The 111049-nt window shown below is 74.1% G+C and carries 112 protein-coding genes, 1 pseudogene and 1 riboswitch (1 of these 114 cut by a window edge); of the genes and pseudogenes, 50 read left to right on the top strand and 63 right to left on the bottom strand.

From position 1 onward, the window contains the following. From AB0P06_RS04610 to AB0P06_RS04530, 17 genes and pseudogenes are all read right to left on the bottom strand, one after another. Positions 1-376 carry the beginning of a methyltransferase domain-containing protein gene (locus AB0P06_RS04610; RefSeq protein WP_363605039.1) on the bottom strand. Its footprint begins 749 nt before the window's first position, so only the first 376 of its 1125 coding nucleotides appear in the window; its start codon is at positions 374-376; its stop codon lies beyond the left edge, outside the window. Between the two features lie 57 nt (positions 377-433). Further along, the gene (locus AB0P06_RS04605) at positions 434-577 is read right to left on the bottom strand and encodes a hypothetical protein (protein WP_363605038.1); all 144 of its coding nucleotides are present in this window, start codon (positions 575-577) and stop codon (positions 434-436) included. A gap of 213 nt (positions 578-790) precedes the next feature. After that, a complete protein-coding gene (locus tag AB0P06_RS04600; RefSeq protein WP_363605037.1) occupies positions 791-1024 on the bottom strand; it encodes a hypothetical protein in 234 nt (77 codons plus the stop codon). After that, positions 1017-1271, bottom strand: a complete 255-nt coding sequence (locus tag AB0P06_RS04595; RefSeq protein ID WP_363605036.1) for a hypothetical protein — start codon at positions 1269-1271, stop codon at positions 1017-1019. Before AB0P06_RS04595 ends, AB0P06_RS04600 begins: the two co-directional genes overlap by 8 nt. Before the next feature lie 99 nt (positions 1272-1370). Further along, positions 1371-2219, bottom strand: a complete 849-nt coding sequence (locus AB0P06_RS04590; protein WP_363605035.1) for a helix-turn-helix transcriptional regulator — start codon at positions 2217-2219, stop codon at positions 1371-1373. A gap of 27 nt (positions 2220-2246) precedes the next feature. Further along, positions 2247-2771, bottom strand: a complete 525-nt coding sequence (locus AB0P06_RS04585; RefSeq protein ID WP_363605034.1) for a DUF6879 family protein — start codon at positions 2769-2771, stop codon at positions 2247-2249. Continuing rightward, positions 2740-2985, bottom strand: a complete 246-nt coding sequence (locus tag AB0P06_RS04580; protein ID WP_363605033.1) for a hypothetical protein — start codon at positions 2983-2985, stop codon at positions 2740-2742. The genes AB0P06_RS04585 and AB0P06_RS04580 overlap by 32 nt, the downstream gene beginning before the upstream one ends. Before the next feature lie 180 nt (positions 2986-3165). Next, positions 3166-3444 (bottom strand): hypothetical protein, encoded by a 279-nt coding sequence (locus tag AB0P06_RS04575; RefSeq protein ID WP_363605032.1) that lies wholly within the window; start codon positions 3442-3444, stop codon positions 3166-3168. A gap of 459 nt (positions 3445-3903) precedes the next feature. Beyond that, positions 3904-4371, bottom strand: a complete 468-nt coding sequence (locus AB0P06_RS04570) for a hypothetical protein (RefSeq protein ID WP_363605031.1) — start codon at positions 4369-4371, stop codon at positions 3904-3906. A gap of 163 nt (positions 4372-4534) precedes the next feature. Further along, entirely contained in the window at positions 4535-5425 is an 891-nt protein-coding gene (locus tag AB0P06_RS04565) for a hypothetical protein (RefSeq protein WP_363605029.1), read from the bottom strand. Positions 5426-5523: 98 nt separating this feature from the next. Next, positions 5524-5898, bottom strand: a complete 375-nt coding sequence (locus tag AB0P06_RS04560) for a helix-turn-helix transcriptional regulator (protein ID WP_363605028.1) — start codon at positions 5896-5898, stop codon at positions 5524-5526. Positions 5899-6111: 213 nt separating this feature from the next. Then, the gene (locus tag AB0P06_RS04555) at positions 6112-6918 is read right to left on the bottom strand and encodes an HNH endonuclease signature motif containing protein (protein ID WP_363605027.1); all 807 of its coding nucleotides are present in this window, start codon (positions 6916-6918) and stop codon (positions 6112-6114) included. Positions 6919-7164: 246 nt separating this feature from the next. Beyond that, positions 7165-8193, bottom strand: a complete 1029-nt coding sequence (locus AB0P06_RS04550) for a recombinase family protein (RefSeq protein WP_363605026.1) — start codon at positions 8191-8193, stop codon at positions 7165-7167. A 20-nt stretch (positions 8194-8213) separates the two neighbouring features. Further along, the gene (locus AB0P06_RS04545) at positions 8214-8747 is read right to left on the bottom strand and encodes a recombinase family protein (protein WP_363605025.1); all 534 of its coding nucleotides are present in this window, start codon (positions 8745-8747) and stop codon (positions 8214-8216) included. A 66-nt stretch (positions 8748-8813) separates the two neighbouring features. Continuing rightward, a pseudogene (locus tag AB0P06_RS04540) lies at positions 8814-9302 on the bottom strand (beta-ketoacyl synthase N-terminal-like domain-containing protein); the annotation flags it as partial. A gap of 57 nt (positions 9303-9359) precedes the next feature. Then, positions 9360-10427, bottom strand: coding sequence for a serine hydrolase domain-containing protein (locus AB0P06_RS04535; RefSeq protein WP_363605024.1), 1068 nt, complete (start codon positions 10425-10427; stop codon positions 9360-9362). Positions 10428-10553: 126 nt separating this feature from the next. Next, entirely contained in the window at positions 10554-11645 is a 1092-nt protein-coding gene (locus tag AB0P06_RS04530) for a glycoside hydrolase family 19 protein (protein ID WP_363605165.1), read from the bottom strand. Between the two features lie 244 nt (positions 11646-11889). Here AB0P06_RS04530 and AB0P06_RS04525 point away from each other — a divergent pair, with 244 nt between their 5' ends. Next, complete coding sequence (locus AB0P06_RS04525; protein WP_363605023.1) at positions 11890-12666, top strand: GntR family transcriptional regulator; 777 nt, start codon at positions 11890-11892, stop codon at positions 12664-12666. A 55-nt stretch (positions 12667-12721) separates the two neighbouring features. Here the strand turns inward: AB0P06_RS04525 and AB0P06_RS04520 are convergent, their stop codons facing one another. Then, positions 12722-13141, bottom strand: a complete 420-nt coding sequence (locus tag AB0P06_RS04520; RefSeq protein WP_363605021.1) for an HIT family protein — start codon at positions 13139-13141, stop codon at positions 12722-12724. 153 nt (positions 13142-13294) lie between these two features. Here AB0P06_RS04520 and AB0P06_RS04515 point away from each other — a divergent pair, with 153 nt between their 5' ends. After that, on the top strand, positions 13295-13513 hold the full coding sequence (locus AB0P06_RS04515) for a DUF1508 domain-containing protein (protein ID WP_363605020.1): 219 nt from the start codon (positions 13295-13297) through the stop codon (positions 13511-13513). Between the two features lie 105 nt (positions 13514-13618). Here AB0P06_RS04515 and AB0P06_RS04510 read toward each other — a convergent pair whose 3' ends face one another. Next, the gene (locus AB0P06_RS04510; protein WP_363605018.1) at positions 13619-14314 is read right to left on the bottom strand and encodes an MSMEG_1061 family FMN-dependent PPOX-type flavoprotein; all 696 of its coding nucleotides are present in this window, start codon (positions 14312-14314) and stop codon (positions 13619-13621) included. Between the two features lie 126 nt (positions 14315-14440). Here AB0P06_RS04510 and AB0P06_RS04505 point away from each other — a divergent pair, with 126 nt between their 5' ends. After that, complete coding sequence (locus AB0P06_RS04505) at positions 14441-14746, top strand: antibiotic biosynthesis monooxygenase family protein (protein WP_363605017.1); 306 nt, start codon at positions 14441-14443, stop codon at positions 14744-14746. Positions 14747-14873: 127 nt separating this feature from the next. On the opposite strand, the gene AB0P06_RS04500 is transcribed toward AB0P06_RS04505, so the two are convergent. Then, positions 14874-15122 carry an SCO4226 family nickel-binding protein gene (locus AB0P06_RS04500; protein ID WP_363605016.1) on the bottom strand — a complete coding sequence of 83 codons (249 nt, stop codon included), beginning with the start codon at positions 15120-15122 and terminating at the stop codon, positions 14874-14876. 397 nt (positions 15123-15519) lie between these two features. After that, positions 15520-15647, top strand: a riboswitch (FMN riboswitch). 192 nt (positions 15648-15839) lie between these two features. Here AB0P06_RS04500 and AB0P06_RS04495 point away from each other — a divergent pair. From AB0P06_RS04495 to AB0P06_RS04450, 10 genes are all read left to right on the top strand, one after another. Then, a complete protein-coding gene (locus tag AB0P06_RS04495; protein ID WP_363605014.1) occupies positions 15840-16511 on the top strand; it encodes a riboflavin synthase in 672 nt (223 codons plus the stop codon). A gap of 17 nt (positions 16512-16528) precedes the next feature. Beyond that, positions 16529-17152 carry a nicotinamide mononucleotide transporter family protein gene (locus tag AB0P06_RS04490; protein WP_363605164.1) on the top strand — a complete coding sequence of 208 codons (624 nt, stop codon included), beginning with the start codon at positions 16529-16531 and terminating at the stop codon, positions 17150-17152. Next, positions 17149-18408 carry a bifunctional 3,4-dihydroxy-2-butanone-4-phosphate synthase/GTP cyclohydrolase II gene (locus tag AB0P06_RS04485; RefSeq protein WP_363605013.1) on the top strand — a complete coding sequence of 420 codons (1260 nt, stop codon included), beginning with the start codon at positions 17149-17151 and terminating at the stop codon, positions 18406-18408. Before AB0P06_RS04490 ends, AB0P06_RS04485 begins: the two co-directional genes overlap by 4 nt. Positions 18409-18485: 77 nt before the next feature. Further along, positions 18486-18959: a 6,7-dimethyl-8-ribityllumazine synthase gene (ribH, locus tag AB0P06_RS04480; RefSeq protein WP_363605012.1), complete on the top strand. Its 474-nt coding sequence runs from the start codon at positions 18486-18488 to the stop codon at positions 18957-18959. A gap of 111 nt (positions 18960-19070) precedes the next feature. Further along, positions 19071-19343, top strand: a complete 273-nt coding sequence (locus AB0P06_RS04475; protein ID WP_030306151.1) for a phosphoribosyl-ATP diphosphatase — start codon at positions 19071-19073, stop codon at positions 19341-19343. A gap of 51 nt (positions 19344-19394) precedes the next feature. Then, complete coding sequence (hisG, locus tag AB0P06_RS04470) at positions 19395-20243, top strand: ATP phosphoribosyltransferase (protein ID WP_363605010.1); 849 nt, start codon at positions 19395-19397, stop codon at positions 20241-20243. A gap of 139 nt (positions 20244-20382) precedes the next feature. Further along, on the top strand, positions 20383-20820 hold the full coding sequence (locus AB0P06_RS04465) for a PH domain-containing protein (RefSeq protein ID WP_363605009.1): 438 nt from the start codon (positions 20383-20385) through the stop codon (positions 20818-20820). Between the two features lie 238 nt (positions 20821-21058). Further along, a complete protein-coding gene (locus tag AB0P06_RS04460; RefSeq protein WP_363605007.1) occupies positions 21059-22402 on the top strand; it encodes a hemolysin family protein in 1344 nt (447 codons plus the stop codon). Then, complete coding sequence (locus tag AB0P06_RS04455) at positions 22399-23445, top strand: hemolysin family protein (RefSeq protein ID WP_363605006.1); 1047 nt, start codon at positions 22399-22401, stop codon at positions 23443-23445. Before AB0P06_RS04460 ends, AB0P06_RS04455 begins: the two co-directional genes overlap by 4 nt. Positions 23446-23621: 176 nt before the next feature. Continuing rightward, on the top strand, positions 23622-24608 hold the full coding sequence (locus AB0P06_RS04450; protein WP_363605005.1) for an NAD-dependent epimerase/dehydratase family protein: 987 nt from the start codon (positions 23622-23624) through the stop codon (positions 24606-24608). A gap of 64 nt (positions 24609-24672) precedes the next feature. On the opposite strand, the gene AB0P06_RS04445 is transcribed toward AB0P06_RS04450, so the two are convergent. Next, complete coding sequence (locus tag AB0P06_RS04445; RefSeq protein ID WP_363605162.1) at positions 24673-26718, bottom strand: AAA family ATPase; 2046 nt, start codon at positions 26716-26718, stop codon at positions 24673-24675. Positions 26719-27144: 426 nt separating this feature from the next. After that, positions 27145-27759, bottom strand: a complete 615-nt coding sequence (locus tag AB0P06_RS04440) for a hypothetical protein (RefSeq protein WP_363605161.1) — start codon at positions 27757-27759, stop codon at positions 27145-27147. A gap of 239 nt (positions 27760-27998) precedes the next feature. On the opposite strand from AB0P06_RS04440, the gene AB0P06_RS04435 reads away from it, so the two are divergent. Further along, positions 27999-29162: an acyl-CoA dehydrogenase family protein gene (locus tag AB0P06_RS04435; protein ID WP_363605004.1), complete on the top strand. Its 1164-nt coding sequence runs from the start codon at positions 27999-28001 to the stop codon at positions 29160-29162. Positions 29163-29326: 164 nt separating this feature from the next. On the opposite strand, the gene AB0P06_RS04430 is transcribed toward AB0P06_RS04435, so the two are convergent. After that, entirely contained in the window at positions 29327-29779 is a 453-nt protein-coding gene (locus tag AB0P06_RS04430) for a hypothetical protein (RefSeq protein ID WP_363605003.1), read from the bottom strand. Between the two features lie 229 nt (positions 29780-30008). Between AB0P06_RS04430 and AB0P06_RS04425 the strand changes: the two genes are divergently transcribed. The 4 genes from AB0P06_RS04425 to fxsA all read left to right on the top strand — a co-directional run bounded on the left by AB0P06_RS04425 (position 30009) and on the right by fxsA (position 34608). Next, positions 30009-30449 carry an Lrp/AsnC family transcriptional regulator gene (locus AB0P06_RS04425; protein ID WP_363605002.1) on the top strand — a complete coding sequence of 147 codons (441 nt, stop codon included), beginning with the start codon at positions 30009-30011 and terminating at the stop codon, positions 30447-30449. Between the two features lie 121 nt (positions 30450-30570). Beyond that, complete coding sequence (locus AB0P06_RS04420; RefSeq protein ID WP_363605001.1) at positions 30571-32187, top strand: amidohydrolase family protein; 1617 nt, start codon at positions 30571-30573, stop codon at positions 32185-32187. A 155-nt stretch (positions 32188-32342) separates the two neighbouring features. Then, positions 32343-33956 carry an apolipoprotein N-acyltransferase gene (gene lnt, locus AB0P06_RS04415; RefSeq protein ID WP_363605000.1) on the top strand — a complete coding sequence of 538 codons (1614 nt, stop codon included), beginning with the start codon at positions 32343-32345 and terminating at the stop codon, positions 33954-33956. 82 nt (positions 33957-34038) lie between these two features. Next, positions 34039-34608 (top strand): FxsA family membrane protein, encoded by a 570-nt coding sequence (gene fxsA / locus AB0P06_RS04410; protein WP_363604999.1) that lies wholly within the window; start codon positions 34039-34041, stop codon positions 34606-34608. A gap of 151 nt (positions 34609-34759) precedes the next feature. Here the strand turns inward: fxsA and AB0P06_RS04405 are convergent, their stop codons facing one another. The 3 genes from AB0P06_RS04405 to AB0P06_RS04395 all read right to left on the bottom strand — a co-directional run bounded on the left by AB0P06_RS04405 (position 34760) and on the right by AB0P06_RS04395 (position 37421). Further along, positions 34760-35134, bottom strand: coding sequence for an RNA polymerase-binding protein RbpA (locus AB0P06_RS04405; protein ID WP_030396357.1), 375 nt, complete (start codon positions 35132-35134; stop codon positions 34760-34762). Between the two features lie 290 nt (positions 35135-35424). After that, positions 35425-37062, bottom strand: coding sequence for a hypothetical protein (locus AB0P06_RS04400; protein WP_363604998.1), 1638 nt, complete (start codon positions 37060-37062; stop codon positions 35425-35427). A 164-nt stretch (positions 37063-37226) separates the two neighbouring features. Continuing rightward, on the bottom strand, positions 37227-37421 hold the full coding sequence (locus tag AB0P06_RS04395) for a hypothetical protein (RefSeq protein WP_063346460.1): 195 nt from the start codon (positions 37419-37421) through the stop codon (positions 37227-37229). A 394-nt stretch (positions 37422-37815) separates the two neighbouring features. Between AB0P06_RS04395 and AB0P06_RS04390 the strand changes: the two genes are divergently transcribed. From AB0P06_RS04390 to AB0P06_RS04375, 4 genes are all read left to right on the top strand, one after another. Next, positions 37816-38232 (top strand): ankyrin repeat domain-containing protein, encoded by a 417-nt coding sequence (locus AB0P06_RS04390; RefSeq protein WP_363604997.1) that lies wholly within the window; start codon positions 37816-37818, stop codon positions 38230-38232. 24 nt (positions 38233-38256) lie between these two features. Further along, positions 38257-38841: a GNAT family N-acetyltransferase gene (locus AB0P06_RS04385; protein WP_363604995.1), complete on the top strand. Its 585-nt coding sequence runs from the start codon at positions 38257-38259 to the stop codon at positions 38839-38841. 73 nt (positions 38842-38914) lie between these two features. Continuing rightward, positions 38915-40000 carry a serine hydrolase domain-containing protein gene (locus AB0P06_RS04380; RefSeq protein WP_363604994.1) on the top strand — a complete coding sequence of 362 codons (1086 nt, stop codon included), beginning with the start codon at positions 38915-38917 and terminating at the stop codon, positions 39998-40000. 445 nt (positions 40001-40445) lie between these two features. Beyond that, positions 40446-40949: a helix-turn-helix domain-containing protein gene (locus AB0P06_RS04375; protein ID WP_363604993.1), complete on the top strand. Its 504-nt coding sequence runs from the start codon at positions 40446-40448 to the stop codon at positions 40947-40949. Positions 40950-40996: 47 nt separating this feature from the next. Here the strand turns inward: AB0P06_RS04375 and AB0P06_RS04370 are convergent, their stop codons facing one another. From AB0P06_RS04370 to AB0P06_RS04350, 5 genes are all read right to left on the bottom strand, one after another. Next, complete coding sequence (locus AB0P06_RS04370; RefSeq protein WP_363604992.1) at positions 40997-43192, bottom strand: tetratricopeptide repeat protein; 2196 nt, start codon at positions 43190-43192, stop codon at positions 40997-40999. 19 nt (positions 43193-43211) lie between these two features. Further along, the gene (locus AB0P06_RS04365) at positions 43212-44486 is read right to left on the bottom strand and encodes a hypothetical protein (RefSeq protein ID WP_363604991.1); all 1275 of its coding nucleotides are present in this window, start codon (positions 44484-44486) and stop codon (positions 43212-43214) included. 410 nt (positions 44487-44896) lie between these two features. Next, the gene (locus AB0P06_RS04360; protein ID WP_363604990.1) at positions 44897-45553 is read right to left on the bottom strand and encodes a vitamin K epoxide reductase family protein; all 657 of its coding nucleotides are present in this window, start codon (positions 45551-45553) and stop codon (positions 44897-44899) included. A 65-nt stretch (positions 45554-45618) separates the two neighbouring features. Continuing rightward, complete coding sequence (locus AB0P06_RS04355; RefSeq protein WP_363604989.1) at positions 45619-46452, bottom strand: thioredoxin domain-containing protein; 834 nt, start codon at positions 46450-46452, stop codon at positions 45619-45621. A 166-nt stretch (positions 46453-46618) separates the two neighbouring features. Next, the gene (locus tag AB0P06_RS04350; protein ID WP_363604988.1) at positions 46619-47299 is read right to left on the bottom strand and encodes a hypothetical protein; all 681 of its coding nucleotides are present in this window, start codon (positions 47297-47299) and stop codon (positions 46619-46621) included. A 724-nt stretch (positions 47300-48023) separates the two neighbouring features. Here AB0P06_RS04350 and AB0P06_RS04345 point away from each other — a divergent pair. The 3 genes from AB0P06_RS04345 (at position 48024) to AB0P06_RS04335 (ending at position 48946) form a co-directional block, all read left to right on the top strand. Further along, positions 48024-48191, top strand: a complete 168-nt coding sequence (locus AB0P06_RS04345; protein ID WP_363604987.1) for a hypothetical protein — start codon at positions 48024-48026, stop codon at positions 48189-48191. After that, positions 48188-48574, top strand: a complete 387-nt coding sequence (locus AB0P06_RS04340) for a hypothetical protein (RefSeq protein ID WP_363604986.1) — start codon at positions 48188-48190, stop codon at positions 48572-48574. The genes AB0P06_RS04345 and AB0P06_RS04340 overlap by 4 nt, the downstream gene beginning before the upstream one ends. Positions 48575-48751: 177 nt before the next feature. Then, positions 48752-48946 (top strand): hypothetical protein, encoded by a 195-nt coding sequence (locus AB0P06_RS04335; RefSeq protein WP_363604985.1) that lies wholly within the window; start codon positions 48752-48754, stop codon positions 48944-48946. Between the two features lie 27 nt (positions 48947-48973). On the opposite strand, the gene AB0P06_RS04330 is transcribed toward AB0P06_RS04335, so the two are convergent. Next, the gene (locus tag AB0P06_RS04330; RefSeq protein ID WP_363604984.1) at positions 48974-49459 is read right to left on the bottom strand and encodes a signal peptide protein; all 486 of its coding nucleotides are present in this window, start codon (positions 49457-49459) and stop codon (positions 48974-48976) included. A 244-nt stretch (positions 49460-49703) separates the two neighbouring features. Here AB0P06_RS04330 and AB0P06_RS04325 point away from each other — a divergent pair, with 244 nt between their 5' ends. Continuing rightward, entirely contained in the window at positions 49704-50591 is an 888-nt protein-coding gene (locus tag AB0P06_RS04325; RefSeq protein ID WP_363604983.1) for a CHAD domain-containing protein, read from the top strand. 18 nt (positions 50592-50609) lie between these two features. Here AB0P06_RS04325 and AB0P06_RS04320 read toward each other — a convergent pair whose 3' ends face one another. Then, complete coding sequence (locus tag AB0P06_RS04320) at positions 50610-51401, bottom strand: uracil-DNA glycosylase (protein ID WP_363604982.1); 792 nt, start codon at positions 51399-51401, stop codon at positions 50610-50612. Positions 51402-51577: 176 nt separating this feature from the next. Between AB0P06_RS04320 and AB0P06_RS04315 the strand changes: the two genes are divergently transcribed. Next, a complete protein-coding gene (locus tag AB0P06_RS04315; RefSeq protein ID WP_363604981.1) occupies positions 51578-52561 on the top strand; it encodes a slipin family protein in 984 nt (327 codons plus the stop codon). A 91-nt stretch (positions 52562-52652) separates the two neighbouring features. Further along, complete coding sequence (locus AB0P06_RS04310) at positions 52653-53117, top strand: CBS domain-containing protein (RefSeq protein WP_363604980.1); 465 nt, start codon at positions 52653-52655, stop codon at positions 53115-53117. Positions 53118-53164: 47 nt separating this feature from the next. Here AB0P06_RS04310 and AB0P06_RS04305 read toward each other — a convergent pair whose 3' ends face one another. The 5 genes from AB0P06_RS04305 to AB0P06_RS04285 all read right to left on the bottom strand — a co-directional run bounded on the left by AB0P06_RS04305 (position 53165) and on the right by AB0P06_RS04285 (position 61180). Further along, positions 53165-56074, bottom strand: coding sequence for an FAD-binding and (Fe-S)-binding domain-containing protein (locus AB0P06_RS04305; RefSeq protein ID WP_363604979.1), 2910 nt, complete (start codon positions 56072-56074; stop codon positions 53165-53167). A 201-nt stretch (positions 56075-56275) separates the two neighbouring features. Then, positions 56276-57298 carry a glycosyltransferase gene (locus tag AB0P06_RS04300; protein ID WP_363604978.1) on the bottom strand — a complete coding sequence of 341 codons (1023 nt, stop codon included), beginning with the start codon at positions 57296-57298 and terminating at the stop codon, positions 56276-56278. Between the two features lie 144 nt (positions 57299-57442). After that, positions 57443-58123, bottom strand: coding sequence for a transglycosylase SLT domain-containing protein (locus AB0P06_RS04295; protein ID WP_363604976.1), 681 nt, complete (start codon positions 58121-58123; stop codon positions 57443-57445). Positions 58124-58696: 573 nt separating this feature from the next. Continuing rightward, positions 58697-59617, bottom strand: coding sequence for an EI24 domain-containing protein (locus AB0P06_RS04290; protein ID WP_363604975.1), 921 nt, complete (start codon positions 59615-59617; stop codon positions 58697-58699). 132 nt (positions 59618-59749) lie between these two features. After that, positions 59750-61180 carry an amino acid permease gene (locus AB0P06_RS04285; protein ID WP_363604974.1) on the bottom strand — a complete coding sequence of 477 codons (1431 nt, stop codon included), beginning with the start codon at positions 61178-61180 and terminating at the stop codon, positions 59750-59752. Between the two features lie 275 nt (positions 61181-61455). Between AB0P06_RS04285 and AB0P06_RS04280 the strand changes: the two genes are divergently transcribed. Next, complete coding sequence (locus AB0P06_RS04280) at positions 61456-62661, top strand: metallophosphoesterase (RefSeq protein WP_363605159.1); 1206 nt, start codon at positions 61456-61458, stop codon at positions 62659-62661. 344 nt (positions 62662-63005) lie between these two features. On the opposite strand, the gene AB0P06_RS04275 is transcribed toward AB0P06_RS04280, so the two are convergent. Next, positions 63006-63239: a hypothetical protein gene (locus AB0P06_RS04275; RefSeq protein ID WP_363604972.1), complete on the bottom strand. Its 234-nt coding sequence runs from the start codon at positions 63237-63239 to the stop codon at positions 63006-63008. 139 nt (positions 63240-63378) lie between these two features. Here AB0P06_RS04275 and AB0P06_RS04270 point away from each other — a divergent pair, with 139 nt between their 5' ends. Both AB0P06_RS04270 and AB0P06_RS04265 read left to right on the top strand, forming a co-directional pair. Next, on the top strand, positions 63379-64389 hold the full coding sequence (locus AB0P06_RS04270) for a Ku protein (RefSeq protein ID WP_363604971.1): 1011 nt from the start codon (positions 63379-63381) through the stop codon (positions 64387-64389). A 42-nt stretch (positions 64390-64431) separates the two neighbouring features. Next, entirely contained in the window at positions 64432-64713 is a 282-nt protein-coding gene (locus AB0P06_RS04265) for a hypothetical protein (protein ID WP_363604970.1), read from the top strand. Between the two features lie 61 nt (positions 64714-64774). Here the strand turns inward: AB0P06_RS04265 and AB0P06_RS04260 are convergent, their stop codons facing one another. Next, positions 64775-66163, bottom strand: a complete 1389-nt coding sequence (locus AB0P06_RS04260; protein WP_363604968.1) for an NADP-dependent succinic semialdehyde dehydrogenase — start codon at positions 66161-66163, stop codon at positions 64775-64777. A gap of 127 nt (positions 66164-66290) precedes the next feature. Then, positions 66291-66572, bottom strand: coding sequence for a DUF6158 family protein (locus tag AB0P06_RS04255; RefSeq protein WP_363604966.1), 282 nt, complete (start codon positions 66570-66572; stop codon positions 66291-66293). A gap of 182 nt (positions 66573-66754) precedes the next feature. Here AB0P06_RS04255 and AB0P06_RS04250 point away from each other — a divergent pair, with 182 nt between their 5' ends. Continuing rightward, positions 66755-67753 carry an adenosine deaminase gene (locus tag AB0P06_RS04250; RefSeq protein ID WP_363604965.1) on the top strand — a complete coding sequence of 333 codons (999 nt, stop codon included), beginning with the start codon at positions 66755-66757 and terminating at the stop codon, positions 67751-67753. A gap of 82 nt (positions 67754-67835) precedes the next feature. On the opposite strand, the gene AB0P06_RS04245 is transcribed toward AB0P06_RS04250, so the two are convergent. The 4 genes from AB0P06_RS04245 to AB0P06_RS04230 all read right to left on the bottom strand — a co-directional run bounded on the left by AB0P06_RS04245 (position 67836) and on the right by AB0P06_RS04230 (position 70569). After that, positions 67836-68459, bottom strand: a complete 624-nt coding sequence (locus tag AB0P06_RS04245) for a vitamin K epoxide reductase family protein (RefSeq protein WP_363604964.1) — start codon at positions 68457-68459, stop codon at positions 67836-67838. Beyond that, positions 68456-69289, bottom strand: a complete 834-nt coding sequence (locus AB0P06_RS04240) for a thioredoxin domain-containing protein (RefSeq protein WP_363604962.1) — start codon at positions 69287-69289, stop codon at positions 68456-68458. The genes AB0P06_RS04245 and AB0P06_RS04240 overlap by 4 nt, the downstream gene beginning before the upstream one ends. A gap of 92 nt (positions 69290-69381) precedes the next feature. Beyond that, positions 69382-70041, bottom strand: coding sequence for a hypothetical protein (locus AB0P06_RS04235; protein ID WP_363604961.1), 660 nt, complete (start codon positions 70039-70041; stop codon positions 69382-69384). Between the two features lie 87 nt (positions 70042-70128). Then, positions 70129-70569: an SRPBCC family protein gene (locus AB0P06_RS04230; protein ID WP_363604959.1), complete on the bottom strand. Its 441-nt coding sequence runs from the start codon at positions 70567-70569 to the stop codon at positions 70129-70131. Positions 70570-70669: 100 nt separating this feature from the next. Between AB0P06_RS04230 and AB0P06_RS04225 the strand changes: the two genes are divergently transcribed. Next, the gene (locus AB0P06_RS04225; RefSeq protein WP_363604957.1) at positions 70670-71539 is read left to right on the top strand and encodes a DNA-formamidopyrimidine glycosylase family protein; all 870 of its coding nucleotides are present in this window, start codon (positions 70670-70672) and stop codon (positions 71537-71539) included. A 70-nt stretch (positions 71540-71609) separates the two neighbouring features. Here AB0P06_RS04225 and AB0P06_RS04220 read toward each other — a convergent pair whose 3' ends face one another. Further along, positions 71610-72464 carry an SAM-dependent methyltransferase gene (locus AB0P06_RS04220; protein ID WP_363604955.1) on the bottom strand — a complete coding sequence of 285 codons (855 nt, stop codon included), beginning with the start codon at positions 72462-72464 and terminating at the stop codon, positions 71610-71612. A gap of 207 nt (positions 72465-72671) precedes the next feature. Between AB0P06_RS04220 and AB0P06_RS04215 the strand changes: the two genes are divergently transcribed. From AB0P06_RS04215 to AB0P06_RS04195, 5 genes are all read left to right on the top strand, one after another. Continuing rightward, positions 72672-73544, top strand: coding sequence for a polysaccharide deacetylase family protein (locus tag AB0P06_RS04215; RefSeq protein WP_363604954.1), 873 nt, complete (start codon positions 72672-72674; stop codon positions 73542-73544). Positions 73545-73723: 179 nt separating this feature from the next. Beyond that, on the top strand, positions 73724-74059 hold the full coding sequence (locus AB0P06_RS04210; protein WP_363604953.1) for a hypothetical protein: 336 nt from the start codon (positions 73724-73726) through the stop codon (positions 74057-74059). Between the two features lie 139 nt (positions 74060-74198). Further along, positions 74199-75911, top strand: a complete 1713-nt coding sequence (locus AB0P06_RS04205; RefSeq protein ID WP_363604951.1) for a family 20 glycosylhydrolase — start codon at positions 74199-74201, stop codon at positions 75909-75911. Between the two features lie 149 nt (positions 75912-76060). Then, positions 76061-76933: a sulfurtransferase gene (locus AB0P06_RS04200; RefSeq protein ID WP_363604949.1), complete on the top strand. Its 873-nt coding sequence runs from the start codon at positions 76061-76063 to the stop codon at positions 76931-76933. A gap of 160 nt (positions 76934-77093) precedes the next feature. Then, positions 77094-78620, top strand: a complete 1527-nt coding sequence (locus AB0P06_RS04195) for a M1 family metallopeptidase (protein WP_363604948.1) — start codon at positions 77094-77096, stop codon at positions 78618-78620. Positions 78621-78707: 87 nt separating this feature from the next. Here AB0P06_RS04195 and AB0P06_RS04190 read toward each other — a convergent pair whose 3' ends face one another. The 9 genes from AB0P06_RS04190 to AB0P06_RS04150 all read right to left on the bottom strand — a co-directional run bounded on the left by AB0P06_RS04190 (position 78708) and on the right by AB0P06_RS04150 (position 86968). Next, positions 78708-80054, bottom strand: a complete 1347-nt coding sequence (locus AB0P06_RS04190; protein ID WP_363604946.1) for an ammonium transporter — start codon at positions 80052-80054, stop codon at positions 78708-78710. A gap of 46 nt (positions 80055-80100) precedes the next feature. Further along, complete coding sequence (locus AB0P06_RS04185) at positions 80101-81051, bottom strand: urease accessory protein UreD (RefSeq protein WP_363604945.1); 951 nt, start codon at positions 81049-81051, stop codon at positions 80101-80103. Position 81052: 1 nt separating this feature from the next. Continuing rightward, positions 81053-81673: an urease accessory protein UreG gene (gene ureG / locus AB0P06_RS04180; RefSeq protein ID WP_363604944.1), complete on the bottom strand. Its 621-nt coding sequence runs from the start codon at positions 81671-81673 to the stop codon at positions 81053-81055. 40 nt (positions 81674-81713) lie between these two features. Further along, complete coding sequence (locus AB0P06_RS04175) at positions 81714-82385, bottom strand: urease accessory UreF family protein (protein ID WP_363605158.1); 672 nt, start codon at positions 82383-82385, stop codon at positions 81714-81716. Between the two features lie 155 nt (positions 82386-82540). Beyond that, positions 82541-84265 (bottom strand): urease subunit alpha, encoded by a 1725-nt coding sequence (gene ureC, locus AB0P06_RS04170; RefSeq protein ID WP_363604943.1) that lies wholly within the window; start codon positions 84263-84265, stop codon positions 82541-82543. Then, positions 84265-84732 carry an urease subunit beta gene (locus AB0P06_RS04165; protein WP_363604942.1) on the bottom strand — a complete coding sequence of 156 codons (468 nt, stop codon included), beginning with the start codon at positions 84730-84732 and terminating at the stop codon, positions 84265-84267. The genes ureC and AB0P06_RS04165 overlap by 1 nt, the downstream gene beginning before the upstream one ends. Further along, on the bottom strand, positions 84729-85565 hold the full coding sequence (locus AB0P06_RS04160; protein ID WP_363604941.1) for a cobalamin biosynthesis protein CbiX: 837 nt from the start codon (positions 85563-85565) through the stop codon (positions 84729-84731). The genes AB0P06_RS04165 and AB0P06_RS04160 overlap by 4 nt, the downstream gene beginning before the upstream one ends. A 41-nt stretch (positions 85566-85606) precedes the next feature. After that, positions 85607-85912 (bottom strand): urease subunit gamma, encoded by a 306-nt coding sequence (locus AB0P06_RS04155; protein ID WP_363604940.1) that lies wholly within the window; start codon positions 85910-85912, stop codon positions 85607-85609. Positions 85913-86023: 111 nt separating this feature from the next. Continuing rightward, on the bottom strand, positions 86024-86968 hold the full coding sequence (locus AB0P06_RS04150; RefSeq protein ID WP_363604939.1) for an urea transporter: 945 nt from the start codon (positions 86966-86968) through the stop codon (positions 86024-86026). 222 nt (positions 86969-87190) lie between these two features. Between AB0P06_RS04150 and AB0P06_RS04145 the strand changes: the two genes are divergently transcribed. Both AB0P06_RS04145 and crcB read left to right on the top strand, forming a co-directional pair. Beyond that, positions 87191-87658: a CrcB family protein gene (locus tag AB0P06_RS04145; RefSeq protein ID WP_363604938.1), complete on the top strand. Its 468-nt coding sequence runs from the start codon at positions 87191-87193 to the stop codon at positions 87656-87658. Next, complete coding sequence (gene crcB, locus AB0P06_RS04140) at positions 87658-88038, top strand: fluoride efflux transporter CrcB (protein WP_363605156.1); 381 nt, start codon at positions 87658-87660, stop codon at positions 88036-88038. Before AB0P06_RS04145 ends, crcB begins: the two co-directional genes overlap by 1 nt. A gap of 46 nt (positions 88039-88084) precedes the next feature. Here crcB and AB0P06_RS04135 read toward each other — a convergent pair whose 3' ends face one another. Further along, positions 88085-89035 carry an NAD-dependent epimerase/dehydratase family protein gene (locus tag AB0P06_RS04135; protein WP_363604937.1) on the bottom strand — a complete coding sequence of 317 codons (951 nt, stop codon included), beginning with the start codon at positions 89033-89035 and terminating at the stop codon, positions 88085-88087. Between the two features lie 165 nt (positions 89036-89200). Here AB0P06_RS04135 and AB0P06_RS04130 point away from each other — a divergent pair, with 165 nt between their 5' ends. The 5 genes from AB0P06_RS04130 (at position 89201) to AB0P06_RS04110 (ending at position 93974) form a co-directional block, all read left to right on the top strand. Beyond that, complete coding sequence (locus tag AB0P06_RS04130) at positions 89201-90196, top strand: DUF4129 domain-containing protein (RefSeq protein ID WP_363604936.1); 996 nt, start codon at positions 89201-89203, stop codon at positions 90194-90196. Then, positions 90193-90744, top strand: a complete 552-nt coding sequence (locus AB0P06_RS04125; RefSeq protein WP_363604934.1) for a hypothetical protein — start codon at positions 90193-90195, stop codon at positions 90742-90744. Before AB0P06_RS04130 ends, AB0P06_RS04125 begins: the two co-directional genes overlap by 4 nt. 64 nt (positions 90745-90808) lie before the next feature. Continuing rightward, a complete protein-coding gene (locus AB0P06_RS04120) occupies positions 90809-91894 on the top strand; it encodes a MoxR family ATPase (protein ID WP_363604933.1) in 1086 nt (361 codons plus the stop codon). Next, a complete protein-coding gene (locus tag AB0P06_RS04115; RefSeq protein ID WP_363604932.1) occupies positions 91891-93387 on the top strand; it encodes a DUF58 domain-containing protein in 1497 nt (498 codons plus the stop codon). The genes AB0P06_RS04120 and AB0P06_RS04115 overlap by 4 nt, the downstream gene beginning before the upstream one ends. Further along, positions 93384-93974, top strand: coding sequence for a hypothetical protein (locus tag AB0P06_RS04110; RefSeq protein ID WP_363604931.1), 591 nt, complete (start codon positions 93384-93386; stop codon positions 93972-93974). Before AB0P06_RS04115 ends, AB0P06_RS04110 begins: the two co-directional genes overlap by 4 nt. Before the next feature lie 83 nt (positions 93975-94057). Here the strand turns inward: AB0P06_RS04110 and AB0P06_RS04105 are convergent, their stop codons facing one another. Together AB0P06_RS04105 and AB0P06_RS04100 are read right to left on the bottom strand one after the other, a co-directional pair. Continuing rightward, positions 94058-95440, bottom strand: coding sequence for a condensation domain-containing protein (locus AB0P06_RS04105; protein WP_363604930.1), 1383 nt, complete (start codon positions 95438-95440; stop codon positions 94058-94060). A 207-nt stretch (positions 95441-95647) separates the two neighbouring features. Then, positions 95648-96457 (bottom strand): class I SAM-dependent methyltransferase, encoded by an 810-nt coding sequence (locus tag AB0P06_RS04100; protein ID WP_363604928.1) that lies wholly within the window; start codon positions 96455-96457, stop codon positions 95648-95650. A 408-nt stretch (positions 96458-96865) separates the two neighbouring features. Here AB0P06_RS04100 and AB0P06_RS04095 point away from each other — a divergent pair, with 408 nt between their 5' ends. The 3 genes from AB0P06_RS04095 (at position 96866) to AB0P06_RS04085 (ending at position 98874) form a co-directional block, all read left to right on the top strand. Continuing rightward, positions 96866-98083, top strand: coding sequence for a cytochrome P450 (locus AB0P06_RS04095; protein WP_363604927.1), 1218 nt, complete (start codon positions 96866-96868; stop codon positions 98081-98083). 13 nt (positions 98084-98096) lie between these two features. Beyond that, a complete protein-coding gene (locus AB0P06_RS04090) occupies positions 98097-98297 on the top strand; it encodes a ferredoxin (protein WP_363605155.1) in 201 nt (66 codons plus the stop codon). A gap of 139 nt (positions 98298-98436) precedes the next feature. Next, the gene (locus AB0P06_RS04085) at positions 98437-98874 is read left to right on the top strand and encodes a hypothetical protein (RefSeq protein ID WP_363604925.1); all 438 of its coding nucleotides are present in this window, start codon (positions 98437-98439) and stop codon (positions 98872-98874) included. On the opposite strand, the gene AB0P06_RS04080 is transcribed toward AB0P06_RS04085, so the two are convergent. Beyond that, entirely contained in the window at positions 98863-101637 is a 2775-nt protein-coding gene (locus AB0P06_RS04080; protein ID WP_363604924.1) for a transcriptional regulator, read from the bottom strand. The genes AB0P06_RS04085 and AB0P06_RS04080 overlap by 12 nt on opposite strands. A 311-nt stretch (positions 101638-101948) precedes the next feature. Beyond that, a complete protein-coding gene (locus tag AB0P06_RS04075) occupies positions 101949-102182 on the bottom strand; it encodes a hypothetical protein (protein WP_363604922.1) in 234 nt (77 codons plus the stop codon). Positions 102183-102693: 511 nt separating this feature from the next. Here AB0P06_RS04075 and AB0P06_RS04070 point away from each other — a divergent pair. Next, a complete protein-coding gene (locus tag AB0P06_RS04070) occupies positions 102694-103467 on the top strand; it encodes a hypothetical protein (RefSeq protein WP_363604921.1) in 774 nt (257 codons plus the stop codon). A gap of 97 nt (positions 103468-103564) precedes the next feature. On the opposite strand, the gene AB0P06_RS04065 is transcribed toward AB0P06_RS04070, so the two are convergent. Continuing rightward, positions 103565-106384 carry a transcriptional regulator gene (locus AB0P06_RS04065; RefSeq protein ID WP_363604920.1) on the bottom strand — a complete coding sequence of 940 codons (2820 nt, stop codon included), beginning with the start codon at positions 106382-106384 and terminating at the stop codon, positions 103565-103567. 386 nt (positions 106385-106770) lie between these two features. Here AB0P06_RS04065 and AB0P06_RS04060 point away from each other — a divergent pair, with 386 nt between their 5' ends. Beyond that, entirely contained in the window at positions 106771-107340 is a 570-nt protein-coding gene (locus AB0P06_RS04060) for a hypothetical protein (RefSeq protein WP_363604918.1), read from the top strand. A gap of 46 nt (positions 107341-107386) precedes the next feature. On the opposite strand, the gene AB0P06_RS04055 is transcribed toward AB0P06_RS04060, so the two are convergent. Next, positions 107387-108373 (bottom strand): chitosanase, encoded by a 987-nt coding sequence (locus AB0P06_RS04055; RefSeq protein WP_363604916.1) that lies wholly within the window; start codon positions 108371-108373, stop codon positions 107387-107389. Positions 108374-108484: 111 nt separating this feature from the next. After that, positions 108485-110914, bottom strand: a complete 2430-nt coding sequence (locus AB0P06_RS04050) for a hypothetical protein (protein WP_363604915.1) — start codon at positions 110912-110914, stop codon at positions 108485-108487. Positions 110915-111049 lie beyond the last annotated feature (135 nt).

Raw genomic sequence — 111049 nt, 5'->3', positions numbered from 1 at the left:
CGTTGGAGTCCCCGACGCGATGCGAGAGGAGTCCGGCGTTCCAACCCGTGCCGGTCCCGATCTCCAGCACTCGGTCATCCGGACGCACGTCCAGGTCTCGGAGCATGGAAACCACCATGGTCGGCATCGAGTTGGACGACGTCGGGGTGGTGCCGAGCCCGTCCCCCTCGTGCTCGCCGTCGTCCCACTGCGTGGTCAGTGGGATGTCCGAGTAGACCGCCCGTTCCCACGCCTCGGGGTCCGTCGCGCGGTCCACGAGAGGGTTCTGCCGTGTGCCGTCCGCGATGCCCGGCCAGATGCGGTCTGGGACGAACAACTCGCGGGGTACGGCCGTGAAGGAGGGGAGCCAGTCTGATGAAAGCGCGCCGCTGGCCACCAGCGCGGAGGCGAGCCCCTGAGGGCCCGCCTCCCTGTGCGTCTCGCCGGTCACTGGCTACTTACCGCCCGCCGGGTTCTGGCCGTCCGAGGTGTTGCCGCCCTCGTCCGAGCCCCCGCCGCCGTGCCCGGAGCCCTTGTTGCTGTCGTCCTGCTGCTTGCCGCCGTCACCGGAACCGGTGCCGCCACCACGCTTACCCATGCCACTACCTCCATGCTCGTCGTGTCCGGCGGGCGGATACCCGCCGGGTGGTGCTGCCCGTTCCGGCCGTTCTTCCCCAGGTCGGCCGGGACGGGGGACTGTGGGGCCCTGCCCGTCCCATCGGGGGGATTCGGGATGGGCTGGGCCCGGGGTCCGCTCGCGGCCGCCGAACGCCCCTTTCCTGGGCCCGCTGCGGTGGTCAAGGTCGGCGCGTCAGCGCCAGGGGTGGTTCTCCTCACGCACCCGGGCCAGCAGGCGCGCCCGTCGGGCCCGGTCCTCCGGCGACAGGGGCACCTCGCCGAACTCCTCCGGTGTGAGCACCGGCCTGGGCTCGGACGAGCGCACACGGGGCCACGGATGGGCGTGCAGCCACTCGAACGGGTTCACTGGTCCCAAACCCTCGACGGTGCCGTCCAGGGCCTCTTGCGGAGTCTCCTGGTCACTCACCGGCCACTCCCGACGCCACGCACTCCCCGCCCTCGATGTGACGGCGGGCCCGGCAGTCCGAGCAGGGGCAGGTGGCGCGTACGGCGTCGATCTGGAGCCGCGCGCCCACCGTCGGGGCCTGCCCGGCGGCATTGGCCGCCCGGTAGTCGTCCAGCGGGTTCCAGCCCGCCGGGAGCCTCGTCAACTCGAACTTGCTGGGGCCGGTCACGACCTCGCGGTACTCACGCTTGGGAGTGCGTTTCGCCATCGGTCTGTCCTCCTTCGCCGTGGCGGTGGGGGGTGCGTGACAGACCGTAGGGAGTCGACTACAGGCAGTGCCAGGAACTTGCGCCTAATTGCGCCGGTATCAGCGCAGGGCGTCTATGGCGCTGGTCAGCAGTGCACGCGCTTCGCCGCCGTAGACCGCCATCTGCGACAGGGCCAGGAACGCGGCTGCGTAGTCTCTGACCTCCCTTGGCTCCGTGTGCCGGAGATAGCCCACCGTCAGTTCGACGGAGACCACGGCATCATCGAACATGTAGAAGTCTTCGGCTGGAGACCGCGCGCGGTCCGGTCGCGTCGGAATGATTCCAAGGCTGATGCTCGGAGAGGTGCTGATGGCTATCAGATGCCCAAGCTGGCCAGCCAGCGTATCCCCGTCGCACACTGCCCCGCGCAGGACTGATTCCTCCAGCACCAAGGCAAACCGACGAGGGCCGGAGAACAGCATCCGCTGGCGCTCCATTCGAGCCTCAACAGCGGCCTCTACGTCGTCAATGGCGACTCGTGAACGCTGGATTGCGCGCAGGACGGCCGCTGTGTACTCGCGGGTCTGCACCATGCCGGGGACAACCTTGCTGGCGTACACCCGGAAATGCCGCGTGCGCTCGTACAGGTCAAACACCGACTCCTGGGCGGCTCGCAACCCAGTACGTTCCATACGCCGCCACTCGGTGTACAGCGAGTCCACGGCCCGCGCGGCTGCGATCAGGTCCGGGATCTGGCCCTCCGCGCCGCAAGCGCGGCACCATGCCCGGATATCGTCCTCGGACGGCGCGGACTTGCCGCTCTGGATTCGGGAGGTTTTGGCGGGATGCCAGCCACACCGGGCAGACAGTTCCTCGCCTTTGAGTCCAGCGTCCTTGCGTAGCTCGATGAGGCGGTTTGCCAGAGCCTTTCGAGCAGCGACAACGCTGGACGATGGCGACGACGACATGTGCTGACTGCCCGATGGTTGCTGGTATCAGAGAATCTTGTACTCGTCGTGCGGCGTTGCGCGCTCCCACGCGGCCTCGAAGGCGTCGGAGCAGAGTTGAACGGCGGCCAGGTCCTCGGTGGCCTCGTTCTCCAACCAGTCACCGTTACCGGCGAAGTGACCCCACACGACGAGCCGGCCGTCGATTAGCCAGAAGTCGTTACCCGGCAGGGCGAGCGTGGACGCCTGCCGACGTGGAAGCCATCGGACCTGTTCACCCGCCGCGACGTTGGGGAACGTCACGTCGTACTCGTACCGGATGTACTCGCTCACCGGCTCGGACACGATCCGGGCCCGACGAACCTCCACGCCGCGCGAGACCGCCTCGGCCACCACGTCGAGCCACGGACGCCACCAGGCCGACCGGTCGGCCGGATCGTGCCGAATGCCTCGTTGCCATGCGTGAAGGGCCGGATCATCGAGCATGTAGCCGTCACGCATCTCCAGGTGAACGGCGGAGCGCTGAGCTGCTTTCAGCAACTCATCCGGCCTGGTCACCACCGTCCGAGACATCGCACGCCTTCCTGATCGCTTCGACCACATGTGCAGGCATTCGGACCACGGTCTCGTAGTCCGGCACGGTGCCCGCAGCCCGAACTTCTTCCTCGGCCTCAGCGTCGAGACGATAGCCCTGAAACAGCAGGTCCATGGTCTCCTCGTCAAGGAAGATGGTCGGGGAGTTCCCATCCGGGGACTTGTCGTCCTTCCAGATCAACCGTAGTGCCATGGCGCTCTCCCATGTCCAGTCAGTTGCGGCTACTTGCAAGACAGTCACTCCCATGGACAGGGAAGCCGTCAAGAGGGCGTGCCGAAACGACGGCAACTGAGTGCAGGACGTTAGGCCCAGAACGCACGAAAGGCCCCGGCTGCCCAGTTCGTTGGGCGGCCGGGGCCGGTGTGCTGGGGGTCAGATGCGGTTGCCCCAGCGGTGGGTGGCGAGGGCGCGGGCGGCGTTGGAGCGGCCGGCCGAGGGCTCGTCGGCGGGGAGGCGGACGCGGGCGATCAGGCGGCCCGCTTCGGCGCGCAGCTGGCGGGCTTCGGCGATCAGGGGGTGGGCGACCATGACCCCATGGCGGGTGCCTCCGGCGATCAGGCGCCCGTCCGCGCGGACCTGATCATCGCAGTGCGCGGCGTCGCGCAGGTGGTGCTCGGCGAGGCGGAGCGCGGCGTGTTCCTGGGGGTCCAACTCGATTTCCAGGGTGGCGAATCCGGCGCGTAGGTCGGTGATGATCTCGTTCAGCTGGGACCTCTTTCACTACTCTCGGCTCATGGGCGTGACGCTGTGTGCATGAGGGTTGGTTGACGCCCATGCGCATCGGTACTGGGCTGCTATGACGCCCCGGACAGGGAAGAGGCGCAGCGGGGAGTCGCCCCCCGGGGTACAGTGATCCACTTCACGCGCTGACGTGCGCCGACGCCTCGTGTTTGATGGCAACTTGCGCGCTTCGAGTTGGCGAACGGCAACGCCAACTCGGCTTCACAGCAAGCTTGTTCGTAGGCGTGTGCTCGGCTCTGTGATCGGCCGCGCTGCTTCACTCATGGGCGCGGATCGGGAGGGACAGGCCCGCCCCTCCCAATCTGCGTGTCGCGCCGGGACGACTCTCCTTTGCAGGTACAGCCTGTACCCGCTATTCCTCTGTCCGGGTCACCACGCCCGGCGGATCAGCCGCTCAGCCAAGGCCCGGTGGTCGGGCTTGGCGGGGGTGGTCGGGTCGAGTCCCCCCGTGCCGAATAGTGGGCGCGGGGTGGTGGCCTCGGCCAGGTTGCGGCACAGCGCGTCCAGGTCCACGAACGGGCCAGCGGCGCGGGCAGCGTCGGCGGCGAACGGCGGCAGCGAGTACGCGGTGATGACCTGCTCGACCTCGGTGCGGCGGGTGTCCTCGGCGGCTTGGTGGGGTAGCTCGTCCGCCTCGACGGACGCGCCGCTGTGCTCCTCGCGGACGTGGGCCAACTCGGCCTCCAGGTCGGCGATTCGGGCATCTCGCGGGTCGGGCTCGGGCTCCGGCCGGCTGCCGGGCTCGGCCTCGGGTGCGGGGGTCGGCACGGCGTCGCGCTGGGCGGGGGTGTCGGGGTGGGCGACACCCCCGGGGATGGCCTCGGCGGGCGTGGGCATGGGCTCTCTGGTTTTCGTGGCGGGGCGGGCGACTGGTCCGTTTGGACCAGTAGGCAGCTCTGGGGAGGCGGGACGGAACCTCGTGCCAAAGGGCACGGGGGTCATTGCTTTGTCGGGCGGGAACCTTGGCCATTTCTCGCCAAGGTGTGCGCTCCACCCGGGGTCACGCCTTGGCGGGCGGGGTGACCGTGAAGGCGATGGCGCGGGCCGGGTCGATGGTGGCCACGCCGCACAGGGTGTCCACGATGGAGACCTCGGACTTCACGGACGGGTCGAAGTCCATGGTCACGCGTAGCGCGTACTGGTTGTCGGCGGCGGAGACGGAGCGGGCTCCGCCCTGCACCTCGCTGGGGGCACGCACCGCGAGGGCATACGCGGTCTTGTGGAAGGCCACCGCGCCGTCCAGGTACGGGGACACGACCACGCGGAAGCCGAACAGCTCGCCCATGGTGGCGTTGCGCAGCGCCTGGGAGTCTCCGGCCTCGTTGACCTTCTGGAGCTGCTCGACGTCCAGCAGGATGTTCTGCACGTCCGGGCCGATGGCAAGGAATCGAGCGGCGGCGGGGATCTCGCGGCGGGTGAAGTCGGCGGCAGCGGCGGTGAGCATCTTCACGACGTGGCCGGCCTCGCCGTGCTTGGCGTCGGCCTTGATCGCGCGGGCTCCAGTGGCCTTGCTGGCGGCGTTGAGCAGGGCGGCGGCGGACTTCTCGACGTAGGCCGACACGGCGTCCATCTGGGGCTTGAGGACCTGCTCGCCGAAACTCTCGATGTTGAGCGTCATGTCCTTGGTGGTGAAGGCGGCGGCGACGGTCGGCTCGTCGGTCAGCTTCACCTGGACGTGGCCCTCCTCCACCTTGGTGTAGACGGTGGTGCCGTTGAAGTTCTGGGCGACGCGGCGCTTGGGGGTGCGCACCCGCACCACATCGCCCCGGCCGCCGGTGAACGCGGCCTCGGCGTCGCGCATCACGCACTCGCCGAGGACGGAGTTCGAGCGCATCAAGGCCAGGCTCACGGCCACGACATCGGTGATCTCGAAGGTGTTGCTGCTGGGCATCGGGAGGCGCCTTTCCTAGAGGTCCCACCATGGCGGCGGGAACGAAGAAGCCCCGGCCGTCTATGGCGCGGGGATGGGCAGTTGGGGTGTGCTGGCGGTCAGCCGGCCGAAGCCGCGGGAAGCCCGTTGAACAGGTCGGCGGCGGTCGGCGGCCGGTGGCCCTCAGGGGTGCGGAACAGGCGGGCGTCACCGCTCATGAAGTGTGTGCCGGTCGTGCGGCGCAGGGTGAGCAGGGCGGACAGGAACGTGAACTCGGCGTCCGGGTTGGCCTCCCATGCTTCGTGGTTGACCACGTCTCGGTAGGTCAGTCCGAGCGCGTTGCACCACGTGAGGTAGTGCGTGGGGGTCGGGGTCTTGTCCTCGGCCTCCCAGGCGTAGACGGTGGCGAGGTGGACGCCGACGCGGTCGGCGACCTCGGTGACGGTCAGGTCCAGGGCCTTGCGGCGGGCGTTGAGGGTGATCGGGTGGATCATGGGGAGGGGGTTCCTTTGCGGTCGGGTGGCAGGGTTCATGATCACCAGGGGGCTCGGGGTGAAACGGCACGCTGGCGGCCCCACCCGCCCCGAATCTGGTGATCATGGTCGGGGGTCCGGGCGGGGTTCGGCCCGCTGCGGCAAGGGGCTCGGCGGGCCCAGGGGGCGTGCGGCCCCCTCCCTGGGGTCAGGGGGTCGGGGGGTTTGCGCACGTCACGACATCCCCCCCCGGATCTGAGGTGGGGTCAGGCGTTCGCGCAGGGAGATCCACTCGGACAGCAGCATGTCGCCCTTGTCGGTGTTGCAGTCCCGGCAGGCCCAGCGGAGATTGGCGATCTCCGTGAGCCCTCCGCGCGCCACCGGCCGGACGTGGTCCAGGACTTCGCCCGGCGTGGCCAGCTCGGGCGGGCAGTACGCACACCGGTCGCCGAACCGGCGCGACACGTTGCGGCGGATCGACTCCCGGCGGTCCTTGAGGCGGCGGCGCTGCTCGGCCTGGCAGGCGCGGCAGACGCCGTCGGGGAACTGCGTCACCTCCTTGCGGAAGCGGCAGCGTCGGCACGCGCGGGGCTTCTCCCTGGGGTCTCTACCGGCCTGGCGGGCCTTGCGGTGGGCGTGCTCGGCGGCGCGGGCGCACTTCTCGGTGCAGTAGCGCCTGCGGGGGTCGGTCAGCGCGTCCACGACGCCGGTGCACCGGGGGTTGTGGCACGCCCGGGGGCCCTGTGCGGTGCGCTCCAGTAGCTCGGCGCGGCGGGCGTCCTCACGGCGGCGCGCCCTGCGGTCGGCCGCGCACGGCTCGCAGTAGGTGACCTGCCCGGAGCGGGCGGGCCGCCTGCCCGACGGCGCGCCGCACTCACCGCACAGCGCGGGGTCCGCAAGCTCTCTCAGCGCCGCGCGCTGGGACTCCTGCGCCAGGGCGAAGGCCCTGCGGCAGCGGTCGTCCGCACAGAGCGGCTGCGGGCCGTCGCGGGCCCGGGGCCGCACCCCGCACACCCGGCACCGGGCCGTGGTGGTCTCCATGTCCGGCACTCCTCCCCCCGACGAAACGCGGTGATCATGAACAGGTGCAGGCGCAACCGTCGCTCTCGCCTGCGGACGAATCCCGGAGCAAATGAGAGAGACCCCGGCGCAGTGCCGGGGTCCCCCACGAAGCCGCCACGCACGTTCGAGTGCGCGCATCTGTCCACCTGCATTGAGAGGAAGCGGTTAACACCGAGCCCTCAACTCCCCACGAGAGAAAGTCTCATAGGTATTAAGCCGGGCCGGTTAACGGCTCCCCTCCCCGGCCGCCGGCGTCGGGGGCTTCCACCCACGCGGCTTCTTCCACACGATGTCCAGCCGGTCCGCCTTGAGCCGTGCCCCCGAGTAGGGGGCCTTCTTCAGATACACCCGCTCGATCGCCAGCCGCAGCAGCTGACCCCGGTAGTGGCTGTCACCGGACTCCCACAGCTTCAGGCAGCGCTCGGGATCCCTGAGCACCGAGATGTCCGCTATCGGCTTGGCCACCGCCTCCCAGTCCTTGCGGGCGCTCTCCACGTCCTCCACCGCCGCCCGGCGCAGCTTGATGAACGTCTCCTCGCCGTCACGGCCGGTGTAGGCCCCGCCCGCGTTCAGGCGGTCCAGGCGGGCCACGGCCTCCTCAGCTAGCTTGATCTGTCCCCGGGCCTCGGACTCCTTCTGGCTCTCCTCCGGCTGCGAGAGGGCCACCCAGCCCTCGGCGACGGCCAGCAAGACGGGGTCCAGCGGGTTGGCGGTGGTCAGCTTCGTGTGCCACTCCTGGGCGAGGACTCGTTCCACCGAGGCCCGCATGCCGGTAACCGGGTCGGGGCACGTGGTGATACCGAGGCAGAGCGGTCCGCAGCGGAACGACTGGCCGTGGATCGTCGCCGTGTGGCCCTTCTTCGGGTCACGGCCGCCGCCGTCGCACCAGATGAGGCCCGAGGCGGGCGAGTGCTCGACAGGCTTCTCCTGTTCCTCCACGGTCGGCAGGTTCTTGCGCCGGTCGATCCCGGCCGCGATCCGGCGGTGCTTGTCGAACGTCTCCTGCGGGATGGTCTCCGCCCCCTTGGCGAACACCCGCACCGGCTTGCCCTTGGCGTTCAGATAGAGGTGGTGGTGCCCCTTCACGGTGAAGACCTGCCATCCGAGGTACACCGGGTTGCGCAAGATCTTGCCGACGGTGTTCGACCGGACGGGGCCGCCCCGAGACGAGCGGTACCCGTCGGCGGTCAGCCCCAGCGCGATCTTCCGGTTCGAAGCGCCCTCAGCGGCCTCGTTGTGGATACGCACGATCATCGGCCAGAGCTTGCCGGGCTTCAGCTGCGCTTCTTCGTGACCTTGCACCCGATCGGCGCACCCGACAGCCACTTGCCCTCCTCGCGCTGCTGGGCCTTGGTGTCGCGGACCTTCTCCGACAGGACCCGGCTGTACTCGCGGGCGTCCTCCGCCTTGCCCACGATGCGGGAGCGGTCGGCGGGGATGTCGGTGTCCAGCCGGTCCAGGTCGAATACGAGCCGCTTGCCCGGCACGTCCAGGATCTTCAGCACGTCGCCCGCACCCTGCCGGGAGTAACGGGAGGAGTCGTACACCCACAGGCAGTCCGAGTCACCTTCAAGCAGCGCGTGCACCGCCGCGTCGAACTCCGGCCGCTTCACGCCCTTCTTGTAAGCGCTCAGGTTCTCGCGGAAGATCCGCCGGATCTCGTACCCGTTGTCCTTCGCCCACGCCCGGCCCCGCACCTCCTGAGCCTTCAGAGACAGGATGTCCCGGGCAGCCGTACCCCTCACGACCTGCGACTTCCTGAGAAGCAGGTCGAGATAGCGCACCGGTCCGGCAGGCTTGCGAGCCATGGTTCCACTCTCCAGTCAGCGGCACGGGCCTGCATCCTGGAGGTGCAAGGGCAACCCGTCGCTCTGGGAGTCGGCGGCGAACGCATCCATCGCCTCGCGCGGGAGGGACCACTTGGCCGCGATCAGTTCGGCGCTGACGCCCTGCGGGAGCAGCCCGCCGGGGTAGCGGGCGGCGACCGCCGCGCCGAACGGGTCCGCCCCGGGCGGCACGTTCGACCACATCGGCACCCGGCTCATCGACTCGATCCCGCAGGCCACCACCACGTCGTACGCGCCCGCGAGCACGCCCTGGGCGGCGAAGTGGACGGCCTGCTGGGAGGAGCCGCACTGCCGGTCGACCGTGGTCGCCGGGACGGACTCCGGCAGCCCGGCCGACAGCCAGGCGTAGCGGGTGGTGTTCATCGCCTGCTCGGCGACCTGGCCGACGCAGCCGCCGATCACGTCGTCGACCAGCGCCGGGTCGGTTCCGCTGGGCCCGATCAGGGCCCGCAGGGTGTGGGCGAGCAGTTCCACCGGGTGGACGCCGGAGAGCGCGCCTCCCGGTGCCACCGCCATCGCGGCCTCCTCCCGCTCCCCGGCCCGTGCCGGATCCGTCCCCCGCCCGGCTGGCGCCTACCCGGCTGTCGCGAACTCTTTCTGCAGCCTGCGCAGCAGCGCGGTGCCCGCCGCGTCGGCCGAACGGCGGGTGTTGACCAGCACGACGACGCCCACCTGCTTCTCGGGATCGAAGGCCACGAAGGACCGGAAGCCCCCGGTGCCGCCGTTGTGCCAGATCTGCAGATGGCCGCCCTGGTGGGCGTGGAGACGGTGGCCCAGCCAGCCCAGATGCGTCCAGGCGAACGGGTTCACCCGGTGCCTCACCTCGCGGGTGAGCGCTATCGCGGGGGACAGCGGCGCCTCCCTCTCCCGCCCGGACGCCAGCTGCGCGCGCAGGAGTACCACCAGGTCGGCGGCGGTCGAGCGCAGCGCACCGGCGCCCGCCAGGTCGGCCAGGCGCCAGCCGGGTACGGGCCGCCCGCCCGGCGTGTGGCCCTGGGCGAGCCGGGCGGACCGCTCCCCGCCGACCGTCACCACGGTGTCGGCGAGCCCGAGCGGCCCGCAGACCTCCCGTGCCACCAGCTCCTCGTACCCGGTGCCGGCCCGGTGGGCGAGCGCCAGGCCCAGCAGCCCGGCGCCGAGGTCGGAGTAGCGGAAGCTGCGCCCGGGCGCGGCGCGCAGCCGGGTGCGGGCGAGCCCGGCCAGCAGGGCGTCGCTGGTGCAGCGGGCGTACGGATCGGGCCTGCGCGGGTGGAGCAGGGCGGGCAGCCGTGTCCCGGCGGGCAGGCGGGGGAGCCCCGAGGTGTGGGTGGCGAGGTGCCGCAGCCGTATCGCCTTGCCGCCCCTGGCCGGGACGGCGGCGCCGGCCGGCAGCGCGTCCGCCAGGGCGGCGGAGAGCGGTTCGTCCAGGGCGGCCGAACCGGTGAGCACCTGCCGCGCCAGGGCGAGCGAGGTGAAGACCTTCGTCACCGAGCCGATCTCGAACAGGGTGCCCGGGCCGGGCACACCGCCGTCCGGACCGCCGGTGCGTCCGGCGCCGCGGATCTCCGCGGCACCCCCGGCCAGCCCGGCGACCACCACACCGACCTGCTGGGCCGCGACCCGGTCGGCGGTCTGCTGGACAAGGCTGCCAAGATTGCTCATGACAGCGAGCCTAGGGCGTCTCCGGAGCTCGCCCCCGCCGCTTTCCGGGGGCAGGCGCCGGGGAGCCGACGAGTGCCGTGGGGTACCCGGGGGAGCGGCGGGAGCGGGGTTGCCGACGGCGGGCCGTCAGCAGCTCAGGTTGGCACCGGGGGTGGTGCCGAGAATCTGGGTGAAGCTCTGGTACGAGTTGATCCGGCTCTGGACCTGGGCGGGGTTGCCGCCGTTGCACTCCAGGGTGCCGTTGATGCTGCGGATCGTCTCACCGAAGCCGGCCCCGTTGACCATGGCGTTGTGCGGGGTCATCGTGCCCGGGCCGGTCTGGGTGTTCCAGTACCAGAGCGCGGTCTTCCAGGCGACGGCCGGGTCGGTCTGCACCAGGTTGGGGTTGTGCAGCAGGTCGATGCCCAGGGCGTCGCCGGCCGCCTTGTAGTTGAAGTTCCAGCTCAGCTGGATCGGACCGCGACCGTAGTACGCGGCCTGCCCGGCCGGGCAGCCGTACGGCTGCGAAGCGTCGCAGTAGTGCGGGTAGTTGGCGGTGTTCTGCTCGACGACGTAGACCAGGCCGCCGGTCTCGTGGTTCACGTTGGCGAGGAAGGCCGCGACCTCCTGGCGGCGGACGGTGTCGCTGCCGGTGGCGGCGAAGGCCGGGTAGGCGCTGGTGGCGTCCAGCAGGCCCTGGTAGGTGTAGAAGGGGTTGCGGTTCGGGAACATCTGGTTGAACTGGGCCTGGCTGACCGGGAATCCGCCCGGGTTGGGGGTCTGGGTCGGCGAGGGGGTGCCGGTCGGCGTGGTGCCGCAGGTGTACGGCTCCCAGTACCAGGTGCTGATCACCGGGTCGTAGCCCGGGTTGTCATGGGTGGCCCGGTAGAACCCGCCGTTGGTGTAGCGGACGATCGTGCCGGTGGTGTAGGTGCGCCCGGCGACCCAGTCGGGGTAGACGCAGGAGCCCTGGGTCGGCGTGGGGTCGGTGGGGCCGCCGCCGCAGGCGCCCTGGTCGGCCCAGACGCCGGTACCGGTGGTGCTCGGGGTCTCGTTCTGGGTCCACCACTTCGCGGACCAGTTGTGCCCGTTGTAGGAGACGGCCGCGCCGCCGGTGTACGCGGTGGCCGCGTTCCAGGGAGTGGCGCAGGCCGCCGCGTTGGCGGAGGCGGCGGGCAGCAGCAGCGCGACCGCCAGCGCCGTGACCACGGCGGAGACCAGCGCGAGCAGGCGTTTCAATGACACTTCATCACCCCTTGTGCGGTGGGGGCCGCACGGTCGTGGAGGTAGGGACTGTCGGGGCAGGGGGGCCGGCCCCGTGCGAGGGCACGTCGTGGGGGACGGGCCGACCGGGGCTGGGGCCGGTACGGGGCTGACCCAGACTCAAGCGGAATGGTCTATACCTGTCAAGGGGTTCGGGGGTAACATGATGGACCGTCGGCCGGATTCGGTCCGGGCCGACCCGGTCTGGGAGGATGGCCGGATGGACGACACCCCCGGCCCCGCCGTCCCGTCCGGCCCCGGCGGGCCGATCAGATCGGGTATCCCGGAGCACGGGCGGGTGCCCAAGTACTATGCGGTCAAAGGGCAGTTGGAGTCACTGCTCGACGAACTCGGCGAGGGCGGCGTGCTGCCGACCGAGCGTGAGCTCGCCGTCCGCTTCGAGGTGGCCCGCGAGACCCTCCGCCAGGCGCTGCGCGACCTGCTGATCCAGGGCCGGGTCCGCCGGCGCGGCCGCAGCACCGTGGTGGCCGGGCCGAAGCTGGAGCAGCCGCTGTCGCTGGCCAGCTACACCGAGGGGGTCCGCCGGCAGGGTCACGTCCCCGGCCGCACCCTGATCGGCCTGGAGCAGCTCGCCGCCGACCCCCAACTGGCCGGCCGGCTGCGGCTGGCGGCGGGGGAGCGGGTCTGGCATCTGGAACGGGTGCTGCTCGCGGACGGCGAACGGGTCGGCCTGGAGAGCACCTACCTGGCGGTGGCCCGGGTGCCCGCGCTGGACCGGGACTTCGATCCGGGCTCGTCGTTCTACGCCTTCCTGCGGGAGCGGGCGGGCATCGGGCTCGGCGTGGCGGAGGAGCGGATCGAGACGGTGCTCGCCTCCCCGCGCGAGGCGCTGCTGATCGGCACCCCGCCGGCCCTGCCGATGCTGCTGCTGCACCGGCTCACCAGGGACGCGACCGGGGTCCCGCTGGAACGGGTGCGCTCGCTCTACCGCGGCGACCGGTTCAGCTTCACCACCCGCCTCGCCGCGGCCGACTGAGCCGCGGCGCCACCCGGGGTGGGCGCCACCCCGGGACGGGCACCCCCGCCGGGCGCTACTCCGACGGACCGAGCGCCGCGCGCAGCCGCGCGGCGACCTCCGCCGCGCCCGCCTCGTCCGGGTACGTCCCGCGCGGCCAGAAGAAGCCGCGCAGCCCGTCCTTCGGATTGCGCGGGACCACATGCACATGCAGATGCGGCACCGACTGGCTGATCCGGTTGTTCGCCGCCACGAAGCTGCCCGCCGCCCCGAGCCCGCGCTCCACGGCCACCGTCACCCGCTGCACCCGCAGGAAGAACGGGCCGACCTCGGCCACCGGCAGGTCGGCCAGCGTGGGGTGGTGGGCGCGCGGCACGACCAGGACATGGCCGGGGAACAGCGGCCGCCGGTCCAGGAAGGCCACCGCCACCCGGTCGTCCAGCACCCGGTGCGCGGGGGCCGCACCCGCCACCACCGCACAGAACGCGCACTCCATCCGTCCATTCAAACCACCGCCCGCCGCCCCGGCACCTCCGCGAACGGCCCCGGCACCGCCCGCCTGCCCGTGACCGCCCGTCCATCACCCGTCCGGCCGCCGACCGGGTGCGGCCGGTGTCCGGCCGGGCGCACGGTGCTGGAGGGGCGCGCCGTGCGCCCCGTCGAGGAGGTGGCCCGGATGCCGGGCAAGTTCGAGGTCTACGAGGACGCCGGCGGCAAGTTCCGCTTCCGGCTCAAGGCGGGCAACGGCGAGATCGTCGCCACCGGCCAGGGATACGCCAGCAAGGACGCCGCCCGCAAGGGCATCGAGGCCGTCCAGCGGGCGGCCGCCGACGCCACGGTGGTCGACGTCGCCAAGGCCGCGGTCTGAGCCGCTGTGGTCTGAGCCGCCGCGGCCCGAACCGGCCGCGACCGCGCGGGCCGGTCCCGAGAGGTCTCCGGGGCCGGCCCGCGCCCCGCGCTCCGGCCGCCCGCCCTACTCGTAGCGGTAGAGCAGCGCCTCCCGCTCGTTCTGCTCGATCATCTCGACGGTCAGCGAGGGGTCGCGCAGGTGCGAGAGGGTGACCTCGGCCGAACTGGGCTGCGCGGCCTTGTCGAGCCAGTTCTCCGGCTTCCACGCCGAGCCCCGCAGAAACGCCTTCGGGCAGTGCGAGTAGACCTCCTCGACCGCCACCACGATCGCGCTGCGCGGCGGCTTGCCGACCGCCGTCAGCTGCTCCAGCAGCCGCGGGTCGGTGGAGACACAGGCCCGCCCGTTGACCCGCAGCGTGGTGTCCCGGCCCGGCACCACGAAGATCAGCCCGACCTGTCCGGTCTCGACGATGTTGTGCAGGGTGTCCAGCCGCTTGTTCCCGGTGGCGTCCGGGATGGCCAGCGTGTACTCGTCCAGCACCGACACCAGCCCGGCCGGCCCGCCGCGCGGCGACACGTCGCAGCGCCCGGCCGCGTCGGCGCTGGCCACGAAGACCAGCGACGAGCAGGCGATCAGCCGCCGGGCGACCTCGTGCAGGTGGTCCACCTGCTTGCGCCGGGCGTGGTCGCTCGGCTGCTCGTAGATCTCCCGCAGCTGCGCGGCATCCCGGACGGCGTTCGCGTCGAGGGCTGCGAACAGGCCCCCCGGACGGTCCGGCCCGGCGGTTGACGGAGCGACAGTTTCCGGTGTGCTGGTCATACCGAAAATCTAGCGGAGCCCTTGCCCGAACCCTCGGGGCACACCCTTCGAACGATCGTCCGCACCCTTCCCACCTGCGGTTTTGTGCGGATAATGGAGCAGGGGTTCCCGTCGGAGGTGGTGGCCGTGATCGTCAGACTCTGGTCCGGGCAGGTCGTGGCCGGGCACGCCGAAGAGTTCTGTGCGCTGCTGACCACGCGGGTGCTCCCGGAGCTCGGGAAGATCGACGGCTGCCTCGGCGGCGAGCTGCTGCGCTCGGTGACCGACGACGGCCGGCGGATCATGGTGCTCACCCGGTGGCGGGACGAGGCCGCCCTGCGCGACTACGCCGGGCCGATGTGGCGGATCCGGCCGGTCTGGTCCGAGGGAGAGCTGCGCCATCTCGTCCACCCGCCCGAGGTCTCCCACTTCACGCCCGGCCCGGTCTTCTGACCAGGCGGGCCGGACGGGCCGGGCGGGCCAGACAGGCCAGGCGGGCCGGCCAGGCCGACCCGCGGCCACCGGTTCGCCGACCGGCGCACCGGTCGGCCCGCCGCGCCCCGGACCGCTCGCGCCGCGGTCAGGCCGTGATCGGCACCGGGTGGATCTCGTCCGCCGGGTGGCCGGCGCGCTCGTGGACGCGCTGGACGGCCTCCTTGGACGGCGCCTCCGAGAGGCAGTAGACGGTGCCCGACTCGGGGTCGCCCCAGGCGTGTTCGAAGTGCACGCCCTCGTCGGCCTCGACCGCCAGGTCGGCCTGGTGGGCCCTGCGAAGATCCTCGTCGGTGATGCCGGTCATGCCGTGGTGGACATCCATGAACTTGGCCATCGCGCTCGCACCTCCAGAAGTCCGGGCGGACGGTGGCCGCCGTCCCGGCGCGGCCTCGTTCCGCCTCCACCACCAGCGTGCGCTCCCCGCACCCCGCCGCGCCACCGGGCGCCCGGCCGTCCCGGCCCGCCGGTTCGACCGCACCTCCACCCCGCCGTCCGGCGGCCCTCCACCGGACCCTGAGCGCCGCCGAGCGTCGGCCGGCCACGCCGCACCGCCGACGAGACACCGCCGGAGCCCTGACGGTCCCTCGCGCCCGGCGTGTGCGCCGCCGACCCGGCGCTCCCGCGCACCCCGGCGCATTCCCGTCCGGGGCGTGAAACAGCCCACAGCGAAAGCCCCTCCCTCGGCCCGCACGGGCCATGGCACAATGACGGCAGTAGTAGCAGTGACGTTCAGCGCACTCCGGGGTCGGTGAAAATCCGAACCGGCGGTTACAGTCCGCGACCCGTCCGCAGCCAGCGGCCGGTTGACCAGGTGAAATTCCTGGACCGACGGTTAAAGTCCGGATGGGAGGCGTGCGCGGCGGACGATGAGCAGTACCCGTGGTCCCCCGGTGGACCGCGGGAGGCGTACCCGACGGGGGAGTTCTCTTTCCCGGCGGCTTCGGCGACCCCGGTGACGGGTGCTGCCGTGAGCCCGGGTGTGTCCATGCCCGTCCGTGTCATCTCCCAGTGCCGCCCCGGAGTCCGCGCCCCAAGCGCGAGGAGAACCCGGGTGTTCACCGGCATCATCGAAGAGCTCGGCGAGGTCGTGTCGATCGAGAAGATCGGCGACTCCTCGCGAATCCGTCTGCGCGGCCCGGTGGTCTGTCAGGGCGCGCGCCACGGCGACTCCATCGCGGTCAACGGCGTCTGCCTGACCGTTGTCGACACCCCCGATCAACTGGCCTCCAACAGTGGCGAGTTCAGCGCCGATGTGATGGCCGAGACGCTCAGCCGCTCCAGCCTCGGCGCGCTCGGGCCGGGCTCCCCGGTCAACCTCGAACGCGCCATGGCCCTCGGCGCCCGGCTCGGCGGACACCTCGTCCAGGGCCATGTCGACGGCACCGCCACCCTGCTGAACCGCGCACCCGGCGACCTCGGCGCCGACGGCCTGCCCCGCTGGGAGGTCCTGCGCTTCTCGCTGCCCGCCACCATCTCCCGCTACCTGGTGGAGAAGGGCTCGATCACCGTGGACGGCATCAGCCTCACCGTGGTCGAGGCCGCCCGCGACACCTTCACCGTCAGCCTCATCCCCGCCACCCTCGCGCTGACCACGCTCGGTGCCAAGGCCGTCGGCGAGAGCGTCAACCTCGAAGTGGACGTCCTCGCCAAGTACGTGGAGCGCCTGCTCGCCGACCGCGCCCTGCCCCCCGTCCCCACCGAGACCGCCAAGGACGCCTCGTGAACTGGCTCAACGGCACCATGCACCTGCTCGGCCAGGACGTCTACCGGTCCGACATGATCGGCAACCTGCTCGGCCTGGCCGCACTCGCCCTCGGCTGGCTCCGCTCCCGGCTGACCTGGCCCGTCCAACTGCTCTCCGGCGTCGTCCTGGTGGGCGCCTACTGGTCCGCGCACCTCAGCGGCGGCGTGGGCAAGCAGTTCGTGGTGATCCTCGCCGCGATCTGGGGCTGGACCCAGTGGCGGCGCGGCCGGCGGGGCGAGGGCGGCGTTCAGATCCGCTTCGCCACCGGCCGGGAACGCGCCCTGCTGATCGGCGGTACCGTGCTCGGCACCCTCGCCGTCGGCGCCCTGTTCACCGTCTTCCCGGAACTCTCCTGGGACGCCTGGCCGGACGCCTACATCTTCGTCGGCACGCTGACCGCGATGATCGCCCAGGCCCGTGGCTGGGTCGAGTTCTGGTTCGCCTGGGTCGCCGTCGACCTGGTCGGCGTCCCGCTCGCCTTCAACAACGGCCTGGTCTTCTCCGGCCTCACCTACAGCATCTACTTCGTCCTGGTCATGCTCGGTCTGCGCGCCTGGTGGCTGCGCGGCCGCACGGCCCGCCCCGCGAACGACACCGTCCTCCAGGGAGCCTCCGCATGAGCACCAGCCCCGCCACCGAGGAAGACCTCGCCCTCGACCCCGTCGAGCGGGCCGTCGCCGACATCGCGCTCGGCCGCCCGGTGATCGTGGTCGACGACGAGGACCGCGAGAACGAGGGCGACATCGTCTTCGCGGCCTCCGCCGCCACCCCGGAGCTGATGGCCTTCACCATCCGCTACAGCTCCGGCGTGGTCTGCGTTCCGATGATTGGTGCCGACCTCGACCGCCTCAGGCTCCCGCCGATGACCCAGGTCAACGAGGACCGCAAGGGCACCGCCTACACCGTCTCGGTGGACGCCAGGGACGGCGTCTCCACCGGTATCTCCGCCGCCGACCGGGCCCGCACCGTCCGGCTGCTCTCCTCGGCCGGCACCGAGCCCGGCGACCTCTCCCGCCCGGGGCACATCTTCCCGCTGCGCGCCGTCGAGGGTGGCGTCCTGGTCCGCCCCGGCCACACCGAGGCCGCCGTCGACCTGGCCCGGCTGGCCGGACTGCCGCCCGCCGGCGCCATCGCCGAGGTGGTCAACGACGACGGCAGCATGGCCCGGCTGCCCGAACTGGTCGCCTTCGCCCGCGAACACGGCCTGGCCATCATCTCCATCGAGGACCTGATCGCCTACCGCCGCCGCACCGAGCTCCACGTGGACCGGGCCGCCGTCACCGCGCTGCCCACCGTCCACGGCGAGTTCACCGCCGTCGGATACCGGGGAACGATCGACGGCATCGAGCACATCGCCCTGGTCGCCGGCGGCCTGGACGCCGACGGCCGGCTCCCCGACGGCGAGGACGTCCTCGTCCGGGTCCACTCCGAGTGCCTGACCGGCGACGTGTTCGGCTCGCTGCGCTGCGACTGCGGCCCCCAGCTGGAGGCCTCGCTGCGCAAGGTCGCCGCCGCCGGCCGGGGCATCGTGCTCTACATGCGCGGCCACGAGGGCCGGGGCATCGGCCTGGCGCACAAGCTGCGCGCCTACGAGCTGCAGGAACAGGGCCGCGACACGGTGGACGCCAACCTCGACCTCGGCCTGCCCGCCGACGCCCGGGACTTCAGCATCGGCGCCCAGATGCTCGGCGACCTCGGCGTGCGCTCGCTCACCCTGCTCACCAACAACCCCGACAAGCTCGCCGCGCTCACCGAGCACGGCCTCAAGGTCAAGGGCCGCGAGCCGGTCGAGACCCCGGCCGGCGAGCACAACCTGCGCTATCTGCGCACCAAGCGCGACCGGATGGGCCACGACCTGCCCGGCCTCGGCTCCTGAACCGACCGCCCCGCACCCCAGGACGACCGGCGGGCCCCGCGAGGCCCCGCCCACCCGTGAGAAGAGGAAGTACGCACATGAGCGGCCACGGAGCCCCCCAGCTGACCATCGACGACGCCGCCGACCTGAAGGTCGCCGTGATCGCCGCCCAGTGGCACGACCAGGTGATGAACGGGCTGCTGGACGGTGCCGACCGCGCCCTCAAGGAGCTCGGCATCGCCGAACCGACCGTCCTGCGGGTGCCCGGCACCTTCGAGCTGCCGGTCGCCGCCAAGCGGCTCGCCGACCGCGGCTACGACGCCGTGATCGCCCTCGGCGTCGTCATCCGCGGCGGTACCCCGCACTTCGACTACGTCTGCCAGGCCGCCACCGTCGGCCTCACCCAGGTCAGCGTCGACACCGGCGTACCGGTCGGCTTCGGCGTCCTGACCTGCGACGACGAGCAGCAGGCGCTCGACCGCGCGGGCCTGCCCGGCTCCGCCGAGGACAAGGGCCACGAGGCCGTCACCGCCGCCGTCGCCACCGCCGCGGCGCTGCGCCGGGCCGCCTGACCGCCCGGCCCGGCCCACCCGCGGTCCCGGACCGTGGACGTCCACTGGACCGTCCACGGTCCGGGACCGTTTACCGCCCGTAAGCCCGCACGCCGTAAGGTGACTCCCATCATGGCTTCGAAGACATTCGAGGAGCTCTTCACCGAGCTCCAGCAGAAGGCCGCCACCGGCGACCCCTCGTCCTCCCGTACCGCGCAGCTCGTCCAGCAGGGCGTTCATGCGATCGGCAAGAAGGTCGTCGAGGAGGCCGCCGAGGTCTGGATGGCCGCCGAGTTCCAGTCGGACGAACAGACCGCCGAGGAGATCTCCCAGCTCCTCTACCACCTTCAGGTGATGATGGTCGCTCGCGGGCTGACGCTCGACGACGTCTACAAGTACCTCTGAACCGGCCCGAACCGCACACCCCACCCACCAACAGGTAAGGAACCGACCTCCATGCTGCGCATCGCCGTCCCCAACAAGGGTTCGCTCTCGGGTCCCGCGGCGGAGATGCTCCATGAGGCCGGCTACCGGCAGCGCAAGGACCCCAAGGAGCTCGTCCTCGTCGACCCGGACAACCAGGTCGAGTTCTTCTTCCTGCGTCCGCGCGACATCGCCGTGTACGTCGGCTCCGGCCGGCTGGACATCGGCATCACCGGCCGCGACCTGCTGCTGGACTCGCACTCCAACGCGGAGGAGGTGCTGGCCCTCGGGTTCGGCGGCTCCACCTTCCGCTTCGCCCGCCCGGAGGGCGTGGAGGTCAAGGACGTGCAGGGCCTGGAGGGCCTGCGGATCGCCACCTCCTACACCGGCCTGGTCGAGCAGCACCTCGCCGACCACGGGGTGAAGGCCACCGTCACCAAGCTGGACGGCGCGGTGGAGACCGCGGTGCAGCTCGGCGTCGCCGATGTGATCGCCGACGTGGTGGAGACCGGCACCAGCCTGCGCAACGCCGGCCTGGAGGTGTTCGGCGAGCCGATCCTGGTCTCCGACGCCGTGGTGATCCGCCCCAAGGGCGCCGAGTCCGACCCGGGCGTGGAGCAGTTCCTGCGCCGCCTCCAGGGTGTGCTGGTGGCCCGCCGCTACGTGCTGATGGACTACGACATCCGCGCCGAGCACGTCAGCGCGGCCGTCGCGCTGACCCCCGGCCTGGAGTCGCCGACCGTCTCCCCGCTGCACACCGAGGGCTGGGTGGCCGTCCGTTCGATGGTGCTCCGCAAGGAGGCCCAGCGGATCATGGACGACCTGTGGAACATCGGCGCCCGCGCCATCCTGGTCACCAACATCCACGCCTGCCGCCTCTGACCCCCCGCGGTCCCGGCCGCGGAGTTAAGCCGCGATTGAATAGGGCGGGGACGCCGAACGCGTCCCCGCCCTTTTCCTCGACATCCCCCCCCCCGTGACCGGCACCTCCCGGAACCCCGGAACCCCCTCGGAGACCCACGTGTCCACCCCCGCCGCCTTTCCCGTCACCTGGGCGCCGCGCCGCACCCGGGCCGTCCTGCTGCCGGTCTGCGCCCTGCTGGTCGTGATGTTCGTCGCGATCGCCGTCGCGCTCCCGGAGAACTGGCAGCTCAACGACCGGATCATGATGGTGCTCAGCGGGGTGCTGTTCGCGGGCGTCGGTGTGATGCTGGCCCGCCCCCGGGTCAGCGCCGACGCCGACGGCGTCACCGTGGTCAACTTCGTCCGCAGCCGACGGCTGGCCTGGGCCGAGATCGTCCGGGTCAACTTCCGCCAGGGCGACCCGTGGGCGACCCTCGACCTGGCCGACGGCACCTCGCTCGCCGCGGTCGGCATCCAGTCCGGTGTCGGCAAGGCCCAGGCCATCGCGGACGCCCGGGCGCTGCGCGACCTGGTCGAGGGCCGCGGCCGGGCCTGACCCGCCCCGGCCCGCCGGACCTGAGGACCCGACCGGACCCCACCTGCGAAACAGCGGGTCCGGCGGGTCCGAACAGGCTCCCTACGCCCGTCCGGGTATGGTTTACGCTGGTAAAAGTAGGGCAAAGGTTCTGCCCTACCCGAAAACGACCTGAGGAGTGACACTTCCCCTCGATGGACGATCCGTCCGGTAGTACCTGCGCCGCCCTACTTCCGACCGTTGGAAGGCAGGCGGCACTGTGATCACCGCCTGGCTGCTGTTGTTCGCGGCCCTTCTCCTCATCCTCGCGAACGGCCTCTTCGTGGCCGCCGAGTTCGCCTTCGTCACCGTCGAGCGCGGGGCGGTGGACCGCGCCGCCGAGAGCGGCGACGCCAAGGCCGGCCGCGTGTCCCGGGCGCTGCGGCACCTCTCCTTCGAGCTCTCCGGCGCCCAGCTCGGCATCACCGTCACCTCGCTGGTGGTCGGCATGCTCGCCGAACCGGCGCTCTCCGTCCTGCTCCAGCCGCTGTTCACCGGCGTCGGCCTGCCCGACTCGGCTGCCCGCGGCGCCGCCGTCATCATCGGCATGCTGCTGGCCACGGTGGTGCAGATGGTGATCGGCGAGCTCGTCCCGAAGAACTGGGCGATCTCCCGGCCGCTCCAGGTGGCCCGTGCGGTGGCCGCCCCGCACATGGCGTTCTCCTTCGTCTGCCGCCCGCTGATCAGCTTCCTCAACGGGGCCGCGGACCGGACGGTCCGCGCCTTCGGCATCGAGCCGCAGGAGGAGCTGGGCCACGCCCGCACCCCCGCCGAACTGCTCTCGCTCGCCCGGCACTCCGCCAAGGCGGGCGCGATAGACGAGGAGTCGGCCACGCTCTTCGTGCGGACCCTCGGACTCGGAAACCTCACCGCCGAGTCGGTGATGACCCCGCGCGTCGACGTCGCCGCCCTCCAGCGCGACGCCAGCGCCGCCGACGTCCTCAACCTCACCCGGGCGACCGGCCTCTCCCGCTTCCCGGTCTACACCGACAGCCTGGACGAGGTCACCGGCACCGTCACGCTCAAGGACGCCCTCGCCGTCCCGTCGGCCCGGCGCGGACTGGTCCGGGTCGCCGAACTCGCGGTGCCGCCGCTGCTGGTGCCCGAGACCCTGCCCGCCGAGCGGCTGCTCGACCAGCTGCGCCGGCTCCAGCCGATGGCCATCGTGGTCGACGAGTACGGCGGCACCGCCGGCGTCGTCACCGTCGAGGACATCGTCGAGGAGATCGTCGGCGACGTGCAGGACGAGCACGACCCCGCCGACACCCCCGAACTGGTCCCGCTGCCGCCCGTGGACGGGCTGCCCGTCTGGGCGGCCGACGGCCGGGCCAGGACCGACCAGCTGGAGGCCATCGGCCTGCACGCCCCCGACGGTCCGTACGAGACCCTGGCCGGCCTGGTCGCCGACCTGCTCGGCAGGCTGCCCGTCCCGGGTGAGCAGGCCGAGCTGCCGGGCTGGCGGTTCACCGTGGAGGCCGTCGACCGGCACCGCACCAGCCGGGTGCGGGTGGAACGCACCGCCGAGCACCACCACTTCGGCGACACCGAGGACGGGAACCGATGACCGCGCTCCAACTGGCCGTCGCCGTACTCCTGCTCCTCGGCAACGCCTTCTTCGTCGGCGCCGAGTTCGCCGTGATCTCGGTGCGGCGCAGCCAGATCGAACCGCTCGCCGAGGCCGGGAACAAGCGCGCCCGCACCGTGCTGCACGCGCTCTCCAACGTCTCCGCGATGCTCGCCGCCGCCCAGCTCGGCATCACCGTCTGTTCGCTGGGTCTCGGCGCGCTCGCCGAGCCCACCATCGCCCACCTGCTGGAGGGCCCGTTCCACGCGATCGGCATTCCCAGTGGGCTGATGCACCCGCTCTCGTTCGGGATCGCGCTCGCCGTGGTGGTCTTCCTGCACATGGTGGTGGGCGAGATGGTGCCCAAGAACATGGCCCTGGCCGGTCCGGAGAAGGCCGCGCTCTGGCTCGGCCCGCCGCTGGACCGCCTGGCCCGCTGGCTCGCGCCGGTGATCAGCTTCCTGAACGCCTTCGCCAACGGCGTGCTCAAGCTGTTCAAGGTCGAGGCCAAGGACGAGGTGGAGTCCGTCTTCACCACCGAGCAGCTGATGTACCTGCTGGTCGACTCCCGGGACGCCGGCCTGCTCGACGAGGACCGCCAGGAGCGGCTGGAGGACGCCCTGGAGATGGGCCGCCGCCCGCTCACGGACGTGCTGCTCAAGCCCGAGCAGCTGGTCACCGTGGACACCAAGGTGACCGCCGCGCAGATCGAGGAGCTGGCGCTGCGCACCGGCTTCTCGCGCTTCCCGGTCGCCGACGGCGACCCGGCCGGCCACGGCTACCTGGGTTATCTGCACCTGAAGGACATCCTCGACGTCGAGGACCCGTCGGCCCCCGTCCCGGCCCGCCTCTGGCGCCCGATCACGGTGCTGCGCGGCACGCTTCCGCTGGACGACGCGCTCGGTGCGATGCGCCGTGTCTCCTGCCACCTGGCCGCCGTGCTGGACCAGGACGGGCGCACGCTCGGCATGGTCACGCTGGAGGACGTGGTGGAGGAGCTGGTCGGCGAGGTGTACGACCCGGACCACCGCTCGGCGGCGTAGCCCCGACCGGCCGGCCACCGGACCGGGCGCCCCGTGGGGGTGCCCGGTCCGGTGCCGTTTCCGGGCCCGCCGCCCCGCCGTCCCGGCACAGAGGTGACGGGCTTTCAGCTGTGGGCGATTCCGCTCAGAGCGTGCGGCTGTTCCCATTCCGGCCGCCCGGAGGCAGGGTGGTCGGCATGAGGCTGCTACTGCTGGGTGGAACGAAGTTCGTCGGCCGCGCCGTCGCGGCGGAGGCGCTCGCACGGGGCTGGGAGGTGACGGCCTTCCACCGGGGGTCGCAGGCGGCGCCGGAGGGGGTGGCGAGCCTGCACGGTGACCGGACCGCCGAGGGCGGGCTGGCCGCGCTGGCCGAGGGGGAGTGGGACGCGGTGGTGGACACCTGGTCCTGGGCGCCCGTCGCGGTGCGCGACACCGCGCGGCTGCTGTCCGGCCGGGTCGGCCACTACGCGTACGTGTCGAGCCGGTCGGTGTACGACTCCCCGGTCGCCGCCGGGGCGGACGAGGACGCCCCGGTGGTCGCGGCCTCGCCGGACGCCGACGGCGAGGTGCCGTACGCGGAGGCGAAGCGCGGCGGCGAACTCGCCGTGCTCGCGGAGTTCGGCGAGCGTGCGCTGCTGGCCCGCGCCGGGCTGATCCTCGGCCCGTACGAGAACATCGGCCGGCTGCCCTGGTGGCTGGACCGGATCGCGCGCGGCGGCCCGGTGCTCGCCCCCGGCCCGCGCGACCTGCGCCTTCAGTACATCGACGCGCGCGACCTCGCCGGCTGGACGCTGGACGCCGTCGCGGCGGGCCTCGGCGGCCCGTACAACCTGGTCAGCGAGGCCGGGCACGCCACGATGGGGGAGCTGCTGGAGGCCTGCGTCCGGACCACCGGCTCCGACGCCGAGCTGCGCTGGACCGACCCCGAGCGGATTCTGGCGGCCGGCGTCGAGCCGTGGACCGAGCTGCCGATCTGGCTGCCGCCGGGCGAACTGTGCGACTTCCTGCACGGGGCGGACGTCGGCCGTGCGGTGGCCGCGGGGCTGCGCTGCCGGCCGGTCGCCGAGACGGTCGAGTCCACCTGGTCCTGGCTGCGCTCGATCGGCGGTACCGCCCCGCAGCGGGCCGACCGCCCGGCGGTCGGTCTCGACCCGGTGCGCGAGGCGCGGCTGCTCCAGGGGTGACCCGGCCGGCCGGGCTGTAAGACTCGGGCGTGACGGCCGGGGTGCGACGGCCGGGGCGTGAGGCTCAGCCCCGGCCGTCGATCAGTTCGCCGTACGCCTGGACCAGGTCCGGCAGCCGCAGCGTCGCCAGGTCCTCCCGGCCCGGCGGCTCGCGCAGCATCGAGAGCCGCAGGTCCCGGTAGGCGCAGGACTTCTCGTAGAGGGTGCGGATGAACCGGCCGTTGCCCAGGTCGTCGATCCAGCCCTCACGGACCACATGGGTGCAGATGCTCGCCAGTTCCTCGCCCGCGTCCTCGTCCCAGCCGTCGCCGTCCCGGTCGGCGAGGGCCGCGCCGATCGCGGTCAGCTCGCCGGGGCGGTAGCTGGGGAAGTCGACCCGGGTGGTGAAGCGGGAGTTGAGGCCGGGGTTGGTGGCCAGCAGCCGGTTCATGCCCTCCGGGTAGCCGGCCAGGATCACCACCAGCCGGTCGCGGTTGTCCTCGGCCCGCTTCAGCAGCACCTGCAGCGCCTCGTCGCCGTACGCGTCGCCCTTGCTGTAGCCGGAGTTGGAGAGGCTGTACGCCTCGTCGATGAACAGCACACCGTCCAGTGCGGAGTCGATCAGCTCGTTCGCCTTGACCGCGGTCTGGCCGAGGAACTCTCCGACCAGGTCAGCCCGTTGGGCCTCGACCAGATGGTCACCGGAGAGCAGCCCGAGGGCGTGGAAGACCCGCCCGAGGATGCGGGCCACCGTGGTCTTGCCGGTGCCGGAGGGGCCGGAGAAGACGAAGTGGCGCTTCGGGGGCTGCACCGGCAGGCCCTGTTCGGTCCGCAGCCGGGACATCCGCAACTGCGCGGAGAGCGCCCGGACCTGCCGCTTCACCGGCTCCAGGCCGACCATCCGGGAGAGTTCGGCCAGTGCGGCGTCCAACTCCCGCTCGTCGCCGCCGCGTTCGGCGGTGAAGGGGCTCGCCGTCCGGGGCGCCGCCGCCCCGCCAGGTGCCGCCGCCGGACCGGTACCGGCCCCCGGCGGGGCGGGGGCGGGCGGGAGCGGCGAGCCGGAGCGTTCACCGGCCGCCAGCGGCGGGGCCCCGGCGCCCTGGTTGGCGCCCGCCTCCGCCGTGTCGCCCGGCCCGCCGGGCTCACCGGCGCCACCGCTCCCGACGGGTGCCGCCGTTCCGTCCGGCGGCACCGGAACGGCCGACCCGGCAGCCGCCTCCGCCTCCGGTTCCTCCGGCGCCTGCGCCGGCCCGCCGAACTCCGCCGGGTACGACCCGACCCCGAAGTCCGCCCCGAAGTCGGCCGCGTCCACTCCTGCGGCCTCCATCCCCGTACCGTCCAACTCCGCGTCGTCGAAGGCCTCGCCCGGCCTCCCGGTCTCCCGGCCGGCCGCACCGGCGGCGTCCAGCAGCGCGTCGACCACACCGTCCTCGGCCGAGATCGCCGCCAGCCGGGCCGCGGTGTCCATGAACGCCGGATCGGCCCGGTGCACCGCCCGGTAGAGCGGCAGCGCCGCAGCGCTGCGCCCCGCCCCCTCGTACGAGCGCGCCAGCCAGTACCGCAACTCCTTGCGCTGCGGCTGCTCGGAGCGGCAGCGGGCGAGCGAGGCCGCCAGCGGTGCCTGCGCCTGCGCGCACATGTCCAGCCGGACCCGCGCCATGCCCGCGAACAGTCCGGCCTCGATGCCGAGCAGCGGGTCGTCCAGCAGCCGGTCGGTGTCCCGGATCAACTGCTCCCAGTCCTTGAGCAGATAGGACCGGCAGGCGTACAGGAAGCGCGCCGACGGATCCTCGGCGGGCGCCGGACACTGCTCCAACGCCCGCTCCAGCTCGGCGAGATGGCGGCCGTCCAGCCAGTGCGAGGCATGGGCGAGGGTGAGGTCGCGGGTGTTCTCCAGCACCGGCTGCACCCACCAGCCCAGCCAGTACCAGGAACTGAGCGGGCGTTGGTGGCGTCGGCGCTGCTCACCGAAACGTTTCTGGTGCCGGTACATCGCGAGCAGCGCGCCGGAGGTGTCGCTGCGCAGCGCGTGCAGGCCGAGCCAGGCGTCGGCCATCCCCGGGTCCAGCCGGACGGCCACCCGGAACTCCTCCTCCGCGCGGGCGTACGCGCCCGCCGTGTAGGCGTCCATGGCACGCAGCCAGGCGCGGTCGGCGAGCCGGTTCGGGCCCGGGCCGCCCGCGTTGTTGCCGTCGGAACTGTCCACCGTCGTCACTCACGCCCCCCGCGGTGTGCCTCGGGGCTCGGCCGGCGGGTCGGGTGCGGAGAGCCGGCCCGAGGTCGACAGCCCCGGGGCGCATATGCGCCTCCAGGAATCGTACCGGCGCGACGCTGATCCGGAAGGGTGTCGCACCGGGTCAAATGTGATCGGGGGTGCGGTCGTTGGGCGATCACGGAGGCCGCGGGGGCCGGCCCGGGGCGGCCGAGGGCCGGGTGGGGGAGGGGCCGAACGGCATCCCCGGCTCACGGGGGAACAAGCCGGGGATGCCGCGTCCGGTGTTGCGCGATCAAGAAGTCCGGCAACTGGGGAGAACGTAAGTCCTGGCGATACCGCAGGTCAAGGGGTTGTTGAAGGTTCACCGACGGTGCCCGGCGCGATCCGGCCGGTCACCCCGTCGACCCTCGTCCCGGCGTACGGGCGGCTCGGATCGGCGGCGAAATGCGCGGATTCGGCCCGGGCCCAGCCCGCCCAGAACTCCGCCAGCGCCGGGCCGTCGCGCTCCTCCCCGCGGCGCCGGGCGTCCTCGGCGGCCAGCTCCATCCAGATCACCCGGGCCAGCCACGGCCGCACCCCGCGCCGCCCGGCGCCGACCCCCTCGACCAGGACCACCGGGGCGACGGGCGCCACGGCCGTCCCGGCGAACCGGCGCAGCGTCCAGTCGTACACCTGGTACGCGGCGTCCCGCCCGGCGGCCAGCGGCTCCAGCACCTGGCCGCGCAGCCGCCCGGTCCAGCCGAACGGCTCGGCGTGCGTGGCCAGATCGTCCAGATGGACCACCGGCGCACCCCCCAGCGCCCCGGCCAGCCGGCCCGCGAAGGTCGTCTTGCCGGAACCCGCGTGCCCGTCCACCGCGACCAGCCGCACCGGCCCGCAGGACGGCGGAAGCGCGCGCAGCTCCCGGGCGAGCGCGCCCAGGGCGTCGTCGGCGGCGAGGGCGGTCCTGCCCGGCAGCGGGGGGTGAGGGGTCACGGAAGCAGCCACAACGGCAACCCTACGGCGGCTCGCACTCCAGTACGGACAGTGATTCTCCGCAGGTCGTGACGGCAGCGCCCCGATCGGGCATACTCACTTCGCCACGCATGTGAACGGCCGTTCACCGTAACCCGGTGCCGGTCGGGCCGACCTGCCACACCCGCGTCGGGCCCGCCACGCCTGGGCCCGGTGCCCGATCGAGGAGGCGACCAACCGCCATGACCCCCGCCCCTGCGAAAGCCGTGGACCGCCAGCTGCCGAGCGAGGAGGCCCGGGAACTCCTGAGCCTCACCCGGGACCTGGTCCAGCGCGAGATCCAGCCGCGCGCGGCGGAGGACGAGGCCGCCGACCGCTTCCCGCGCGAGGTGTTCCGGACCCTCGGCGCGGCCGGCCTGCTCTCCCTCCCGTACGAGGAGCGGTACGGCGGCGGCGAGCAGCCCTACGAGGTCTACCTGCAGGTCCTGGAGGAGCTGGCGGCCGGCTGGCTGGCCATCGGCCTCGGCGTCAGCGTGCACACCCTCTCCTGCCACGCCCTCGCCACCTTCGGCACCGAGGAGCAGCGCGCCGCCTGGCTGCCCGGCATGCTCTCCGGCGAGCAGCTCGGCGCCTACTGCCTCTCCGAGCCGCAGTCCGGCTCGGACGCCGCCGCGCTGCGCACCCGCGCCGACCTGGACGGCGAGGAGTACGTGGTCAGCGGCACCAAGGCGTGGATCACCCACGGCGGGCAGGCCGACTTCTACAGCGCCATGGTCCGCACCGGCGAGCAGGGCCCGCACGGCATCAGCTGCCTGCTGGTGCCCGGCACGGCGGACGGCCTCTCGGCCGCCCCGCCGGAGCACAAGATGGGCATGCGGTCCTCGCCGACCGCGCAGCTGCACTTCGACGGGGTCCGGGTCGACCGGGAGCGGCTGGTCGGCACCGAGGGCCAGGGCTTCCAGATCGCGCTCGCCGCACTGGACTCCGGCCGCCTCGGCATCGCCGCCTGCGCGATCGGGGTCGCCCAGGCGGCCCTCGACCTCGCGGTGGAGTACGCGGGCACCCGCAAGCAGTTCGGCCGGCCGATCGCCGAGTTCCAGGGCCTGTCGTTCATGCTCGCCGACATGGCCACCCAGATCGAGGCCGGCCGCTCGCTCTACCTGACCGCCGCCCGCCGCCGCGATGCCGGGCTGCCGTTCTCCAAGGAGGCGGCGATGGCCAAGCTGTTCTGCACCGACACCGCGATGCGGGTGACCACCGACGCCGTCCAGGTGCTCGGCGGCTACGGCTACACCCAGGACTTCCCGGCCGAGCGCTACATGCGCGAGGCCAAGGTGCTGCAGATCGTCGAGGGCACCAACCAGATCCAGCGCCTGGTCATCGGCCGCCACCTGACCAAGGACTGACCTCCGGGGGCGGCCTCCGGGCAGCCCCCGGGAAACGGCCTCCGGGCGTCACTCCAGGGTGCGGAGCGACGCCCGGAGGCGTAGGGCGGGCCCGGGGCCGGGCCGGACGGTCACCCCGCCTGCACGGGGTGGCCGTCCGTCGACTGCGCGGTGGGGCCGCGGGGTCAGCGCCGGACGAGCCGGCCGCGCTGCTCCGGGATGGCCGGGGCCGGCACCGTCCGCACCGGGCGGTGGGCCACGGCGTGCGAGAACGGCTGGGTGCGCCAGTCGAGTTCGGAGGGCAGCGTCAGCAGCGCCTCCAGGCTGTCGGCGTCGGCGTCCGCCGTCGGCTCGACCTCCGCCAGGTCGTCCGCCGACGTGCCGGAACCGGGGCAGAGGGCGGGGGAGAAGGGGTGCCAGGCGGTCGGCAGCACCGCGTGCTGCGGGAGCCGCTCCTCGTCGCCCACCAGGGCTATCGGGCGCCGGCACTCGGGGCAGTGGACCCGGAAGATCTCCCAGGTCTCGCCCTCACCGGGGTCGACCCCCGGCGCAGGGCCGTGGGCGACCGCGAGATCCTCGCGGCCGGTCATATCGTGGGCGTCGTCGGCGCTCAGCGAACGCTGGTCAGTTGCAGGCATGGTGATCCCCCTCGGATCGGGCCCGGCGTGGTCGCCCGGGGCCACAACCAGCACTTCCCTGCGACACGGACTCATAACCCTGCGGCCTGTTGCACTGTGATGCACCAGGTGTGTCCTTGGCCACATTCGTCCGGCATGTGCCCGGTCGGCACCCCGCACCACCGCCGGTGACACCGGGTGCGCCCATCGCGGCGCCCCGCGCGCCCCCGACCCGGTAGGTTTGCGCCTTGTGGAGGATCTCGACCAACGCATCGTCCAGCTGCTCCTTGAGGACGGCCGGATGAGCTACACGGACCTGGGCAAGGCCACCGGCCTGTCCACCTCGGCGGTGCACCAGCGTGTGCGGCGCCTGGAACAGCGCGGGGTGATCCGCGGCTACACCGCGATCATCGACCCCGACGCCGTCGATCTGGCGCTGACCGCGTTCATCTCGGTCAAACCCTTCGATCCCAGCGCCCCCGACGACACACCGGAACGCCTCGCCGGCCTGCCCGAGATCGAGGCCTGCCACAGCGTCGCCGGGGACGAGAACTACATCCTCAAGGTCCGCGTCGGCGCCCCCGGCGACCTGGAGGACCTGCTCGCGCGCATCCGCAGCGCGGCCGGTGTCTCCACCCGCACCACCGTCGTCCTCTCCACCCCCTACGAGGCACGCCCCCCGAAGTTCTGACCGCACGGCCCCGGCCGGCTCCGGCGGTGCGGCCCGGCCGGGCACCCCGAAACGCTCCGACCACGAACCCGTGGGCCCCCGGCCCGAGGACGGGCGGGCGGGAAGGTGCAGACTTAGCCGCATGACCGAACGCACCCCCCGGACCGTCCTGCTGCGCGGCGGCGCCGTCTACAGCCCCGCCGACCCCTTCGCGACCGCGATGCTCGTCGAGGGCGAGCACGTCGCCTGGGTCGGCAGCGACGGCGCCGCCGAGGCGTACACCGACGTCGCGGACGAGATCGTCGAGCTGGACGGCGCACTGGTCACCCCCGCCTTCGCCGACGCCCATGTGCACGCCACCTCCACCGGTCTGGCGCTCACCGGCCTCGACCTCACCGGCAGCCCCTCGCTCGCCGCCGCGCTCGACGCCGTCGCCGCCTTCACGGCCGACCGGCCGGAGGCCGGCGGGGTGCTCATCGGCCACGGCTGGGACGAGACCGGCTGGCCCGAGGGCCGCCCGCCGACCCTCGCCGAACTCGACGCGGCCGCCGGGGGCGCCGCCGTCTACCTCTCCCGGACCGACGTGCACTCCGCGCTCGCCACCACCGCGCTGCGCGCGCTCACCGACGGCCTGGCCGGGCGGCCCGGCTTCGCCGCCGAGGGCCCGCTCACCCGGGACGCCCACCACGCCGTCCGGCAGACCGCGCTCGCCCACCTCACCCCCGAACAGCGCCGCCGCGCCCAGCGCGCCACGCTCGCCCGCGCCGCCGAACTCGGCATCGGCTCGCTGCACGAGTGCGCCGGCCCGGAGATCTCCTCCGAAACCGACCTGGCCGCCCTGCTCGCCCTCGCCGCCGACGGCGACACCCCCGAAGTCTTCGGCTACTGGGGCGAGTTGGGCGGTGTCGAGACCGCCCGCCGGCTCGGCGCCGTCGGCGCCGGCGGCGACCTCTTCGTCGACGGCGCGCTCGGCTCGCACACCGCCTGCCTGCACAGCCCGTACGCCGACGCCGACCACACCGGCACCTCCTACCTCAGCGCCGAGCAGGTCGCCGACCACGTCGCCGCCTGCACCGAGGCGGGCCTCCAGGCCGGCTTCCACGCCATCGGCGACGCCGCCGTCGCCGCCGTCGTCGATGGCGTCCGGGCGGCCGGCGAGCGGGTGGGCGCCGACCGGGTCAAGGCGCGGCGCCACCGCGTCGAGCACGCCGAGGCCCTGGACGAGACCTCCGTCGCCGCCTTCGCCGAACTCGGCCTCACCGCCTCCGTCCAGCCCGCCTTCGACGCCGCCTGGGGCGGCCCCGACGGCATGTACGTCCAGCGGCTCGGCGCCGAGCGCGCCGCCGCGCTCAACCCCTTCGCCGCCCTGCTGCGGACCGGCGTCCCGCTCGCCTTCGGCTCGGACGCCCCCGTCACCCCGCTCGACCCCTGGGGCACCGTCCGCGCGGCCGCCTTCCACCGCACCCCCGAGCACCGGATCTCGGTCCGCGCCGCCTTCACCGCGCACACCCGCGGCGGCTGGCGGGCGCTCGGCCGGGACCAGGACGGCGTCCTCGTCCCGGGGGCGGTCGCCAGCTACGCGATCTGGGCCGCCGACGACCTGGTCGTCCAGGCCCCCGACTCCCGGGTGGCCGGCTGGTCCACCGACCCGCGCTCCGGCACTCCCGGCCTGCCCGACCTCACCCCGGGCCGTCCGCTCCCGGCCTGCCTGCGCACCGTCGTCCGCGGCCGGACCGTCCACCTGGCCGCCGGGGCCTAGGGTCTGTCGTCAGACCCTCGCGGCGGCCCCGGTCGCTACCACCCTGACCTCACGGTTCCGTGTCCTTCCGGGGTACCTTCTTCGGACAGCGTCCGAACATGCATGCCCCCGGGTCCGCGGGGCGGCTCCCCCAGAGAGATGGTGCGCCGGTGGCCATGCCCGTCACCCAGGAGCGGTCCGGGACCGCGCCCCAGTCGCCCGACCAGGCCCCCCGGCCCGGCCGGGCGGCCCGCGCCCTCGCCAAGGTCCGCGCCGGGCTGCCCCGCACCGGCCTGGCCGTGCTGGGCGGGCTGCTGCTCGCCCTGGCCTTCCCGCCGTTCGACCTCTGGCCGCTCTCCCTGGTCGGCGTCGCCGCGCTCTCCCTGCTCACCCGGGGCCGCACCGCCCGCCAGGCCGCCTGGACGGGCTTCGCCTTCGGCCTGCCGTTCTTCCTGCTGCTGCTCAGCTGGCTGCGGGTGATCGGCTGGGACGCCACCGTCGGACTGTCCGTCATCGAGGCCCTCTTCCTGGCGGCGCTCGGCTCCGGACTCGCCGTCACCTCCCGCCTGCCCGGCTGGCCGCTCTGGGCCGGCTGCCTCTGGATCACCCAGGAGTGGGCGCGCGACCGGCTCCCGCTCGGCGGCTTCCCCTGGGGCCGGCTGGCCTTCGCCAACACCGCCACCCCCTACACCCCACTCGCCGCGCTCGGCGGGGCCCCGCTGGTGACCTTCGCCGTCGCCCTCAGCGGCGCCCTGCTGGCCTGGGCCGCGCTGCGCCTGCGCGGGCCCCGCAGGGCCCCGAGGGCCGCCGCGCTGGCCGCCCTCGGCGCGGTCGCCGCCCTGCTGGCCGGCTACCTCGTCCCGGTGCCCACCGCGCCCGCCGACACGGTCAAGGTCGCCCTCGTCCAGGGCAACGTGCCCAACCCCGGCATGGACTTCCTCGGCCGCCCGATGATGGTCCTCAACAACCACGCCGCCGCCACCGAGAAGCTCGCCGCCGACATCGAGGCCGGCCGGGTCGAGCGCCCGGACATCGTGATCTGGCCGGAGAACTCCTCCGACCTCGACCCGTTCAGCGACCCGCTCGCCTACCAGCGCATCGACGAGGCCGTGAAGGCGATCGGCGTGCCCACCCTGGTCGGCACCCTGGTCGACGGCCCGGACAGCCGGCACGTCCAGAACGAGGGCATCGTCTGGGACCCGAAGACCGGTCCCGGCGCCTCCTACACCAAGCAGCACCCGGTCCCGTTCGGCGAGTACGTGCCGTTCCGCGACCAGCTCGCCAAGGTGATCACCCGCCTCCAGCGGGTCGCCCGCGACTTCTACCCCGGCGACCACAACGGCGTCATGCAGCTCGGCCCGGCCCGGATCGGCGACGTGATCTGCTTCGAGGTGGCCTACGACGAGATCGTCCGCGACACCGTGGACAAGGGCGCCCGGGTCCTGGTCGTCCAGACCAACAACGCCACCTACGCCAAGACCGGCCAGCCCGAGCAGCAGCTCGCGATGTCCCGGCTGCGCGCCGTCGAGCACGGCCGGGCCGTCCTGATCGCCGCCACCAGCGGCATCAGCGCCGTGATCGCCCCCGACGGCTCGGTGGTCCAGCGCACCGAGGAACTGACCGCCGCCGAGCTGTCAGCCGTCGTCCCGCTGCGCGACGGCACCACGGTCGCCGACCGCGTCGGCGCCGCGCCCGAGTGGACGCTGGCCGTCGCGGGCCTGCTGGCCTGCGGCGCGGCCGTGCTGATCGGCCGCCGCCGGCGCCCCGCCGCCGGAACACCCGCCACCTGAGGATCGTTGCACCAGGTGGTGCCGTAGCCGGCCCGGACCTCCCGTGCGGCGCGCAGAGCACCGCTTGGAGTGGATTCGTACCGTGACCCAGCAAGCTACCCCCGCCCGTCCGGCCCCGCGCGGCAAGCTCCGGCGGGTGCTGCCGCTGCTGATCACCGCCTGGCTGGTGCTGGAGATCTGGCTGCTGGTCCAGGTGGGCTCGCGGCTCGGCGGCCTCACCGTCCTCCTGCTGCTCATAGCCGGCGCCGTGATCGGTGGTTCGCTGATCAAGCGGGCCGGGGCGAAGGCGCTGTCGGCGGCGCTCGAACAGAGCCGTGACCCGAAGCCGCAGCAGGCCCAGACCGGGACGAGCATGACGGTCCTGGCCGGCCTGCTGCTGATCGTCCCGGGCCTCCTCTCGGACGCCCTGGCGCTCACCCTGATCTTCCCGCCCACCCGGGCGCTCTGGCGGGCCGCCGGGCGCCGTTTCGCCGACAAGGCGCTGCGCAGCACCGCGGCCACCGGCGCGGACCCGCTGGCGGACGCCGTGCGGCTCCAGGAGCAGCTGCGGATCCACCGGCCGGACGGCAAGGTGATCCAGGGCGAGGTGGTCGAGCCCGGCGCCGGCCCGCAGGGCCCGGACACCACCTACCGGCCCCCGATCAAGGGCTGACCCGGCCGGGGCGGCCCGCGCCGGGCCGCCCCGCCTTCCGGTCCCGTCGCCCCGGCTCCCCGGGCGGGAGCCGGTTTCGGGCAACGCGAAAGGGACCCTGGTGGCCAGGGTCCCTTTTCGCGTGCTCCCGCCGCCGTGGGCGGGAGCGGGGTCAGGCGCTCTTACGGGTGTCCCGCGGGTGTACCGCGAGGTTCATCCCTCCGGAGCGGAGTACGGCCAGCCGCTCGGCCAGCACCTCCTCCAGCTCCTCGCGCGTCCGGCGCTCCATCAGCATGTCCCAATGGGTGCGTGTGGGCTTGGTCTTCTTCTCCTCCGGCTCATCACCGTCGAGAAGTACTGCCTCCTGGCCGCAGAAACGGCATTCCCAGGCCGAGGGGATCTCGGCCTCGACCGAGAAAGGAACCTCGAATCGGTGTCCGTTCTGACATGCGTACTCGACGGTCTGGCGGGGAGCCAGATCGATACCGCGGTCGGTCTCGTAGCTAGTGGCCCCGAGTCGCGTGCCGCGGAGAGCTCGCTCGCTCATGAATCGTGCCTCCCGGGCTTATGGCCCACAGGACTAGTGGTCGCTGTTCTTCGTCGTTCGGTCAACGCTCGGCTTCCGACGAAGATTCCCGTCCCGGGACATGCGTCGTCTGTCGTGCCGTCCCTGTTTGTACCCACCAGCGCCCGATTTGTCACATCTGGTCGGTGATATCACCCCAGGTGTCACCTATTTCACATGCGGTGATCGATCGGGCTTTCCGTGAGGAGCGTACCGGGACGGGATACGACGCCCGTCGCCGCCCCGGCCGAAGGCCGTCCGGACGGCCCCGTTCAGCCGAGCGGGCGGGAGCGCAGGGTGGGGTGCCCCTTGGCGAGGTCGACCGGTCCGGCCTCCGGGTCCAGCTCCACCGGCACCGCCGGGGGCGGCCCGGCCGGGAGCGGCGGCGCCTCGACCGGCGCGGCCGCCTCGGTCCGGGTGTCTCGGTGCGGCAGCAGGGCGATCACCGCCTCGCGCAGCTGCGCCGGGGCGTCCTCGTCCAGTGGGTCGACGGTGGCCGGCACCTGGAGGCGGACCGGTGCGCCGGCGCCGATCCGGGCATAGCCGCGCCCGGCGGGGGCGTGCGCGGCCGGCACGATGTCCAGCGGTGTGCCGAGTGCGGCCTGCCCCTCCGCGGGGCCGGTCGGGCCGAGCGTCACCCGGGCCCGGGTGGTGGCCCGGACGGTCGGGGTGATCCGGTCACGGGCCTCGATGTCGTCGGCGATCACCACGGTGACCCGGGCGGCGCGGCCGTGCCGCAGCGGCAGCTCCAGCAGGTCCTGCGGGTCGGGGCGGCCCTCCGCGTGGGCCAGCTCGCTGAGCTCGGTCGGGTGGTCCAGCAGCAGCCAGAGCGGCCGGGTGATGTCCTCCGGGGGCGCCACCCCGGCGTGCCGGGCGGCGTTCAGCGCGGCCAGCCGGCGCTCGGTCTCCCCGGCGGCCCACTCCAGTGCGGCCAGCGCGCCGTGCAGGCTGGTCTCCACGGTGTGCACACCGGGGCGGTTGACCAGACAGGCGTGCTCGCCGGTCCCGGCGCCGTCGATCACCACCAGGTCCCCGAACGGGAGCGCCTGGAGCGCGACCGAGCGGATCAGGCTGGAGGTGCCGTACCCGGTCACGCCCAGCGCCAGCAGGTGCGGCTCGGCCGAGCGCGGCCCGGTGCGCCAGACCACCGGCGGCTGCTGGACGATCGTCCCGCCCTGGCCGACCGGGATGGTCCGGGCACTGCCCTCCTCGTCGGTGAAGCCCAGCACGATCTCGCCGGGCGCGGTGACGAACCGCTGGGCCGCGATGTCGGTCGGCAGCGGCGCCAGCGCGGTGATCCGCAGCCGGTTGGACTCCTCGTCCCAGTCGAACCGGTACTCCCGGGCGCGGCCGGCCTTGCCCTGGACGACCTGTTCGATCCGGGTCCGGGCGGCGGGCTCGGTGTCGGTGAAGTAGGCCGGGTAGACCAGCTCCAGCCGGGAGAGCCGGCCGTCGCCGTCGAACTCCCAGGCGCCGAAGACGTCCTGGTAGCGGCCCTCGTGGTGGTAGAGCGGGTTGAGGTCATCGGGGCCGGTCAGGTACGGCGTGAGCGCGGCGTACAGGGCGCCGAGCTTGAGGTCGGCGGCGTTCGGCTCGGGCGGCCCCGGCGGTCCCTTCGGGGACCGTCCGGCCCAGGCCGCGCTGGCCATCAGTGCCACCAGGGCGAACAGCAGGCCGTGCGGCAGCAGGTAGATGCCGAGCAGCATCGCGGCGGTCAGGAAGAGCGTCGGCCCGCGCCGATCCTTCGGGGTGGCCTGCCAGCGGTCCTTGGCCCAGCCGATGTGGTGGCGCAGCCCGCGTCCGATGACGGTGAGCGGCGCGAACATGTCGGAGGCGTGGTCGCCGGCCGTGCGGGCGAGGTCGAGGCCCTTGCTGAGACGGCGGTTGGGCGGCATTCCTTTGAGCGGCATTCCTTGGCTCCCCGGGCGAGTGGGACGGTCGGGTTCGGGAGTGGTGCGGGGGTCGGCCCGGGTGCGGGGTGCGGCCGGGCCCGGGTGAACGACGGGGCCCGGGGGCGGTGGGATCCGCGCCCGGGCCCGGCCGGGGAGTTGCGGCGGGAATTGTCAGGCAAGCGCTAGAACTTGAGGCCGCCGAGCAGGCTGGCCAGGCTCGCGCCGCCCGCGGTGATGCTCGGCGCGATCGAGGAACCGGCGACATAGAAGCCGAAGAGGGCGCAGACGACGGCGTGGGAGACCTTTAGTCCGTCCCTGCGGAAGAAGAGAAAGGCGATGGTGCCGAACAGGACGATGCCGGAAATCGAGAGGATCACGATCTGCTCCTCGGGGAGGGGGACAGGGACGGCATGACGGAAAGTGCCACAATCGTGACAAAAAGTAATAGATGATGGAACGGTGCAAATGGGTGGTCTTCCTGGCCAATACCGGCCGGTGAGCCGGGTGGAGGCAGGTGAACCGCCTTGGACGGGGGGCGTCTTGTCGCCCCGGTCCGGCGCGCCGAGGCATTCCCGGCGGGCGGGCGGGAGGCTTCCGGGGGTGCCGGGAAGTCGCCCGAACGGCGGCGTGGCCCGCACGCCCGGGTGCCGCGCGGGGGAATACCGCCGTCCGGCCGCCGGACGCGTGCTGGATCATCCGTGCACCGGGCCGCTACGGTGCGTACGCGCCACCCACAGCCGCATCACCCACGACACGAAAGCAGGGTCCGTCATGACCGACGCCACCAGCCGGCCGCCCGCCGACGCCCCGGACGCCGAGGTGATCGAGCTGGCCGGGAAGCTCTTCGACGCCGCCCGGGCCGGGGACACCGCCACCCTCGCCGCCTATGTGGACGCCGGTGCGCCCGCCAACCTCTCCAACGACCGCGGCGACACCCTGCTGATGCTCGCCGCGTACCACGGTCACGCCGCCACCGTCGGCGCGCTGCTGGAGCGCGGGGCCGACCCGAACCGGGCCAACGACCGGGGCCAGACGCCGCTGGCCGGGGCCGTCTTCAAGGGCGCCGACGACGTGCTCACCGTGCTGCTGGACGGCGGCGCCGACCCGAAGGCCGGCAGCCCGTCCGCCGTCGACACCGCCGTGATGTTCGGGAAGCAGGAGCTGGTCGCCCGGTTCGAGGGCCGCTGACCGCAGGTCGTAGGCTTTTCAACCATGGAGAGCACCACGGGCACCGCCGCCGTCCAGCGCGACGACAGGGGCGGCCAGGAAGACAGGGGCGACAGGGCCGGCACCGTCGAGTTCCGGATCACCGGCTACGGCCACCCGGACGCGCAGCGACTGTCGGCGGAGGTGCAGGAGGAGTACGTCCGCCGCTACGGCGAGGGCGACCTCACGGTCCTGCACCCCGACGACTTCGAGCCGCCGGCCGGGCTGTTCCTGATCGCCTACCTGGACGGCGCGCCGGCCGCCTGCGGTGGCTGGCGCGCCAAGCAGGCCGATCCGCACGGGCTGCGGGACGGCGACGCCGAGCTGAAGCGGATGTTCGTCGTCCCCACCGCCCGGGGCCGGGGCCTCGCCCGGGCGGTGCTGCGCCGGCTGGAGCAGACCGCCGTCGAGGCCGGACGCACCCGCTTCGTGCTGGAGACCGGCACCGAGCAGCCCGAGGCGGTCGCGCTGTACGGCTCCGAGGGGTACCGGCCGATCCAGAAGTTCGGCATCTACCGGGAGCACCCGCAGAGCATCTGCCTCGGCAAGGAGTTCGCCGGCCAGGGGCTCGCGGGCGCGGTCACCGTCTGAGTCCACGCCCGCTGGGTAGGCTCCCGGCGGGTCGGCCGGCGGCGGGCCGGCGGACGACGGGGCGGGGGCGCGCATGAACGAGGAACCGCCGGGCGGCGAACCGGGTCCGGCCCCGCTCGCCGTCCTCGCCGCCCCCGGCGGGGAGCTGGACCGGCTGGTGTCGGACGGCCTGCGGGCGGTCGGAGCCGGTGCGGTCTGGGCCGTCGGCGACGCGGGCGGTACACGCGGCCGGGGCCGTCGGGGCGTCCTCGGGGAGGGCCGGTACGCCCGGCTGGAGGCGGACCACGACACGCTCTACGACCTCGCCAGCCTCACCAAGATCATCGCGCTCTGGCCCTGCGCCGGCGTTCTCCGGCAGGCCGGGCGCCTGCCGCTGGACCGGCCCCTCGGCGACTACTGGCCGGCGGCCGCAGGCCGGCCGGTCGGCGTGGTGACCGCGCGCCACCTGCTCACCCACACCGCCGGAATGCCGCTGCGCACCAACTTCGAGGCGCTCTACGGCCGCGACCGGGCGGCCGTTCGGGCCGGCGTCCTCGCCGCCCCACTGCACCGCCCGCCCGGCACCGCCGTCGAGTACACCGACCGCGCCGCCGTCCTGCTCGGCCACCTGGTCGAGCACCTCGGCGGCGCCCCGCTCGGCGAACTCGCCGAACGGCAGGTCTGGCGCCCGCTCGGCATGGCCGACACCCGGTTCGGCCCGCTCGCCCCCGACGAGGCCGCCCGCGCCGCGCCCACCGAGTACGACGAGGCGACCGGTGCCCACCTGCGCGGCATCGTCCACGACCCGTCCGCCCGGCTGCTCGGCGGCGTCAGCGGCAACGCCGGAGCCTTCTCCACCGCCCGCGACCTCGAACGCTTCCTCACCGCGCTGCTCGACCCGCCGTCCGCGCTGCCCTGGGTCGCCCCCTGGGCCGCCGAGTCGCTGCGCGAGCAGACCGGCGGTCTCGCCCCCGCCCGCGGCCTCTCCTGGCTCTGTGCCCCCGGCACCGACCCCGCCGAGGGCACCTTCGTCCACTACGGCTTCACCGGCACCGGGATCTGGATCAGCCTCCGGCTCGGCCGCTGGGCGCTGCTGCTCACCAACAAGGTCCACTACAACCGCGAGCTCCAGCCGCTCACCGACCTGCGCAACGCCTTCCGCCGGGCCGTCTTCGGCTGACACCCCACCGAGGGCTCCGCCGCGTCCGGTTGCGTCCGGCGGGATGCGTGGGATGGAGGGCGACGCCTGGGAACTCCTGGGGGAGTTTCACCGATATTCCGCCGCGCCGGTCCGCACGCCGGCTCGCAGTGGCGCGGGGCGGGGTATTCGCCATTGACGCACGCGCCGGTGAGCGGCATGCTGATGCGTGTTATGCGGCTGTTACACCGGCTTACGCTGCGAAATACCGGCAGCGGAATGGCCGTGCGTCGGCACCCCCCAGATATCTGGGGGGTGTTTGTCCCGGCGCCGCCCCGGGGGGAGGGGTTGGTGCCACCCCTGCCCGTCGCGGTGCATCGTCCCTGTTCGGGGGCCAGTTGCGGCCTGGCCCGGCCCCGGCGGGCGCCGCACTGCATTGCGCAGAGAGCGTGCGCTGCGCGGACCTATCCGAGAATGTGGTGATGGCATGGTATTGCAGAATCCGGAGAGCGCCAGACGCGGTGACAGATGGCCGCCGGGCAGGTCGCCGGTGACGCCGGCGGGCCGCCCGCCGCTGGCCTCCGGGGCGGATTCCGAATTCGCCGAGCGGGAATTAGGAATTGTCCTGCGCCGATTGCGGCTGGAGCGCGGCCTCTCGATGCGGGCGCTTGCCCGGCGACTGGGATACAGCGCGCACAGTATGTTCTCGGACATCGAAATGGGTCGGCGGATACCCTCCGAGGCGCTGGTCGGCTCGTACGAGGAGACCTTCGGGCTGCCGCCCGGCTCGCTCCTGGTGGTGCGGCAGCGGGCGATGGCCGGGCGTGCGCGGCGGATGACGGCCGGTGCCGACCCGCGGCCGGCCGGGGCGGGCCAGGGCGGGGCGGGCCAGGGCGGGGCGGACCAGAAGCCGCTCTCCGACGCCGTGGCGCGGCTGGCGGTCGCCGTGCTGAGCCGCACCCGTAGCGTCGTCGGCCGCTGGATCCCTTAGGTCTTGCCCGGGTGCCGGGCCGCGGGGGTGCGGCCCGGCACCGGCGGTCAGCCGGTCATGGCCGTGCGCCGCGCCAGGCACTCGGCGCGGGCGGCGAGGACGTCATCGTCCTCCGGAAGGAGCTCGGCGGCGATGTCGAGATCGGCGAGTGCGGCGTCCCACCGGTCGGCCCTCAGCAGGACGAAGGCGCGGTTGTACCGGACGGCCGGGTCCTGCGGAGCGAGCTCGACCGCTTGGTGAAGATCCGTCAGGGCCTTTTCCAGATCGTCGAGTTGGCAGGCCGCGGTGGCCCGGCCGCACAGGGCGGGCAGCAGGTGCGGGTCGGCGGCCAGGGCCCGGTCGAAGGCCTCCCGCGCCGCCTTGTGCTCGTCGCGTTCCGCGTGCACCCGGCCGAGTGCGGCCAGCAGGTGCGGGTTCTGCGGGTCCAGCGCGAGCCCGGCCGCGGCGTCCCGCCCGGCGCCGTCCGGATCGCCGAGGTCGAGCAGGATCCCGGCCCGGTTGACGTAGGCGTCGACGAAGCTCGGGTCCAGCACCAGCACATAGCCGAAGTCGGCGAGGGCGCCCTCGGTGTCGCCGTTCGCGTTCCTGACGTCCCCCCGGTTGTAGTAGACCTCGGGGAACGGCGGGCCGAGGCGCAGCGCCGTCTCGTAGGCGGCGAGCGCGGCCTCGTCGTCGCCCCGCGACCGGAGCAGGTTGCCGAGATCGAAGTGGTACTCCGGATAGTGCGGATCGGCGGCGATCACCGCGCGGAGGTCGTCCAGGGCCTCGTCCAGCCGGCCCAGTCCGCCGAGCACCGTCGCCCGGTTGTGGCGCAGGACGGAGCGGTGCAGGCTGTGCTCGTCGTGGCCGAGGTCGCGGTCGAGCTCGGCGAGGCCGGCTGTGACCAGTTCGAGGGCCGCCTCGGGGTGGCCGAGGTGCGCCTCGATCAGGGCGAGGCCGTTGTTGTGGAAGACGGTGTTGAAGGCGCGCTGGCGGCGGTCGGGCAGGAGCGAGGCGAGGGCGATGGCCTCGTTGATCCAGCCCAGGGCCCGGTCGTGGTCGCGGCGGTCGGGTGCGCGGTGCCTGGTGAACAGCATGGCGGTCGCGTACGCGCACTGGATGTGGACGGCGGGGTTGCGCGACCGGGCCCGGGCCTCGTCGCAGATCGCCTCGGCCTCGTCGGCCCGGCCGAGGGCGGACAGCGAGGTCGGCATCTTGCCGGTGAAGTGCCACCAGGCCTCCGGGTGCCGTTCGGGATCGCAGAGCGCGCGGCCCCGGCGGCACAGGTCGAGGGTGGCGTCGTAGAAGCCGAGCAGCATGCAGGCGTCCATCGCCTCGGCGAGCGCGGGCAGTCCGGTGCCGAGGACGTCACTGCCGTGTTCGCGGTGGTACGGGACGGCGCCCAGTGCCGCCGATCTCTCACCGGCGGCCAGCAGGGCCTCGGCCCGTTGGTCGTGCAGGGCCTGCCGTTCCCCGGCCGGGAGGCGGAGGTAGGCGGCGAGCGCGGCCGGGTCGTCGTCGGTGGCGTCCCCGGCGATGTAACGGGCCGCCGCCGCCCGGCTGTTCGCCTCGTCCGTCTCGTCCGTCTCGTCCGGTACGGCGGGGGCGGCCGCCGGGGCGTCGATCCGCGTGCAGTGGAGCGCCAGGACCAGCGGCAGGTTCTCGCCGGGCGGGGTGCCGGGCTCCACCGCGGGATCGGCCGGCGGCGGGTCGAGCAGTGCGGCGGTGCCCCCGGCCAGCACGGTCAGCAGTGCCGGGTCGGTGCGCCGCAGGAGGACGGAGAGGAACTCCAGATCGGTCGGGTCGGCGTGGTCGAGGTCCTCGACGACCAGGGAACGGGTGCCGTACCCCTCGGCGGTGAGCAGCTCGGCCAGGAACTCCTGCAGCCCGTGCGCGATCCGCAGCGTGCGCCGGCGCGAGTAGAAGCGGGTCCGCTCCTGGGGCACGGCCAGCGAGGTGAGGGTCTCCCGGGTGGCGGGCAGCCGGTCGCGCAGCTCCGGTGCCACGGTGAGGAGTTCGACCTCGTGGGCGGTGACCAGCTCAGGCCGCCGCGCCAGCGCGTCCGGCAGCAGCCCCCGGACCAGTGTGCCGGCGGCCGTGTACGGGCCGCGCAGCCTGCGGTGCGCGGAGATCTCCGGCAGCAGGGGCGCCGGGACGCCGAGCCGCTCCCGGGCGGCGGCACGGTCCCGGCGCAGCCGACCGGCCACGAGGACGTGCCGCCCGCCACCCGTCGGCGCGGCGTGGTCGGCGGAGGTGATGGACATGGGCCCTCCAGGGGGGACGTCAGGACGGGAACGGCAGGCCGGCCGCGGTGCGGGCGGTGCGCCGGGTGCGCCGCTCCCGCAGGAACAGCACGGTGGCGAGGGTGAGTTCACCGACGGTCATCAGCAGGAACAGGACGCTGTCGGCGAGCCCGGCCCAGCGGTGCGCCGGGTCGCCGGACAGTTGCGTGAGCACCGTCCCGTACGCCTTGGCCACGATCGGGGGCAGGCTGACCGCCATCGTCGCCAGGGCGGCGGTGTAGCCGACGGCCATCAGGACCGAGTACCAGCGGGCCACCGAGCGGTCGCGGGGGTGCCAGCTCTCCGGGGCGTACGGCTCGGGGCGGCCCCGCAGCCGCGCCCACCGGTTCGCCAGCAGCTGCTTGGCCGTCGTCTGCAGGTCGACGCAGCCCAGCACGGTGACCACGAGGTAGTACACATCGGTTCGCAGGAAGAAGAAACACTGCCACAGCAGCCGCAGCACGGTCGAGTACCCGAGGCCCAGGGCCACGCCGCCGATCAGGGAGAAGCCGCCGTCGGCGGTGCGGGTGGCGGCGGCCAGCAGGGTCAGCGAGGCGAGGACGGCGACGTCGGTGAGCATGCCGGCGAGCATCGGGAGCACCCGTTTGCGGCGTTCCACCGCGACCAGCCCGTCCAGGGCCGTCTGGAAGACCACGAAGTACAGCCGCCGGCCCACGGACAGGGTGGACGGCAGGCCCAGGCGGCGCCCTGCCAGCGCGTGCGCGGCCTCGTGCAGCAGGATCAGTGGCGCCTGGGCGAGGAACATGACCGCGACGAGCACCGACATGTACGGGGTGAAGAACAGGTGCCGGTAGCCGGGGGCCAGGTCGGGGGAGCGGACCACGGCGGTCAACCAGGCCGCCAGCAGCAGGAGATACAGCACCGCGCCGACGCGGGAGAACACCGCCCGGCCGAGCCGCTGCCAGCGCACCGGTGGGCGCGGCGCCGCCGGTTCGCCCGGCGGCCGCAGGAAGCCGAGTTCGCCGAGATCGGCGACGAAGTCGGCGAGGTCGACCGTCTCGCCGTAGGTCTCGGTGTACCACCGCGCGGCCTGCGCGCGGGGCATCCCGTCCACGAGCCGGCGCAGCAGTGCCGCGCCGTCCGCGGGAAGGACCACGAAGGTCCCCTCGTCGAGCCGTCCGACCGTCACCTCGTCGCCGTCCGGCTGGAAGACGAGCTCGTGGAAGGTGAGAGGCCGGTCCGGTTCCGGTGGCTGCCGTACGGCCTGCGGCGGTTGCTGCTCGCCGGGCTCGGCCGTGGCCGGCCTGTCTGGCATGGCTCCTCCAAGCGGATGACCGGGACACCGACCGCAGGACGGCTCGTGGCACGCGGCGGTGGCTCCGGGAGGATCCCCGGGGCCACCGCCGGTCCGAGCCGCTCGCGACTACGCGGGGAGCGGGATCGGGGGCCACGTCGGCCCGCACGGGGCGCCGCCGTAGAGCGCCGCAGCGCTGGTCAGACGGACCGAGCCCGCCTTGCGGATGGCGATCTTCTTCATCCTGGTCACCTCCTCTCGCCGGATGGAGCCCGTCAGCGCCCGGTGCTCGCGATCGAGGCGAGCGCCGGGCGCTGACGGGAACAGGTCATCTCTAGCAGCGGAGGAGGGCTGTACTCGATACCCCGTGAACAAGCCGGGTCCATGTCGAGAACAGCCCCGGTACGACAGGCCGGTGGGGCCGCCGGGGCTCAGAGCAGGGTGCTCCAGTAGTACCAGAAGCGGTTGAGGATCAGCAGGGCGATCACGGCCGCCCAGAGGACCGGGAGCGCCCAGTGGTAGCGGGCGGCCTCGCGGACCACCGGCCGCAGCCGGGGGCCGACCGGGATGACACCGGTGCGCAGGTTGTGCAGCGTCGTGTACCAGAAGAGCGGGATCACGGTGGCCCAGACCACCATGCAGTAGGGGCAGAGCGCCCCGATCCGGTACAGCGCCTGGTCGATCAGCCAGTGCACGAAGAACACCCCGAGCAGGGTGCCCGCGTGCAGACCCAGCCAGAACCAGCGGCGGTAGGCGGCGCCCGCCAGCAGCCCGGCGCCGATCGCCGTCAGCGCGCCGAACGCGGCCAGGCCGAGCAGCGGGTTCGGGAAACCGAAGACCTCGGCCTGTTCGGTGCGCATCACCGAACCACAGCTGATCACCGGGTTGATGTTGCAACTGGGTATGTACGACGGGTTCTCGAGGATGCGGAGCTTGTCGAAGGTCAGGACGGCCGAGGCGGCCAGCCCGATCAGCCCGCCGATCAGCAGGAACAGGGAGTACACCCGGCCCGCGCCGATCGGCGCGCGGTTCGGCGGGGTGGTGGCGGCCACGGGAGGGGAGGGGTTCACGGTGGTCGGGGCGGTCATGGCAGAGCACTCCGGTAGGTGTGAAGGGGACCGGCCCGGCCGGAGATCGGCCGGGCCGGTGGTGCTCACTGCGCGCCCGTGGCCTGCTTGATCTGGGCCGTGAACTCCTCGGGCGTCACCGCGCGGTTGCCGCTGAACAGCGTGATCGGCTTGCCGTCCAGCTTGACCGTCGGCGTGCCCGTCACCCCGCTGCTGCTGAACGCGTCCGCGACCTTCGTCGCCCACGGCGCGTACGTCCGGTCGTTGACCGCCTTGACGAAGGCGTCCGTCTTCAGCCCCGGCACCTGGCCGGCCAGGTCCAGCAGGTGGTTGACGTCGCCGAAGGCGTCCTGGCGCTCGTCCGGCTGGTTGGCGTAGAGCACGTCGTGGAACTGCTTGAACTTGTCCACGCCCTCGTTCAGCGCGGCGCCGGCAGCGGCCAGCGCCGTGCGCGAGCCCTTGCCGCCGAGCGGCTTGTCCAGGAACGCGGCCAGGTGGTACTCGATCTTGACCGTGCCGTCGTCCGCCAGCTTCTTGACGGTGTCGCCGTTGGTCGCCTCGAAGGTCTTGCAGACCGGGCAGCGGAAGTCCTCGAACACCTGCAGCGTGTGCGGGGCGTCGGCCTTGCCGTACACCACCAGGGTGCCGTCCGGGCCGGTGGTGTTGGCGGGCACGACCAGCGCGGTCGGCGCGGCGGGCTCGGCGGCGGAGGACTTGTCGTCACCCGCCGAGCTGATCGCCACCGCCGCCCCGCCCGCTATGGCGAGCACGGCGACGGCCGAGACGGCGACGACGGTCAGCCGGCGGCGCTTGGCCGCCTGCTGCTCCTGGCGCTGCGCCTCCTGGATCCGCTCGCGGGCGCTGACGCGCTTGGCCTGCTTGCTGTTCGGGTTCGGCTGCCTGTTGCTGGACTGGGCCATGGTGGGTCAACTCCTGTACGGGGCGCGCGGTGTGCGCGGGGGCGCCGCCTCGGCGCGGCGCGGGGCGCCGGCGGGCACGAGGGGGCTCGGACTGGTCTGCTCGGGCGTGGCACACCGCCTGCGGGGGTGTCCGGGTGCTCCCGGGGCCGCCGTGGCGGCGGGGTCGTCAGCAGGCGGGCGCGAAGGCCGACGGCGGGCCACGCCGGGGCGCCGGGCTGAGCACCACGGCCTCGCGACGCGGCCGCGGCCGGTCCGAGACCGGCAGCGGCACCCGCAGCACCGGCCGGACCGGAGCCGGGGCCAGCAGCAGGAACAGGGCGCGCAGCGGGGCCGCGAGCGACTGGCGCAACGCGCGCAGCGAGCGGGCCAGGCCCGACAGGGCGGCGTCGCCCAGCCGCAGCCAGACGGCGGCGGCCAGCGCGACCAGCAGGTGGACCAGCAGGACGAGCAGCTGGGTGACGGCGGGTGCGAGCGGCCCGGTGTGTCCCAACTGCCCGGAGAACAGCGACCCGTCGACCGAACCGCCGCCGCACACCAGCAGGTTCATGCCGCGCGCGGGGGCGTGCTCCGCCCCGAGGGCCGGGCCGCAGCCGGCCTGGCCCAGATTGAAGGTCGTGTTGAGCATCAGCTCGACCGGGACCAGCACGGCCGAGATGTGCACCAGCCGGCGCTCCCGGCCGGCCAGCACGGCCGCGACCAGGAAGACGACCGCGGTCGCGGCCACCACCAGGGTGAGCGGCAGCGGGCGACCGGTGATGACGACCTGCCCCAGCGCGGACAGCGGCACGGCGAACGCGGTGAACACCGCGGCCCGCAGGGCCCTCGTCGCGTGCGTGGAAGTCGTCACGCCCCGGAGTATGCCACGACGTTTACACCCGGGACGAGGGTGCGTCGGCGGTCGTGGTCACAAGCCCGAACAGATTGCCCCTCCGTGGTCGTTCGTTCGCGGGGGAACGGCGGGGAGTTCACCGGCTGGGTGGGTTTGGGACGGCGAGGACGGCTGAGGCACCGTCAGGGGCTGCCGTCGGCGGCGGGGGCGATTCGACAATCTGGCGATGGACCACACCCTCGCCGCCCCCGGCCAGTGGAACCCGCACCCCGGGCCGCCGTTCAGCCCGAGCCCGCCGACGGTACGTCCGCCGGCGCCTCCGCTGCCGCCCCTGCCGCCCGCCCCGCCGGCGGTCGGTCCGCCGGTGATCGATCCGCCCGTGATCGATCCGCCGGTGGCACCCGATCCGCCGACGGTGCACCCGCCGTGGGAGCACTGTCCGGCGCCTTCGGCCACGCCCTCGCCGGTACCCGCTTCGCCCTCTCCTCCCGTTCCGTCCACTCCTTCCGCTCCGACGAACGCTGCGCCGGACGCTGTGCCGGTCCCGTCCACGCCCCCGTGGTCGTCGCCGGCGCCGTGGCAGGCCGCCCCGTCGGCCCCGGCGGCCGAGAGCGCCGAGCCGGGCCGGGAGCAGCCGGCACCGCACCGGGCGTCACCGTCGGCCGTGCCGTCGTTCTCACCCTCGCCGGCGGAGCTTCCACCGCCTCCCGCCCCGCCGCCGTCGGCCGCACCCGCGCCCGCCGTGACCGTCGCGATCGTCGGCGCACTGCCGCCGACCAGCGGCGCTCCGCCCCCGCCCGCCCTCGACCCGGTGGTCTGGACCGCTGTGCTGATCATCGTCGTCCTGGTCCCGGCCGTCCTCGCAGCGGCCCTCGGCCACTTCCACCCGACACCCCGGAGCCGCAGATGAACCCCGGCCCGCTCCTCAGCGCCGCCGCGTCCATGGCGATCGCCGTCGCCGCTCTCGCCGTCGCCCACCGGCTGCGCCCCGCCGTCCCCGAGGGCGAGGACCCACCCGAACCCCACCCCGCCATCTACGGGATCGGCTCCGGCCTGCTGTCCGGCTTCACCCTCCTCACCGGCTTCCTGATCGCCACCGGCTGGGCGGCGCGCTCCACCGGCGCGGCCCCGCCCGGCGGCCTCTACGCCGCCGACATCGCCGCCGGTGCCGCCGTCCTCCTCTACCCCTCCCTGGCCGGCCTGCCCTTCACCCCGCGTTACACCACCGCCGTCTGCCTCTTCGCCGCCCTGGTCGGCTACACCATGTCCCTGGCGCTCCAACTCCGGCCGTAGCCGGGCGCGTGGCGGTCCGGCGCGTCATCGGGCGGACGCCGCAGGAGGGTTGAGCGGTCCGCCGGGACAGGAGGCGGTCACGCACCGGATCGGGCGGCCCGGTCCCGGGCGGCGTCCGGCGCGGTCTCCCGGCACCGGGGAACCAGGGACCAGCACGCCGCCCTGGGTGCGGCCCTGGTGGCGTCCGAGGTCGTCGGCCGCACCCCCGAGATGGCCGGTGCGACCGTCGTCGGCGACACCGACGACCCGAAGCCCCTGGACGGCCGGCGCATCGGCGGCAAGGTGATGGGCCAGGTCTTCGGCGGCGCCCTGGCCGGTCCGGTCTGGCGCGACGCCCCCGCCGGGACCTTCACCCCGGCGCCGCTGCCGTAGCGGGCGCGTCAGGCTTTTCCGGGTGAGTCAGGCGTAGAGCGCCACCCTCGGTTCGATCGTCCCTCGCCCGACCGTTCCGAGGAGCGTTCCGACGACGGTGAGCCGGTACCGCCCGGTGAGGGTGTGGTGGCCGTGGAGGACGACCTTCGCCGGGGTGAGCCGGGTGTACAGGGTGCCGGTCTGGCTGGCGAGCGGCATGGTGCGCCAGTGGCCGTCGGGTGCCAGCACTTCGAGCCGGATGTCCGACGGATCGAGGTAGGGGCCCCGCTCGGGGGACTCGACCAGGATCTGCGGCGCCACGGTCCGGTCCGTCGACGCGTCGTTGCGGTACGTGACGGTGAACACCCGCTTCCCGTGGTCGGACGGCACCGGGCTGCTGGGCAGCTCCACGAAGCCGACCGGCGGGGCACCGGTCGCCGCCTGGGCGGGGGAGGTGAGCGCGGCGGCCGGCAGGGCGGCGAGGGCCGCGACGGCCAGGGCCAGGCTCCGGCGGGGGATCTTCCGGGTGCGCACGGCACCTCCTTCGGCCGACGGCCGCGTCACCGGGCGCGTCGACGGTTCGGGCGGATCCGTATCCCTCCACCCTGCCCCCTCCCGCGGAAAGCCGCATGCGGCGGGCGCACGATCGGCCTGAGGCCGACGGCCGGTCCGATGGCCGTGCACGGGGAGATGCTCGTGCGGCACCCGTACGAGCCCTTGGCATCGATCATCTAGCCTGGAAGACGTACCGGAAGCCCCGACGAGGGGGTGAGCGCGCATGGCCGAAGCCGAGCCCACCGCGGGCCGGGTGCTGCTCGACCGGATCGGGGCGCAGGCCGCCGTACTGGCCGGGCTGGACGCGGCCGTGCGGGCGGACGAACCGGACGCGGTGCACCGGATGCGGGTCGCCTGCCGGCGGCTGCGCAGCGCGCTGCGGACGTACCGGCGACTGTTCGTCCGGGGCGCCACCGACGAGTTGGTGGCCGAGCTGCGGTGGCTGGCCTCCGCCCTCGGGCGGGCCCGGGACCGGGAGGTGCTGGCCGAGCGGCTGGTGGCGCGGGCCCGGGAGCTGCCGCCGGAGTGCGGACCCGAGCAGGTCGCGGCCGAGCTGGAGCGGTGGGGGCGGGAGGAGTACCGGCGGGTCCGGCCGGAGGTCGTCGCGGCGCTGGACAGCCCCCGGCGGCAGGCCCTGGCGGCGGGCCTGGCCGCGCTGCTCGCCGACCCTCCGCTGCGCGGGCGCGCCGAGCGGGCCGCCGTGCCGGAGCTGGCCAGGGTCGCCGCGCGCGAGCAGCGCCGGACGGCCGAGCGGGTGCGGCTGGCCCGGGCCGCCGCTGACCCGCCCGCGCGTGACCGGGCCCTGCACGAGGCGCGGAAGGCCGCGAAGCGGGCCCGTTACGCGGGGGAGACGGCGGCCCCGGCCGTCGGCCCGGCGGCGGAGCGGTACGCCGAACGGATGAAGGCGGTCCAGGAGGTGCTCGGGGAGCACCAGGACGCGGTCGTCGCGGCGACCGCCCTGCTCGAACGCGCCACCGCCCCCGGCGCCGGCCGGACCTTCGGCTACGGGGTGCTCTACGGGCAGCAGCTGGCGGCCGCCGAGGCGGCCCGGCGGGACCTCGCACCGGTGTGGGCCCGGGCGGCGAAACGGCGCCTGGCCCGCTTCGGGTAGCGGGTCTCCCGCCGGTGCTCAGTCCTCGCGCGGGGCGAGGCCCGCGGAGCGGGCGGCGGTGCGGAGCAGGTCGCGGAGCATGGCGGTGGTGAGGCGCCCGGTGTTCGTGTTGCGCGGGCTGACGTGGTAGCAGCCGTACAGCTCCAGCGGCGGGCCGCCGTCGGCGGCGGCCAGGGTGACGTGGGCGCCGTGGCCGAAGACCGGACGGGGGCGGGGGAGCAGCCAGCCGGCCGCGGCGACCGCCGGGAGCAGCGCCTGCCAGGCGAAGCCGCCGAGCGCGACCACGGTCCGGACGGTGGGCCGCATCAGCTCCAGCTCCCGGGTGATCCAGGGGCGGCAGGTGTCGCGTTCGGCGGTGGTCGGCTTGTTGTCGGGCGGGGCGCAGCGGACCGGGTCGGTGATCCGGACGCCGTGCAGGCGCAGCCCGTCCCCGTGCCGGACCGACTCGGCGCGGTTGGCCAGCCCGAGCCGGTGCAGCGCGGCGTAGAGCAGGTCGCCGGAGGGGTCGCCGGTGAAGATCCGCCCCGTGCGGTTGGCGCCGTGCGCGGCCGGGGCGAGGCCGACCAGGACGAGCGGCGCGTCGGGCGGGCCGAAGCCGGGGATCGGGCGGGCCCAGTAGTCCCAGTCCTGGTAGGCGCGGCGCTTGGTGCGGGCGGTCTCCTCGCGCCAGGCGACCAGGCGCGGGCAGGCCCGGCAGCCGGTGACGACGCGGTCGAGCACGGCCAGCCCGTCCGCGCGGGCGGCGGCCTCGGCCGGGTGACGGGGGTGGCCGGGGTCGGTGGCGGGGCCTTCGTCCGGGCGCTGGGGCATGGGCACGATCCTAGGGTTCCGTAGGGTCCCGCACCGGGCCGCCTGTACCAGGGGCGTGGGGGAGCCGTTTCGGCGGCGCCCCGGCAGGCGTAGCGTGGAACCGGTGGTTCCGGCGGACCCCGGCTCGGCCGGGTCGGTGACGGCCGGGGCGTGCTGGTGCGCGCGAGGAGACCGCGATGCTGATTTTCGATGCGGTGCTGGGGGCGGTGCTGGGGGCCATCGGGCTGGTGGGCGTCTGGGCCGGGCTGAGCCTGCGGGTCGTGCAGCAGTTCCAGCGGGGTGTGGTGTTCCGGTTCGGCCGGGTCCGCCCGCAGCTGCGGGAGCCGGGGCTGGTGGCGCTGATGCCGGTGGCGGACCGGCTGCGGCGGGTGAACGTCCAGATCGTGACGCTGCCGATCCCCGCGCAGGAGGGCATCACCCGCGACAACGTCACCGTCCGGGTGGACGCGGTGGTGTACTTCCGGGTGGAAGACCCGGTGAAGGCGATCGTCAACGTCCAGGACTACAACTTCGCGATCTCGCAGGTCGCGCAGACCTCACTGCGCTCGATCATCGGCAAGAGCGAGCTGGACGACCTGCTGGCCAACCGCGAACCGATCAACCAGGGGCTGGAGTTGATGATCGACAGCCCGGCGCTGGGCTGGGGCATCGAGATCGACCGGGTGGAGATCAAGGACGTCGCGCTGCCGGAGTCGATGAAGCGATCGATGTCCCGGCAGGCGGAGGCCGAGCGGGAGCGCCGGGCGCGGATCATCACCGCGGACGGCGAGTACCAGGCGTCGGCGCGGCTGTCGGAGGCGGCGGCGGTGATGAGCGCGACCCCCGCGGCGCTCCAACTGCGGCTGCTGCAGACCGTGGTGGAGGTGGCCGCGGAGAAGAACTCGACCCTGGTGCTGCCCTTCCCGGTGGAGCTGCTGCGGTTCCTGGACAGCGCGACCGACGCGCACCACCGGTCGGCGGCGCAGGCCGAGGAGCCGTCGGCGGAGGTCGGGACGGGCGCGGCGGAGGCCGTGGCGCCCGGGGTGGAGCAGCTCGAACTTCCCCCGTTGGAAGAGCTGTTGGAACAGTCGCCGCTGGACGCGCCGGACGGCGTGGCGCACCCGGAGCCGGGCAGGCGGGAGAGTGGGCAGGACGGGCCGCGGGTCGAGCGGGCCGGGTGACGGCGGCGGTGGCGCGGCGCCCGGTGGCGGAGGCCCCCGGGCCGGACCACGATGGAGTAACGGGAGTGGCAGGCACGTCAGGAGGCCGATCATGACCAGAGCCAGCGACATCATGCACCAGGGGGCGGAGTGCGTGGGTGAGCACGAGACCCTCGCCGACGCGGCCCGGATCATGCGGGAACGGCACGTCGGGGCGCTGCCGATCTGCGGCGAGCAGCAGAAGCTGCTGGGCATCCTCACCGACCGGGACATCGTGCTGAAGTGCGTTGCCGAGGGCCGGGATCCGGCGCGGGTGACCGCCGGTGAACTGGCCCAGGGCCGGCCGATGACCGTGGAGGCGGACGAGGACACCGAACAGGTCCTGCGGGTGATGGAGCAGTACCGGGTGCGGCGGCTGCCGGTGATCAACCACCCGGAGCACGAACTCGTCGGGATGATCAGCGAGGCGGACATCGCGCGCGGGCTGCCGCAGGCCAGGGTCGCGGAGTTCGTGTCCGCGGTCTGCGCCGAGGAGGAGCCGGCGGCGGAGAGCGCCACGAGCGCCCAGGGCGGCTGACCCGGGGCCCGGGAACCACCCGGGCGCCGCCGCTCCCGCCCGGGGGTTCAGGCCCCGGGCGCCTCCCGCAGCGCCCGCGCCATCAGCTCCGCCAGGTGCAGGGACTGGCGCCCCTGGGCGAGTTGGGAGATCTGGGTACGGCAGCTGAAGCCGTCGGCCAGGATCACGGTGTCGGCGGACGCGGCCCGGACCTCGGGCAGCAGGACCCGCTCGGCGATCGCCACCGAGACCTCGAAGTGCCCCTGCTCGAAGCCGAAGTTGCCGGCCAGTCCGCAGCAGCCGGAGTCCAGCACGCGGTTGTGCAGGCCCATCCGGGCCTCGACCCGGCGGTCGGCGGCGGTGCCGAGGACGGCGTGCTGGTGGCAGTGGGTCTGGGTGATGGCGTCCAGCGGGAGCCGCGGGAGCGGGGCGTCCGGCGCGTACGCGTCGATGAACTCGGCGAAGGTTCGGGTCCGTTCGGCCGCCGGGCGGCCTTCGGGGCCGAGCAGGCGGGGCAGGTCCTCGCGCAGGGTGGCGGTGCAGCTCGGGTCCATGCCGACCACGGGGGTGTCGGCCGGCAGCCCGGTGCCGGCCAGCGCGCGCAGGCTGCGGCGCATCACCCGCCGGGCGGTGCCGAGTTGGCCGGTGGAGTACCAGGTCAGGCCGCAGCAGACCGGCCCGGACGGCAGCCGGACGTCGAAGCCCAGATGCTCCAGTACCTCGACGGCGGAGCGCAGCACGCCGGGCTGGAGATGCTCGGAGAAGGTGTCCGGCCAGAGCAGGACGGGCCGCGCGCCCACCGGGGCGGGGTGCGCGGCGCGGTGGCGCCGGTACCAGCGGGTGAAGGTCTCCGGCGGGAAGACCGGGACCACCCGCCGCGGGTCGATCCCGCCGAGCCGCTTCAGCGGGCCCGCGACGGGGGAGCGGGCGATCAGGTTGGCCGCGCCGGGGGCGAGGGCGGCGGCCCGCAGCCAGAGCGGCAGCCAGCCCATCGAGAGGTGCGCGGCCGGCCGCGGCCGGTGCCGGTAGTGCTGGTACAGGAACTCGGTCCGGTAGGTGGCCATGTCGACGTGGACGGGGCAGTCGCTCGCGCACCCCTTGCAGCCGAGGCAGAGGTCCAGGGCCTCCCGGACCTCCGGCGAGCGCCAGCCGTCCGGGATCGACTCGCCGCGCAGCATCTCGGCGAGCAGCCGGGCCCGGCCCCGGGTGGAGTGGCGTTCCTCGCTGGTCGCCATGTAGCTGGGGCACATCACCCCGGTGCTGGTGTCGACGCACTTGCCGACCCCGACGCACCGGTGCACGGCCTTCAGCAGGCTGCCGTCGTCACCCGGGTACGGGAGCGCGAGCGGCAGCGGGCGGACCGGCCCGGCGAAGCGCAGATCGGCGTCCAGCGGGCGCGGGTCCACCAGCACACCCGGGTTGAGGACGTTGCCCGGATCCCAGATCCGCTTGAACTCCCCGAACAGGCCGATGATTTCGGACGGGTACATCCGGCTCAGCAACTCGGCGCGGGCCTGGCCGTCGCCGTGCTCACCGGAGAGCGAACCGCCGTACGAGACCACGAGATCGGCCGCCTGCTCCATGAACTCCCGGAAGACCAGCACCCCTTGGGGCTCGGTCAACGGAAAGTCGATCCGCAGGTGGACGCAGCCCTCGCCGAAGTGCCCGTACGGAACGCCGCGCAGACTGTGGCGGCGAAGCAGCGCCCGCAGGTCGCGCAGATAGTCGCCGAGCCGCTCCGGCGGCACCGCGGAGTCCTCCCACCCGGGCCAGGCCTCGATCCCCCCTCCGGCCGCGCCGCCCGGCAGCCGGGTGACGATCCCGGCGGCGGCCTCGCGCACCCCCCAGAGCTGCCGCTGCTCGCCGGGATCGGTCACCACGGTGGCGGTGGCCGGGCGCTCCCGCCGTACGGTGTCGGCGAGGAGGCGCGCGGCGTCGAGCGCCTCGGCCGGCGTCGTGCCGCCGGTCTCCAGGAAGAGCCAGCACGCGCCCTCGGGCAGCCGGTCCAGCGCGGGCGGTCGGGGGCCGGCCGCGAGCAGGGCGGCGATCAGGTCGGCGGCCATGCCCTCGACGGTCAGCGGGCGCAGCGGCAGCAGGGCGGGGACGGCGTCGGCGGCCGCGCCCTCGTCGGGGTAGCCGGCCACCACCAGGGCGCGGGCGGCCGGCTCCTCGACCAGGCGGACGGTGGCGCCGAGCAGCAGCGCGCAGGTGCCCTCGGTGCCGGTGAGCGCGCGGGCGAGGTGGTGGCCGTGCTCGGGCAGCAGCGCGTCCAGCGGGTAGCCGGAGGTGCGGCGCGGCAGGCTCGGCATGCCCTGGCGGATGGTGGCCAGGTTGCGGTCGGTGAAGTCCTGGAGGTCCCGGTGGAGTTCGCCGACCCGGCCGGGGAGCGCCCGCAGCGCGGCGCGTTCGGCGGGGCCGAGCGCGCCGCCGACGGTCAGTTCGGTGCCGTCGGCGAGCAGCAGGTCCAGCGACTCGACGTTGTCGCTGGTGCGGCCCCAGACCACCGAGTGCGCACCGCAGGAGTCGTTGCCGATCATGCCGCCGAGCGTGCACCGGCTGTGCGTGGACGGGTCCGGCCCGAACCGCAGACCGTGGCGGCGGGCGGCCCGTTGCAGGTCGTCCAGGACGGCGCCGGGCTCGACCCGGGCGGTGCGGCGCTCCGGGTCCACGTCGAGGACGGCGCCGAGGTGGCGGCGGAAGTCCAGCACGACGGCTCCCGGGCCGATCGCCTGCCCGCCGACGCTGGTGCCGGCCCCGCGCGCCACCACCGGAACGCCGTACTGCCCGCAGAGCGCGAGCGCCGTGCGCACGTCGTCCAGGTCGGCCGGTTTGACCACGCCGAGTGGCAGGTGGCGGTAGTTGGACGCGTCCTGGCTGTAGACGGCCCGCTCGGCCGCGCCGAACCGGACCTCGCCGCGCAGTGTGGCGGCCAGCTCGCGGGCCAGATCGGTGCCGGGGGTGGCGGAGGGGCGGCTCATACGGGTCCTCCCGGTACGGTTCGGCGGGCGGGGCGGCAGAGGTCCCGCCGATCATCGCAGCCGGACGCCGGGACGGGTACGGGCCACCCCGGCGTGCGGCCGACGGAGTGGCGCGTACCCGCACCCGGCCCTGGCACCCGCACCCGCCTTCGACCCGGGCGCCGTCGGACCGGGTCGTTCACCGGGCCGTTCACCGGGCCGTCAGGCCGAGGCCTTCCGGCGGGCCGAGCCGGTGAGCGTCCCGCGCGCGATGTGCGAGAGCTTGGCCATCTCGAAGGCCGGGTAGGCGCCGCCCGCCAGCAACGAGAACTTGACGCCCTCGCGACCGGCCGGCCGCCGGTGGCCCGGGGGCTGGAACCGGCGGTGGTGTTCGGCGGCGCGGTGGAAGAACTGGGGGCGCTCGGCGCGGGCCACGCACCCGGCGAGGTCGAAGACGAACAGGTAGTGCCGGATCATCCGGGTGAAGAGGGCGTCGCGGACGGCGTCCAGCCCGGGCCGCTCGTCCAGCAGGGCGAAGCTCCGCTCGTACTGCTCGAAGATGTCGAAGCGGCTGCTGCCGGGCGAGCCCACGGGGTGGACGGTCTCCCGGCGCCGCAACTGGACGCAGGCGCGCGGCAGGACGGCGATCCGCCCGGCGGCCAGCATCGCCCGGTGGGCGACCGGGATCTCCTCGTACCGGCCGTCGGGGAAGGCGAGGCCGTGGTCGTGCCAGAGGTCGCGGCGCAGCAGCCGGTCCCAGACCAGGGCGGGCGCGCCGAACAGCGCGGGCCGGTCGAGCGGCCCGGCCACCTCCGGCCCGGCCTCGGCCAGCAGTGTCTCCGCGCCACCAGGCCAGTCGCGCCCGGCGTGGTGGCGGGTGTGCCCGAAGAGCAGGACGTCCACCGGCCCGGTCCGGTCGAGCCGGTCGGCCAGCGTCCGGAGGCCGTCCCGGGGCAGCAGGTGGTCGGCGTCCAGGAACAGCAGGTACTCGCCCACCGCCCGGGCGGCCCCCGCGTTGCGGCTGACACCGACGCCGACGGCCGCGTCGAGGCGGAGGACGGAGATCCGGGGGTGGCGCGCCGCGAAGGCGTCCACGAGACCGGCCGGGCAGTCGGGGGAGCGGTCCGCGACCACGACGACCTCGAAGTCGCGGAAGGACTGGCCGACGAGTGAGTCCAGGCAGTCCGCCAGCTGTTTCCGCTGGTCATAGGCGGGGAGCACGACGCTGATCAGGGGTGAGGGCATGACGCCGGAGCGTAGGAGCGCCTGCGGGAGGTGGCAAAGCCCCGCAGGCGCTCAATTCTGATCAATACCCGTCAAACCGTACGTACGTCCGCCATATCTTCACCCGGTATGCCGGATGTGTCCACGCCGGTGAGCCGCCGCCGATCAGTACCAGTGGTGGGACTGCCAGAAGGACCAGGCGCCGCAGGGGCTGCCGTAACGGGAGTTCATGTAGTCCAGGCCCCACTTGATCTGGGTGGCGGGGTTGGTGCGCCAGTCGGAGCCGGCGGAGGCCATCTTGGAGGCGGGGAGGGCCTGGACCAGGCCGTAGGCGCCGGAGGAGGCGTTGGTGGCGCTGGGGTTCCAGCTGCTCTCGTGGGAGACGATGTTGCTGAAGCACTGGAACTGGCCGGCCGGGACCATCTGGGCGGCGATCTCGCGGGGGCTGCCGGAGTACGTGGGCTTGCTGTTGAGGTCGGAGCGCGCCTGGGAGCGGGAGGCGGCGGCCTCGGCGTCCGCCTTGGCCTTCGCGTCGGCCTCGGCCTGAGCGGCGGCCTGCGCCTGGGCGGCGGCGTCCGCCTCGGCCTGAGCCTGGGCGGCGGCCTGCGCCTCTGCCTGCGCCTGTGCCTCGGCCTCCGCCTGGGCGGCGGCGGCAGCCGTCGCGTCCGCCTGGGCCTGGTCCCCGACCGGTCGGCCGTCCACGGAGACACCGGCCACCGGGGCGGCGGCCTCGGTGCCGTTGCCGCCGCTCTGCGGGATGGCGAGGGCGGCGGTGGCCGCGCCGGCCACCACGAGGGTGGTGACACCGGTGATCAGGGAGTTTCGGCGGGCATGGCTGAGCTGCATGGAGCGGGCGATCCTTTTCCGTCGGGGGCCGTGCCGGTGGCACGCGGGGGCCGGACATCGCGCGAGCGTGCTCGGGGGAGCGGGCCCGCGGTGCCGTCCGGGACGGCCGTGGCGCCCCGGCGGAGGAACTGCGGGGCGGGCGGGGTGCGCGGTGGGTGGTGCGGTCCGCGCTGCCTGGCGACGGGCCATTCTTGGCAGAGCCCGGGACGGGCGGCAAAGGCGCTCGGTACTACGGCCGGTAGTGGACACGGCGGGTGCGGACGACGAAGCGCCCGGCCGAGGCCGGGCGCTTTGAAAGGTTTTGTCCGATTGAGGCAATCGATGGGCCCGGGGCGCCTCGTCGTCGAACGACGGGGTGGAGCGGGCCGGTGGCCTGGGTTCTTCCGGGGCGGCGGGGAGTGCCCGCGCCCCGGAGCCCCGGGTGGGCGGCGCGCGTCCGTCCGCCGGAGCCGGTCCGGCCCGGGGGTGACCACTATCGGCGGCAGTAGGTGGCAAAACCCGTGTGGGCGGCCTCACACGCCGGGGCGGCCCGGGCGGCGGGGAGTGGCGCAGGGTGACCGGCGGGTCACCGGTTCAGGGGGTCGGGTGCGGGTCGGGCCCGGCGACCGCCCGCGGAGGAGCGCTCGCGTACGGGTTGCCCGGGACGGGCGGCCCGGACCGGTCGTAGGGGGGCACATCCGGCACGGCCTCCCCGCCGACGGCCTCCGGTCCGTCGGCGCCCGCCTCCGTGCCCGCCTCCGCATCCTCGGCGCCCTCCTCGACCGGCACCAGGTCGCGGGCCAGCAGCGTGGCACCGGCCACCGCGCCGGGCATGGCGAGGACCGTCACCAGCGGGATCAGGAACGCCAGGATCAGCGGCACCCCGAAGCCGAGCGAGAGCCCGAGCCGGGCGCGCAGCAGCCGGATCCGTTCGCGCTGCGGCACCCCGCGCCGCTGGAGGCCCACCGCCGTCAGCTCGACCGCGAGGAAGAAGCCGGACACCAGGAACCCGGCCGCCGGTACCACCGTCTGCCCCACCACCGGGATGAACCCGCAGACGAACAGCGGGATGCCGAACCCGGCCACCCGGACCAGCACGAACAGGCTGTCCCGCGCCGCGGTCCACAGCTCGCGCCAGAGCGGGACGTCAGGCGGGGTGGGTGCGCCGCCCTCGCTCTCGTCGACCTTCGCGCAGAGCGACTCGTAGAACGGCTGCCCGACCAGCAGGGTGACCGCGGTGAAGGTGATCAGCGAGATCAGCAGCCCGCCGCCGAAGACGACCGCGGCGAGCGCGGTGCGCAGCAGGCCCTGCCACGGCGAGCCCCAGCCGTCCGCGAACGGGGTGGCCCACTCGGCGAGGTCGTCCGACCAGCCCCCGAGGAACACCAGCGCCACCGCGTACCCGGCCAGGGTGAGCAGCGCGGGCAGCATCCCGAACGCCCACCAGCGGCCGTGCCGCCCCACCCACCTCTGGCCCTTGACCAGGTATCCCATCCCCGCCGCAAGATCTCGCACAGCACGAAAGCGTAGGGGCTCCCGGTCTGCGGGTCATGTCCGTTCCGTCACGAGCGGGTACCGGAACGCCGCCGGGCCCGGAAGCCTCCGCATCGGCTTCCGGGCCCGGCGTTCCCTGGGCGGTGCGGTGGCTCAGGCAGCCGCCGCCACCGCCGTCCGCCGCCGGCGGCCCACCACGGCCGACGCCACCAGCACGATCGCTGCGGCGACCAGCGACAAGTACATCTGTTTCCGCCCGTCGGCGTCCGTGAACATGTACGCCACCACGAACCCGATCATGCCGATGGCGGTCCAGGTCAGGTACGGGTACAGCCACATCCGCACGGTCAGGCGCTCGGGGGTCTCGCGCTCGATGATCCGCCGCATCCGCAGCTGCGAGAAGCAGATCACCAGCCAGACGAAGAGCGCCACCGCACCGGAGGAGTTCAGCAGGAAGGCGAAGACGGTGTTGGGGGAGGTGTAGTTGAAGAAGACGGCGACGAAGCCGAAGACCACCGAGGAGAGGATCGCGACCCGCGGCACCCCGCGCTTGGTCACCGAGGCGAACGCCCTGGGGGCGTCCCCGCGCCGGCCGAGCGAGAAGGCCATCCGGGAGGCGGTGTACATCCCGGAGTTGAGGCAGGACAGCACGGCGGTCAGCACGATCACGTCCATCACCTGGGCGGCGCCCGGGATCCCTATGTGCTCCAGCACGGCCACGTACGGGCTGCCCTTGACCGAGGCGGCGTCCCACGGCAGCAGGGTCACCACCAGCAGGATCGAGCCGAGGTAGAAGATCCCGATCCGCCAGATCACGCTGTTGGTCGCCTTGCGGACCGCCCTCTGCGGGTCCTCCGACTCGCCGGCCGCCAGGGTGACGATCTCGCTGCCCATGAAGGCGAAGACGACCGTGAGCATGCCGGTGAACACCGCCCCCACGCCGTGCGGCAGGAAGCCGCCGTGGCCGGTCAGGTTCGTCATCCCGACCGCGTGGGTGCCGGGCAGCAGCCCGAACGCGGCCAGCGTGCCGACCACCAGGAAGGCGGCGATCGCCACCACCTTGATCCCGGCGAACCAGAACTCGAACTCGCCGTAGGAGGCGACCGAGAACAGGTTGGTCGCGGTCAGTACCGCCATCACGATCAGTGCGAACGCCCACTGCGGCACGCCCGGCATCCAGTTGTTGAGGATCTTCGCGCCGGCGGTGGCCTCCACGGCGAGCACCACGACCCAGAAGAACCAGTACAGCCAGCCGATGCTGAACCCGGCCCACCGGCCGAGCGCCCGGTCCGCGTACGCCGAGAACGAGCCGCTCTGCGGATCGGCCGCCGCCATCTCGCCGAGCATCCGCATCACCAGGACGACCAGCACGCCGGCGAGGGTGTACGAGAGCAGGATGCCGGGGCCGGTGGTCGCGATGCCCGCGCCGGAGCCGACGAACAGGCCGGCGCCGATCACACCGCCGATCGCGATCATCGACAGGTGGCGGTTCTTGAGTCCCGCCTTCAGGTGACCGTCGGCCGGGGGTGGGGTGGAGCCGCCGGCGGGGGGCGAGACGGCGGGGGTGGTGGTTTCCGCACTCATCAAGGGTGCCTGTGCCTTTCCAGCGCGGCCTGCCCCTCGGCACGTGCGCCGGAGGGTGGGGGGACGGATCCGCGCATTGCGGTGCAACCTACTTTCTCCTTCCGCATATCGGAACAACGTTCTGGTAAATGTTCGCTCACCGGACATAAAGGGGCAGGTCAGAGTGGGTGAAATGGGGTCCGGAAAAGCTCAGATCTGACGCAGCGAAAGGCGCTCGGGAGGTGCTGGAGCCCGGCGCGGGGATTCGTCAACGGGCCGTACATACTGGCGGCGTGATGATCGCCTTCTTGGTGCTCGGCCTCCTCGCCGTCCTCGCCCTGCTGACCCTGGCACACTGGTATCTCTGGCGGCGCCTGGTGCGCGACGTCTCCACGCCGGGCGGCTGGTGGCGCAGGGCCGGTACGGTGCTCGCCGTCCTGCTGCCCCTGCTCGCGGTCGGCGCCCTGGTCGGCGGGCGCGCGCTGCCGCTGGCCGTCGAGCGGTGGCTGGCCTGGCCCGGCTACCTCTGGCTCGCGGTGCTGCTCTACCTGCTGCTGGCGCTCGCCGTGGGCGAGGCCGTCCGGCCGCTGCTGCTCCGGCTGCCGCGCCGGCGCACTGTGGAGCCAGCCGCCCTGGAAGAAAAGGAAACTGATGAATCGTCGGTCATGGCCCCCTCGCCGGAGCGCCGGCTGTTCGTCGCCCGCACGGTCGCGATCGGCGCCGCGGGCGCGGCCGCGGCCGTCGTCGGCAACGGTACGTACGGCGTGCTGCGCGGGCCGCGGCTGAAGCAGGTCACCGTGCCGCTCGCGAAGCTGCCCGCGCGGGCCCACGGCTACCGGATCGCCGTCGTCAGCGACATCCACCTCGGTCCGATCCTGGGCCGCGCGCACACCCGGCGGATCGTCGACACCATCAACGGCGCGCAGCCGGACCTGATCGCCGTCGTGGGGGATCTGGTGGACGGCTCGGTGGCCGAACTCGGCCGCGAAGCCGAACCGTTGGCCCGGTTGAGGGCGCGCGACGGCGCCTACTTCGTCACCGGCAACCACGAGTACTTCTCCGGCGCCGGGCCCTGGGTCGACTTCATCCGCGAACTGGGCGTCCACCCGCTGCAGAACGCGCGGGTCGAGCTGGCCGGCTTCGACCTGGCCGGGGTCAACGACATCGCCGGGCGGGACCAGGGGGACGGCCCGGACTTCGGCAAGGCGCTCGGCGACCGCGACCGGGCCCGTACCTCCGTCCTGCTCTCGCACCAGCCGGTGACCATCCACGACGCCGTCCGGCACGGCGTCGACCTCCAGCTCTCCGGCCACACCCACGGCGGCCAGCTCTGGCCCGGCAACTACCTGGCCGAACTCGCCAACCCGACCGTGGCCGGCCTGGAACGCTACGGCGACACCCAGCTCTACGTGACCCGTGGCGCGGGCGCCTGGGGCCCACCGGTCCGGGTCGGCGCGCCGTCCGACATCACCATCGTCACGCTGGCCTCGTTGCAGGTCTGATCCCCGGTGCCCCCGCCCGGCGGCGAGGTGCCGGGCGCACCGCTCGCCGATGGGCCGCGGGGCGCCTGGCCGGCCCGGAGGTGCGGGCGGTGCGGGCGGTGCGGGGGATTGGTGTCGGGGCGACGGCATGGACTCTCCGGGGAAAGGGATTTGACGGTCCGTCACCCGGGCGGGGGCGCGAAATGATCGAATCCCGATGCTAGGGCTTGTCCGACGAATCGCGTCGCATCAGCGCGCGGCGGGAATCGTCGGACAAGCCCTGGGCGGAGGAATGTCCGAATCGGCCGAAGACACGGCACGGTGCTCTCCCCGGTCCGGGTGGCGGCCCGCCCCGGCGCCGGGGGCTACCGCTCGGTCACGTCCAGCAGGGTGATCCGTCGGGCGTCCGCCGGCCGCCCGGTGAGACGGGCGGCCAGGATCCGCGGGATGTCGCGCTCCTGCGAGTACCCGGGCAGCACGGTGACGTCCGCCCGCCGCACCCCGGCCCGGCCGGCCACCGTGTACGTCACGCGGTAGACCGTCCGCTCCGGTGGCGGGGGCGGGCAGCCGGGCCGCTCCACGCCGCGCACCGCGTCCACCTCCTCGCGCCGCCGCCCATTCTCCGCCCGGACGGGCCCGGCGGCGATCCTGTGGCCGATCGGGGTAAAGGCGGGCAGAGTGGGAATCTCCGGAGCGGGATGCTCCGATGAGCGGGAACCTCCGGGAAGGGGCGACCCCATGCAGACCACCTGGAAGGGGACGATCAGCTTCGGGCTGGTCAGCATCCCCGTTCACCTGTACTCCGCCACCCAGGAGCACGACGTCCCGCTGCACCAGGTGCACGCCAGGGACGGGGGCCGGGTGCGGATGAAGCGGTACTGCGAGCGGGAGGAGAAGGAGGTCCCGTACGCGGAGATCGCCAAGGGCTACGAGTCGCCCGACGGGCGGACCGTCACGCTCACCGACGAGGACCTCGCCGACCTGCCGCTGCCCAGCAAGAAGATCATCGACGTGCTGGCCTTCGTCGACGCCGCCGAGATCGACCCGCTGATGTTCTCCAAGGCGTACTACGTCGGCGTCGCCGACCAGGCCGCCGCCAAGCCGTACGCCCTGCTGCGCGACGCGCTCACCGAGTCCGGTCGGATCGCGGTCACCAAGATCGCGCTGCGGACCAGGGAGTCGCCGGCCGTCCTGCGGGTGCACGACGGGACACTGGTGCTCCAGACCTGCATCTGGCCCGACGAGGTCCGCTCGGCGGCGGGCATCGCCCCCGAGGAGGACATCGCCGTCCGGCCGCAGGAGCTCAGGATGGCGCGCTCGCTGATGGACACCCTCTCCGAGGGCTTCGACCTCTCCCAGCTCCACGACGACTACCAGCAGGCGCTCCAGCAGGTCGTCGAGGCCCGGATCCAGGGGGTGGAGGTGCCGCACGAGGAGGAGCCGGGCGAGGCGCCGGACAACGTCATCGACCTGATGGAGGCGCTGCGCAGCAGCCTCCGGCAGGCCAGGGGCGGGCACCGGGGGCGGGCAGCCGAGGCGCCGCCCGACGCGGAGGCGGCAGCCGGGGAGCCGGAGTCGGAGGCGGCGGTGCCACGCAAGCGCGCCCCCGCGAAGAAGCCCGCCGCCGGGACCCGGACCGCGAAGGAGGCGTCCGTGAAGAGCGCGACCGCGAAGAGCGCGTCAGTGAAGAGCACAACCGCGAAGAAGACCACCACCAGGAAGTCCGCAGCTCCCCGCAAGGCCTCGTGAGCTGCTCACCGGCAGTCCCCCCGACGTCCGGAGGCGATCCAGATGGACCTGTTGACCTACAAGGAACTCGACACCGGCCCCGAAGCCCCGCAGCATCCGAGCCGGGCGCACCGGGCCTGGCACGCCCTGCTCGGCCTCAGCCCGACGGCGGTCGTGTTCATGGTCGCGCTCTCGCTCGGGCTCGGCGCGATCGGAGCGCAGGTGAGCTGGCTCCCGATGCTGGTGATCTTCAGCATCGTGTGGGGCCTGACCCTGATCGCGCTGGGCGGCGTGGTCGCGCGCTGGCTGACGCCCGGCCGGGGCAGGCACCGCATGGCGGGCTGACCCGGCCGGGGACGCCGACCGGAGGGGCGGGTCGGACGCCGGTCGGCGGGTGTGCCGGGGTTCAGGCGAGCCACACCGTGGTGACGTTGCAGAACTCCCGGATCCCGTGCCCGGACAGCTCCCGCCCGAACCCCGAGCGCTTGACGCCGCCGAACGGCAGCGCCGGGTGCGAGGCCGTCATGCCGTTGAAGAACACCCCACCCGCCTGGATGTCCCGGACGAAGCGCTCCTGCTCGGCCGGGTCGTCGGTCCAGACGTTGGAGCTGAGCCCGAACGGCGTGTCGTTGGCCAGGGCCACCGCCTCGTCCAGGTCCGCCGCCCGGTAGACGGTGGCGACCGGCCCGAAGGTCTCCTCCTGGTGGACGCGCATCGCCGGGGTGATGCCGGTCAGGACGGTCGGCTCGTAGAACCAGCCGCCGTCCCACCCCTCGGGGCGACGGCCGCCGCACTCCACCCGGGCGCCGTGCGCGCGGGCGTCCTCGACCAGTTCCTCCAGGTCGGCGCGGCCCTGGCGGCTGGCCAGCGGGCCGACGTCCGTCGCCTCGTCCAGCGGGTCGCCGACCGTCAGCGCCCGCATCGCCTCGGTGAACGCGGCGGTGAACCGCTCGTAGACGTCCGTGTGCACGATGAAGCGCTTGGCGGCGATGCAGGACTGCCCGTTGTTCTGCGCCCGGGCGCGGACGGCGGTGCGCACGGCGGCGTCCAGGTCGGCGCTCGGCAGCACCACGAACGGGTCGCTGCCGCCCAGCTCCAGCACGGCCTTCTTCACCTCGTCCGCGGCCGTCGCGGCGACCGCCCGCCCGGCCGGCTCGCTGCCGGTGAGCGTGACCGCGGCCACCCGGCGGTCGCGGATCACGTCTTCGACGGCGTCCGAGCCGATCAGCAGCGTCTGGAAGCAGCCCTCGGGGAAGCCGGCCCGGCGGAACAGCTCCTCCAGGGCCAGCGCGGTGCGGGGCACGTTGGACGCGTGCTTGAGCAGGCCGACATTGCCCGCCATCAGCGCGGGCGCGGCGAACCGGACGACCTGCCAGAGGGGGAAGTTCCAGGGCATCACGGCCAGCACCACGCCGAGCGGACGGTAGCGGACGTAGGCGCGGGCGGCGCCGGAGTCGGCGACGTCGGCCTGGTCCGGGTGCTCGTCGGCGAGCAGTTCCTCGGCGTGCTCGGCGTACCAGCGCATCGCCTTGGCGCACTTGGCGGTCTCGGCGCGGGCGGCCGTCAGCGGTTTGCCCATCTCCTCGGTCATCGTGCGGGAGACGGCCTCCTGGTCCTCGTCCAGCAGGTCGGCGGCGCGGCGCAGCAGTTCGGCGCGGTGGGCGAAGGAGGTGAGGCGGTGGGCGCCGAAGGCGGCCTCGGCGCGGGCCAGCCGCTGCTCGACACCGGCGGCGTCGAGCGGTTCGAAGGTCTCCAGGGTCTTGCCGGTCGCGGGGTTGACGCTGGCGATGGGCATCGGGGGCTCCCAGAGGGTCGCGGTCCGTGGGGTCTGATCCTCCACCCTCGCCGACGTCCCACCCCGGGCCCGCCACCGCCGCCCGGCGTGTCCCGCCGGGCGGCGGCCGGTCCGGCGCCGCCCGCCCCTACTCCGGCAGCGACTCCACCCGGGCCGCCGCCTCCCGGGCCCGGGCCCCGGCCCTGGTCCGGGCCGCGGTGACCTGCCGGTTGGGGAACCGGCGCAGGAACTCCGCCTCCAGCTCACCGGTTCGCAGGGTGTGCCGGTTCAGCGCCTCCTCCGAGCCGTACAGGAAGGTCTCGTGGCGGGTGCGGTGCAGCTGCTCCAGCTCGTGCAGCAGCGTGTCGTTCCCCAGGGCGTGCGCGGAGATGCCCGCGGGTCTGGGGTGCGGAGCGTCGGGGTGCCGCATGTCCGTTTACCTCCTCGGCGGAGCCGCGCAGGACCAACCCCCTCTGGCGTTACTCGTTCCCCGCCCGGCGCCCGGGATAACTCGATCGGATCATAGGATGGTTCTTTACGCCTGTTTGTCCCTCTGTGCGTCCCGCCGCGCCCTCCTTCGATCCCCTCCCCGTCGACCGAAACGAATCACGCATGCCCCTCCCCAAGGCCGAACTCCACCTGCACATCGAAGGCACCCTGGAGCCCGAGCTCGCCTTCGCCCTCGCCGCCCGCAACGGCATCACCCTCCCGTACGCGGACACCGAGGAGCTGCGCCGCGCGTACTCCTTCAGCGACCTGCAGTCCTTCCTCGACCTGTACTACGCGCTGATGGCCGTCCTGCGGACCGAGGACGACTTCGCCGACCTCGCCGACGCCTACCTGGCCAGGGCCGCCGAGCAGGGTGTCCGGCACGCCGAGATCTTCTTCGACCCGCAGGCGCACACGGCACGCGGCGTCCCGCTCGGCACCGTGGTCCAGGGGCTCACCCGCGCCCTCGCCCGCGCCGAGGAGCGGTACGGCATCAGCACCCGGCTGATCATGTGCTTCCTGCGCGACCAGTCCGCCGAGTCGGCCCTGGAGACCTTCGAGGCCGCCCGCCCCTACTTCGACCGGATCTCCGGCATCGGCCTGGACTCGGCCGAGGTCGGCAACCCGCCGGCCAAGTTCCGCGAGGTCTACCGCCGTGCCGCCGAGGCCGGGCTGCGCCGCGTCGCCCACGCCGGCGAGGAGGGCCCGGCCGGCTACATCACCGAGGCCCTGGACGTCCTCGGCGTCGAGCGCATCGACCACGGTCTGCGCTGCCTGGAGGACGCCGACCTGGTCGACCGCCTCGTCCGCGAGCAGATCCCGCTCACCCTCTGCCCGCTCTCCAACGTCCGGCTGCGCTGCATCGACACCCTCGCCGACCACCCGCTGCGCACCATGCTCGCGGCCGGCCTGCTGGTCACCGTCAACTCCGACGACCCGGCGTACTTCGGCGGCTACGTCGACGACAACTTCCGCGCCGTCGAGGCCGCGCTCGACCTCGACCCCGAGACGCTGCGCCTGCTGGCCGCGAACTCCTTCCGCGCGTCCTTCCTGGACGACGAGCGCCGCGCCCTCCTGCTCGCCGAGGTCGCCGCGTACGAGTTCGGGCGCACCGTGGCCTGACGCCCGTCAGGAGACCGGGGTCCTCCCGTCCGTCCAGGCCCCGCGGTGGTCCGGGGCGGGCGGGAGGACGCGGCCGGGGGACTCAGAGCAGAGTGCTCCAGTAGTACCAGAACCGGTTGAGGATCAGCAGCGCGATCACCGCGTACCAGAGCGCCGGCACCACCCAGTGGTAGCGGGCGGCCTCCCGGACCACCGGGCGCAGCGCGCGCGGGGCCGGGATGACACCGGACCGCAGGTTGTGCAGGGTGGTGTACCAGAACAGCGGGATCATCGCCGCCCAGACCACCGTGCAGTACGGGCAGAGCGCGCCGATCCGGTACAGAGCCTGGTACATCAGCCAGGTCACGAAGCCGATGCCGAAGACCGTCCCGGCCTGGAGGCCGAGCCAGAACCAGCGGCGGTACGTCGCCCCGGCCAGCAGACCGGCGCCGATCGCGATGACGACGGCGAAGCCGATCAGGCCGAGCAGCGAGTTGGGGAAGCCGAAGGCCTCGGCCTGGTCGCTGCGCATGACCGAGCCGCAGCTGATGATCGGGTTGATGTTGCAGTTGGGGACGTACGACGGGTCCTCGAGGAGCCGGATCTTGTCCAGGGTGAGGACGGCGGAGGCGAACAGCCCGATCGCCCCGCCGATCAGCAGCAGCAACGCGAAGGGCCGGCCCGCGCCGTACGTCCGGGGGGCGGTGGCGGGGGTGGCGGCCGTCATCCGGTCACCTGCTTGACCATGGCGGTGAACTGCTCGGGGCCGACCGGCCCGTTGCCTCCGAAGACCTCCAGCTTCCTGCCGTCCAGCTTGACCGTCGGGGTGCCGGTGACGCCGCTCTTGTCGAACGACTTGTTCACCTCGTTGGCCCACGGCGCGTAGGTGCCGTCCTGGACGGCCTTCACGAAGGCGTCCGTCTTCAGCCCCGGCACCTGGCCGGCCAGGTCGAGCAGGTGGTTGACGTCGGCGAAGGCGTCCTGGCGCTCGTCCGGCTGGTTGGCGTAGAGCACGTCGTGGAACTGCTTGAACTTGTCCACGCCCTCGTTCAGCGCGGCGCCGGCGGCGGCCAGCGCGGTGCGCGAGCCCTTGCCGCCCAGGCCCTTGTCCAGGAACGTCGCCAGGTGGTACTCGATCTTGTACGTACCGTCGTCGGCGAGCTGCTGGATGGTCTTGCCGTTGGTGGTCTCCAACTGCTCGCAGTACGGGCAGCGGAAGTCCTCGTAGATCTCCAGGGTGTGCGGGGCGTCGGCCTTGCCGTAGGTGATCACGGTACCGTCGGCGCCGCTCGCGTTGGCGGGGGTGACCAGCGGGCCGTTCGCCGCCGCGTCGCCGGGGCCGGAGGAGCCGCCGACGGCGAAGGCCACGCCCGCGGCCAGGGCGAGCACCGCGGCGGAGGCGGCGCCGACGATCGTCCGGCGGCGGATCTTCGCGGACCGCTCGGCGCGCAGGCGCTCCTCGCGCATCCGCTCGGTGGCGGCTCGGCGGGCGGCGGCCTTGGCGCCCCCGGCGTTCTGCGGGCGGGCGTTCTGCGGCTTCTTCGGGGTGTTGCTCATGGCGGGGTGTCGTCCTGTGCTCTCGGTCGGGAGGGATGCGGGCGCGCGAGGGCGCGGCGAGAGACCGGCGGAGGACCGCGGAAGGGAGGTGCTCAGCAGGCCGGGGCGAGCGCCGGCGGACCACGCCGGACGGCCGGGCGGGCCACCACGTCCTCGACCGGGACACGGACCCGGCTGGCACGCGGGAACGGCACCCGGGCCACCGGCCGGGCCGGGACGGGCGCGGCGAGCAGCAGCCGCCAGTGGGCGGCCGCCGGGAGGAAGTGCCGCAGGAAGTCGCCCAGCGTCCGGGCGGCCTGCGCCAGCCCGGTCAGCGCGGCGTCGGCACGGCGCAGCCAGAAGGCGCCGGTCAGCGCGATCGCGGTGTGCAGCAGAAGGAGCAGCGGCACCCCGGCCGACTCCGGGACGCCGTGGCCCAGCAGGAAGCCGCCGAGCGAGCCGCCGCCGCAGAGCAGCGGCTCGAAGCCGCGCGCGGTGCCGGGCGGCAGCGAGGGACAGGTGGTCTGGGCGAGGCCGAACAGGGCGCTCAGGCCCAGTTGCAGCGGCAGGAAGACCGCCGCGATCGCCGGGTAGCGGCGCTCGGAGCCGGCCAGGGCGAACGCCACCGCGAAGACGGCGACGCCGGCCGGTGCCAGCGTGCCCAACGGCAGCGGACGGCCGGTGACCAGCACCTGACCGAGCCCGGCGAGCAGCACGACCAGCGCGGCGAAGACCGCCGCGCGGAGCGTCCTGGAGACCGGGCTGATGTCCATGGCATCCGAGTCTGCCACAGGTTGAAACGTGGACCACCGGGCCGAAGGTCCGCTGTGAAGATCCTCACCGCCCGTTCTGAGCTGGGCTTATGCGGCCCCTACCCGGGCTTCGACCAGATCGCGGAACAGCTTCAGGTCGGTCCGCACCGCCCGTTCGATCGCCCCGGCCTGGGCGAAGCCGTGCGGACCGCCGAACGCCTCGTGCACCGCCTCCGGGTCGTACTCGACGCGGATCTGCAGCCGGGTGTGGCCCGGGTCGAGCGGGAGCAGTGCGAAGGCGCCCCGCAACGGCAGGCCGGCCAGCGTCCGCCAGGACATCACCCGGCCCCGGCCCCGGTCGGTGATCTCGGTCTCCACGTCCTGTTCGGCGCCGTCGATCTCCACCCCGAGATGGGCCAGGTTCCGGCCGTGCGGGGAGGCGCTGCGCACCCCGGCGACGAACCTCGGATAGTCGTGGACCCGGTGCAGCTGCTCCCAGGCGGCCAGTACCGGGGCGTCGATGTCGATCTCTTCCTCGAGCGTGCTCATGCGGGGCGGACCTCCTTCTGCCCGGCCCTCCGGGCACCTCCAGCCTGCGCCCGTCGGCCGCCGGCGGGCAATGCGGGCGCGGCCGCGCGAGACTGGGCCCATGCCGGAGCTGCCCGAGGTCGAGGCCCTCAGCGCCTTTCTGTCCGAGCGACTGACCGGGCGCGTCGTCGCCCGGGTGCAGCCGGTGGCGATCAGCGTCCTCAAGACCTACGACCCGCCGGTGACGGCGCTGGAGGGGCGGACGGTCGGCCCGGTGACCCGGCACGGCAAGTTCCTGGACATCGAGGCGGGCGGCCTGCACCTGGTGGTCCACCTCGCCCGGGCCGGCTGGCTGCGCTGGAAGGACAGCCTGCCCGCCGAGCCCCCGCGCCCCGGCCCGAAGAACCCGCTCGCCCTGCGGGTCCGCCTGGCCGGACCGGCCGGCGACGGCTTCGACCTCACCGAGGCGGGCACCAGGAAGGGCCTGGCGGTGTACGTGGTGCAGGACCCGGCCGAGGTGCCCGGTGTCGCCCGGCTCGGCCCGGACCCGCTGGACCTGGCCTTCACCCTGGAGGCCTTCACAGCCCTGCTGAGCGGCGAGCGGCGCCGGCTCAAGGGCGTCCTGCGCGACCAGAGCGTGCTGGCGGGCGTGGGCAACGCCTACTCGGACGAGGTGTTGCACGCGGCACGGATGTCGCCGTACAAACTGGCGTCGAGCCTGACGCCGGAGGAGACGGCCCGGCTGTACGAGGCGCTCGGGTCGACCCTGCGCGAGGCGGTGGAGCGGTCGCGCGGGCTGGCGGCGGGGGAGCTGAAGGCGGAGAAGAAACTCGGCCTGCGGGTGCACGGCCGGGCCGGGCAGCCCTGCCCGGTCTGCGGGGACACCGTGCGCGAGGTGTCGTTCGCCGACTCCGCACTGCAGTACTGCCCGACCTGCCAGACCGGCGGCAGACCGCTCGCGGACCGGCGGCTGTCGCGGCTGCTGAAGTAGCGGGCCGGGCGGGCGGCGGGCCGGGGTGGGCCCGGCGCAGGCGGGGTGCCTGGGCCGGGCCCGACGCGCCCTACCTCTTCCGGGCGACCCCGCCCCAGTAGTAGGCGGCGGTCGGGTCGGCCGGCGGCTCGCCGTCCGGGCGCCAGGCCATGACGGGGGCGACGCCGGGCTCGATCAGCTCCCAGCCGTCGAAGAACCGGGCGACCTCGTCGCGGGTGCGCGGGACGAGGGTCATGCCGCCCTGGCGGGCCGCGGCGGCGACCTTGGCCACGCTCTCCGGGTCGAAGTCCTGGGTGGGGTGGGTGAGCGCGAGGCAACTGCCGGACGGCAGGGCGTCGCGCAGCTCGGCGACCTTGCCCCACGGGTCGTCCTCGTCGGCGACCAGCATCAGGACGGCGATCATCAGCAGCCCGACCGGCTGGTCGAGGTCCAGCGTCGCGGTCAGCGCCGAGTCGGCGAACAGCTCGGTGGGCTTGCCCAGGTCGGCGTGGATGTACGTGGTGCGGCTGGCCGGGGTGCTGACCATCAGCGCCCGGGCGTGGGCCAGCACGATCGGGTCGTTGTCGACGTAGACCACACGGGTGCCGGGGCTGACCGACTCGGCGATCTCGTGCGTGTTGGGCGAGGTGGGGATGCCCGTCCCGAGGTCGAGGAACTGGCGGATGCCCTGCTCCCGGGCCAGGTAGCGGACGGCGCGGCCCTGAAAGGCCCGGTTCTCCTTGGCCATCGCCTTGACGCTCGGAACCGCCTGCTCGATGGCCTGGCCCATGGCGCGGTCCGGCGGGAAGTTGGTCTTGCCGCCCAGCCAGTAGTCGTAGACGCGTGCGGAGTGCGGGGCGTTGGTGTCGACGCCGAAACGTTCCCACTGGCTCAGCTCGGCGGGGTCATTGTCGCGCTGGTCGGAGAAGTCCTGACTTGTCGTCATGGCCACGTCCTCTGAAGACAGATCATCACACTGGGAGAGGTCAGCGTAGCGGTCCCGATGTGCCCGGGGTCACGCGGTCTGCGGATCGGTACGCGCTTGGGCCGTCGGGGTGGTGCTGAGGGCCGTCGGGGTTGCCCGTGGGAGGTGGGGCGGTTCGCGGGGGAAGCATTCAGCATGTTGTCTGATCGTCATACTATTTCGCGCAGATTGTTACTGGCCGCGGCGGGAATGTCGCTGGTCGAGGTCGCCGGCTGCCGTGGCCCGCTGGACGGCGACGGGGCCGCCGCGCCGAGTACCGGGGCCGCCGGGGCGGCCGCTCCTCCCGCGCGGGTGGCCGGGGTGGGCGGGGCGCCGGGCGCGTCCCCGCCGCCCACCGGTGCTCCACCCGACGGGGGTTCGGCCGCCCTCGCCCCGCCCGAGCTCGCCCCGCCCGGACTCGTCCCACCCGCCCTCGCCCCGGCCGCCGGGCAGGTGCTCACGGCGGCGGAACAGCGGCCGGTGTTCGAACTCGGCCCGGAGCGGAGGGTGGTCGCCCTCACCATCGACGACGGCCCGCACCCGCGCCACACGCCGGCCGTGCTGGCGCTGCTGCAGCAGTACGGGATCAGGGCCACGTTCTTCCTGATCGGCGAGAACGCGGCGGAAAACCCCGGACTGGTACAGGAGACCGTCGCCCGGGGTCACCACATCGGCAACCACACCTGGACCCACCCCGACCTGCGGCACCTGTCGGAGGAGAAGGTGCGCGACGAGTTGGGGCGCACCTCCGACCTGATCCACCGGATCACCGGCAAGGCGCCGACCTGGTTCCGCGCCCCCGGCGGGGACTGGGCGCCGGTCACGCTCAAGGTCAGTGCGGAACTGGGGATGCGGTCGATGGCCTGGACCGTGGACCCGACGGACTGGGCCGAGCCGGGAGCGGACGTGATCACCAGCCGGGTGCTGAAGGGTGTCCGGCCGGGCGCGATCGTGCTCAACCACGACGGTGGCGGGGACCGTTCGCAGACGGTGGCGGCGCTGAAGGCGTATCTGCCGGCGCTGATCGACTCCGGGTACTCCTTCACCGCACCGGCGGGCTGAGGTGCGGTTTCTCGTCGGAATGGGGTGCGAGTACGGAGACGCCCAGTAGCGGCTTTTGGGCTTAAACCACCCGAAAGAGTGGATAGGCAGGATCGTTTCCGCAGTTTTTGGGCCCCTAGGGTGATAACGCATCAATTCCCCAGGTACCGCCGAGTACCGCCCTGAAAGGGCCACCCCACATGCGTCTCCGCAACGCCGTGCTCGCCGCCGCCAGCGCGCTCGCCCTCGTTCTCGCCGTCCCCGTCTCCGCCGACGCCGCGGGCGGCGAGTTCCGCTACAAGTACCGGAACGCCCTGGGCGAGCAGCTCGGCGCGCTGTTCGACCCGCGCAGCGGCGAGTGCGTCAAGGTGCCGGAGGCCACCGAGGAGGAGGCGGCGTACACGCCCAGCAACCGCACCAACGCGGCGGCGACCGTCTACGCCGGCTTCGACTGCCGGGGTGGCGAATCGTACGTTCTGCGGCCGGGCGGGCAGGCGGGGAGCCGGCTGCTGGTCCGCTCGGTCAGGTTCTCGTAAGCGGCGCCGGCGATCGCCGGATCCGTCGGGTCGTCAATTCGTACGAAGCTCACGACAATGCGGCGATTGGTTGAGACCATTCCGGTGAACCGCCCGTGAACGCGGGCAGGTCGCGTGCACGACGACACCGGGAGCGGCCTTGCCGATTCGAACATCCGGGCTCGCCGCCCGGACCCGCAGACTGCTGGTCATCGCCGCCGTCCTGGCGCTGGCGGCCGCCGGTTTCGGCGTGCACCGCGCCATCGGCGGTGCCGGCCGTGACGGTGACGCGGACGGGGGCGCCGCGGCGCGCGGCCCGCGTACCGGTGACCGGATCATCCCCGCGCCGCTGTCCGTCGCGGCCGGTTCGGGCCCGGCCTTCAGGATCTCCGAGCGGACCGTCGTCCGGGTGGGGGCCACCGGCGGTTCCGGCGGCGCCGAGGAGCAGGCCGTACGGGTGCGGGCCGTCGCCGAGCAACTGGCCGAGGCGCTGCGCCGGCCGACCGGCTTCCCGCTGACGGTGGAGGCCGGGGCGGGCGCCGCTCCGGCGGGGGCGGCCGAGGGCATCCGGCTCGAACTCGACCCCGCGATGCCGGAGGAGACCGGCGACGAGGGCTACCGGCTGACGGCCGACTCCGCGGCCGTCCGGATCGCCGCCCGCACCCCGGCCGGGCTCTACCGGGGTACCCAGACGCTCCGCCAACTGCTGCCCCCGCAGGTCGAGAGCCGGTCACGGGTGACCGACGGGACGGACTGGACGGTCGCCTCCGTCGACATCGACGACCACCCGCGCTACGCCTACCGGGGCGCCATGCTCGACGTGGCGCGGCACTTCTTCACCCCGGACGAGGTCAAGGGGTACATCGACCGGCTGGCCCTGTACAAGGTCAACCACCTGCATCTGCACCTGACCGACGACCAGGGCTGGCGGATCGCCGTCCCCGCCCGGCCCGCCCTCACCGAGATCGGGGCGAGCAGCGAGGTCGGCGGCACGCCCGGCGGCTTCTACACCGCGGCCGACTACCAGGAGATCGTCCGCTACGCGCAGGAGCGCTTCCTCACCGTCGTCCCCGAGATCGACCTGCCCGGGCACAGCAACGCGGTGCTCGCCTCCTACCCCGAGCTGGACTGCACCCGCAGCGCGCGGCCCTGGCCGTACACCGGGATCGAGGTCGGCTTCAGCACGGTCTGCCCCACCGGGGACGCGGTCTTCGCCTTCACCGGCGACGTGGTCGCCGAGCTCGCCCGGCTCACCCCCGGCCCGTATCTGCACATCGGTGGCGACGAGGTGAAGAAGCTGGCGCCCGCCGACTACCAGGAGTTCGTCCGCCGGGTGAGCGCCCAGGTGGTCGCGGCCGGGAAGATCCCGGTCGGCTGGAACCAGACCGCGGCGGCCGCCGGTCCCGGCGGGGTCGGGCTGCTGCAGTACTGGGACGCCAACGGCGGCCACGAGCAGGAGGTCAGGGAGGCGGCCGGCCGCGGCGCCAAGGTGATCATGTCCCCGGCGGGCCGGACCTATCTGGACATGAAGTACGACAGCTCGTACCCGCTGGGGCTGCGCTGGGCCGGGACGGTCGACGTCTGGTCCGCCTACTCCTGGGATCCGGACACCCTGAACGCCGCCCTGCCGGCCGGTTCCGTCGTGGGCGTCGAGGCCCCGCTGTGGACGGAGACCCTGAGCAGCCCCGCCGAGCTGGACCTGATGCTGCTGCCGCGGCTGCCCGCCATCGCCGAGCTGGGCTGGTCCCCGAAGACCGCCCACGACTGGGAGCGGTTCCGGCAGCGGCTCGCCGAGGAGGGCGCGCGCTGGGAGGCGGCCGGTTTCGGGTACGAGAAGCGCTCGGAGGTGCCCTGGCCGGTGACCGCGCGGTAGACGTGGGCGGTGCGGCGGCGTTCAGGGCGTTTCGGGGCGGGTGGCCGGGGCGGACGGTCGGACGTAGGTTCGAAGTGTCCGGCCCGGTCGCGTGGCGGAGCACGCCGGCGCCCGGCCGTGCCGTGGGCGCAGAGTGAAGGAGGGCGGCGATGACCGGCAACGGCTACGCACACCCCGAGGCGCTGGTCGGCACCGAGTGGCTGGCGCACCACCTGGACGACGGGACGATCCGCGTCGTCGAGGTGGACGAGGACACCACCGCGTACGACCGGGACCACATCCCCGGTGCGGTCGGCTGGAACTGGACCACCGACCTGCACAGCCGGGTCGGCCGCGACTACGCCGACCGCGAGGCCGTGCAGGCGCTGCTGCGCGCGGCCGGCGTGGAGGACGACACCACCGTGGTGCTGTACGGCGGCAACAACAACTGGTTCGCCGCGTACGCCTACTGGCTGCTGCGCCTGCGCGGCTTCGGACCGGTGCGGCTGCTGGACGGCGGGCGCAAGAAGTGGGAGCTGGAGGGGCGCGAGCGCACCCAGGAGGTCATGGACTACCAGCACACCGGCTACCGGCTGGCCGGCCCGGAGCGCCCCGAGCTGCGGGCGCTGCGCGACGAGGTGCTGACCAAGGCGGAGGTGTTCGCCAAGCCCGGTTCGGACGTCGTGCTGGTGGACGTCCGCTCGCCCGCCGAGTACCGGGGCGAGCTGCTGGCGCCGGCGCACCTGCCGCAGGAGCAGGCGCAGGTGCCCGGACACATCCCCGGCGCGGTGAACATCCCGTGGTCGCAGGCGGCCAACGACGACGGCACCTTCCGCTCGGCGGACGAACTGCGCGCCCTGTACGGCGGGAAGGGCGTGGAGGAGGAGCGCGAGGTGATCGCGTACTGCCGGATCGGCGAGCGGTCGGCGCACACCTGGTTCGCGCTGACCGAGCTGCTGGGCTACCCGCACGTCAAGAACTACGACGGCTCGTGGACGGAGTACGGCTCCCTGGTCCGGGCACCGGTGACACTGGGCGGGTGAGCCGGGTACGGGGCCCGGGCGGCGCGACGGGGTGCCGGCCGGCTGGGGAGCGTTTCGGCTCGTTTCTTCTTATGAAAATCTCATAACTTAGGCGTGAGCGGGGGTCCGCTGGGACAGGGTTCGATCCAACCCACTGTCCCAGTAGCCCTGGAGGACCATCGTGCGCAAGAGGCTGATCGTCTCTGCTGCCAGCGCTCTCGCTCTGCTCCTGGCCGTTCCCGCGTCGGCCGCGACGCCCTCGCCGGGGGCGGCGGGGGTCGGGGATCCGTACTACCCGACGTACGGCAACGGCGGATATGACGTCTCGCACTACGACATCCGGCTGAAATACCAGCCCGCCACCGACCTGCTGGAGGGCACCACCACGATTCTGGCCACGGCCACGCAGGACCTCTCCCGGTTCAACCTGGACTTCGTGCTCGACGTCCAGCAGGTGCTGGTGAACGGGCGGGCGGCCAGGTTCGCCAGCACCGGTGAGGCGGAGCTGGAGGTCACCCCGGACCGGCCGATCGCCAAGGGGAGCCCGGTGACGGTGGTCGTCCGGTACTCCGGGGTGCCGGGGGAGGTGGAGCGGGACGGGTACTCGGCCTGGCTGCGGACGCCGGACGGGGGCGTCGCGGCGAACGAGCCGGTGGCCGCCTGGTGGTGGTTCCCGAGCAACGACCACCCGACCGACAAGGCCACCTTCGATGTGTCGGTCCTGGTGCCGGACGGTACCCAGGTGATCAGCAACGGCCTCTCCACCGGGCAGAGTTCGCGGGCCGGCTGGACCCGGTACAACTGGCGCCAGACCAAGCCGCAGGCCACCTATCTGGCCACCCTGGCGATCGGCCGGTTCGATGTCAGGACCGACACCACACCGAGCGGACTGCCCGTCATCACCGCGTACAGCAAGGACCTCGGCGAGAACGACGGGGCGGCGCGGGCCAGTGTCGAGCGCACCGGCGAACTGGTGGACTGGCTGAGCGGCTACTTCGGCGAGTACCCGTTCACCTCGGTCGGCGGATACGTGCCCAACGTGCCCACCGGCTACGCGCTGGAGACCCAGACCCAGATCTTCTACAGCCCCGCGCAGTTCGCGCGCGGTGCCAACACCTCGGTCGTCGTCCACGAGCTGGCCCACCAGTGGTACGGGGACAGCGTCTCCGTCCAGCGGTGGAGCGACATCTGGCTCAACGAGGGCTTCGCGCGGTACTCGCAGTGGCTCTGGTCGGAGCACGAGAACGAGGGCACGGCACAGGAGCTCGCCGACTACGTGTACTCCTACTACCCGGCGGACAACGCGTTCTGGACCGTCAAGCCGGGCGACCCGGGCGCGGACCACCAGTTCTCCAGCGCCGTCTACGACCGGGGCGCGGTGGCCGTCCAGGCGCTGCGGAACACCGTCGGCGACGAGAAGTTCTTCCAGATCCTCAAGGGCTGGCCGGCCGAGCGCCGCTACGGCAACGCCACCGTCCAGCAGTTCCAGACGTACGCGGAGCGGATCTCCGGGAAGAAGCTCGGGGACCTCTTCACCACCTGGCTGTTCACGCCCTCCAAGCCGGCGGTCCCGTCGGCGGGGGCTCCGGCGAAGGCGGTGGCCGGGCCGGCGTCCGCGGCGCTGCCGCAGGAGCCCAGGTCGTGGAAGAAGATCCAGGAGACCAACTCGCTGCACGACAACGGGAGCGGGCACGGCCACGGCCGCTGACCGGGCCCGGACAACGGGAGGGCGGAGCCCGGCCGGCCGCATCACAAGGCCGGCCGGGCTCCGCCCATCCCCGGCGGGTCCCCCCGGTCAGCCGTCCTGGCGGTAACGGAGCAGCCGGCGGATCTGCTCCACGAGTTCGTCGTCGCCCGTGATGGGCTTGTCGGAGACCAGTGCCCCGAGGCGCTCCGCCGTCTGGAAGTCGTAGGCGCGCTCGGCCGCCTCGCCGGGGACGGCCTCGTACTCCTGTCCGGCCCGGAAACCGACCACGGAGTGCACCGCTTTGGCGATCAGCCAGCTGAGGACGAAGGAGAACGCGGCGACGGCCGCCACGGCGACCAGCTGCTTGCCCAGCTGCGCCCAGCCCCCGCCGTAGAAGAGCCCCTTGGTGCCGCTGATCCGCGCGGTGGCGAAGAGACCGACCATGACCAGCCCGACGAACCCGCCCGCGCCGTGCACCCCCGCCACGTCGAGCGTGTCGTCCACGTCGAAGCGGTACTTGAGGGTGACCGCGAAGGCGCAGACCACACCCGCCACCAGGCCGGTGACCAGGGCACCCGTCGGGTCGATCTCGCCGCAGGCCGGGGTGATCGCCACCATGCCGGCCACAGCCGAGGAGAGGACCCCCATCGTGCTCACCCGGCCGGTCCGCCACTTCTCGACCAGCGGCCAGGTGATCATGGCACCGCCGGCGCCGAGCTGGGTGTTCAGGAAGGCGGCTGCCGCATTGCCCTGGGTGTTCAGCGCCGACCCGGAGTTGAAACCGAACCAGCCGAACCAGAGCAGGGCCACGCCGATCGTCACGAGCGGGATGTTGTTGGGGCGCTCCTCGCGGCGGGTGAGATCGGAGCGGTCGCGCAGCGCCAGCGCCACCGCCAGCCCGGCGACCCCCGAGTTGAGCTCGACGGGGAGTCCGCCGGCGAAGTCGAGGGCGCCGAGGTGCTTGACGATCCAGCCGTCGGGGTCGAAGACCCAGTGCGCGACCGGGATGTAGACGATCAGCAGCCAGAGCACCACGAAGGCCAGCCACCCCCGCAGGGTGGCGCGGTCGGCGATGGAGCCGCTGACCAGCGCGACGGTGATGATCGCGAAGCCCATCTGGAAGGTGCTGTAGACGTACGAGGGGATGGCACCGGTGAGCGTGGTGATCCCGATCCCGCGCAGGAACGCGTGGTCGAGGTTGCCGATCAGCCCCGCCCCGCCGACGTCGGGACCGAAGGCGAGGGAGTAGCCCACGAGGTACCAGAGCACCGTGCCGAAGGCCATGGCCGCGAAGCTCATCTTCAGCATGACGAGGATGTGCCTGGTGCGGACCATCCCGCCGTAGAAGAACGCCAGCCCGGGAGTCATCAGGATGACCATGGCGGTGGAGGCGAGCAGCCAGGCGGTGTCTCCGGAGTCGTAGCCGGGCGGCATCGGTGGAGCGAGCGCGATCATGGGACGGTCCCTCGGGGTATCGGGTGGCGGGTGTCGGGTGGAGGGCTTAGGGCTTGCGGAGGTCGGGCGCGGGGTGGCCGGTGAGCAGCCGGCGTACGGCGTTCCAGGCGGCGGCGCGTGCCCCGGCGACCAGGACCGGGTCGTCGCCGAGCAGCCGCAGCCAGGCGCCGCAGTCGTAGGGCAGCACGCTGACGCCGTGGAGGAGGTCCAGACCGGCGAGCGCCCCGTGCAGCGCGTCGGCGATCTCGGCGGCCGGCCGGCGGTCGGTGACGACGAAGACCGAGACGACCTGGTCGTGGCCGGCCAGGACACCGGGCCCCAGGACACCCGTACCGGGGGCACCGCCGTCGGGCGTGAGGCGCAGGGTGTCGATCGCGAGGGGGCTGCCGTCGGGCCGGCCGATCCGCAGGTCGGTGGCGAGCACCCGGTACTGGTGCCGTTCCCCCCGGGCCAGCCGCCCGGCGGTCAGAGTGTCCCCCAGCAGGACGGTGGCGCCCGGTGCGACGGTGACCTCGGTGCGCTGGTAGAACCGTGAGCCCTTGAAGGGGATCAGCGGGTCCGGCCAGTACTCGACGTAGCTGCCGGGCGCCGCCGTCAGGTTCACGAGCTGCGTGGCGTAGTCGTGCTCCATCCGGTAGACCTTGGTGGCGGCCTGGGTGGTGAGGTGGACCTCCGTGCCGGGGCCGCAGCGGAAGTCCATCCGGTGACGGTCGGCCTGGGCGATGCCGCCTCCGGTGGCCATCAGGTAGGCGAACGCCATCCCGGGCAGGTGCTGGTCGATCCAGAGCGGCCGCATCAGGTGCAGTGGCGCCTTCTGGTACCGCTCGACCAGTTCGGTCCGCCCCTGGCGCAGTTCGAAGCCGAGGTCGAGGATGCCGACCTTGGCGGGCGAGCCCGGGCCGAGGGTGTCGGGCACGGACGCCAGGTCCGACACCTCGGACGGGACGCGGTCCGGCTGGTAGTAGGAACGGACGAGGCGGTCCACGGCGGTCGGCACGTCAGATCAGCACCGCGCGCCGGGACTCCAGGAAGGCGGCGATCTTCTCGATGCCCTCGCCGGTGAGGCAGTCGGTCAGGACGACCGGCCGGTCCTCCCGCACCCGCAGCGCGTCGGACTCCATGACGGTGACGTCGGTGCGCACGTACTGGGCGATGTCGATCTTGTTGATCACCAGCAGGTCCGAGTCGGTGATCCCGGGCCCGCGCTTGCGCGGCATCTTCTCGCCCTCGGCGGTGTCGAGGACGAAGAGGAACAGGTCGACCAGGACCGGGCTGAAGGTCAGGGTCAGATTGTCCCCGCCGCTCTCGTACAGCAGCGTGTCGGTGTCGGGGAAGCGCTCCAGCATCTCCGCCCCGGCCGCCAGGTTCATGGTCGGGTCGTCGCGTACCGCGGTGTGCGGGCAGGCGCCGGTCTCGACCCCCACGACGCGCTCGGGTTCGAGCACCCCGGCCAGGGTCCGGCGGACGTGCTGGGCGTCCTCCTGGGTGTAGATGTCGTTGGTGATGACGGCGGGCCGGTGCCCGCGGGCGATCAGGACCGGCACCAGCGCCTCGATCAGGGCGGTCTTGCCGGAGCCGACCGGGCCGCCGATGCCGACCCGGAGCACGTTGTCGTCCATGGTTCTGCTGCCTTTCGATGCGTGGCGTGGGTGGGGGCGCTCAGCTGGCGAAGAGCCGGGCCTCCGCGCGTTCGTGCCGGCCCGACATGGCGTCGGCGACGAAGACGGTCGCGCCGACGTCGGCGAGTTCGCGGCGCACGGCCAGCTCCGCGGTCTCCTCGATCACGGGGGCCGCGCCCCGCAGCAGCCGCTGGGCGCGGCGGTGGTCGGTCAGCCGCAGCCGCAGGGCCGCGCCCGCGAAGCTGGCGCAGAAGGCGAACAGGTCGGCCGTGACGGCTTCGCGGACGGGTACCGCGGTGGCCGCGTAGACGACGCCGGCGACCACCGCCTGGGTGCCCGGGGCGGCCCGGCCGAGGACCGTCCGGTGGTAGGCGGTGATCTCCGGCCGGTCGAAGACCTCCTCGGCGAGATCGAGCAGCTGGCGTCCGGTGCGGGTGGCCGCGCGACGCATCTCGCTGTTCAGCTTGGTCGCGTACAGATACCGGTCGATCTCGGCCACGCGCTCCGGCGCGCCCTCGCCCACGGCGCGGTGGGCGAGGGCCAGGGCCGTGGCGTCGGAGGGGCCGACACCGTGCCGCAGCAGGTCCGCCAGCAGCAGCGGCAGGGTGTCCTGGTCCACGGCCCGGGCCTGCGCGAAGCCCTCCAGACTGTGGGAGAGCGTGTAGAAGCCGCTAGGAAACGCCGAGTCGGCCAGCTGCAGGCTGACGAGCAGGGTTGCGAGCCCCGGCCGGTCCCCGGCGGGTACGGCGGCCGGTCCGGCCGTGCCGCCGGGATCCGCACAGCCGGGATCCGCGCGGCCGGGGTTCGCGCGGCCGGGGGCCGTGCCGTTGAGCGCCCTGTGCTCCGCGCTCCCCGTGGACACCGGCGCTACACCAGGAAGAACAGCTGGTTGAGCGGAAGCTCCCGGGCGGGCTCGATGGTGGCGATCTCGCCGTCCAGGGTGACCTTGTAGGTCTCCGGATCGACCTCGATCCGCGGCAGCGCGTCGTTGCGGAGCATGTTGCCCTTCCCCAGGGCGCGGGTGCGGTGCACCGGCAGCACCCGGCGCTTGAGGTCGAGTTCGGCGGGGACGCCGGCGGCGATACCGGCCTGCGACATGAAGGTCACGTGGTTGGCCTGCAGGGCCCGTCCCGCCATGCCGAACGTGGGCCGGTAGTAGACCGGTTGCGGGGTCGGCAGGGAGGCGTTGGGGTCGCCCATCTGCGCCCACGAGATGATTCCGCCCTTGATCACCATCTTCGGCTTGGCGGCGAAGGAGTGGATCGGCCAGAGCACGATGTCGGCGAGCTTGCCGGGCTCGATCGAGCCGATGTAGTCGCTGATGCCGGTGGCGATCGCCGGGTTGATGGTCACCTTGGCCAGGTAGCGCAGCACCCGCTGGTTGTCGTTGCGCTCACCGTCCTCGGCGAGCTTCCCGCGCTTGTCCTTGCAGTGGTGCGCGACCTGGAACGCGCGGGTGAAGGACTCGCCGACCCGGCCCATGGCCTGCGAGTCCGAGGAGATGATGCTGATCACTCCGAGGTCGTGCAGGACCGTCTCGGCGGCGATGGTCTCGGCGCGGACCCGGCTGTCGGCGAAGGAGACGTCCTCGGGGATGTCGTGGCTCAGATGGTGGCAGACCATCACCATGTCCAGCAGCTCGTCCACGGAGTTCGACGTGTAGGGGAGCGTCGGGTTGGTGGACGCGGGCAGGATGTTCGGCTCGCCCGCGACCCGGATGATGTCGGGTGCGTGTCCGCCGCCGGCGCCCTCGCTGTGGAAGGTGTGGATGGTCCGGCCGTCGATCGCGGAGCGGGTGTCCTCGAAGAAGCCCGCCTCGTTCAGGGTGTCGGTGTGGATCGAGACCTGTACGTCGTGAAGGTCCGCGACGGCGAGCGCGTTGTCGATCACGGCCGGGGTCGCACCCCAGTCCTCGTGCACCTTCAGCCCGCAGACGCCGGCCTCGATCTGCTCGACCAGCGCGGCCGGCAGGCTGCCGTTGCCCTTGCCCATCAGACCGATGTTCACCGGCATGGCCTCGCAGGCCTGCAGCATTCTGCCGATGTTGTACGGGCCCGGCGTACAGGTGGTGCCGTTGGTGCCGTCGGTCGGTCCGGTGCCACCACCGATGAGCGTGGTGATCCCGTTGGTCAGCGCGTGCTCGGCCTGCTGCGGCGCGATCAGGTGCACATGGGTGTCGATGGCGCCCGCGGTGGCGATCAGGTGCTCCCCGGCGATCACCTCGGTGCCGGCGCCGATCACCAGGCGCGGGTCGACGTTGCGCTGGGTCAGCGGGTTGCCGGACTTGCCGATTCCCGCGATGAAGCCGTCCTTGATCCCGATGTCGCACTTGACCACGCCCACGACCGGGTCGATGACCACGACATTGGTGATCACCGTGTCCAGCGCGCCCTGGGCCGCGGTGGCCTGCGGATCCGAGGCCATGCCGTCGCGCATGGTCTTCCCGCCCCCGTAGAGCACCTCGTCGCCGTAGTTGCCCTCGTTGAAGTCCCGCTCCACCTCGACCACGAGGTTGGTGTCGGCCAGGTGGAACCGGTCCCCGACGGTGGGGCCGAACATGTCGGTGTACTGCTTGCGCGGCAGGATCGGCATCAGCGGGAGCCCTTCTTGTGGGACGAGGAGGTGTGAACGGTGGTGGTGTCCGCCTCGGCGGCGCCGTCCGTGCCGTCCGCGTCGGCCGCGGCGTTCTGGGCGCCCTGGAAGCCGAGCTCGATCGCCCTGCGGACCGCCTCCACCCTGGCCGGCTGGGAGGCGGTGCTTCCGTTGAGCAGTCCGCTGAAGCCCAGCAGGCGGCCGGTGCCCGAGTAGGTGCAGAGCTCCACCTCCTTGGTGTCGCCGGCCTCGAATCGCACGGCGGTGCCGGCGGGGATGTTCAGGTGCATGCCGAGGGTCTGCCGGCGATCGAAGGAGAGAGCCGAGTTGACCTCGAAGAAGTGGAAGTGTGAGCCGACCTGCACCGCGCGGTCCCCCGTGTTGCGGACCGTGACGGTGAGCGTGGGGCGGCCGGCGTTGAGCTCGATCTGCCCCTCGCCGTAGAGGTATTTCTGGCGGAACGTCATGTGGTGCTCCTTCCGGTCGGGTGGGCGTGGGCGGCGTGCCCCTGGCCTTCCCCGTGCTGGTTCTGGTGGTCCTGCTCGCGGCGGTGGTCGTGCCGGTGGCCGTGGCCGTACTGGTCGCCGTGCCCGTCGTGGTGCCGGTCGTCGGGTCCGTCGTCGTGCCGGTGCTCGTGGCTGTGCCCGTGGCCGGCCGCCAGCCCTTCGGCGATGCCGTCCGCACCCCGCTGGTACCGGCGCTGCCAGGCGTCCGCGGCCCGGGACCGGAGCACCTGGGCCAGCCCGGAGGGCGTGAGGAGCGGCCCGGGGCAGTGGGCCGCCGGGGGCGGCCGGGGCACGACGAACGCGGCGGGCAGCAAGGTCACCTGGGCGGCGCCCAGCCGCCGGCAGCGGCGGGCCCCGGCGGCCGGGTCCGGATCGCCGCCGGTCAGCCCGACCTCGACGATGCGGTGGCGGCCGTACTGCCAGACCAGCCGGGCGATCCGGTACAGCTCCGCGTCCTCGGACGGCCCGCCGGTGGGCGCGGTGACGAGCAGCGCCGTCTCCGCCGGCAGCCGGCTCGCCGCAGCCCGCAGCCAGCCGACGAGGTGCTCCGCGGTGCCGAACGGCTCGGACAGGACCACCCTGGCGCGCTCCCCGGGCTCCAGCGCGAGCAGGGTCCGCGCGGCGTCCGCGACCAGCGCGGGATCGCGCCCCAGGGTCATCGGCACGACGCAGAGGCGCTCCTGGTCGCGCAGCCGCTCGCGGACCAGCCGGAACAGCCGCCGGCCGGTGCCGACCGGCAGCACCCCCGGGATCCCCTCCAGCGCCTCGCCGTTCGCGCTCTCGTGACCGCACACGGCGACCACCGGATCCTGGTTCCCGAGCCGGTGCACCCGGCTCAGCCGCCGATGGGGTCGTGGCAGGAGACCAGCTTCGTGCCGTCCACGAAGGACGCCTCGACCTGCAGCAGCCCGAGCATCTCGCGCACGCCCGGCATGGTGTCCTCCGGGCCGAGCACCGTCCGGCCGAGTGCCATGCAGTCGGCGACGCTCCTGCCGTCCCGGGCCGCCTCCAGGATCGCCTCGGTGATCAGGGCCACCGATTCGCTGTAGTTGAGCTTGAGCCCGCGCCCCTGGCGCTTGCGGGCCAGGTCCGCCACCACATAGACGTGCAGCTTGTCGAGCTCACGCGGAGCAAGGTTCATCGTCGGTACCTCCTGGGCTGTGGTGCACCGCTGATGGGCAAGGGGCCGGCGGTGCGGTGCGGTGCGGTGCGGTGGGATGTGGTGCGGTGCGGTGCGGTGGGCCTCGGGGCGTCACCCGGCCCGCTCAAGCCGCGACAGCTGGGGGACGGCCGCCAGCAGCACCCAGGTCGTCAGGATGAACGGCCAGGTGAAGGTGTGGCCGCCGAACGGCTTGAAGAACGAGGTCAGGGAGGCGGTCAGCCCGGTCGAGACGGCCGCTCCGAACAGGGCGTAGCAGCCGTTCCAGACGGTGCGGCGAAGGAACACGGCGCCGAGCGCGATGCCGACCAGGACGGCGTTGTAGCCGTAGATGCCGTCGGCGATCAGCGTGGTCGGCGCGCCGAGCGCCCAGGCGGCCAGGATGCCGACGGCGCTGCCCGCGGCGGCGAACGCCACCACCGCCCAGCCGGCCACCGCGAGGCCGGCGAGCATGATGAGCCCCGACCTCCAGTCGTTCACCAGGAAGACCTGCGACACGTTGGTGAGGAAGCCGTGCCACAGGTCGCCCCAGGCGATCCTCGTGCCGCCCGTGGTCGTCGTCGTCACGGCGGCCGTCGGAGCGCCGTGCCAGATCCGGTCGAAGGACGGTGCGGCGAGCACCATCACGCCGGAGACCAGGCAGAACGGCGCGGTGAGCGCCGTGAGCCCGTACGGCGCGAGCAGCGTCGTCAGGGCGGCCGTCAGCAGGGTGCAGACGGCCGCCCCGGCGATCGCGAGGAGATAGGTCGAGAGGTGGTCGCCGAGCGAGGTCACCAGCGCGATGCCGGTGAGGCAGCCGCTGTAGCCCTGCAGACCGAGGGCGACGCTGCCGCGTTCCGCGCCGAGGAGCATCGCCACCGCGGTGGAGACCGCGGTACCGATGGTGGCGAAGAGCCCGACGCGCCAGCCGGCCGTCCAGAGGGCCGCGAGGATCAACGCGCTCGTCACGAGGTTCGCCTGAAGGTCGACCTGGCCGACGCCGCGCAGGGCGGCGGCGGCGACCGCCGCCGGCCGGAGGCCGGTCGGCTGCTGTTCCACGGGCCCGGCGGACGGCACAGGGGGCTCCAGGATCGACGGGAAGGGGACCGGTCGCAACGTTAGGTGACGATTTATGGACATTGCGTGATATTTGATGGCATGTTGCCGCCCGGCGATCGGATCCGGTGAGCACCGGTCGGCGACTGCGCTGATCGAGTCACGACTTCGCCCGCTGCCGTGATTCGGTGCCGCCTCCTCGGCCGGGCTGCTTAACGTGCCGGTGTGCTCCTGACCCCTGATCTGCACCGGCACGGCCACCCCGACCACTCACTGGCCGGACGGGGAGCGACGCTCGCCACCGTGGCGCTCGGCGGGGCCCTGGGAGCCGCCGCGCGCTACGGCGCGGGGCGCCTCTGGCCCGTCCCTCCCGGGGCCTTTCCCTGGACGACGCTGGTGGTCAACGTCGTCGGCTGCGCCCTCATGGGCGCCCTGATGGTCACCACGAAGGAGCGCTTCCCCCGGGCGCCCGCGCTGCTCGGGCCCATGATCGGCACCGGCGTGCTGGGCGGCTTCACCACCTTCTCGACCTACATCAACCAGACGCGCCTGCTCCTCGACCGGGGTGACGGCGCGGTGGCGGCCGGCTACCTGGTGCTCACCGTGGTCGCCGCGCCGGCCGGTGTCTGGCTCGGGGTCCTCGTCGCCCGTCTCGCCTTCGGGATCTCCGTCAGAGCCGGGGAGGCCGGGTGATCGTCGACTGGCTGCTCGTCCTCGCCGGTGCGGCCGTCGGAGCGCCGGTGCGCTACCTCACCGGCGTCGCGGTGAAGCGGCGGGTCGACTCCGCCTTCCCCTGGGGCACGTTCGCGGTCAACGTGGCCGCGCCCTTCGTCCTGGGGCTGGTGGTCGAGGGCGGCGCCGAGCACGCCATCGGCGACCGGGCGGAGCTGCTGATCGCCTCCGGCTTCTGCGGGGCCCTGTCCACCTGGTCGACCTTCTCCTACGAACTGCTGACGCTGGTCTCCGTGCGCCGGGTCGCGACGGCGGCCGCCTATCTCTGCGCCAGCCTGGCCGCGGGTCTGGCCTTCTGCTACGCGGGGGCCGCGCTGGCACGCGGGATCTGGGCGCCGTGAACGGACCCGCGGCCCTCGGCGGACGGCCCGGTGCGCAGGGCGAGGGTCAGCCGCGGGCGAGGAGGCGGGCCTCGTCCTCGGGGGAGAAGCCGTGGCCGAGGGGCGGCTCGCCGCGGGCGCGGTCCCAGGCCAGGACGTCGGCGGCGGTCACGGCGAGCGGGGTGGCGGGCAGGCCGGCGGCGCGGGCGCGGGCCGGGCTGCGCCGCTGGGCCGGCCAGAGCGGTTCGGCGTGGACGAGCGGGAAGAACGGGGGCGCGGTGTCGGCCGGGACGGGGACGATCTCGACCTGGGCGCCCGCCACCTCGGCGCAGGTGGTGATCAGCCCGGCCAGGGTGGTCGGTTCGGCCGGGCCGACGGCGTGGAAGGCCCCGGGGCGGTCGTCCTCCAGCAGACGGACCACCAGCCGGGCGAGGTCGCGGGAGTCGACGAGCTGGACCGGCTGCTCGGGCCGGCCGGGCAGCGCGACCCGGCCACCGCGCGCGGCCCGCCGCACCCAGTAGGTGAGCCCGGACTGCGGGTCGTGGGGGCCGGCGACCTTGCCGGGCCGCACGATCGTCGCCCGGCCGCCGTACCGGGCGGTCACGTCGTCCTCGCAGGCCGCCTTGAGCGGGCCGTAGGTGTCCTCGCTCAGCTCCTCGGTGTCGCGCACCGGGGCGCGGCGCGGGGTGGACTCGTCCGAGCCCGGACCGGTGCGGGTGTACACCGCCTGGCTGGAGATGAACAGGTACCGGCCGACCCGGTCGCCGAGCGCGTCCATCGCCTGCCCGACGTGGCGCGGCAGATACCCGCTCACGTCGACCACGGCGTCCCAGCGGCCGGTGCCCAGGGCCGCGTAGTCGCCGGTGTCGCGGTCGCCGATCAGCCGGGCGGCGGCGGGGAACAGGTCGTGGCCGGTCCGGCCCCGGGTGAACAGGGTGACCTCGGCGCCGGTGCGCAGGGCGTCGTCGACGATCGCGCGGCCGACGAAGGAGGTGCCGCCCAGGACGAGGATTCGCATGGCGCCGACGGTAGCGGCACCGGCGCGGCCGTGTCGACGCGTCCGGCGGTCCGGCCGCTACCCGGAAAGTCGTACGCCGCGGGAAGGATGACAGGGCGAAAGTCGGTGTGCGACGCTGCACCGGCGCGTGATCAAGCGTGTGGCGGAGGGGACCGGGGGCACCGCATGAACGACGACGTACCGCCGAGCGCGCCCCGGCGGTCCCGGCGTGGCGGCCACCGGCAGGGGAGCACGCGGGTGCGGGGCGTCCTGCTGGTCGTCGTCGGCCTGGTGGTCGCCGCCTCGGCGCTCCGGCCGGACGGCGGACTGCTGGGGACGGGCACCGAGCCGCCGCTCGGCAGCATCGGGTTCGTCGTCCTGCTCGCCCTCGGCTGGGTGATCGTCGTCGGCCGCTTCGCCTCCGGCCTCCGCGAGGAGGTCCGCCGGCTGACCGGGCCGACGCCATGGGCCGAACGCCTGCGGACGGCCGCCGTCGTGCTGCTGGCGGGCGGGACCGTCGCCGTGCCGGTGCTGCTGTTCGTCTTCCACAACCGGACCACCACCGGCGGGCCGGTCGCCGATGCGCCCCTGACCGGCCTGGGGGCCTGGACGGCCACGCCGGTACCGACGCCGCCACCGCCGCCGGCGCCCGAGGAGTCGGGCACGGTGAACCTGGCCGTCGTCCTGCTGGTCGTCCTGGCCGCGGTGGTGGCGGCCGTGCTGGTGGCCGCCCTGGTGCGGGGGTGGCGGCGGCTGCGCCTCCCCGGGCCCGGGTCGCGGACCGCGCCGGCCGTCGGCCCGGCGCGCGCCGAGGACGTCCTCGCCGAGGCCGTCGCCACCGGACGGCGCGCGTTGCACGGCGGCGACGCCCGGGCCGCGGTGATCGCCTGCTACGCCGCGATGGAGGGCTCGCTGGCGGCCTCCGGTGTCGCCCGCCACGCCTCCGACAGCCCGACCGAGCTGCTGGAACGGGCGGTGGCGGACGACCGGGTCGACCCGGTCCAGGCACGCGCCCTCACCGCGCTGTTCCACGAGGCCAGGTACTCGACCCACCCGATGGACGACAGCCAGGTACGCCGGGCCAGGACGGCCCTCGACACCATCGCCGACCGCCTGGCGGACCGGCCGGCCGCCGGTACGGCCGGCGCGGGCCCCACCGACCCGACCGGGAGCCGTCGATGAGCACAGATCCCGCCCGGAGCGCCGGTCCCGCCCGGCCGGGGGACGGCCCGGACCACGACGGCCTGGCCGCGCCCGGTTCCGTCCGGCACAGCCTGATCGAGCTGGGGCTCGTCGCCGTCGCGGCCGAGATCCTGTTCGCCCTGGTCGGCGGGGTGGCCGCGGCCGGCGCCGGAGCGGTGCTGATGGCCGTCGCCGCCCTGGTGACGGGCCGGTACGTCGCCGGGGCGGGCTTCCTGGACGTGGGCCTGCGCAGCCGTCAGCGGGTGATGGACGCGCGGGAGCCCGGGCTCGGCGACTGGCACTGGACCGTCCGCCACGGGCTCGACCCGCAGGGCGACGGCGGGCCGTTGCGCGGCCGGCTCCAACGGCTGTTCGCCGCCCGGCTGTCGGAGCGGCACGGGCTCTCGCTCACCGACGACCGCGACCGGGCCGCCGCGCTGATCGGCGCCGGGCTCTGGCCCTGGATCGATCCGAGCCGCCCGGCACCGGCCGAGATCTTCCCCGAACCGGTCGTCCGCGCCCTGGTCGACCGTCTCGAATCCCTGTAGCCACCGCGCAGTCGCCGCACCCCCGGCGGCCGCCCGCACCGACCCATCGCCCCTCAGGAGAGCCATGACCGCCGTTCCCCAGGCCCCCGTCGACCCGGGCGCCGACCACGCCCCGGACAGCCCCGCCGGCCGGCCCGCGCTGACGCCGCAGCAGGCCGGGAAGCGCGCCAACGCGGTGGTGGCGGAGATCGAACGGGCCGTGGTCGGCAAGCCCGAGGCGCTCCGACTGGTCATGCTCGGGGTGCTGGCCGGCGGACACGTCCTGATCGAGGACCTGCCCGGGCTCGGCAAGACCCTGCTGGCGCGCTCCTTCGCGACCACCCTCGGCCTCGACTTCCGCCGGATCCAGTTCACCCCCGACCTGCTGCCCTCGGACGTCTCCGGTGCGCCGTTCTACGACCGGAGCAGCGGTGAGATGGTCTTCCGGCCGGGCCCGCTCTTCACCCAGCTGCTGCTGGCCGACGAGATCAACCGCACCCCGCCGAAGACCCAGGCCGCGCTGCTGGAGGCGATGGCCGAGGGACAGGTCTCCGTCGACGGCGCCACCCGCCGGCTGCCGGAGCCGTTCGTGGTGATCGCCACCGCCAACCCGATCGAGTACGAGGGCACCTACAGCCTGCCGGAGGCCCAGCTCGACCGCTTCCTGCTGCGGGTGCGGATGGGATACCTCTCCACCGGCCTGGAGGCCGCGATGCTGCGGGCCCGGCTGGACCGGGCGGCCCCCGAGCCGGTGCTGGAGACCATCGGCTCCGCCGCCGAACTGCTCGCCATGCGGGCCGCGCTGGAGCAGGTCGAGGTCGACGACGACCTGGTCGAGTACGTGGTCGCGCTGATCGACGCCACCCGCAACGACCAGCAGATCCAGGTCGGCGCCTCGCCGCGCGGGGGTCTCGCGCTGGTGCAGCTGGCCCGGGCCCGCGCGATGCTGGAGGGCCGTGACTTCCTGACCCCGGAGGACGTCAAGGCGGTCGCCGTCCCCGCCCTCGCCCACCGCATCACGCTCAAGCCCGAACTGTGGGTGCGCCAGATCGAGGCGGACGACGTCCTGGCCCGCCTGGTCGCGTCCGTTCCGGCACCGCAGACCCTGCCGCGCGCGGCCGGGAGCGCGGACACCCGGTCGTCGGATCGGCTGCCGGACGGGCCGCGGTGAGCGCCGGGCGCCCCGTCCGCCGACTCGCCGCGCCGGCGGAGGGAGGTCCACCGGGCCCCGGCGCCCGGCGCACCGGCTTCCGCACCGGCCTCCGGTCCCGCCTCCGCACCGGCCTCCGCCCAGGCCGCCGCCTCGAACCGCGCGGCGACCGCCGGACCGGCCGGGACGCCGACCTGCGTACCGCCCGGATCCTGGCCCGGAGCGCCGAAGCGGCGCCGGCCGGCCTGCCGAGCACCCCGCCCTCCCCGCACTGGCGGGCCGGTGAGCGGACCCTGCGCCTGCTCACCGTGGCCGCCGTCGCGGCCGCCGCCGCGCTGGCCACCGGACACGCCTGGCTGCTGGCCCTCGCGGCCGGTCCCGCCGTGCTGCTCGCCCTGGCGGCCCCCGGGCGCGACAGGCCGACCCGGCTCGCCACCGTGGGCACGGCCGAGCCGCGCCGCTGCTTCGAGGGCGAGCGGATCACCGTCCGGATCACCGTGGAGCACGACGGGGAGATCGGCCCGCTCGACCCCACCGTCGCCCTCGGTCCGGGGCTGACCCTGGAGTCCGTGGCCGTCGGCCGCGCCGGGGTCGACCTCGGCCTGCGGGCCGACCGCTGGGGCCGCTGGACGCTGGGCAGCGTCGACCTCGACGTCTACGACACCGGGGGCCTGACCCGGCGGACCGTCCGGACCGAGCTCGGCGCGGTGGACGTCTTCCCGGTGCCCGGTGCGGCCCGGCTCACCCCCGTCCCGGTCCGCCTCCCGGAGCGGATCGGCGAGCACACCACGGCGCACGACGGCACCGGCGTCGAGGTGATCGGCGTCCGCCCGTACGTCCCGGGCGAGCGCCAGCGGCGCATCCACTGGCCGTCCACCACCCGCCGCGACAGCATCCAGATCAACCAGTTCGCCGCCGAGCGGGCCGCGGACGCGGTCGTCCTGCTGGACGCGCTGAGCGACTTCCGCGACCCGGCCACCGGTCTGTCGAGCCTGGACGAGACCCTGCGCGCGGCCGCCGGGCTGACCCGCGCCTACCTGAGCCGCCACGACCGGGTCGGGCTGATCGCGGTCGGCGGCCGGCTGCGCTGGCTCGCCGCGGGCAGCGGGGACCGGCACTTCTACCGGATGGTCGAGGCCGTGCTGGAGGTCCGCCAGGACCGCCGCCGGCGCGGACCCGCCCTCCCGCGGCTCCCGCTGCCCGCACTGCCGGGCCACGCCCTGGTGTACGCGTTCACCTCGCTCGCCGACCAGCGGATCCTGGAGGTGCTCGGCCGGGTCAGCGACCGCGGCAACCCGCTCGTCGTGGTGGAGATCCCGGCGGGCGAGCCGACGGTGGAGCCCGGGGACGAGGTCGGCGCCCTGGCCCTGCGGCTCTGGCACGCCGAGCGCGAGGCGATGCGCTCCGCCCTGCGCGGCCGGGGCATTCCGGTGGCCCGGTACACCCCGGGCGAGGCGCTCGACCTGGCGCTCGCCCCACTGCTGCGCCGCCGGATCCGAGGAGGGGCCCGATGACCGAGACCACCGCCGACGCCGGGCTCGCCCCCGGGGTACGGCCCTCGCCCTCGTGGGCCCCGTGGATCGAGCAGACCGCCCTGCGCTGCACCGGCGCCGCCCTGGCGGTCGCCGCCTGCGGAGTGGACGGCGCCCCGGGCGGCGTACTGGACCGGGGCGGGCCCGCCGCCGTGGCGGCCGCCGCCGTTCTCGCCGTCTGGGCCGCCGCACCGCCCGCCGGCCCGGCGCGCCCGGCGACCACCTGGCCCGCCCGGTTCGCCGGGCAGCGCACCACCGTGCTCGCGGTCGGGTCCGTCCTGCTGGCGTGCTCCGGCGAACCGTCGCTCTGGCCGGCCGTGGCGGTGACCGTCCTGCTCACCGGCTATCTGCTGCTCGTCGACGCCTTCGGCCCGGACCGCCGCGGCCCCCGGCCGGCGCACGCCCTCACGGCGGTCGCCGCGTCCGCCCTGGTCCTGCCGGCCGCGTTCGTCCCGACCACCGCGGGCGAGTGGTCGCGCCCCTTCGCGCTGCTCGGCCTGCTGGCCGCCGCCATCGGCACCGGTCTGGCACTGCGGCCCCGTACGGCGGGGACCCCGCCGCCGGAGTGACCTGGCCCGCCGCCCCGGACCGGCCGGCCAGATTGACCGGGCGGAACGGGCGGGACGCTCCAGGGGGCGGCGGCGGGCCGGTCTCAGTCGTGGCCGAGGGCGGCGGCCTCGGTGAGGATCAGGTCCTCGATGCCGCGCAGGAAGCGCTCCATCGTGGGACGGGGGAGGACCGAGGCGTCCGCCGTCATCGCGAGTCGCAGGGCGTCCGCGGTCCGGAGGGCGTCCAGGGCGTAGGAGAGGCCGGGGCGCGGCTCGAACTCGACCGGCCAGTCGAGGGTGGTGCGGGCCCTGGCCAGGGCGAGCGGTTCCGGGGCGGCCGGTGGGGCGGCCGCGCCGCCGGCGGGCGCGGGCGGGGCCAGCTCGCGGGTGTCGTTGAAGACGCAGGAGCGGTCGGCCGTCGGGCCGTGCTCGGCGCGGAGGCGGGCGATGTCCTCGTCCCGCAGGGTCTGGTCGTAGTAGGCGTGCCGGTAGGTGGCGATCGACGCGGCGTGGGTGCGTCGGACGACATCCCCGAACTCCTTTCCGGCGTCCGCCAGATGGAACAGGCTCTCGCCCGCCACCGTGCTCACCGCCTGGGTCAGCCCGGGCAGGAAGCGGTTGCTGACCACCACCTGGAGCGTGGCGTCCGGCAGGCCCGAGAGCCGGGACGTCATCGCGGCGGCGGCCGCCAGCAGCACCGAGGAGGAGCTCACCCGGTGGGCGGCGGCGACCAGTTCGACGGCGCGCAGCAGCGCCGGGGAGCTGAGCACGGCGTTCGGGAACGGGCGCGGCTCCCCGGCCGGGGCGGGGAACTGCCGCGGCGGGCCGAGCCGCAGCTTGCGCAGGAAGTGCTGCCGGGCGTTGGCATCACGCCGCCGGCCGCGATCGGAGGCCTGGAACGCGGCCTCCTCCAGGGGCTGTTGGGTGGCCGCCCGGCGCTCGGCCATCGCCTCCACCGGTTCGCCCAGGGCGAGCGCGGACAGGTCCATCACCACCTGGCTCATGCCCGAGCCGTCCACCGCCGTGTGCGAGAGGACCAGGCTCATGTGGCGGACCAGACCGCCCGATTCGACCAGGCCGACGCGGATCGGCCACTCGGTCGCGCAGTCGAACGGCCGCCCCGCCAGCTCGTCGTGCAACAGGCGCCCGGTTTCGGCGAGTTCGGCCGCGTCGCCGTCGCTGTGGCGGGTGTGCACGGACAGCCGCCCCGCCGGGTCGACGGTCTGCCGCAGCCGGCCGTCGTCGTCCCGCAGCAGCCGGGTGTGCAGCCCGTCGTGCAGGTGGAGCAGGTGGGTGAGCGCGTCGAGGACCACCGGCACCGGGACTCCCGGGTCCAGCGGGGAGGAGGCCGTGACGTTGTACCTCGGCGCGTCCGCCGGGGTCAGTTTGCCGACGGCGTCCCAGATGGCCTGCTGGCCCCAGGTGGCCGGTCCGGTGCCGGACCGGCCCGACGAGAAGGTGATCTCCAGCTGTTGACTCGTGGTCACCGTGTGGCTCTCCGATGTGCGGTTCTGGGCTCGGTGCTTGCTGCGTGGTGCCAGGGAAACGCGGGTGGTGCCAGGGCAAGAGTGTGGCGCACCGCCCTCCCCGCGTCGAGCCTCGGAACGCGCACGGGAGCCGCCGGGGTCACCGGCTGCCGGTGGTTCGGCGGGCCGAACCACCGGCCGGCGGGCGTCGGGAGCCGTCCGCTGTGGTCAGGCCCGGTCGGCGGTGACCAGGTGGTAGTCGAGCAGGCCGCTGCGCCAGGCGGGGAGGAAGTTGCGTGACCAGTGGCTGGGCGGGACGGTGCCCTCCAGATAGCGGTCGAAGCCCGGCCAGACCGCCGCTCCGATCGATTCGGCGGACACGCCGGTGAAGCCGGCCGCGGCGAGGTCCGCGGTGAAGCCGGTGATCGGGTGGGCCACGTCCAGGCCCTCGGCGAAGCTGGCGAGCATGATGCTCAACCGCTCGGCGACCTCCGGGCCGGAACTGAAGAAGGTGGTGACCACCAGCCGGCCGCCGGGCCGCAGCACCCGGGCCGCCTCGTGCGCGAAGCCCGTCAGCCCGCGGAAGTGCTGGGCCGCCTCGACCGAGTAGACGCCGTCCAGCGAGCCGTTCGGGAACGGCAGCTTGTCGGCCGAGCCGAGGGCGTAGGCGAGCCGGTCCGGGAAGACGGCCATGGCCTTGGCGTTGACCGTACGGGCGCGCTCGATCTGGTCCGGGTGGATGTCCACCCCGGTCACCGCCGCGAAGCGGAACTCGCGCAGGGCGAGTGTCGCACCCAGCCCCCGCCCGCAGCCGACCTCGGCCAGCCGCAGCCGCTCGGTCGGTGCCGGGAAGGCCCGCAACACCCGGCGGTACAACTCCTCCTGACTGTGCACCCGGTCCTCGGTGGTCGGTGATGCGGTGTCGATTCCGCTCCAGTCACCGAAGTTGATGAAGCCCCCCGCGAAGCTGGCCGCTCGTGCGAGATCGTCCGCGCCGTATGTCCGTCGTACGGTCGGGGGAATGTGGTTCTGATCCATCGGTGCCCAGTCTCCTCGCGCCTTGCCGCCCGGCCCTCGGGCGCGCTGAGGTACGTACCCAAACCGGTATGCGTCCGAACGCACAGGGTGACGGATGGGGTGCGCCAAGTACGGTGGTTGACGAGGCGTCAACCATACTCCTGGAACGGGGGGTCGTGGTGGCCGTCGAGCGTTCCGGCCCGCCTTCCGGTGCCGTCCCCGGGCCGTCTCTCCCGGGAGAAGGAGCGATAGCCGCCGCCGGGGACGCCGTGCGCGCCCGTGCCGATGCACGTGCCGGTGCGGGACGAGGGCCCCCGGGCACGGGGAGGCGCCGGGGCCGGGCGGGGGCGAGACCTCCCGGACGGAGGGGAGTCGTACTACCCTGCGAGTGGGGGCGCAACAGAATGGCTGGAGAAGGGAATACCTTCCATGAGTACAGCCCAGCCCACGGCGATGACGCTGCCGATGCACCGCACCTGCCCGTTCGATCCGCCGCCGGAGTACCGGCACCTGCGCGCGCACGATCCGGTCGCCCGGCTGTCCTTCCCCGACGGAAAGACCGGCTGGCTGCTGACCCGGCACGAGGACGTCCGCGCCCTGCTGGCGGACGACCGGTTCAGCTCGGACCGGCTGCGGGCCTCCTCCCCGGTACGCCGGATCCCGGTCCGGCCCGAGGACGTCGGAGCCCGCTCCGGCCTGCTCATCACCATGGACCCGCCGGAGCACACCCACTACCGGCGGATGCTCACCCGCTACTTCACCGTGCGCCGCATGCGCGCCCTGGCACCCCGGATCGCACAGATCACCGCCGACCACCTGGACGCGATGGAGCGCGTCGGGCCCCCGGTGGACCTGGTGCGGACGTTCGCCCTGCCGATCCCCTCCCTGGTCATCTGCGAACTGCTCGGCGTGCCCTACGACGACCGCGACAGGTTCCAGCGCTGGACCTCGACCCTGCTCAACCTGGAGGTGGACGAGGACACCGCGCTGGCGGCCCGGGACGCCCTGCGCGACTACATGCTCGACCTGGCGGCCCGGAAGCGGAAGCACCCCGACGACGCCCTGCTCAGTGCCCTGCTGGCGGACGACGGCCCGGAGTCCGGGCTCACCGACGAGGAACTGGCGGGGATCGGCCGTCTGCTGCTGGTCGCCGGCCACGAGACCACGGCGAACATGCTGGCACTGGGCACCTTCACCCTGCTGACCCACCCCGGGCAACTGCGCGACCTGCGGGAACACCCGGAGCTCACCGGCCACGCGATCGAGGAACTGCTGCGCTACCTGACCATCGTGCAGTTCGGCACGGTGCGGGTCGCCACCGAGGACGTGGACATCGCCGGCCACCACGTCCGCGCCGGGGAGACCGTGGTCGCCTCGCTGGCCGCGGCCAACCGGGACCCGGAGCACTTCCGGAGCCCCGACCGGCTGGACCTCACCCGCGAGCTCTCCCAGCACGTCGCCTTCGGACACGGGATCCACCAGTGCCTGGGCCAGCAACTGGCCCGGGTGGAGATGGAGGTGGCCTTCCCCGCGCTCTTCCGGCGCTTCCCGACGCTGCGCCTGGCGGTACCGCCGGAGCAGGTCCCGATGCGCCACGACATGGCCATCTACGGCGTCCACGCGCTTCCGCTCACCTGGGACGGGTGACCGCACCATGAAGATCCGGATCGACATCGACCACGACCGCTGTCGTGGCGCCGGGCAGTGTGTGCTCACCGCGCCCGAGCTCTTCGACCAGTCGGAGGACGACGGCACCGTCGTGCTGCTGGAGAAGCACCCGCCGCCGGAGCTGCACCGCGCCGCCCGGCTGGCCGCGGCGCTCTGCCCCAACGCCGTCATCCGCGTCGTCGAGGACCCGTGAGCCCCGGAGGTGCCCAGGGGCGGGTCTCGGACATTTCCCGTCGGGCGTGCGTCACCGGTGAACGCCGGGCGGGGTGACAGCCGTTCTCGTTCACATGACGGTGATGATGATGGAGCGGGGCGCTGGCATGCTTGCGGGCATGGAGGACATCACGGGGGAGCGGGAGGCCCGGGAGCTGATCGCGGGCTGGCTCGCCCAGGAGCCGGCGGCCGGGTCGGCCGCGGACCGGGGCGAGCCGGACGATCCGGGCGTCCCGGGTGCCCCGGACGGTGCGGACGGCCTGGACTTCCCGGTCGGCGGTGGGCTCGCGGTGCCGTCGGCGAGCGGGTACGAGGTCGCGCGGGCGGCCCGGGTGCTGGCCGTGCGGGGGCTCGGCAGAACCAGGCTGCCCCTGGTGCCGGACGGGCTGCGGCTGGTCGCCGAGGCGCTGGTGGTGGACGAGCACCCGTCCGTGGCCACCTGGACCCCGCTGGAGCGGGCGGAGGCGGTGGAATGGGTCGCGCTCCTGGTGCACCGTTTCGGCGAGGACGGGGTGCAGTCGCTGCTGGCGGAGCTGGTGAACCCGTCACTGCCGTAAGGCGGGTCTGAGTGCGGCCAGCCGCTCCTCCAGCTGCCGGACCACGGTGGTGTCGCCGAGTCCGGCGGACAGGCCGGCGGCGGTGCGCAGGTGCCGGGCGGCCTCGGCGGGGCGGCCGGAGTCGAGCAGGAAGTCCGCGAAGTGGCGCTCGGCCACGGCGTGCAGATGGACGGTGCCGGCCGCGCGGCAGAGCTCCAGCGTGTGCTGCCAGGCCCGGGCCGCCTCGGCCGGGCGGTCGAGCAGTTGCAGCGCGTGGGCCTCGTTGACCATCGCGGAGAGCTGGAAGGTGGCCTCCGGGTGGTCGGCGAGCAGGGCGCGGGCCTGCCTGGCCCGCCGCAGGGCCTGTCCGGCATCGCCGGCGAAGCCGTGCAGGGCGGCGGTGTTGCTGAGGGTGAACGGTGCGTGCTCGGTCAGGCCGTGCTCCTCGGTGAGGGCGACCGCCTGTTCGCCGAGCCGGACGGCCTCGCCGAACTCGCCGCGGGCCGCGGTGGCGACGGCGAGCACGGTGAGGGCGTGCACATGGACGTTCCCGCCCGTGTCGGCGGTCCGGGCGACCGCCCGGGCGGCCAGCCGGTGGGCCTCCTCGGCGCGGCCGGTGCCGCTGAGGGCGCGGGCGGCCGAAGCCTCCATCAGCGCGACGGCGGTCGGGTCGCCGGTCAGCAGCGCGGAGCGCAGCCCGGCCCGCAGGCAGCTCACCCGGTCCGTGCGGCGGCCGGTGCCGTAGTACAGGCAGTTGGCCAGGTAGGCCAGGCGCCAGGCGCGGTCGTGGTCGCCGAGGTCGGCGGCGGAGGTGACCAGGCCGCGGATGGTCGGCTCCTCGGCCCGGAACCAGTCCAGCGCCGACCGGACGGTGGACAGCCGCGGCCCGGACGGCGAGGGGAGGGCGGGCGGCGGGCCGAAGCAGTCGATGCCCGGCTGGAGCAGGGCGGCGCCGTGCGCGGCGACCGTGAGGTAGTGGTCGACCAGCGCCCGGGTGGCGGCGGTGCGCTCGGAGTCGGGCCGCTCGGCGAGGAGTTCGGCGCCGTAGAGCCGGATCAGGTCGTGCCGGCCGTAGCGGCCGGGGGTGCCCTCGGCGAGCAGGTGGTGGGCGGCGAGCGAGGAGAGCGCGCGGCGGGCCTCGGCGGGGTCGGTGCCCAGCAGGGCCGCGGCGGCGTGCGCGTCGACCTCGGGCCCGGGGTGGACGGCCAGCAGGGCGAGCAGGTTCTGCGCCGTGAAGGAGAGGTGACGCATCGTCAGGCCGAGCGCGGTGCGCACGCTGATCGTGCCCTGGGTGTCCAGGGCCTGCAACCGGGTGCGCTCGTCGGCGAGTTCGGGGACGAGGTCGGCGATCCCCCAGCCGGGCTGGGCGGCGAGCCGGGCGGCGGCGATCCGCAGGGCCAGCGGGAGCCGGTCGCACAGCTCGGCGACCTGGGCGACGGCCGCGGGCTCGGCGCGCACCCGGGCCGGGGTGAGCAGGTGCTCCAGCAGGCTGAAGGCGTCGTCGGCGGGCAGTGCGCCGAGCCGCAGCAGGGCGGCGCCCTCGGTCACCACCAGGTCCTCCAGCGAACTGCGGCTGGTGATCACGGTGGCGCAGTCCGGTCCGGCCGGCAGCAGGTCGGCCACCTCCTCGGCGTCGCGGACGTTGTCCAGGACGACCAGCAGCCGGCGCCGGCCGGTGAGCGAGCGGTAGAGCGCGGCCCGGGCGGGGAGGTCCTCGGGGAGCTCGCTCTCCTGGGCGCCCAGTGCGCCCAGGAACCGGCCCAGGACGTCGGCCGGCTGGGCGCGGTGGCCGGGGCCGAAACCGTTCAGGTCGGCGAAGAGCCGCCCGTCGGGGAAGGCGTCGGCCGCGGCGTGCGCCCACTGCACCACGGTGGCGGTCTTGCCGGCGCCCGCCGGGCCCGCCACGACGGCCAGGCTGCCGCTGCGGCGGCCGGCTCCGCACTCGGCGTCCAGCCAGCGCCGCTCGGCCGCCCGGCCGACGAAGCCGGCGGCCCGGCGGGGGAGCTGGCGGGCCGCCGACGGGCCGGAGTCCGGCCGGACGCGGCCCCGGCCGGGCTCCCGGGGGTCGGCCGCGAGGACGTCGTCGACGGCGGACTGGAGGGTCCGGCCGGGGGAGACCCCGAGTTCGGCGGTGAGCCGGCGACGGGCCCGGCGGTAGGCGGCGAGCGCGTCCGAGAGCCGGCCGGCCTGGTGCAGACAGCGGACCAGCAGGGCGCAGAGCGGCTCGCGCAGCCCGTCGGCCTCCACCGCGCGGTCGAGGTCGGGGATCGCGTCGGCGCCCCGGCCGAGCCGGAGCAGACGCTCCGCCCAGGACTCCAGCGCCCGGGCGCGGCCCTCGTCGAGGCGGTCGGCGAGGGCGTGGCGCAGCGTGGTGTCGGGCAGGTTGGCCAGGGCCGCGCCGTGCCAGAGGTCGAGGGCCTGGCGGAGCAGCCCGGCGGCGCGCTCGTCGCCGTCCGGGGCCTCCTCCCCGGCGGCCCGGGCGCAGAGGTGTTCGAAGAGCAGCGCGTCCACCGAGTCGGCCGGGCCGTCGAGGCGGTAGCCGGGTGTGCGGGTCAGCAGGGTGAGCGGGGAGCCGGCGATCAGCTTGCGCAGCGCGGCGATGTGGCCCTGGAGCGCGGCCCGGGCCTGGGCGGGCGGTTCGTCGCCCCAGAGCAGCTCGAAGAACCGTTCCACCGGGACGGTCCGGCCGAGGTCGAGCGCCAGCAGGGCCAGGACCCCGCACCGCTTCGCGCCGGGCGGGGTGAGGGTACGGCCGTCCGCCGTCCTCAGCTCAACCGCCCCCATGAGCCGAACAAACACAGTTCCCCCAGGTCAGAGCCCCCGCTTCTGGTCCTCGTCGAGAGGCAGGCCGCAGTCTAACCACGCCTGACATCCCGTCCGGTCGGCCGGTGGGACGGGTCGTTGGGCCCTGGGCCCCGCCGTTGCACGGTCGGGGCGGAATCCGGCGCGCGCCGCGTCACCCGATGTACGCCCGCAATTCGCCGGGCGTTCTCCGGCGCCGCGCCCGGTGTTCACGGCCGGTGCGGGGCCGGAGGGCTGCGGGCGGGGTCGGGGGCCGGGGCCGGGGCTGCGGGAGCGGGCGGTGCTCCGCCCGGTCAGCGGACCTGGCGGGAGAGGTCCACCCGGACGCCGGAGCGGGAGACGCCGGCGGCGGAGCGCTCCGCGGCCGGGCGCTCTTCTGCGTGGTGCGTGGACGCGTGGTGCGTGGACGCGTGCCGTGCGGTGGTCTGTGGCGGGCGTTCGGTGACCGACGGGTCCGGTCCGGCCCGGTGCGGTCCGGAGACGGCGGCGAGGGCGAGGACCACGAGGACCAGCAGGGGCGTGCGCACGGTCGGGGCCTCCTTGTCGGGTCCGGTGGGTCGGGTCTGGCGGGCCGGGAGCGGACGGCGGTGCCCCCGGCCCGTCGGGGAGTGGCGGGCCGGGGACGGCAGGCGCACGGTCGGTCCGCCGGGTGCGGTCGCACCCGGCGGTGTCCGGCCGGCCGTGAGCGGGCGGCCGTCGGACACCCCGTCCGTGCTCCGGGAGGCCCACCGCGTCAGGGGCGACGGCGGGCGGCCCGGTGGTGGCCGTCCGGCGCCCGGACCGTGTTCACTCCGGACCGGGTGCCGACCTGTTCCACGGCCTCCGCCCTGGTCAACGGCGCGTCGGCGGTCGCCGGTTCACCACCCGGTGGACCGGCCGGACGTCGCCGGCGCGGCGGCGGCGGAGGGGACGGGCGGAGGCGTCCGGGGGCGCCGCGGACTGAACCGCAGGGCGGTTCGGTCCCGTAGACGACAGTGGCGGGACCGGTGACCACCGGCCCCGGGGACTGCGTCCTGCGGGACCTGAAGGAGATGCGCGATGAAACATGTTCGAGCCGTCGTCGTGACCGGCTGCGCGGTCGGGGCGCTCGCGGTGGCCGGCTCCGGGACGGCGTTCGCCTGGCATCCGAGCGACGCCTCACTGACCGTCGGCTGCCGAACCGAGGCCGGCCGGGTGGACCTGGTCCTGGGCAACAACTACCGCTCCTCGGGCGAGTACACGCTCACCCGGGCCGGCAGTGACGAGCGGTACCGCGGCACCGTCGAGGGCCACGGCTCGGTGAAGGTCACGGTGAGCTACTCGGGCAAGGGTGACACCTGGCGCTACCAGCTCGCCGACACCCAGATCGAGAAGCGGATCGCCGACGTGCCGCTCTGCGTCACGCCGACGCCCACGCCCACGCCGACCCCCACCCCGACGGCCACGCCGACGCCCACCCCGACGGCGACGCCCACGCCGACCGCCACCCCCACGCCGACCACGACGCCCACGACGCCCACGCCCACCGGCACTCCGACGCCGACCGCCACGCACACCCCGAGCCGGACGCCCACGCCCACCGGGACGTCCAGCCGGACGCCGGGACCGTCGGCCAGTCCGACGCCGTCCGGCAGCGCGTCGCCCTCGCCGTCCGTGAGCCCGAGCGTCCCGGCGCCGCCGTCCGAGGGCGCCGGGCCCGTCCCCGGGGGCCTCGCGCACACCGGCGGTGGCGGCGACGGCGCCCTGATCGCGGGTGTCGGCGGCGGCGCGGTGCTGATCGGCGCGGGTGTGCTGGTCGCCGCGCGGCACCAGCACCGGCGTCGCACCGCCTGAACCTCCGCTCCACCGGGCCGAACCGCCGCTACGGCGGCCCGTCGGCGGGGTGCGGGCCGAGTGGCATCGCCCCCGCCGGCCGCTCAGGTGTGAGCGGTCAGCGGCACAGATCGGCCGCCCGCCGGTCCGACTGCCGGACCACCGTGGTGCCACCGGGCCGGCCGGACGGGGCGACCGCGCCGTGCGGCTGGCCGGCGCCCCCGGCCGGGCGGCCCGAGGCGGCCAGGAAGTCCGCGAAGCGGCGTTCGGCCGCGGCGTGGAGGCGGACGGTGCCCGCGTCCCGGCACCGCTCCACCGTCTCCCGCCAGGCCCGCTCGGCCTCGGCCGGGCGGTCGAGCAGGGACAGGGCGTGGGCCTCGGCGGCCATCGCGGTGAGGTGGCCGGCGGCCTCGGGGTGGTCGGCGAGCAGCCGGCGGGCCTTGCGGGCGTGGCGCAGCGCGGCCGGGCCGTCGCCCACGAGGCCGTACAGGTCGGCCGTGCGGGCATGGGCGAACGGCGCGTACCCGGCCGGACCGTGGGTGCGGGCCAGGGCGACCGCCTGCTCGCCCAGCCGGATGCCCTCGGCGATCCCGCCGCGCCCGGCGGTCGCGACCGCGAGGACGGTCAGCGCGCGGACCCGGATCTCGCCTCCGGTGGCGGCGCCGCGGGCGACGGCCTCGATGGCGAGCGCCTGGGCCTCGTCGGTGCGGCCGGCGCCGCCCAGGGCCTCGGCGAGGCCGCACTCCAGCGACGCGACGGCGGTCTGCTCACCGGTCCGCCGGGCGGACCGGAGCCCGGCACGCAGGCAGGTCACCCGGTCGACGGGGCGCCCGGCGGGCTCGTAGAGCCGGTCGGCCAGGTCGGCGAGCCGCCAGGCGCGATCGTGGTCGCCGGTCTCGGCGGCCCGGGCGACCAGGGCACGCACGGTGGGCTCCTCGGCCTGGAACCAGGCCAGCGCGGTGCGGACCCCGGCGAACCGGGGGCCGGGCCGGCCGTTCGGTCCGGGAAGGCGTCCGGACGGCGGTCCGACGGCGGCCAGGCCGGGCTGGAGCAGGGCGGCGCCCTGGGCGGCGGCGGCCAGACAGTGGTCGAGCAGCGAGGTGACGGCGAGCGTCCTGGTGTACTCGGTGCGCTCGGCCAGCAGATCGGCGCTGTACAGACGGATCAGCTCAGGCCGGCGGTAGCGGCCCGGGCTGCTCTCGGTGAGCAGATGGTGCGCGGCCAGCGCACCGAGCGCGCGGCGGGCGGTGCCGGTGTCGGAGCCCAGCAGCGCGGCCGCCCCGTGGGCGTCGGTCTCCGGGCCGGGGTGGGCGGCGAGCAGCGCGAGCAGGCCCTCGGCGACGGATGGCAGCCGGCGCACCGTCCGGTCGAGGGCCGTGCGCAGGCCGACCGTGCCCCGGGTCTCCAGGGCCCGCAACCGGGTCGACTCGTCGGTGAGTTCGGGCAGCAGCTCGGCGATCGCCCAGCCGGGCTGGGCGGCGAGCCGGGTGGCGGCGATCCGGAGGGCGAGCGGGAGCCGGTCGCAGAGCTCCACCAGCCGGGCGGCGGCCTCCGGTTCGGCGCGGACCCGGGCCGGGGTGAGGGCGTGCTCCAGGAGCAGCAGCGCGTCGGCGGCGGGCAGCGGGCCGAGCCGGAGCGGAGCGGCGCCCTCGGTGACCACGAGATCCTCCAGCGAGTTGCGGCTGGTGACGACGGTGGCGCAGCCCGGTCCGGCCGGCAGCAGATCGGCGATGGACTCGGCGGCCCGGACGTTGTCCAGGACGACCAGCAGCCGGCGCTGCCGGGTCAGCGACCGGTAGAGCGCGGCCCGGGACGGCGCGTCCGGCGGCAGTTCGTGCTCCGGGGTGCCGAGCGCCCGCAGGAACCGGTCCAGGACGTCGGCCGGCCGGGCGTCGTGGTCGGGGCCGAAGCCCTGAAGGTCCGCGAAGAGCTGGCCGTCCGGGAACGCGTCGGCGCCGCGGTGCGCCCACTCGACCACGGTGGCCGTCTTGCCGGCGCCCGCCGGGCCGGCCACCACGGCCAGGCTGCCGCGGCGGTCCGGCCCGCACTCCGTGTCCAGCCATCGCAGTTCCGCCGTGCGGCCGACGAACCGGCCGAAGCGGCGTGGCAGTAGGCGGGCCACCTGGCCGTCGTCGGTCGTCGGCCGCGTGCCGTCGGCGGGGGCGGTCGCCGGACCGGGCCGCCCGGCCGCCGCCGCGGAGGCGTCGTCGGCCAGGATGTCGTCGACGGCGGACTGCAGCGTCCGCCCGGGCGGGATGCCCAGCTCCGCGGCGAGCCGGCGGCGGGCCCGGTGGTAGACGGCGAGCGCGTCCGGGAAGCGTCCGGCCTGGTACAGGCAGCGCACCAGCAGGGCGGCGACCGGTTCGTGCAACTCGTCGGCGTGGACGCTCCGTTCGAGCTCCGGTATCGCGTCCGCACCCCGGCCGGCCCGCAGCCGGTACGCCGACCAGCTCTCCAGGGCGCGGGTGCGGGCACCGTGCAGCTGGCCGGCGAGGGAGCGGCGCAGCGGGGTCTCGGGGAGGTTGGCCAGGGCGGTGCCGCGCCAGAGGCCGAGCGCCTCGCGGAGCAGCCTGTCCACCTGCTCGCACTGCTCCGGTCCGCTCTCCTCGGCGGCCTGCGCGCACAGCCGGGTGAAGTGCAGGGCGTCCACGAGCCGGGCCTCGCCGTCGAGCCGGTAGCCCGGCGCGCGGGTGGCGAGCGTGAACGGTGATCCGGCGAAGAGCTTGCGCAGCGCGGCGATGTGGCCCTGGAGCGCGGCCCGCGCCTGGGCCGGCGGTTCGTCGCCCCAGAGCAGCTCGAAGAACCGCTCCACCGGGACGGTCCGCCCCAGCTCCATGGCCAGCAGGGCGAGTACGGCGCAGCGCTTGGCTCCGGCGGGTTCGAGGACGCGGCCGTCGGCGGTCCGCAGCTCGACCGGCCCCAATAGGCGAACGAACACCTCAGCCTCCCCCGCCCGGATCTCCCCGATTGACCCTCTTCTGACCCTCTTCGGGCAGTTGCAGCGGCAGTCTAGCCAGGTCGGAGCCGGTGTCAGGGGGGCCTGTCGGACCGGGCGGTGGCGGGAATACCCGGACTTTCCCGTCGTGGGGCGGGGAGTCGGGCGGCTCGTGGACACCGGGTGAACGCCCGGCCGTTACCGGAAATTCTTCGACGGTAGGTCGATTCGTTACATGAACGCGACAGGCGGGCTCCGGAGGTGGGCCCGGCGCGGCCGGTGCGGGGCGGCCGGGGCGGCCGCGCGGGTGAACCGGAGCCGGGGAGTGGTCCGTCGAGGGAGGTACGGGGCCGATCGGCACTCGTGCGCCGACGCTTGGGAGGACAGCCGTGCTGCGTATGAACGGGCCGTGGAGGGTCACGGTGATCGGCAAGGACGCCGACTATGACCAGCGGGTGGTGATCCGCAGCCCGTACGGCACCAATGTGCTGGCCGGCCGGGTGGGCGCGTGGTTCGACGTCCGGGACGACGAGTGGACGCTGGCGCTGGAACACAGCTGGGGCGCCGGCTGGCGGCCCAACGTCCGGGTGATTCCCGGCCCGGTCTCGGCGGGGGAGGGCGGGCTCCGCAGCCGGATCGTCCGCAGCAAGGACGTCGACTGGCCGGGCGGTGACCCCACCGAGCGGAACTTCGTGCTGCGGCTGGACGCCCTGGAGTCGGCCACGGTCCTGACCGACGCGGTGCGCAGGACCGCCGGGGTGGTGACGGATCGGCGTGCCTCGGCCGGCCGGGCCGCGTTGGGGTCGGCGTCGGCGTCGCGGATCAGGACCAGTTCGGACCCGGGCCCCGGCACCGTCGGCGGGCAGAGCACGCGTCCGGTGGAGACAGGGCGCGAGGTCGGGCGCGAGGCGGTCCGCGGCGTCCCGGCCGAGCGGACGGCGCCGGCCCGGCCCTGGTGACCGCGGGTGGGGCGGGGCTGCCGGTCCCGGCGGCCCCGCCCCGCGCCTACTTGTCGATCCGGAACGTCTCGCCGTAGACCTTCCACACCAGCGGGGTGTGCAGGTCGAGGTTGCCGGCCTGGAGGAAGACCCGCTGGGCGGTGTCGACCCGGCTGGTGTCGTCGTGGGCCGCCTCGGTGCGCATGGCGGCGGCGCGGGCGTCGAGGAACGCGGCGATGTACGCCTTCTCGTCGCCGCCCTGGGCGGGCGTCTTCGCCTTCTTCAGCGCGGCGGCCCTGATGCCCCCGAAGCTGTCCGCGCTGTTACCCGGGCCGTGCATCACGATGGCGTCGTAGTAGGCGAGTTGGCCGAGCGCGTGCAGACCGTCCGTCTTCGCCTGGGAGACCGCCGGGTTGAAGTAGACCCGGTCGCGCATGTCCTCCTGGGCCTGGCGGAACGCCGGGTCGGCGGCGGCCTTCTTCCAGGCGGACGCGAAGTCCGGGTCCAGCCCGGAGTGCGAGGCGGAGCCGTTCACCTTCTCCAGGGCGGGCAGGTACTCGGCCAGTGGGTTGCCGGGCTTCAACTCGCGGTAGTGGCGGACGAGATCGAGCATGTCCCCGGTGCCGGAGCAGAAGCCGACGATGCCGCCGGTGTAGCCGCGGCCGTCCTTGATGTCCTCGAGGTAGGCGAACTGGGCCTTCCAGTCGAGCGAGGAGTTCTCGGCAGTGGAGACGAACTGCTGGGCGATGTCCTTGAGCCGGGGGTCGGTGAGGTCGCCGGAGCCGGTGGCGGGACCGGACGGTGAGCCGGACGGGTGGCCGGAGGGCGACGGAGAGCCGGACGGGTGGCCGGAGGGGGTGCCGGACGGCTGGGTGGTCCGGTGGGGCCGGCCGGTCGCGGGCGGCTTCGGAGTGTTGGACTTGGCCGTGGGGCTCGACGTGGGGCCCGGCGCCGCGGCGGCGGGCAGGGCCGGGAGGACGCCGGTCACGAGCAGGGCCGTGAGGGCGACGCGCAGGGACGCCGGCCGGATCGGCCGGACAGGCTGGGACCGCATGGGGACTCCGTGGTGGTCTTCGTCCGCCGGGCTCCACCGGCAGGGGGCTTCGGGGTCCGCAGGCGTCCGCGTGTCCCCGCTCTGGACAACGGGCCGGTGCGGGACGGCGGTTCAGTTCGGCTCGGTCGGCTCCGCAGGGGAGTCCGGTTCGGCCGGCTCAGGTGGTTCGGTCGGCTCGGTCGGCGGAAGCCCGATGCCCGGGGTGAGCCGGAACCGCTCCGGGCGCCTGACCTGGCGGCGGTCCGCCGGGGCCGTCCGGTCGCGGCGGGTCAGCCAGGCGCGCACCCGGCCCCGCGCGCCGGCGTTCCGCTCGGCGGGATCGCCCGTCAGCGCGCCGCCCGCCTCGCGCAGCAGGACCCGGGCGGGGCGGCCGGCCTCCTCGTCGGCGGCCTCCACGTCGACCACGATGAAGCCGGTGCCCGGCGCGAACACCGCCTGCGGTTCCTCGCCGGCCGAGTCGAAGGCGGAAGTCCGCCGGGCGGTGACCGACAGCACGGCGAACTCCACTGTGACCGGGCCGAGTTCGACGGCGGGCGAGGTCAGCCCGGCCAGCGGTGCGGGCTCCAGCAGCTCGCGGCCGACCGGATAGGCCGCCAGCAGGTCCGCCACCTGCTCGACGTGCGCGCCGAGCAGCACCACACCCTGGTGGCTCGGCAACCGCCGCAGGCCGGAACCGAGGCAGTTCAGGAACGCGAGGTGCGGGCCGGTGCCCCCGGCACGGGCCTCGGCGGCCAGTTCGGTCCGGCTCACCGGGACACCGGTGTCGGCGTGGTGCAGCAGGACGGCCGCCAGATCGGCCTTGATGTCGTCCTTGGTGGTGGAGCGCAGACCCGGCAGCCGGGTCGCGGCCTCCTCGACCCGGCCGACGCAGCGCTGGTAGTGGCTGCCGAGCAGCGCCCGGACGGCCTCCCGGTCGGCGGGGCTGCTGACGGCCACGGGCACGGTGAACTCCTCGGCCCGGAAGGCCCGGAAGACGTGCACGGCGAGGGGCTCCGGGTCGGGCCCGGGGGCGGAGGGCTCCGGTTCCCCGGGGCCGGGCTCGGGGCCGGGGTCCGGTCCGGGGGCCGGCCCCGGCACCGGCTCCGTTCCCGTTCCCGTTCGCGGAAGCGGGTCCGGAGGAGGGAACGGCAACGGAGCCGGTTCGGCCTCCGGCGCGGCCGTGGTGGGGGGTTCGGTTCCGGCCGGGGTCCGGAGCCCCGTGGCGGGCTCGTCCGCGCCGCCGGTGCCCGCCGTGGCGGAGGCGGCGGGACGGTCGGGCCCGGGCGGTTGCGGTACGGCGCCGGGGGCGTCTCCGCTGCTGCTGGTGGCCACCCGGGGGATGTCGGGGATGCCGGGGGCGCCGGCCGGGCCGGGCGCCTCCGGTCCGCCACGGGGGGCGTCGCCGGTGCCGCCGGTGGACACCAGCGGACCGGAGGAGGTCCGCGTCGGGGCAGGGGGCTCCGGCACGGCGGTGGGGAACTCCGCAGGGGGGACCTGCGAGGCGGGGAACCCCGTGGTGGCGAACTCCTCCGTGGCGAACTCCGCCGTGGGGAACTCCGCGGTGGGGAACTCCGCCGTGGGGGACTGCCCGGCGGTGAGTTCCGCGGCGGGCGGTTCCGACGCGGCGCCGAGGGGCGCGACCCGGCCGGTGGTGATGACGGGCCGGGGCGCGGTGAGCGGGTCCGGCTCGGCGGCCAGGGCCGGCCGGGCGGACACCGGCCCGGGGGCCGGGCCGGGGACGGGCCCGAGGCCGTACGAGACCGCCTCGGCGCCCGCCGCCGCATCGCCGGGCTGGTCGGAGCCCAGCCACTCCAGGCCGTGCAGCCGGGCGATGAAGCGGGCGGTCCGCTCGGAGCCCGGCTCCAGGATGCCGTGGGCCAGCAGGCCGAAGTTCTGCGCCCCGGCGGCCGGGAGCCGGTCGAGCAGGCTGCTCAGCTCCTCCCACACCTCGGCGCCGACCGGGCGGTCCCGCTCGCCGACGATGAGCAGCGGGCGGCCCGGGTCGGCCCGGCGGAAGCGCGGGGCGCACAGGTGCGGCGGGTCGGGGCGCAGCCAGAGCCCGGCGGGCACGGCCTCCAGGGACCAGTACGGGAAGGCCTGGAACAGCGCGGGCCCGGCGGGCTGCCAGGACGCGCCGCCGTTGCGCCAGGCGGACGGGACGGTGGGGCGCCCGGCCGAGGCGGTGAGCCGCAGCAGGTAGGGCTCCCAGCCGGCGTGGCCGCGGGCGTCGACCGTCCGGGAGGTGGGGCCGCCGGGGCCGTGCACGGGCAGGCCGACGGCGGCCTGGACGGGGCGGCCGAGGCGGGCGGCCAGGGTGCCGGTGAGCGCGGAGAGTTCGTCGGGGGCCGCCCACGGCGCGCTGAGCAGCAGGGCGGCGCCGCCGAGGGGAAGGGTCCGGACGGTCTCGGCGAGGTCTTCGGGCAGCAGCACCGGCTGGCCGGGGGTGCCGACCAGCAGCACCAGCGCGCCGGGCGGGGCGGCGAGGAGGCCGAGCGCCGGGAACGGCCCGCCGGGCTGGGCGCTCAGATGGGTGAGCCAGTATCCGGCGGGCAGCCGGGCCACCCGGACCGCCGCCGGGTGCTGCGGGTGCGGCGCGGGTTCGGGCGTCGGCGGGGGTGCCGGGAGCGCGGCGGGGGCGCATGATCGACGGCGCGTGGGTGATCGCCGAGGGCTCGATCTATGACTGCTGGGACGAGC

Origin of the sequence: Kitasatospora sp. NPDC088351, assembly GCF_040685575.1 — a bacterium.
In the GTDB taxonomy this organism is placed as follows: Bacteria; Actinomycetota; Actinomycetes; order Streptomycetales; family Streptomycetaceae; genus Kitasatospora.
Note: the sequence above shows the minus strand (reverse complement) of the source record. Positions and strands in the feature narration are given on the sequence as shown.

Coding starts and splice junctions, on each gene's coding strand:
- AB0P06_RS04605 (WP_363605038.1), bottom strand. CDS start 577: ATGGGTAAGCGTGGTGGCGGCACCGGTTCCGGTGACGGCGGCAAGCAG.
- AB0P06_RS04595 (WP_363605036.1), bottom strand. CDS start 1,271: ATGGCGAAACGCACTCCCAAGCGTGAGTACCGCGAGGTCGTGACCGGC.
- AB0P06_RS04590 (WP_363605035.1), bottom strand. CDS start 2,219: ATGTCGTCGTCGCCATCGTCCAGCGTTGTCGCTGCTCGAAAGGCTCTG.
- AB0P06_RS04585 (WP_363605034.1), bottom strand. CDS start 2,771: ATGTCTCGGACGGTGGTGACCAGGCCGGATGAGTTGCTGAAAGCAGCT.
- AB0P06_RS04580 (WP_363605033.1), bottom strand. CDS start 2,985: ATGGCACTACGGTTGATCTGGAAGGACGACAAGTCCCCGGATGGGAAC.
- AB0P06_RS04570 (WP_363605031.1), bottom strand. CDS start 4,371: ATGCCCACGCCCGCCGAGGCCATCCCCGGGGGTGTCGCCCACCCCGAC.
- AB0P06_RS04565 (WP_363605029.1), bottom strand. CDS start 5,425: ATGCCCAGCAGCAACACCTTCGAGATCACCGATGTCGTGGCCGTGAGC.
- AB0P06_RS04560 (WP_363605028.1), bottom strand. CDS start 5,898: ATGATCCACCCGATCACCCTCAACGCCCGCCGCAAGGCCCTGGACCTG.
- AB0P06_RS04555 (WP_363605027.1), bottom strand. CDS start 6,918: ATGGAGACCACCACGGCCCGGTGCCGGGTGTGCGGGGTGCGGCCCCGG.
- AB0P06_RS04550 (WP_363605026.1), bottom strand. CDS start 8,193: ATGATCGTGCGTATCCACAACGAGGCCGCTGAGGGCGCTTCGAACCGG.
- AB0P06_RS04545 (WP_363605025.1), bottom strand. CDS start 8,747: ATGGCTCGCAAGCCTGCCGGACCGGTGCGCTATCTCGACCTGCTTCTC.
- AB0P06_RS04535 (WP_363605024.1), bottom strand. CDS start 10,427: ATGAGCAATCTTGGCAGCCTTGTCCAGCAGACCGCCGACCGGGTCGCG.
- AB0P06_RS04525 (WP_363605023.1), top strand. CDS start 11,890: ATGGACGACACCCCCGGCCCCGCCGTCCCGTCCGGCCCCGGCGGGCCG.
- AB0P06_RS04520 (WP_363605021.1), bottom strand. CDS start 13,141: ATGGAGTGCGCGTTCTGTGCGGTGGTGGCGGGTGCGGCCCCCGCGCAC.
- AB0P06_RS04510 (WP_363605018.1), bottom strand. CDS start 14,314: ATGACCAGCACACCGGAAACTGTCGCTCCGTCAACCGCCGGGCCGGAC.
- AB0P06_RS04500 (WP_363605016.1), bottom strand. CDS start 15,122: ATGGCCAAGTTCATGGATGTCCACCACGGCATGACCGGCATCACCGAC.
- AB0P06_RS04490 (WP_363605164.1), top strand. CDS start 16,529: ATGCACCTGCTCGGCCAGGACGTCTACCGGTCCGACATGATCGGCAAC.
- AB0P06_RS04485 (WP_363605013.1), top strand. CDS start 17,149: ATGAGCACCAGCCCCGCCACCGAGGAAGACCTCGCCCTCGACCCCGTC.
- ribH (WP_363605012.1), top strand. CDS start 18,486: ATGAGCGGCCACGGAGCCCCCCAGCTGACCATCGACGACGCCGCCGAC.
- AB0P06_RS04475 (WP_030306151.1), top strand. CDS start 19,071: ATGGCTTCGAAGACATTCGAGGAGCTCTTCACCGAGCTCCAGCAGAAG.
- hisG (WP_363605010.1), top strand. CDS start 19,395: ATGCTGCGCATCGCCGTCCCCAACAAGGGTTCGCTCTCGGGTCCCGCG.
- AB0P06_RS04455 (WP_363605006.1), top strand. CDS start 22,399: ATGACCGCGCTCCAACTGGCCGTCGCCGTACTCCTGCTCCTCGGCAAC.
- AB0P06_RS04450 (WP_363605005.1), top strand. CDS start 23,622: ATGAGGCTGCTACTGCTGGGTGGAACGAAGTTCGTCGGCCGCGCCGTC.
- AB0P06_RS04445 (WP_363605162.1), bottom strand. CDS start 26,718: ATGGACGCCTACACGGCGGGCGCGTACGCCCGCGCGGAGGAGGAGTTC.
- AB0P06_RS04435 (WP_363605004.1), top strand. CDS start 27,999: ATGACCCCCGCCCCTGCGAAAGCCGTGGACCGCCAGCTGCCGAGCGAG.
- AB0P06_RS04430 (WP_363605003.1), bottom strand. CDS start 29,779: ATGCCTGCAACTGACCAGCGTTCGCTGAGCGCCGACGACGCCCACGAT.
- AB0P06_RS04420 (WP_363605001.1), top strand. CDS start 30,571: ATGACCGAACGCACCCCCCGGACCGTCCTGCTGCGCGGCGGCGCCGTC.
- lnt (WP_363605000.1), top strand. CDS start 32,343: ATGCCCGTCACCCAGGAGCGGTCCGGGACCGCGCCCCAGTCGCCCGAC.
- AB0P06_RS04405 (WP_030396357.1), bottom strand. CDS start 35,134: ATGAGCGAGCGAGCTCTCCGCGGCACGCGACTCGGGGCCACTAGCTAC.
- AB0P06_RS04400 (WP_363604998.1), bottom strand. CDS start 37,062: ATGCCGCTCAAAGGAATGCCGCCCAACCGCCGTCTCAGCAAGGGCCTC.
- AB0P06_RS04390 (WP_363604997.1), top strand. CDS start 37,816: ATGACCGACGCCACCAGCCGGCCGCCCGCCGACGCCCCGGACGCCGAG.
- AB0P06_RS04385 (WP_363604995.1), top strand. CDS start 38,257: ATGGAGAGCACCACGGGCACCGCCGCCGTCCAGCGCGACGACAGGGGC.
- AB0P06_RS04380 (WP_363604994.1), top strand. CDS start 38,915: ATGAACGAGGAACCGCCGGGCGGCGAACCGGGTCCGGCCCCGCTCGCC.
- AB0P06_RS04375 (WP_363604993.1), top strand. CDS start 40,446: ATGGTATTGCAGAATCCGGAGAGCGCCAGACGCGGTGACAGATGGCCG.
- AB0P06_RS04370 (WP_363604992.1), bottom strand. CDS start 43,192: ATGTCCATCACCTCCGCCGACCACGCCGCGCCGACGGGTGGCGGGCGG.
- AB0P06_RS04365 (WP_363604991.1), bottom strand. CDS start 44,486: ATGCCAGACAGGCCGGCCACGGCCGAGCCCGGCGAGCAGCAACCGCCG.
- AB0P06_RS04360 (WP_363604990.1), bottom strand. CDS start 45,553: ATGACCGCCCCGACCACCGTGAACCCCTCCCCTCCCGTGGCCGCCACC.
- AB0P06_RS04355 (WP_363604989.1), bottom strand. CDS start 46,452: ATGGCCCAGTCCAGCAACAGGCAGCCGAACCCGAACAGCAAGCAGGCC.
- AB0P06_RS04340 (WP_363604986.1), top strand. CDS start 48,188: ATGAACCCCGGCCCGCTCCTCAGCGCCGCCGCGTCCATGGCGATCGCC.
- AB0P06_RS04325 (WP_363604983.1), top strand. CDS start 49,704: ATGGCCGAAGCCGAGCCCACCGCGGGCCGGGTGCTGCTCGACCGGATC.
- AB0P06_RS04320 (WP_363604982.1), bottom strand. CDS start 51,401: ATGCCCCAGCGCCCGGACGAAGGCCCCGCCACCGACCCCGGCCACCCC.
- AB0P06_RS04315 (WP_363604981.1), top strand. CDS start 51,578: ATGCTGATTTTCGATGCGGTGCTGGGGGCGGTGCTGGGGGCCATCGGG.
- AB0P06_RS04310 (WP_363604980.1), top strand. CDS start 52,653: ATGACCAGAGCCAGCGACATCATGCACCAGGGGGCGGAGTGCGTGGGT.
- AB0P06_RS04305 (WP_363604979.1), bottom strand. CDS start 56,074: ATGAGCCGCCCCTCCGCCACCCCCGGCACCGATCTGGCCCGCGAGCTG.
- AB0P06_RS04300 (WP_363604978.1), bottom strand. CDS start 57,298: ATGCCCTCACCCCTGATCAGCGTCGTGCTCCCCGCCTATGACCAGCGG.
- AB0P06_RS04295 (WP_363604976.1), bottom strand. CDS start 58,123: ATGCAGCTCAGCCATGCCCGCCGAAACTCCCTGATCACCGGTGTCACC.
- AB0P06_RS04285 (WP_363604974.1), bottom strand. CDS start 61,180: ATGAGTGCGGAAACCACCACCCCCGCCGTCTCGCCCCCCGCCGGCGGC.
- AB0P06_RS04280 (WP_363605159.1), top strand. CDS start 61,456: ATGATCGCCTTCTTGGTGCTCGGCCTCCTCGCCGTCCTCGCCCTGCTG.
- AB0P06_RS04270 (WP_363604971.1), top strand. CDS start 63,379: ATGCAGACCACCTGGAAGGGGACGATCAGCTTCGGGCTGGTCAGCATC.
- AB0P06_RS04265 (WP_363604970.1), top strand. CDS start 64,432: ATGGACCTGTTGACCTACAAGGAACTCGACACCGGCCCCGAAGCCCCG.
- AB0P06_RS04260 (WP_363604968.1), bottom strand. CDS start 66,163: ATGCCCATCGCCAGCGTCAACCCCGCGACCGGCAAGACCCTGGAGACC.
- AB0P06_RS04255 (WP_363604966.1), bottom strand. CDS start 66,572: ATGCGGCACCCCGACGCTCCGCACCCCAGACCCGCGGGCATCTCCGCG.
- AB0P06_RS04250 (WP_363604965.1), top strand. CDS start 66,755: ATGCCCCTCCCCAAGGCCGAACTCCACCTGCACATCGAAGGCACCCTG.
- AB0P06_RS04245 (WP_363604964.1), bottom strand. CDS start 68,459: ATGACGGCCGCCACCCCCGCCACCGCCCCCCGGACGTACGGCGCGGGC.
- AB0P06_RS04240 (WP_363604962.1), bottom strand. CDS start 69,289: ATGAGCAACACCCCGAAGAAGCCGCAGAACGCCCGCCCGCAGAACGCC.
- AB0P06_RS04235 (WP_363604961.1), bottom strand. CDS start 70,041: ATGGACATCAGCCCGGTCTCCAGGACGCTCCGCGCGGCGGTCTTCGCC.
- AB0P06_RS04230 (WP_363604959.1), bottom strand. CDS start 70,569: ATGAGCACGCTCGAGGAAGAGATCGACATCGACGCCCCGGTACTGGCC.
- AB0P06_RS04225 (WP_363604957.1), top strand. CDS start 70,670: ATGCCGGAGCTGCCCGAGGTCGAGGCCCTCAGCGCCTTTCTGTCCGAG.
- AB0P06_RS04220 (WP_363604955.1), bottom strand. CDS start 72,464: ATGACGACAAGTCAGGACTTCTCCGACCAGCGCGACAATGACCCCGCC.
- AB0P06_RS04210 (WP_363604953.1), top strand. CDS start 73,724: ATGCGTCTCCGCAACGCCGTGCTCGCCGCCGCCAGCGCGCTCGCCCTC.
- AB0P06_RS04200 (WP_363604949.1), top strand. CDS start 76,061: ATGACCGGCAACGGCTACGCACACCCCGAGGCGCTGGTCGGCACCGAG.
- AB0P06_RS04190 (WP_363604946.1), bottom strand. CDS start 80,054: ATGATCGCGCTCGCTCCACCGATGCCGCCCGGCTACGACTCCGGAGAC.
- ureG (WP_363604944.1), bottom strand. CDS start 81,673: ATGGACGACAACGTGCTCCGGGTCGGCATCGGCGGCCCGGTCGGCTCC.
- ureC (WP_363604943.1), bottom strand. CDS start 84,265: ATGCCGATCCTGCCGCGCAAGCAGTACACCGACATGTTCGGCCCCACC.
- AB0P06_RS04165 (WP_363604942.1), bottom strand. CDS start 84,732: ATGACGTTCCGCCAGAAATACCTCTACGGCGAGGGGCAGATCGAGCTC.
- AB0P06_RS04155 (WP_363604940.1), bottom strand. CDS start 85,912: ATGAACCTTGCTCCGCGTGAGCTCGACAAGCTGCACGTCTATGTGGTG.
- AB0P06_RS04135 (WP_363604937.1), bottom strand. CDS start 89,035: ATGCGAATCCTCGTCCTGGGCGGCACCTCCTTCGTCGGCCGCGCGATC.
- AB0P06_RS04130 (WP_363604936.1), top strand. CDS start 89,201: ATGAACGACGACGTACCGCCGAGCGCGCCCCGGCGGTCCCGGCGTGGC.
- AB0P06_RS04125 (WP_363604934.1), top strand. CDS start 90,193: ATGAGCACAGATCCCGCCCGGAGCGCCGGTCCCGCCCGGCCGGGGGAC.
- AB0P06_RS04120 (WP_363604933.1), top strand. CDS start 90,809: ATGACCGCCGTTCCCCAGGCCCCCGTCGACCCGGGCGCCGACCACGCC.
- AB0P06_RS04110 (WP_363604931.1), top strand. CDS start 93,384: ATGACCGAGACCACCGCCGACGCCGGGCTCGCCCCCGGGGTACGGCCC.
- AB0P06_RS04100 (WP_363604928.1), bottom strand. CDS start 96,457: ATGGATCAGAACCACATTCCCCCGACCGTACGACGGACATACGGCGCG.
- AB0P06_RS04095 (WP_363604927.1), top strand. CDS start 96,866: ATGAGTACAGCCCAGCCCACGGCGATGACGCTGCCGATGCACCGCACC.
- AB0P06_RS04085 (WP_363604925.1), top strand. CDS start 98,437: ATGGAGGACATCACGGGGGAGCGGGAGGCCCGGGAGCTGATCGCGGGC.
- AB0P06_RS04080 (WP_363604924.1), bottom strand. CDS start 101,637: ATGGGGGCGGTTGAGCTGAGGACGGCGGACGGCCGTACCCTCACCCCG.
- AB0P06_RS04070 (WP_363604921.1), top strand. CDS start 102,694: ATGAAACATGTTCGAGCCGTCGTCGTGACCGGCTGCGCGGTCGGGGCG.
- AB0P06_RS04055 (WP_363604916.1), bottom strand. CDS start 108,373: ATGCGGTCCCAGCCTGTCCGGCCGATCCGGCCGGCGTCCCTGCGCGTC.